The sequence below is a fragment of the Cupriavidus sp. DL-D2 genome (assembly GCF_039710735.1).
GTDB lineage: Bacteria > Pseudomonadota > Gammaproteobacteria > Burkholderiales > Burkholderiaceae > Cupriavidus.
Genome location: NZ_JBDKXK010000019.1, coordinates 1 through 115,343 on the forward strand (window position 1 = coordinate 1; position 115,343 = coordinate 115,343).

Consider the following 115,343-nt stretch of genomic DNA (forward strand, 5'->3'; position numbering starts at 1 on the left):
TGAAAAAGTGTCCAAGATTACTTGACCACTACAGGGGGAGAGGGCAGGCGCATCGAGTTGCGACGGCGGCGAATTCAAGCGTTGCGCCCTCTCCCCCGACCCCTCTCCCGCCATGCGGGAGAGGGGAGAAAACACAAGGGACTTCCGCAGGCGGGAGAGCGGCGCGAGCCGTTGGAAATTGATACCCCTCCCCCTCCTCTGGCCTGCCCAGAAAGCCGCGCTCGTTGTTGCCGTGTTGACGGCATTGGCCTACGCCACCATCGCAGGCATGCAGATTCCTGCATTGCGTACCGTCACGATGCTCATCGTGGCGGCGGTGGCGTTGTGGAGTGGCAGGGCGCCACCAGCGTCGGTGGTGCTGGCGTGGGCGGCGGCCGTGGCGGTGGCCATCGACCCTTGGGCGGTGCTCTCGCCAGGGTTCTGGTTGTCGTTTGGGGCCGTGGCCGTGATCTTCCTGCATGCGAGCCGGCGTGAGGGCGATGGGAGCGCAGAGCGGGCACGGCAGGCCGGTCCGGCAGGTTGGGTGTGGCGGCTGGGTGCCGGCATTGCCAGTGCGGCTCGGACGCAATGGGCCGTGACGATTGGTTTGGTGCCGCTGACGCTGCTGCTGTTCGGACAGGTATCGCTGGTATCGGGGCTGGCCAATGCGGTGGCAATTCCGGTGGTTAGCCTGCTGGTCACGCCGCTAGCGCTGCTGGCGGCCGGGATGCCGGTCGCTGTCGCCTCGCCATTGCTGGCGGTGGCTCACGCCGCGCTGGCGTGGCTCGTGCAGGGTCTCGCATGGCTAGCCGCGCCGTCGTGGGCGGTCTGGGAGGCGGCGCATCCCGGGCCGGTGGCATTCGGTCTGGCCATGCTGGGTGTTGTGCTGGTGCTGATGCCTCGTGCCCGGCTTCACGCGCTGCCTCGCTGGCTTGGCGGGGTGCTGATGGTGCCGATGCTGGCGGCAGGTCGGGCGCCAGTGCCGCATGGCGAGTTCCGGATGACGGCGCTTGATGTCGGGCAGGGGACAGCTGTGCTAGTCGAGACGCGCGAGCACGCCATGCTCTACGACGCCGGTCCGGCGTATGGGTCCGGCACCAGCGCGGGCGGACAGGTCATCGTCCCCTTTCTGCGTGCGTCGGGCGTGCGTCGGCTTGACATGCTCATGGTGAGCCATGAAGACGCCGACCATGCGGGGGGTGTGAGGGATGTCTTGGCCGCAGTGCCGGTGTCGCAACGGCTGACGGCGGGTGCCGCGGACCATCGGCTGCTGACCAGCGATGCCGGAAAGACTAACTGGCAGGCGTGCCTCGCCGGCGCAGCGTGGGACTGGGACGGTGTGACATTCGAGATCCTGCACCCCTCGCTGGCGGCGCTGGAGAATTCCAGGCTCTCCAGCAATGCGCGGAGTTGTGTGTTGCGGGTGTCGACCCCGCATCGCAGCGCGCTGCTGACCGGGGATATTGGCGTGCGCGAGGAACTCGCGCTGGTGCGTCGTTCAGAGGAGGATCGCTTGCATGCCGACTTCCTCCTCGTGCCGCATCATGGCAGCGGAACGTCGTCGCATCGTGCATTCCTGGCGGCGGTACAGCCGGAGCTGGCAATTTTCCAGATGGGGTTTGCGAACCGCTATGGCCATCCGCGCAATGATGTCTGGCGGCGCTATGGCCGCGCTGGTATCGCGCGCAACCGGAGCGATGAAGCAGGCGCGATCACGATCGAGACAAGGGGTGCTGGCCAGACGGTGACGACGTATCGCCAGCAACATCGGCGCTACTGGCGAGATGCACCCGAAGTACCTGGCCCGGAGTAGGACCGGAAGGCGAGCGGTTTATCACCGCGTAGCGCGCGTGGATGGGGTCGCCTTTCTGGCTTTTTTCCTGGTGGTTGCGCTCGCTGCCGAGGTCTCCGAATTGGGCGCCAGCGGCGCGGGGTCCGCCCCGGCAATGCGTCGCTCGCGCAGGTGGGCCTTGGCGCGTTGCAGCCCGCCGGCCACCGATTCCGCGCGGCCGAGTGCCACGCCGGCCGCCAGAACGTCGCCGAGCACAAGGTGGCAGATGCGTGAGGTCATCGGCGTGAATACTTCGCTGTCTTCTTCGACATCGGAAAACACGCAGACATCGGCAAGTCCGGCCAAGGGCGAACCGCTGTGCGTAAGTGCCAGCACGCTTGCGCCACTGCTGCGAGCCAGCGTGGCGGCGGTGAGCATATCCCAGGTTCGACCGCTGTTGGATACCAGCACGGCCACATCGCCAGGGCGCAGCAGTGCGGCGGACATGCTGAATACGTGCGGATCGGAGTAGGCCGTGGTCGGGATGCCGAGACGGAAGAACTTGTGCTGGATATCGAGTGCAACGATGCCTGAATTGCCGCAGCCGTAAAACTCGATGCGCCTTGCATCCGCTAGCAGGCGAATGCCGTGTTCGATCTGGTCGGCGGAGAGGGCATTGCGCACGGTCATCAACGTGGCGATGGTGCGGTCGAAGACCTTGCCGGCGATGTCGGCCGGCCGGTCGCTGGCAGCCACATCCTGATGCACGAACGGGATGCCGCCGCCTACGTTCTGGGCGAACTGGAGCTTGAACTCCTTGAAGCCATCGTAGCCTAGCGCTGCGCAGAAGCGCGCAATCGTGGGCTGCGATACGCCTGCGCGCTCGGCAAGTTCAGGCATGGTCAGGCGGATGACGCTGGCGCCGTGACGGGTCACGTAATCGGCAAGTCGGCGTTCGGAGGGACGCAGCGTGTCGTAGACGGCAAGGATTCTGTCGAGCATGGTGAGGGTGGGCGTGGAGTCGTGCCGGGCGGCTCTCAATGATGTCGCCCTTGAATTTGTAGAGATTCTACACGTTAGGAGGAAGTTTTCTGCATCCGATGAGATGCTCGATGCCTCAGGATTTACCCGAATTTCGTGCGAAAATGCGCTGAATAAGTCGAATGCGGGAGGATGCCGGGCTTTCGTTGGGAATCGTCTCCTGGCTATAATGTAGAAAATCTACAGCATGGAGGGCGAGATTTGCCGCCCGATATGCCGCCCGATACCCCCACGAGAATCGATCCGCCATGTCCCCAGCTACCCCGGGCCACGCCCGCGCAGAAGTTTCGGCCGTTACCGAACGCATCGTCGAACGCAGCCGTGCCAGCCGTGCCGCCTACCTCGCGCGCTGCGAACGGGCCCAGCGGGAACTAGGTCCGCTGCGTGGCATGTCGTGTGCCAACCTGGCTCACGGCTACGCAGCGCTGCCTTCGGACGACAAACTCAAGCTGCGTGTGGAGCATGCGCCGAATCTCGGCATCATCACCGCCTACAACGACATGCTGTCTGCGCATCAGCCGTATGAGCGCTATCCGTCCGTGATCCGGGAGGCGGCGCGTGCCGTGGGTGCGGTAGCGCAGGTGGCGGGCGGCGTGCCGGCCATGTGCGATGGCATCACGCAGGGCAACGCCGGTATGGAGCTCTCTCTGTTCTCGCGCGATGCCATTGCCATGAGCACCGCCGTTGGGCTGTCGCACAACACGTTCGACGCGGCGCTGATGCTCGGCGTCTGCGACAAGATCGTGCCGGGCCTGCTGATGGGCGCGCTCCAGTTCGGGCACCTGCCCGTGGTGTTCGTGCCAGCGGGGCCGATGGCTACCGGACTGTCGAACAAGGAGAAGGCGCGGGTGCGCCAGCTCTACGCCACGGGACAGGTGGGGCGCGATGCATTGCTCGAAGCTGAAAGCGCCGCGTATCACAGCGCCGGCACGTGCACGTTTTATGGCACCGCCAACAGCAACCAGTTCCTGATGGAAATCATGGGCCTGCACATGCCCGGCGCGGCGTTCGTGCATCCGGATAGCGGGTTGCGCGACGCATTGACCACCGCCGCCGCGCAGCGCGCCCTGGTGCTGATCGCGCGGGGTCGCGAGTACACGCCGCTGGCGCAGGTCGTGGACGAACGCGCCATCGTCAATGCGATGGTCGGCTTGCTGGCAACCGGCGGATCGACCAACCATACGATCCACCTCGTTGCCATGGCACGCGCGGCAGGGATTGTCATCGACTGGAACGACTTCGACCGTCTGTCGGCCGTCACGCCGCTGCTGGCGCGTGTCTATCCGAATGGCGCTGCCGACGTGAACCATTTCCATGCAGCAGGCGGTGTGGCCTACGTGATCGGCCAGCTTCTGGAGGCCGGACTACTGCACGAGGATGTGCAGACAGTGGCCGGGCGGGGCCTGGCGCGTTACACGCAGGAACCGGTGATGACCGATGGCGTGCTGCGCTGGCGCGATGGTCCCACCGTCAGCGGCGATGCCAGCGTGCTGGCGCCGGCGTCGGCGCCGTTTTCGGCCGAGGGCGGGTTGCGGTTGATGGCCGGTAACCTCGGGCGCGGCGTGATCAAGGTCTCGGCGGTGGCCGACGAGCATCGTGTGGTGCAGGCGCCGGCGCGCGTCTTCGAATCGCAGGAGGCGCTGCAGGCCGCCTTCGAGGCCGATGAACTGAATCGCGATGTGGTGGCCGTGGTGCGCTTCCAGGGGCCGAATGCCAATGGCATGCCCGAACTGCATCGGCTGACGCCGGGGCTGGGCGCGTTGCAGGACGCTGGTCACAAGGTGGCACTGGTGACCGATGGCCGCATGTCGGGCGCATCGGGCAAGGTGCCAGCCGTGATCCACGTTGGCCCCGAGGCGCTGGCAGGCGGTCCGCTGGCCCGTGTGCGTGACGGGGACGTCATTCGCGTGGATGCCGTGGCCGGCACGCTCGAACTGGTGGGCGATGCCTCGGTGCAGGCGGAGTTTGCAGCGCGCCAGCCGGTTGCCGCGCCTGAGGATAATTTCGCGCAGTTCAGCATGGGGCGCGGCCTGTTCGGCCTGTTCCGCCGCCATGCGCGGATTGCCGAGGAAGGGGGCAGCGCGCTGGACCTCTCCGAAGCGGATGCCATGTCGAGTGTTCCCGCGTCTGTCCAAACGGGCGTCGCCGTCGCACAATAGGTTCATCCGTTCACACAGCAGGCTCGTTCCGGGCCGTCGTTTTCAGATTCTTCTTATTCGTTTCCCCGGGCGCCACGGTGCCTGGGGTACCGCCGTGCAACCGCAATGGTTCGTGGCGGCTACCGACAAGGGTGGCGACACCATCCGACACCATGATCGATGGAGCAGACATGATTTATATCCTGATGGGCGTTTCTGGCAGCGGCAAGACCACCGTGGGCCAGATGCTGGCGCAGCGCCTGCATTGCGGCTTCCATGATGCCGACACGTTTCACAGCGAGGCCAACAAGGCCAAGATGCACGCCGGCGTGCCGCTGACCGATGACGACCGCTGGCCGTGGCTGGCTGCCATGCGGGCGGCTATCGACGAAGCCCGTGCAGAAGGGCGCACCCATGTGTTTACCTGCTCCGCGCTGCGCCAGGTCTACCGCGATCGGCTGAACCCTCCGGAAGGCGGCGTGACCTTTGTGTTCATGAAGGGCGATGCATCGACGATTGGTGGCCGCCTGTCGGTCCGCGAAGACCATTTCTTCAACCCGGCCCTGCTGCAAAGCCAGTTCGACACACTGGAGGAGCCGCGCGACGCGCTGGTGCTCGATATCCGCCGGACGCCGGAGGCGCTGGTGCAGGACATACTGGATAACTGCCCGCCGGAGTCGGCGTCGTGTGCGGGCGGCACGGCGCGATAGTTTGCGTCTCTCCGGTTTGCTCCCCTCTCCCTCAGGGAGAGGGGCGGGGGAGAGGGCAAACCGTGCAAATTGCGAAGTGGCTGGCAAGCAGAGCCACCAGCCCTCTCCCCCAACCCCTCTCCCACTTCGCGGGAGAGGGGAGCAAAACCTCCTGCCATGCGTAGTCCCCTGGCAAGCATCTTGCTAAACCGTTTTGCGTGCCGGTGCATGTCTCGCACATGCAACCCTTGCGGGAATTGCCGGCGCGGGTATGCTGAAAGCGTTGTCTCGATAAAGCATCAATGAACGGGAGGCCGGCGGCGTCGCCAGACAGTCGTCGGAAGCGGCAGGCGAGGAGACTGCACGCAGCTGGCGCCCATTTCCACGAAGGAGCGGCCATCATGGCGGCGCGGTTTTTCGACGAGATGCTGGAAGGGCGGGAAGATGGCACATTGACGGGCATCGAAGCCGGTCAGGCGTTGCCGACCGGGGCGGTGCGGCCCCACTACCGCAACTTTGCCGACTGGCTGGGCGGGCAGTCCGGCGGGGCGATGGACAACAAACGGGCCGAAGCGGACCTGATCTTTCGCCGGGTGGGCATCACCTTTGCCGTCTATGGCGACAAGGACGAGTCCAACAGCGGCACCGAGCGGACGATTCCGTTCGACGTCATCCCCCGCATCTTTCCGGCCAGTGAATGGGCGACCCTGGAACGCGGCCTGCGGCAGCGCGTGGCGGCGTTGAACCGCTTCATCCACGATATCTACCACGGCCAGGACATCATCCGGGCTGGCGTGATTCCGCCTGACCAGATCTACAACAACGCGCAGTACCGTCCCGAGATGCTCGGCATCGACGTGCCGCGCGATATCTACGCGCACGTGGCGGGTATCGATGTGGTGCGGGCAGGAGAGGGCGAGTTCTACGTGCTGGAAGACAACCTGCGCGTACCGTCGGGCGTGTCCTACATGCTTGAGAACCGCAAGATGATGATGCGGTTGTTCCCCGAACTGTTCGCGCGCAATCGCGTGGCACCGGTGGCGCATTACCCGGATCTGCTGCTCGACATGCTGCGCAGCGTGTCGCCGCAGAATATTGCGGACCCCACCGTGGTGGTGCTCACGCCGGGCATGTACAACTCCGCGTATTTCGAGCACGCGTTCCTGGCCCAGCAGATGGGCGTGGAACTGGTGGAGGGCAGCGACCTCTTTGTCGAGGACGATCACCTCTACATGCGTACCACGCAGGGGCCGCAACGGATCGACGTGATCTACCGCCGCGTGGACGATGACTTCCTCGATCCGCTCGCATTCCGGCCGGACTCCACGCTCGGTGCGGCCGGTTTGCTGTCGGTCTACCGGGCCGGCAATGTGACGATCAGCAACGCGATTGGCACCGGGGTGGCCGACGACAAATCGATCTATCCGTACGTGCCGGACATGATCCGCTTCTACCTGGGCGAGGAAGCCATCCTGTCGAACGTTCCCACGTATATGTGCCGGCGCCCCGATGACCTGCAGTACGTGCTCGACAACATGGAGAAGCTCGTGGTCAAGGAGACGCACGGTGCCGGCGGCTACGGCATGCTCGTGGGTCCGGCTGCCACCCGTGCCGAGATCGAGCAGTTCCGCGAAGTGGTCAAGTCCCGCCCCGAGCAGTACATCGCCCAGCCCACGCTGGCGCTGTCCACTTGCCCCACGTATGTGGAATCGGGCATCGCGCCGCGCCATATCGACCTGAGGCCGTTCGTGCTGTCTGGCAAGGAAGTTCGGATGGTGCCTGGCGGACTGACGCGCGTGGCATTGCGTGAAGGGTCGCTGGTGGTGAATTCCTCGCAGGGCGGAGGCACCAAGGACACCTGGGTACTGGAACGCTGAACGCCGCGAACAACGACAAGCCGGGAGCCCATCATGCTGAGCCGTACCGCCGACCACCTGTTCTGGATGGCCCGCTACACCGAGCGCGCGGAGAACACCGCGCGCATGCTCGACGTCAACTACCAGACCTCGCTGCTGCCGCAGTCGGCCGAAATGGCCGAGCAGGGCTGGTGGGCCATGCTCGATATTTCTGAGTTGACGCACGCCTATGACCACAAATACGGGTTGCTGCATCGTGACGATGTGATCGACTTCATGGTGCGCGACATGACCAATCCGTCGTCAATCATGAGCTGCCTGCGGGCGGCCCGCGAGAATGCCCGTGCAGTGCGCGGATCATTGACGACCGAGGTCTGGGAGACCATCAACACCACCTGGCTCGATGTCCAGCGCATGATCGCGGATGGGGAGTTGCGTCAGGACCCGTCGCGCTTTTTCGAATGGGTGAAATTCCGCTCGCACCTGGCGCGTGGCGTGCAGTTCGGCACGATGCTCAAGGACGACGCGTTTCATTTCATGCGGCTTGGCACGTTCCTGGAGCGCGCCGACAACACCGCGCGGATTCTCGACGTCAAGTTCCAGGCATCGGGTCGCGACGACAGCGACACCGACGATCCCAACCGCGAGCAGAACGATTTCTACCACTGGGCGGCGGTGCTGCGTTCGGTGTCGGGCTTCGAGGTCTACCGCAAGATCTACCGTGCCGTGATCACGCCCCAGCGCGTGGCGGAGTTGCTGATCCTGCGGCCGGACATGCCACGCTCGCTGGTGTCGAGCATGGACGAGGTAGTCGCGATCCTGGCGCTGGTGGCCAACCAGCAGTCAGCGGAGACCATGCGCCAGGCTGGTAAACTCCACGCCGATTTGAAATACGCGCGCATCGACGACATTTTTGCTGTCGGCCTGCACGCCTACCTGACCAGCTTCCTGGAACGCATCGGCGATCTCGGCAACGGTATCAGCCGCGATTTCCTTGTGCCGCTGGCTGCCTGAGTCGATTGCGCAGAGTGGATCACCCGTCCGGCACCCTATGTGCCGGACGCGGAACGCTGGAGGGCAGGTGTGCCGTAGCGCGCACTATGCATCGTGAAATATCGGATCCACCACAAGACTGTCTATCACTACACCGAGCCCGTGCGCCGCAGCGTGCATGAACTGCGTCTGGCGCCGCGCTCGGGGCCGCTGCAATCGGTTGCGGACTGGCACCTGAACGTTCCCGGCAACCTGACCGAAGCACGGGATGGCTTCGGCAATATCGTCCACAACTTCACGATGGCGGGCCCGGCCCGCAGGATCGCTATCGCCGCGACGGGCGAAGTGGAGGTCAGGACGGGCGAGGGCGGCCATCATGCCTTTCATGACTTGCCTGAAGCCGGCGAGGCGCGCGTATCGCCGCTTTACTTCATGACCGGGACACCGCTGACCCAGGCGCCTGCCGATCTGCAGGGATTTGCCGCGCCGTACTTGGCGGCCGGGCACGATATGCCCGCGTTGCTGGCGCTGGCCGACGGGGTGGCCACCCGTGTGCGCTACAAGGCCAACACTACCGACGTGGGCACTTCGGCCGCAGACGCATTCCGGCTGGGCAGCGGGGTGTGCCAGGACCAGGCGCAGGTGATGGTCGCGGCGTGCCGCGCGCTCGGTATTCCCGCTCGCTATGTCAGCGGTTACTTCTACGATCCGGCCGCCACGGCCATGGCGAGCCACGCGTGGACCGACATTTGCCTCGATGCCGACCAGGGCCTCTGGTGCAGCATCGACGTCACGCACCGTTGTGTCACAGATACTCGCCATGTGCGACTCGCCGTGGGGCGCGACTACGCTTCCGCCGCACCAATCCGGGGCATTCTGGAGGGTGGCGCGGGCGAGACGTTGGAAGTGGATATCTCTATCGCACCTGTGGCCTAGTCCCCTCTCCCGCCCGTTCAAACGCTCCGTTCTTGCCGAGCGGCTAGAATGCAAGCTTGCCGCCCCGGCAGCCCCAACAATCAATCACTTCATGACGTACTGCGTAGCCATGCGGCTGGATGCCGGCCTGGTATTCCTCTCCGATTCCCGAACCAATGCCGGCGTGGACGCCATTTCCACTGCCCGGAAAATGACTGTTTTCGAAGAGCCAGGCGATCGGATGATGGTGCTGATGACCGCCGGTAACCTGGCTATCAGCCAGTCGGTGCGCCAATGCCTGGCCGAGGCGCGTGACGAAAAACGCTCGCTGTGGACGGCCCGCGACATGTTCGAGGCCGCCACCATCGTGGGCGAAGCTGTGCGTGCCGTGCACAAGCGTGATGCCCACGCGCTGCGCGACGCCGGCATCGATTTCAACGTGAGCATCGTGTTCGGCGGCCAGATCCGGGGCGAGCGTACGCGGCTGTTCAATATCTATGCGGCAGGCAATTTCGTCGAAGCCACGCCTGAGAACTGCTACTTCCAGATTGGAGAGGCCAAGTACGGTAAGCCGATCATCGACCGTGTGGTGTCCCCGTCGCTGCCGCTGGGCGAGGCCGCGAAATGCGCGCTGATTTCGATGGATTCGACGCTGAAGTCGAATATCTCGGTGGGCCTGCCGCTGGACCTGCTGGTTTACGAAGCTGATTCGCTGCGCGTGACGCACTTCGTCAACATCGACGAACGCAACGCGTACTTCCGCATGATCCGCGACACCTGGGGCCAGCGTCTGCGTCAGGTGTTCGGGGAAATCGGCAATCCCGAATGGGATGCCGCCCAGCCTGCCGAATTTCCGCTGGCGCGCGATGACGCCGACCGCTGGGGCCAGCCGGTCAGAGCACGCCGCGAGCACTAAATTCGAGCGGGGCAGGTTGGCGATAGAGGATTTTGCCTAGCCGAAACGGGCCTGGCCTCGCAGTACACTCTGCGGCGAAACTCATTCTTCATCGCCCCAGCCCCCATGCGCGACCTCCTGCTGTTCTCCCACGCCAACGGTTTTCCGGTTCCAACGTATCGCAAGCTGTTCGGCCAACTGGAGGATACGTTCGAGATCCGCGCGGTGGAGCGCTATGGCCACGATCCCAAGCTGCCCGTCACGCGCGAATGGCCGAACCTCGTCGAGGAGTTGCTGCGCGAGATGCAGCGGGCCGGACGCGACGGGGCCGATCATCGCAAGGTCTGGCTCGTCGGGCATTCGCTCGGTGGCTTTCTCTCGCTGATGGCCGCGCTGCGCCAGCCGCATCGCGTGCAGGGCGTGGTGATGCTCGATTCTCCGATCATCGCCGGTTGGCGGGCCTCGTTGCTGCGGGCCTCGCAGGTACTGGGACTCGACGAAAAACCAAGTCCCGCAGCCGTGACCAAGAACCGACGCACGCACTGGCCCGACACCGAATCGGTCTGGACCCATTTCCAGGCCAAGCGCAATTTCCAGGTCTGGGACCCCGAGGTGCTACGCGACTACGCGGAACTCGGCACTGAACCCACGGGCCGCGCCGCCGAGCGCAGGCTTCGCTTCGATCGCGATGTCGAATATCGTATCTACCGCACGCTGCCGACCAGTCTGGGACGACGCGTGGCCCATGGAGCACCGGTGCCGGTCAGCTTTATTGCGGGTACGCGTTCGAAGGAGGTGAGACAGGTAGGTCTGGGTGCCACGCGCAAGCTGGTGGGCGATCGCCTGCGCTATGTGGAGGGTGGTCATCTCTATCCGATGGAGCGCCCGCTGGAGACCGCTGGGCTGGTGCGCGAACTGATCGACGGGATGCGCCAGGCAGGCTGAAAGAAGGTCGGAAGGCGTAGGAAAGGGCGGCGGCCCGACATGCCGCTGTCACAAATTCCGGGTCGGCGGAGCACGGGGTCTCATGTATAATCCCGATTTCCCCGGCAAGCTCGGTTTATGACCAAATTCGTCTTCGTCACCGGTGGCGTCGTCTCTTCTCTCGGCAAGGGCATCGCTGCTGCTTCGCTCGCGGCCATTCTCGAGTCGCGCGGCCTCAAAGTCACCCTCCTCAAGCTCGATCCTTACATCAACGTCGATCCCGGCACGATGAGCCCTTTCCAGCACGGCGAAGTGTTCGTGACGGAAGATGGCGCGGAAACCGATCTGGATCTTGGCCACTACGAGCGCTTCGTCTCGGCCAAGATGCGCAAGTCGAACAACTTCACGACTGGCCAGATCTACGAATCGGTGATCCGCAAGGAACGTCGTGGCGAGTACCTCGGCAAGACCGTGCAGGTCATTCCCCACATCACCAACGAAATCCAGGCATTCGTTGAGCGCGGCGCAGCCGCCTCGCACGATGGCAAGGCCGACGTGGCACTTGTGGAAATCGGCGGCACGGTGGGCGATATCGAATCGCTGCCGTTCCTCGAAGCCGCGCGCCAGATGAGCCTGCGCATGGGCCGCAACCATTGCGCCTTCGTGCACCTGACGCTGGTGCCGTTCATTGCCAGCGCTGGCGAATTGAAGACCAAGCCGACCCAGCACTCGGTGCAGAAGCTGCGCGAAATCGGTATTTCGCCCACGGCACTGCTGTGCCGCGCCGACCGTCCGATTCCCGACGACGAGCGCGCCAAGATCTCGCTGTTCGCGAACATCCCGCAAGACGCCGTGATCTCGGTGTGGGACGCCGACAGCATCTACAAGATTCCGCAGATGCTCAACGAGCAGGGCCTCGACCGCCTGATCTGCGAGGAACTCCGCCTTGATCCGAAGCCGGCCGATCTGTCGATGTGGCAGAAGCTGGTCAAGGCGCAGGAAAATCCCGAGCACGAAATCACGATCGGCATGGTTGGCAAGTACGTCGACCTGACCGAGTCGTACAAGTCGCTGATCGAGGCGCTGCGCCACGCCGGCATGCACACCGCAACGCGCGTGAACATCGAGTACATCGATTCGGAAGAACTCGAATCGGGTCACCTCGAAGTGCTGCAGCCGCTGGACGCCATCCTGGTGCCGGGCGGTTTCGGCAAGCGCGGCACGGAAGGCAAGATCCGCGCGATTCAGTATGCCCGCGAGCACAAGGTGCCGTACCTGGGCATCTGCCTGGGCATGCAGCTGGCCGTGATCGAATTCGCGCGCCACGTGGCCAGCATGACGGACGCCAACTCGACCGAATTCAACCTCGAAACCGAGCATCCGGTGGTGGCACTGATCACCGAGTGGCTGGACCGTGAAGGTAAGGTCGAACAACGCTCGGCCGATTCCGACCTGGGCGGCACGATGCGCCTGGGCGCCCAGCGCGTGCCGGTCAAGGCCGGTACGAAGGCCGCGCAGATCTATGGTGCCGAAGTCAACGAACGCCATCGTCACCGTTACGAAGTCAACAACCACTACGTGCCGCAGCTCGAAGGCGCCGGGATGGTGATTTCGGCGCGTACGCCGACCGAGAACCTGCCGGAAATGATGGAGTTGCCGGAGTCGATGCACCCCTGGTTCGTTGGCGTGCAGTTCCACCCGGAGTTCACCTCGACGCCGCGCGACGGTCATCCGCTGTTCAAGGCGTATGTGGAAGCCGCGCTGGCCTCGCAGCAACGCAAGGGCGCCTGACGGCCCGCGACGAAGGAGACAGCCATGAAACTGTGTGGATTCGACGTTGGCCTCGACAAGCCGTTCTTCCTGATTTCGGGCCCGTGCGTGATCGAGTCCGAGCAGATGGCGCTTGATACGGCTGGCCAACTCAAGGAAATCACGAGCGCGCTGGGTATCCCGTTCATCTACAAGTCCTCGTTCGACAAGGCCAACCGTTCGTCGGGCAAGTCGTTCCGTGGACTGGGGATGGAGAAGGGTCTGGAGATCCTGGCCACGGTGAAGCGCGAGATTGGGGTGCCGGTACTCACGGATATCCACGAGATCGACGAGATCAAGCCGGTTTCCGCCGTGGTGGACGTGCTGCAGACGCCGGCCTTCCTGTGCCGCCAGACGGATTTCATCCGCGCCTGCGCCCAGAGCGGCCGGCCGGTGAATATCAAGAAGGGCCAGTTCCTGGCCCCGCACGACATGAAGAACGTGATCGACAAGGCCCGCGACGCTGCACGCGAAGCTGGCCTGCCCGATGACGTGTTCATGGCCTGCGAACGCGGTGTCTCCTTCGGCTACAACAATCTGGTCTCGGACATGCGCTCGCTGGCGATCATGCGCGAGACCCATGCGCCGGTGGTGTTCGACGCCACGCACTCGGTGCAGTTGCCGGGCGGGCAGGGCACCAGCAGCGGCGGCCAGCGCGAGTTCGTGCCGGTGCTGTCGCGTGCGGCCGTGGCCACGGGCGTGGCTGGCCTGTTCATGGAAACCCACCCGGACCCGAGCAAGGCCATGTCCGATGGTCCGAACGCCGTGCCGCTGTCGCGCATGAAGGAACTGCTCTCCGTCTTGAAGGACCTCGATGCGCTGACCAAGCGCGCCGGCTTCCTCGAAGACAACTTCGGCTGGCCGGCCTGCGCCTGAGTCAGCCTGCAGTAACCGCCGCCCGCGCCTGTCGCGGGCGGTGTCGCTTGAGGTTGCATCAAAGCGAATGCAACAGTATCGAAAGACAATACAAAAGCTTTGGAGATAACGGATGGCCGCCGGTTATATCATCGCGTACGTCGACGTGACAGACCCCCAGCAATACGAGCAGTACAAGGTGCTTTCGACGCGGGCCATGCAGGCTCACGGCGCGGAAGTCCTGGTACGCGGCGGCAAGACCGAGCCGCTCGAGGGTGAGTGGGCGCCCACGCGCGTGGTAGTGCTGAAGTTCCCCAGCTATGACGCCGCCAAGGTGTTCTACGCGAGCGAGGAATACCTGGCCGCCCGCAACTCACGCGAGCACGCCGCGACGATGAACATGATCGTGGTGGAAGGCGCCTGACATATTCGTCGGGCATGCTGAACGCGGCATGACGCAGCAGATTGGCAAGATTCAACAGTCCTGAGAGGAAATATGAGTGCAATCGTAGATATCATCGGTCGCGAGGTTCTGGACTCGCGCGGTAATCCCACCGTCGAATGCGACGTGCTGCTGGAATCGGGCGTGATGGGCCGTGCGGCTGTGCCGTCGGGCGCATCCACTGGCTCGCGCGAAGCCATCGAACTGCGTGATGGCGACAAGTCGCGCTATCTGGGCAAGGGCGTGCTGAAGGCCGTCGAGCATATCAACACCGAAATCTCCGAGGCCATCATGGGCCTGGACGCTTCCGAGCAGGCGTTCCTGGATCGCACGCTGATCGAACTGGACGGCACCGAGAACAAGGGCCGCCTGGGCGCCAACGCGATGCTGGCCGTGTCGATGGCCGTGGCCAAGGCTGCTGCCGAAGAGGCTGGCCTGCCGCTGTACCGCTATTTCGGCGGTTCGGGTGCGATGCAGATGCCGGTGCCGATGATGAACATCGTCAACGGTGGCGCGCACGCCAACAACAGCCTGGATATCCAGGAATTCATGATCATGCCCGTGTCGCAGACCAGCTTCCGTGAAGCCCTGCGTTGCGGCGCCGAAGTGTTCCACGCACTGAAGAAGATCCTGGCCGACAAGGGCATGTCGACGGCCGTGGGCGACGAAGGCGGCTTCGCACCGAACTTCTCGTCGAACGAGGAATGCCTGAACACGATCGTCCAGGCCGTGGAAAAGGCTGGCTACAAGGTCGGTGAAGACGTGCTGCTGGCGCTGGACTGCGCCGCGAGCGAGTTCTATCACGAAGCCGAAGACGTCTATGCACTGGAAGGCGAAGGCCTGAAGCTGTCGTCGACGCAGTTCGCCGACTACCTGGCCAACCTGTGCGACAAGTTCCCGATCGTGTCGATCGAGGACGGCATGGCCGAAGGCGACTGGGAAGGCTGGAAGACGCTGACCGACAAGCTCGGCAAGCGCGTGCAGCTGGTGGGTGACGACCTGTTCGTGACCAACACCAAGATCCTGAAGGAAGGCATCGAGAAGGGCATCGGCAACTCGATCCTGATCAAGATCAACCAGATCGGCACGCTGACCGAGACGTTTGCTGCCATCGAGATGGCCAAGCGCGCCGGCTACACGGCCGTGATCTCGCACCGTTCGGGCGAGACCGAGGACAGCACGATTGCCGACATCGCCGTGGGCACGAACGCTGGTCAGATCAAGACCGGTTCGCTGTCGCGTTCGGACCGTATCGCCAAGTACAACCAGCTCATCCGCATTGAGGAAGACCTGGGCGATATCGCCACGTACCCGGGCAAGAGCGCGTTCTACAACCTGCGCTGATGTCAGAAAAAACGCCGCCTCAGGGCGGCGTTTTTCATTGGCGCGCGACATTTGCAACAGTATTGAGTCGTTGTTTCGCTTTGTAGCGTCTTTTGTTTTGCAATCTTCGGCCGCTTGGTGGATCATTGGTGCCGATCCAGATCGCCCTGTCCGCGGGGCTTGTCCCTAGCGCCTGTGCCCCGATGCGCCTGATTTCCCTGCTGTTGTTCGTGTTGCTGATTGCCATCCAGTATCCGCTCTGGCTGGGCAAGGGCGGCTGGCTGCGCGTATGGGACCTGAATCGCCAGGTCAACGAACAGGCCACGCACAACCAGGCGCTCAAGCTGCGCAATGCCAAGCTGGAAGGGGAGGTCAAGGACCTCCAGGACGGTACGGGCGCCATCGAGGAACGTGCCCGCTACGAGCTGGGCATGGTCAAGGACAGTGAAGTCTTCGTCCAGTTCGTGGCCCCGGCCCCGAAGGTCAGCGCCACGCCGCCACTGCCGCCTCCGCCGAACTCAGTCGCCGGACGGGGTGGTCATTAGTTTTCGGAAGCCATAGCCGGCTAGCGGCGACAGGCAAACGAAGCGAAGCGGTTCTGGCAAGGCCGCGCAACGACGCCAGAATCGTTTACCTGTCGCCGCTTACCACCAGCCATAGGGGTATCCACCCCATCCGTATCCGCCATACCCCGGTGAGCTGATTCCCACGCCGCCGCCCCAATTTCCACCACCCCATCCGCCGTAGAACAGGCTGAAGCTGGTATTCGGATACGCGTACGCCGCGCGGCTCCAGGCTGCGGCCTGCTGTTCGCTCGCCATCACCGTGGCCTGCTCGCGCAGGATTTGCTGGTTCTGGGCAGATAGTCGTTGGCGTTCGGCCTCGCTGAGCGGGGCCGGCGGGATCGATCCCGGTGCCAGGCGCGCCGTGGCCGGCACACCATCCATATCGCGCGGCACGGGCGCCGCGCATCCGGCAAGGATGGCGAGGGCCGCAGCAGCGGTCAGCAGGGAAGTGCAACGAATTGTCGCTGTCATGTCGGACTCCTTCGGCAGCCAGATACCAAGCATGCCATTGGACCCGCGGAACCCTGTGTGGGGTTCCGTACGGTGCGTTTCTCTACGCTCTCGGTTTTCTCCCCTCTCCCTATGGGAGAGGGGAGCAAGACATCGGCAAGCGGCAGATCAATGCTGCTGTTTCGCCCCTTCCCCCGCACCCGTTGCCACCGGCGCCGTAAACAACTGCGCCGCATCTACGGGATCGAACGCATACCGCTGGCCGCAGAAGTCGCAATGGATTTCCACTTCACCACGTTCGGCGATGATGCCTTCGATCTCGTCGCGGCCCAGCGATTGCAGCATGGCGCCCACACGTTCGCGCGAGCATGAGCACTGGAAGTGCGGCGTCATCGGCTCGAAGACGCGCAGGCCGGCGTTTTCCAGTTCTTCCCAGAACAGCCGGCGAATCAGCGTATCGGGCGATTCCGCCAGCAACTCCTCTTCCTTGAGCGTGGCCCCGAGCTGGCAGGCGCGGTCCCAGGTGTCGAGGTCCTGCGCGCGGCCCTGTTCGTCGAGCGGGGCGCCTGTTTCCCCAACCTGGGCTTCGATCGTGCCGCCGTACGACGGCAGCTTCTGGAGCAGCATGCCTGCAGAAACCTGATCGTTCGAGGCCAGCCAGAGCCGTGTGTCGAGCTGCTCCGACGCCTGCATGTAATGTTCGAGCACCTCGGTCATGGTGGCCAGCGGACCGTGTTCGTCGGCCAGCGGCACGATGCCCTGGTAAGCCTGCTGCCCCGGCAGCTTGTCCTGCGGGTCGAGCGTGATCGCGAAGCGGCCCTTGCCATGCACATTGACGAGTTGCTTCAGCGTAGCGTCATCGGCCAGTTCGGCATCTTCGGCGATCTTGGCGGTGGCACGCATCGACATGTCGGAGAGGCACTCCACCACCAGCATGCGCACCGGACCATCGCCGTGCAACTGCATGATGAGGGCGCCATTGAACTTGAGGTTGGCCGACAGCAGCGCCGCAGCCGCCATCATCTCGCCCAGCAGGCGGCGCACTGGCGCCGGATAGGCGTTGCGGTTCAACACCTCCTGCCAGGTGGCCTCCATGCGGACCAGTTCGCCGCGCACGGGAGCCGCGTCGAACAGGAATTTCTGGAGGGTGTCGGGATTCGAGGAAGCGGTCACGGGTCTGTCTTTCTTGCGTTGATGCGCTCGGCGTTAGCCGATGCGCTTGAGTTCGGTCTTGTAAACGGCCTGTCGCTTCGCATAGGTTTCGGCGTTGCGATAGAGGTTGGCCACATCGTCATCGGTCAGTTCGCGCACCACCTTGGCGGGCGCGCCCAGGATCAGCGAGCGGTCCGGGAACACCTTGTTCTCGGTAATCACGGCACCGGCGCCAACAAGGCATTCGCGGCCGATTACGGCGCCGTTGAGCACCACGGCCTGGATACCGATCAGCGAGCCTTCACCCACTGTGCAGCCATGCAGCATGGCCTGGTGGCCTACCGACACCTTGTTGCCCAGCGTCAGCGGACGGCCCGGGTCGGTGTGCAGCACGGAGCCTTCCTGAATATTGGTGTCCTCGCCCACGACGATTGGCTCGTTGTCGCCACGGATCACCACGCCCGGCCATGCGCTGGCGCGCGCCTTGAGCGTCACGTTGCCGATGATGGTGGCTTCTGCCGCCACATAGGCGTGTTCGTGAATGGACGGGGCGATATCGCCGAGCTGGTAAAGCGCCATGGGGTCTCCTGCCTGATGCGTGTAATTGGGGATGGCCGCGCCGATTAAAAGAGCCTGGGGCTGGGCCGGATTCGCCACCGGCGACGTGCCGGCGAGGCTCTACAATGGCGGCTTCCCGAATTTTACGCCTATGCCAGTGATTGCACCCGTCCACCCCGCCGAATCGCCACTTTCGGCGCGCCGACAAGCCCTGACGGTGCTATGCATGACCGATGCCAGGGCCAAGGCCGTCGCCGCGCGCCAGCTTTATGCGGCGCTGGGTAACGGGCAAACCGTAGTGGACGCCGATGACGTCCTCGTGGCGGACCCATCCCTGGCACTCCCGGGCCGGCCCGAGCGCCCCGAACTGGTGCCGCCGCAGCAGGTCACGCGGCGCCGCTCCATCCACACCACGGCAGGCCGGGCCAACATGATCCACGCGCTCTGCCATATCGAATTCAACGCGATCAACCTCGCGCTCGATGCGGCGTGGCGTTTCCACGGGATGCCGACGGACTATTACCGCGACTGGCTGCGCGTGGCCGACGAGGAGGCATATCACTTTTCGTTGCTGGCGGATCACCTGGAGACACTGGGCGCCAGCTATGGCGATTTTCCGGCGCACAACAGCCTCTGGGAAATGACCGACAAGACTTCGGGCGATGTGCTGGCGCGCATGGCGCTGGTGCCGCGCACGCTGGAGGCGCGCGGACTGGACGCCTCGCCACCGGTCCGCGCCAAACTGGCCGAGGCGGGCGATGAAGCTGCCGCCGCCATCATCGACATCATCCTGCGCGACGAGGTGGGCCACGTCGCCATCGGCAACCACTGGTACCGCTGGCTCTGCACGCAGCGCGGCCTGGAACCGGTGGCTACCTACGCGCAACTGTCGGAACAGTACAAGGCGCCGAAGCTGCGCGGCCCGTTCAACCTCGACGCCCGCCGCGCGGCCGGGTTCGACGAGGATGAACTGGCCTGGCTCGAAGCCTCGGCAGGTTAGGCGCTCGCCGAGCCCTGCGCCTTTTGCGCGCGCTCCTGTTCCTGCAGCCGCAGCACGCGGCGCTGGATCTTGCCAGTTGTGGTCATCGGTAACTGGTCGATGAACTCGATGGCCTTCGGATACTCGTACGGCGCCAACTGACCGCGCACATGCTGCTGCAGTTCGGCTACCAGCGCCGCGTCGTTGTCGAAGGATCGTGCCACGGCCGGTGTCAGCACGATGAACGCCTTGACGATGGCACCGCGCTCCGGGTCCGGAGAGGGCACCACGGCGCAGTTCGATACCGCCGGATGCTTGAGCAGGCAGTTCTCGATCTCGCTCGGCCCGATCCGATAGCCCGATGACTTGAACACGTCGTCGGCGCGGCCCTGATACCAGAGGTAGCCATCCGCGTCGATGCGCGCGAGGTCGCCCGTGCGGCACCAGCGCAGGCCGCCATATTCCGAATACTTGCCCGCCGTGGCGGCGTCGTTCTTCCAGTAACCAAGGAAGAACACCGGGTCCGGATACCCGTGGATATCGGTGGCGCAGACCGCTACCTCGCCGTCCTCGCCGGGCGGGCAGGGCTTGCCGTCCTCGTCGATCACGGCCACGCGATGGCCGGGATAGGGTCGTCCCATGGAGCCGGGGCGTGCGGGCCATCCCAGGCGGTCGTCATCGTATTGCGCCGTGCAGTTGCCGACGATGTAATTGATCTCGGTCTGGCCGAACATCTCGTTGACGATCACGCCGAGCGCGTCGCGGCACCATGTGAACACGGTCTCGCCCACTGCCTCGCCGGCGCTCATGATCGCGCGCAGCTTGAGGTCGTACTTGTCCGAAGGGGTCGGGCACGCCTTCATCATCTGCTTGAGCGCCGTGGGAAACAGGAAGGTATTGGTCACGCCGTATCGTTCGAGCAGTTCGAACGCGCGCTCGGCCGTGAAGCGGCCCTGATATCCGACAATCGGCCGGCCGAAGTACAGCGCGGGCATCAGCGCATCCCACAGGCCGCCAGTCCACGCCCAGTCGGCAGGGCTCCAGAACACATCGTCGTCCTGCGGATACCAGTTCTGCGAGCAGACGAAGCCGGTCAGGTTGCCGATCAACGCGCGGTGCGGAATCAGGGCGCCCTTGGGCGGCCCCGTGGTGCCGCTGGTGTAGATCAGCACGGCAGCTTCATCTGCCTTGGTCTGCTCCGCAGTGAACTCGGGAAGCTGCGCGGCGAGCAGGGTGTCCCAGTCGACATCGCCCCGTCCGATGGCGCTGCCCACGCCGATGATGGTCTTCAGCGTCGGACAATCGGGCCGGGCGGCCAGCAGGTTGTCGATCGAGGTCTCGTCGGCAATGGCAATGCGGGTTTCGCTATGGTCGATGCGGTAGGAGAGCGCTTCCGGGCCGAACAGCATCGACAGCGGCATGGCCACGGCGCCAAGCTGGTAGACGGCCATGCCGGCGATCACGGTCTCGATGCGTTGCGGCATCACGATGGCCACGCGGTCTCCGCGCTGCACGCCAAGCTCGCGCAGCGCGCGAGACAGCCGGTTGGCCTCGGCCTGGATGTGCGCGTAGGTGTAGGAGGCACGCCGCCCGTCCTCGTGCTCGGTGTGCACGGCGATACGGTCCGCCGTGGCGGGATCGCGCGCCCAGCGGCCGCAGCAGACTTCGGCCAGATTGAAGGTTTCGGGCACGTTCCAGCGGAACGAGTCATGCAGCGCGTGATAGTCGTCACGACGCGTGGCCGGCAAGGCGGTCATGCCATGGTCTCCTGTGTGTCTGGTTCGTGTCGCTGCAGGCGGGCCGCTGTTGTGGCTATAATCCGCCGAGCGAACGATCGTTCTATTTTTTATCCGGGCGGCTGTGCGGTGGATACCCAACCGCTGCACGCGCATCAGAAGACCCGGGCACCGAGGGTAGACACCATGACCATCACGGAAACTTCGCGTTCCGAATTTATCACGCTGCGTGGGCTGCGCACGCACGTCCGCCACTGGGGACAACCCGGCGCGGCCAAACTCTTCATGCTGCATGGCTGGATGGATGTGGCGGCCTCGTTCCAGTTCCTGGTCGATGAACTCCAGCGCGACTGGCACGTCATTGCGATGGACTGGCGCGGGTTTGGCGAGACCGAATACCCCACGCGCCATCCCGGCACGCGGTCTTACTGGTTCCCGGACTATGTGGCCGACCTCGAAGCGCTGCTCGACCACTATCAGCCGGAAGGGCAGGTGGATCTGGTGGGCCACAGCATGGGCGCCAACGTGGTTTGCATCTATGCCGGCGTGCGGCCAGAGCGGGTGCGCCGCGTGGTGGACCTGGAGGGTTTCGGACTCACGCGCACGCGTCCGGACCAGGCGCCAGGCCGCCTGGCGCGCTGGCTCGACGAACTGCGCGAGGCGCCGGTGCTGAAAACCTACGAGAGCCAGGCCGCGGTGGCCGCGCGGCTGCAGAAGACCAACCCACGACTGCCAGACGACCGCGCCGCCTTTCTGGCCGCGCACTGGTCGAGTCGTAACGATGAGGGCCGTTGGGAGATCCTTGGCGACGCCGCGCACAAGATGACCAATCCCACGCTGTACCGGATCGACGAGATCATGGCCATCTGGGAAAAGGTCACAGCGCCGGTGCTACACGTGGAAGCGCGAGACTCGGAGACGCTCAAGCACATCGCCCACAAGCAGAGCATCGAGGAATTCAGGGAGCGCTTCCGCGCGTTCCCGGACTTCAGGGAGGTCATCGTGGAGGATGCAGGGCACATGCTGCACCACGACCAGCCTAAGGTGGTGGCGGGGTTGATCGAGGGGTTTTTGGAGCTCTAGTTTGCCGGCGGTTTTCTCCCCTCTCCCGCATGGCGGGAGAGGGGCGGGGGAGAGGGCTAGCATTTCAAATTGCGACAAGCTGGCAAGCAGAACCTCCGGCCCTCTCCCCCAACCCCTCTCCCGCGCGCGGGAGAGGGGAGTTAGTTCCGCGAGAAGATTACTGCGTCAACTTCGCCTTCAACCCCGGATTGTTGCTCGTATGCATATGCACGAGCGCCTTGTCGGGGAAGGCGTAGTGGTACGCCTTGCGCAACGCCAGCGCGGCTTCATGGAACCCCGACAGGATCAGCTTCTGCTTGTTCGGATACACCGCAATATCCCCCGCCGCAAAGATGCCGCGACGCGAGGTTTCATAGGTTGTGGTGTTGTCGATATGGATGCGGCCCGCGTGCATGTCGAGATCCCAGTGGGCGATCGGACCAGGTTCGGATACCAGTCCATAGAGCGCCACGAGTTCGTCGGCGGCAATCGTCTGGTCGCCATCGCGCGACTTGATGCCCGCGCTCGCCAGCGCGCCTGCGTCATCGGTCTGCAGGCTGCCTAGCATGCCGACTACGAAGTCCATCTCGCCAGCCGCTACCGATGCACGCATGGCGTTCACCGTGTGATCGGCTGCACGGAAACCCTCCCGACGGTGCAGCAGCGTCACGCGCGAGGCCACCTTGCGCAACGCCATGGCCCAGTCCAGCGCGGAATCGCCGCCACCGGCCACGATCACGCGCTTGCCGGAGAAGCGCGAAACATCGCGCACGGCGTAATGCACGTGACGGTCTTCCAGCGCTGCGGCCTCGGGCAGCGAGACGCGCTGCGGCGCAAAAGCTCCGGCGCCGGCACAGATCAGCACCGCCGTCACGTCGAAGCGCTTGCCGGTATCCGTGGTCACCAGCAGGCGCGGGTGGTCGTCGGCGCCGGTGATGTCGGTCACGGATTCGGCGCGCTGGCCAAAGTGCATCGGAAAATCGAATGGCGCGCATTGCTCGAGCAACCGGTCCACCAGATCCTGTGCCAGGCAGCCTGGCACGGCCGGAATGTCGTAGATGGGCTTTTCAGGGTAGAGCTCGGTGCATTGACCGCCCGCGCGGTCCAGCACGTCGATCAGCTCGCAGCGCAGCCCCAGCACGCCGGCCTGGAAGGCCGCAAACAGGCCGACCGGCCCTGCACCGATGATCAGTACGTCGGTCTGGGTGGTGTCGGAAGTATCGGAGGAAGTGGCGGACATGGCAGAGGCAGGGCAGAGCGAAACAGGCGCCCATCATACCTCGCGCTAGTTCGCCATCCGTACAACGCCACCGCTAGCGACAGGGCCAAAAACCCCTGCCGGGAGTAGAATGATCGCCATGCAAAACCCGCACGCCATCAACGCCGATCTGCACTGCCACTCCACCGTGTCCGACGGGATGCTCGCGCCCGCCGAGGTGGCCGCACGGGCGCACGCAGGCGGAGTGGCCTTCTGGGCGTTGACCGACCATGACGAAGTGGGCGGCCAGACCGAGGCGCGCGCCGCAGCCGAGGCACTCGGCATGCGCTATGTGCCCGGCGTCGAGATCTCGGTCACGTGGGCCGGGCAAACCGTGCATATCGTGGGCCTGCAGATCGACCCGTTCCATCCGGAACTGATTGACGGGCTGGCGCGCACGCGCGATGGCCGTGCGCGCCGTGCGCAGGATATCGGTGAGGCGCTGGCGAAGATCGGCATTGCCGACGCCTACCAGGGCGCCCTGCGCCATGTCGGTAACCCTGACCTGATTTCGCGCACCCACTTTGCGCGCTGGCTGGTAGACGAAGGCTACTGCAAGACCATCAGCGATGTGTTCAGCGAATATCTCTCGGAAGGCCGGCCGGGCTTCGTGCCGCACCGCTGGTCCACGCTCGCCGAGGCAATCGGCTGGATTCGCGCATCGGGCGGCATTCCGGTCATGGCGCATCCGGGCCGCTACAACTACACCGATACCCAGCACGACGCGCTATTCGATGAGTTCACGCAACTGGGTGGCCGCGCCGTGGAGGTGGTCACCGGCAGCCATACACCGGACCAGTACCGGCGGTATGTCGACGTGGCGCGGCACTACGGACTGATGGCCTCGCGCGGCAGCGATTTCCACGGACCCGGCGAGGGCCGCGTGGAACTTGGGACGCTGCCGCCGCTGCCCTCGACCGTCACGCCGATCTGGCACAACTGGTAAGCCATCCAACGCATCCAACGTACGCTGGGGATTTCCGCGCTTCATGTCACAGTTCTTCGAGATCCATCCCGACAACCCGCAGTCGCGCCTGATCAAGCAGGCTGCGCAGATCGTGCGCCAGGGCGGCCTGATCGCGCTGCCCACGGACTCCAGCTACGCGCTGGCTTGCCCGCTTGACGACAAGGCAGCCGTGGAGCGCCTGCGCCGGCTGCGCGGTATTGACGACCGGCATCATCTGACGTTGATGTGCAGCGATCTGTCGGAACTCGGCAACTTTGCGCGGGTCGATAACCGGCAGTACCGCTGGATCAAGGGTGCTACGCCGGGGCCCTACGTGTTCATCCTCGAAGCCACCAAGGAAGTGCCGCGACGGTTATCGCATCCCGCGCGCAAGACAATCGGCGTGCGGGTGCCGGACCAAGCGATTCCGCTGGCGCTGCTGGCGGAGTTGGGTCAGCCACTGATTTCGGCGACGCTGCAGGTTCCGGGGGACGAGGCGCCCATGAACGATCCGGCCGAGATCCGGGCACGGCTCGAAAGGCAGCTCGATCTGGTGATCGACGGCGGCGCAGCGCCGGCGCAGCCCACCACCGTGATCGACCTGACCGGTGGTGAGCCCGAGCTGATCCGCGCCGGACGGGGCGATATCGAGCGTTTTGGTCTGGATGCCGCCGTTTGAAAGGGCGCCCATGCGGCGCTGATCCATCCCGTTATTTGATACATACCGCACAATGCGCCGACACGGCCGGCAGTTATGCTGGTCACCAGCCCTCTAGAATGACCTGATGGATTCCTCGATCGTCCAGACCATTGCGGTCTATGCCCTGCCGGTGTTGCTGGCCATCACGCTCCATGAGGCCGCCCATGGTTTCGTGGCGAAATACTTCGGCGACGACACGGCCTGGCTGCTGGGCCGCGTGAGCCTGAATCCGATTCGCCATATCGATCCGATCGGCACGGTGGCCGTTCCGCTACTGCTGTATGTGCTCACGGCCGGCCAGTTCGTGTTCGGCTTTGCCAAGCCCGTGCCGGTGGTGTTCAGCCACCTGCGCAATCCGCGCTGGCATGGCATGTGGGTGGCGCTGGCGGGTCCGGCCAGCAATATCATCCAGGCGTTCCTGTGGGCGCTGGTTGCCCTGGCGCTGGCGGTGGGTCATGTGCAGGAGCCGTTCTGGAGCCAGATGGCGCGCGCCGGCATCATCGTCAATACGGTAGTGGCCGCGTTCAATCTGTTTCCGATTCCCCCGCTCGACGGCGGCCGGGTGTTGACCGCCTTCCTGCCGCGCCGCGCCGCCGAAGCCGTGGGCAAGGTCGAGCCATACGGTATTTTCATCGTGCTGGCGCTGGTGGCGGCCGGAGTGATCACGCAGATCTGGATGCAGCCCGTGATGACCGTGCTGCTGTCGATGGTCGAGCTGATGCTGAAACCCGTGCTGATGGTTCTTCAGTAACGCCGCCGCCTTCTCGACAATCGAATTTCCCCGGTTTGTCCCCATGACGCTTCTGCATCCCACGCCTGTCCCACCCACCGTGCCCTCACCGTGGCTGGTCCGCTGGACCCACCTGATCCAGCCGGGCGGCCGGGTGCTTGACCTGGCCTGCGGCAACGGCCGGCACGCGTCCTGGTTGGCGGAACAGGGTTTCCGCGTGCTGGCTGTGGACCGCGATGCCGAAGCGATCGCCCGCCTGCCTGCATCCGTGCAAGGGCGGGTGGCGGACCTCGAACTGGGTAGCTGGCCGCTGGCGGATGCGGGTACTTTCGATGCCATCGTCGTCACGAACTATCTGCATAGGCCGCTCTGGGCACACCTGCTCGATGCGCTGGCGCCGCGCGGCGTGCTGATCTATGAAACCTTCGCCGCCGGCAACGAGACGATTGGCAAACCATCGCGGCCCGAGTTCCTGCTGAAGCCGGGCGAATTGCTCGATGTGACGCATGGGCGGCTGCGCGTCGTGGGTTTCGAGGAGGGTCTGGTGGAGTCGCCGAAACTGGCCTTCGTGCAGCGGATTTGTGCGGTTTCCGAGGCCGCCGACGCTTCTGGCGCGGCGGCGCCGCCACGCTACAGACTGCCCGGGTGACGCGCCCGCGCGCCCCTTGTGCCGCTGGCCGGACCAGCGGTTACGCGTGCTCACGTTTTCCCTCATCGTCGGGGGTCCGGAGCGCCTGACGGTTCCGGTACAATCCCGGTTGTTTCGAATTTCCGATTCCTTGAGCTATGACACAGATTACCGGCAGCATCGTGGCCATCGTCACCCCGATGCATGAGGATGGCAGCCTGGATTACCCGGCCTTGCGCGCCCTCATCGACTGGCACGCGGCAGAAGGCACCGATGGCATCGTGATCGTGGGTACCACGGGCGAGTCGCCGACGGTCAACGTCGAGGAGCACTGCGAACTGATCCGCGTGGCGGTCGAACAATCTGCGGGCCGCGTGCCCATCATCGCCGGCACCGGTGGCAACTCCACGCGCGAAGCCATCGAACTGACGGCTTTCGCCAAGCAGGTGGGTGCCGATGCATCGCTGCAGGTCGTGCCGTACTACAACAAGCCGACCCAGGAAGGCATGTACCGCCATTTCCGCACCATTGCGGAAGCCGTGGAACTGCCCGTGCTGCTGTACAACGTGCCTGGCCGCACCGTTGCGGACATGGCCAACGACACCATCCTGCGCCTGGCGCAGGTACCGGGTATCGTCGGTGTCAAGGAAGCCACGGGCAATATCGACCGCGCCGCGCAACTGATCAAGGACGCCCCGGAAGGCTTCGCCATCTACAGTGGCGATGACCCCACCGCAGTGGCGCTGATTCTGCTGGGCGGTCATGGCAATATCTCGGTCACCGCCAATGTGGCGCCGCGCAAGATGCATGAGATGTGCGTGGCGGCACTGAAGGGCGATGTCGTCACGGCCCGCCGCCTGCACATGGAACTGATCGGCTTGAACCGCGCGATGTTCGTGGAAGCCAATCCGATTCCGGTGAAGTGGGCACTCCAGCAGATGGGCAAGATGGCCGGCGGTATCCGCCTGCCGCTGACCCCGCTGGCTGATGGGCAGCATGAAACCGTGCGCCGCGCGCTGGCAGCGGCCGGCCTGCTTGGCTGAGATTCGCCGGCTGAACGTTCGGCTATTCGCCGATTCTTGAAACCAGGATTACGTGTCAATGAAACAGAAGCTTAACCGTCGCGGCGCGACGCAAGTCCGCCGTGTCGCCGTGGTTGCGCCCGTGCTGGCCCTGACCCTGTTGGCCGCTGGCTGCAGCAGCATCAACGAGGCCATGCAGCCCGACAAGATCGACTACAAGTCCCAGGGCAAGAAGACCGCATCGCTGGACATTCCGCCGGACCTGACCAAGCTGGATGGCGACCGCCGCTACACGGTGCCTGACGCTGCGGGCACGTCCACGCTGTCGAACTACCAGCAGGCCACCAAGACTCGCGAAGCCGAACCCGGCGCCAACGTGCTGCCGAACGCCCAGGGCATCCGCATGGAGCGCGACGGCAATCAGCGCTGGCTCGTGGTCAGCAACGGCATGCGTGCCGATCAGCTGTGGGAGTCGCTGCGCGGCTTCTGGCAGGAAAACGGCTTCCTGCTGACACAGGATTCGCCGCAGACCGGCATCATGGAAACGGATTGGGCGGAAAATCGCGCCAAGATTCCGCAGGACATCATCCGCAACACCATCGGCAAGGTGTTCGACGGCCTGTACTCGACGTCTGAGCGCGACAAGTTCCGCACGCGCGTCGAGCGTGCCCAGAACGGCCAGCTCGAAGTGTTCATCAGCCACCGTGGTGCGCAGGAGCAACTGACGGGCGTAGACAAGTCGTCGACCGTATGGACGCCGCGTCCGGCAGATCCGGAACTGGAAGCCGAATTCCTCTCGCGTCTGGCCCAGCGCCTCGGCGTGCAGAAGGAGCAGGCCAACCTGATGGCCAAGAATCCGACCCCGGTGGGCAACGCAGCAGCCGCTGCGCCGGCACCGTCGGGCGCAGCGACCGGCATTGCCGCCAGCGCTGCTACGGGCGCTGCGGCCAGCCAGGGCGACGGCAAGTCGTTCCTGTCGCAGGTCAATGGCGCTCCGGCGCTGCAACTGCCGGAGCCGTTCGATCGCGCCTGGCGTTCGGTGGGTCTTTCGCTCGACCGCGTGAACTTCACAGTGGAAGACCGCGACCGTGCGCAGGGCCTGTACTACGTGCGCTACGTGGACCCGAAGCAGGCTGTGGATGATCGTGGCTTCCTCTCGAAGATCTTCACCAAGGCCAACGATGGCAAGACCGCGAAGAAGTATCGCGTGTCGCTGAAGGGCAGCGGTACGGGCACCACGGTGACTGTGCAGAACGATGCCGGCCAGCCGGAGAACACCGAGATCGGCAAGCGGATTCTGTCGCTGCTCGACGAACAGCTGCACTGATGACCGTAGTTTGTATTGGTTCGATGCCGACGGCGCCCGCCGTCGGGCATCTTCCCCAGCGAGCGCATCGATGATGCGCTTTGCTTTTTTGGGGAGCGGCAGCGACGGCAACTCCCTGCTGATAGAAGCCACGGAAGGCACTGCGGTCACGCGGGTGCTGCTCGATTGCGGTTTTGGCATCAAGGAGACTGCGCGGCGGCTGGAGCGGTTGGGCGTCACGCCCGATCAGCTCGACGCGGTGCTCGTCACGCATGAGCATGGCGACCATGTCGGCTCGGCGTACGCGTTCGCAGCCCGTCACAAATTGCCCGTGCATACGAGCCATGGCACTTGGCTGGCGACCTCGCACATGCGAGGCGCCGACGCGGCGGATGTCCGGGTGTGTTGCGCCGACCACGCGTTCTCCGTCGGCGGCTTGCAGATCCACCCCTATACAGTGCCGCACGATGCGCGCGAGCCATTGCAATTTGTACTTACCGATGGCCAGGTGCGACTGGGTGTGCTCACCGATGCGGGCATGGAGACGCCGTATGTGACGGCGCGGCTGGCGGGCGTTCATGCACTCGTCCTGGAGTGCAATCATGACCGTGAAATGTTGCGCAATTCGGTCTATCCGTACTCGCTGAAGCGTCGCATCGGCGGCGATTTCGGCCATCTGGCGAATGACATCGCTGCCAGCATTCTGTCCCAGGTCAACCATCCACAGCTCTCAGGCGTGGTGGCGGCCCATTTGAGCAAGCAGAACAACACGCGAGAACTGGTGGGGGATGCGCTCGCTGGGGTGCTGGGTGTCCTGGCTCAGGACATTCTCATCGCGGATCAGGACGAGGGGTTGGGCTGGCAGTCCGTGCGGTCATAATCCAGCAGTCGGCAACCTTGTATTTGGTGGGGTTCCGACATAATCCGGAAATAAAAAAGCCGACCCGAAGGTCGGCTTTTTTATCGGAAGAATCCGATTACTGCTTGGCAGCCGGAGCCGAAGCGTCAGCAGCCGGGGCCGAGGCGTCAGCGGCCGGGGCCGATGCGTCAGCAGCCGGAGCAGCGGCCGGAGCCGATGCGTCAGCAGCCGGAGCGGCAGCAGCCGGAGCCGAAGCTGCCGTGTCAGCGGCCGGAGCAGCTGCTTCTTCCTTCTTGCCGCAGGCGGCCAGAGCAACTGCAGCCAGCAGGGATGCGATCAGGAGAGACTTCTTCATTGTTCGTCCTTTAACTTTTAATAAAACGAAAACAGGCGATGAATAATTACCGGTAATTATCGCTCTTGTACTGCAAATATAGGCTCTCCCGGGTGCCGACCGTGCAGTGGTCCACAGTACTAGCCAGCGGGCGATTATATCCGCGTTTCCCCGGCTTGTGTATAGCCGAAATCTTCTGGTTCGCCCTGTTACGCATTATTACACCGAAGGAGGTGCCAATTGCAGCCAACCTTCCATGGTCCAGTCATGAAATGTGTCCATCAGGTCCGGCAGTGAAGCGCATGCGTTGACTTCCTTTGCGGTCAGTTGACGATTGTCCGCCAGACGTTGCAGCCACATCGCAAGCGTCGGCGGCGGCTCGTAGGCTTCACCGTTGAGGAAAAAGCTCGTGCGGTCGTAGAGCGCAATCGTACCGGGAGCAAGGACCACGCCATGCGCCTTGGCCAGCTTCAGGTACTGTTTCAACGTGATCTCTTCGACCTCGTTGAACTGCACCGACGCCTTGGGCTCGGAGAGGTGGCTGCCCAGGAACTCGGAGACCAGGGCGGCGTTCCAGCGTAGTGCCTGTAGCCGCTCCGTCACGGCGCGGGCCAGCCCGGCCGGGAGCTTTGCCGGGGTCGATGTGGCCTTTTCGCCTGCGTCGGCATAGCGGCCATCGAGCCCTTCGTTGGTTTCCACGGTCTCGGACAACCAGGCCAGAAAGTGCCCGGCGAGTTCACGGTAGGTGGGGGCGCGGAAGCCGATGGATGCGGTCATGCACTCGCCTTCGGCCACGCCGTCATGCGCATACTGCGGCGGCAGGTAGAGCATGTCGCCTGGCTCCAGGACCCATTCCTCTTCGGCGGTAAAGTCGGCGAGGATCTTGAGCGGCATGTCGGGGATCAGGTCGAGCTTCGTCTGTGACGAAATCCGCCAGCGGCGCCGGCCCGATACCTGCAGCAGGAACACGTCATAGGAATCGAAGTGCGGTCCCACGCCACCGCCATCGGTCGCGTAACTGATCATCACGTCATCGAGCCGTGCATCGGGCGCGAAGCGGAACTGGCTCATCAGGTCTGCCGCGGCCTGGTTGTGCAGGTTCACGCCCTGGACCAGGAGGGACCACTTGCCAGTCTTTCGTGACGGCAGGTTGTCCTCCGAGAAGGGTCCATGTTCGAGCTTCCAGCGGTTGCGAAAGTACGACACCAACCGCGATTCCACATCGTCGCGGTCCGCCAGTTCCAAAAGCGCTTCGCGCGACACTGGGGGCACGATTCCAGGCACGGCCTGTCGAATCAGCAACGGTTTGCGGTGCCAGACGTCACGCATGAATGCCGCGGGTGTCATGCCCCCGAGCAGCGTGAGCGGCGCGTCAGGATCAATGGGTCCCGCAGGCAGGGCCTGCGCGTATAATGCGGAATCGCTCATGGAGTCAAGAATTGAAAATCGCTAAGAACACGGTGGTGTCCGTGATGTACAAGCTGTCGGACGCGCAGGGCAATCTGATCGAAGAGTCCGATGAGCCCATGGTCTATTTGCACGGCGGCTATGATGGCACGTTCCCCAAGATCGAGGAAGCGCTGGACGGCCACGACGTCGGTTTCGAAACCCAGCTGCAGCTCGAACCCGAAGACGCATTTGGCGACTACGACGCTGAGCTGGTCAAGGTGGAAGCGCGTGACCGCTTCCCCGAGCCGCTCGAAGTTGGCATGCAGTTCGAGGGCGTACCCGAAGACGGCGACGATGAAGATACGATCGTCTACACCGTGACCGATGTGGCGGAAGACAAGGTGGTGCTTGACGGCAACCACCCGCTGGCCGGCATGGCCCTGCGTTTCTGGCTGCAAGTTTCCGAAGTGCGTGAAGCCACCGACGACGAAGTCGAGCATGGCCACGCCCACGGTGCCTCGGGCATCGAAGTCGTCGACGAAGACGACGACGGCGAAAGCCCGCGCACGCTGCACTGATCCACTCTCGATTCCCTTACGAATCTTCCGGGCGATACGCGACAGGTCATCGCAAGAAGCAAGCAAAAAGCCGGCATTTGCCGGCTTTTTGCTTGGCTGCGCAGACTGTTTGTCTGCCATCCACTTCGTTTGATCCTGGTCAGTTGTTTTTCGGCCCATCCTGCAGCGTCACCTGGAAAACCGATCGTGTGTTGGGCGTGACAGTCAATTCGACCCAACGGGATGGCGTCCCGATCGGGAGCGATACGCGCGTGAAATTGCCGAGGATCTTGCCGTCCTTGTCCTTCAGGGGTTTGTCGATGCTGAAGCCGCTGTCGCTGGCGTGTATCAGCAGCACCTGTCCCGGAAATTTTGCGCTGAGTTCGCGCATCTGATTCTTGAATTCCAGATAGCCGTCGCGGGTGCCACGTCGCATGAAGCCATCGAGCAGCGACGGCTTTCCGCGCTTTTCCCAACCATTCCCGAACTCCGGGTCGGCATGCGCCACCACCAGGATGCCGGGCAGGTCGCGTTGCCTGGCCACCGAGAACGCGCGATGCAGCCATTGCCGGTTGGCTTCGCGACGGTCCTCGAACTCGCCGTTTCGGCCGCCCTCGCTCCGATAGTGGTTGTTGTCGCCGGGCAGGTTCAGGCCCACTACCATCACGCCACCCACTATCAGCCGCACGTTCTCGCGGAAGCTGCGGAACATCGCCTGGTCCGACTGCCGGATCACCGGCAGCGTTCGACGGCCCAGCGTCGTGTCCACCGGAAAATACAGTTCGCGCAGGCGGTTCAGGCGCTCAACGGCGTCGAACTTGCCGTTGACGGGCTTGTGGCATTCGGCCCAGTCGGTTTCTCCGGGCACGAAGAGCAGCGGGGCAGGCGAGTCATCCAGCACGCGCTGCCGCGCACCCAGAATGGTGTCCGCACACGATTCGGTATCGCCCTTGATGCCACCTGCATGGATGATCAGCGCCATCTGTCGGGCGTTCATCAGATCGAACAGCGCAGAGGCGTCAGTCTCGGCCTCCGGCCATTGCGGCACGTCGGCAATCAGTCCGATACGCGTCGGCTGGACCACCGGCGCGGGCGGGGGACGAACCGCAGTGGTACGAGCGGCGTAGGCCGGGCCGGGTATGCTCAGCCACGCGCTGCATACGACGGTCAGGAGCGCGACGCCGAGCGCGCGCCGGCCATGGCAGGTCGAGCCAGTCGGGCAAGGTGCCGTCATGGCCGGGTAGCGGACTGCGCGAGCGTCTTGAGCCGGTACAACGCTTCCAGCGCATCGCGCGGCGACAGGTTGTCCGGATCGATTTCCTCCAACGCGTCGAGCGCAGCGGAAGATTCGCCCATGACCTGTGTCTGCATCGGCGCGGGAACTTCCATCTCGTCGTCCAGCGGCGTGGCCGGTGCGGCGAACAGGTCCATCTGCGGTGTCGGCGTGGCATCGGCCGACTGCTGTTCGAGCCACGCCAGATGTTTGCGCGCGGCACGAATCACCGGCTGTGGCACGCCAGCCAACTGCGCCACCTGCAGGCCGTAGCTCTGGCTCGCCGGACCGTCCTGCACCGCATGCAGGAACACGATGCCGTCGCCATGCTCCACAGCGGACAGGTGGACGTTGGCGGCCTGCGGGAACTCCTGCGGCAGCTGCGTCAATTCGAAGTAGTGCGTGGCGAACAGCGTATGGCTGCGGTTGTGCGACAGCAGGTGCCGCGCGATGGCCCACGCCAGTGCCAGGCCATCGAACGTCGATGTACCGCGTCCGATTTCATCCATCAGGACAAGGCTCGACGGTGTGGCGTTGTGCAGGATGCCGGCGGCCTCGGTCATCTCGACCATGAACGTCGAGCGCCCGCCCGCCAGATCGTCGGCGGCGCCAATGCGCGTGAAGATGCGATCGACGGGACCGATCACGGCGCGGCGTGCGGGCACCCAGGCGCCCACGCAGGCCAGCAACACGATCAGCGCGGTCTGGCGCATGAACGTCGACTTGCCGCCCATGTTCGGGCCGGTGATCAGCAGCAGCTTGCGCGCCTCCGTGAGGTGGCAGTCATTGGCGATAAACGCGACCGACTCCGCCGCCAGTTGGCCCTCGACCACCGGATGCCGGCCCTGCGAGATGTCGATCACGTTCTCGGTCACGCGTTCCGGCTGTGTCCAGTCCAGCGTTCGCGCGCGCTCCGCGAGCGTGGCCAGCACGTCGAGACGCGCCAGCGCGGCGGCCACGCGACGCAGGCTGCCGATATGCGGCAGCAGCGTCTGGAGCAGCGCCTCGTACAACTGTTTCTCGCGTGCCAGCGCACGGTCCTGCGCCGACAGCGCCTTGTCCTCGAAGGCTTTCAGTTCTGGCGTGATGTAGCGCTCGGCGTTCTTGAGCGTCTGGCGGCGCCGGTAGTCGTCGGGTACCTTGTCGGCTTGTCCGTTCGTGACCTCGATATAGAAGCCATGCACGCGGTTGTACTCGACGCGCAGATTGGAAATGCCGGTGCGTTCGCGCTCGCGGGTTTCCAGGCTGATCAGGAATTGCCCACAGTTTTCTGAGATGTCGCGCAGTTCGTCGAGCTCCGCGTCATAGCCGCGCGCGATCACGCCGCCGTCGCGAATCACGGTCGACGGCTCGTCTGCCACGGCGCTCGCCAGCAGATCCAGGCAGTCTTGCGGGACATCGAGTTCCTCGAGCGTCTCGGCCAGCAGCGCGGCGTCATCGGCCAAGGTGACACTGGCCTGTACCAGCGGCAGGCCACGCAGCGTATCCCGCAGGGCCGACAGGTCTCGCGGCCGTGCCGACAGCAGTGCGAGCCGCGCCGTGATGCGCTCGACGTCGCACAGCTTGCGTAGATGCGACCGGACAGCGTCGGGGTCTTGTGAGATGAGCGCGCCAATGGCTTGCTGACGGGCACGTGGCAGTGCCGGATCGCGCAGCGGATGATGGAGCCAGTGCCGCAACGCGCGGCTGCCCATTGTCGTGGAGCAGGTGTCGAGCAGCGAGAACAGCGTGGGCGATTCGCCGCCGCGTAGCGTCTCGGTCAGTTCGAGATTGCGGCGCGTGGGGGTGTCGATGCCCACGAACTCCGATTCGCGCTCGACGGTCACGCCTTGCACGTGGCGCAAGGACTGGCCCTGCGTACTTGCCGCGTAGTTGAGCAGCGCGCCCGCAGCACCCAGTGCCGCGCCAAGTCCTGCGCAGCCGAACGGCTCCAGGCTGGCGACACCGATCTGCTCGCGCAGGCGCCGCGTGCCGGCTTCCTGGTCGAAATGCCATTCGGGCAGCCGCGTGCGCGCACAGGCCAGGGCGGGCAGTTCGATGCCATCGGCGTAAAGCAGTTCGGCGGGGCGGACACGTTCCAGTTCGCGCGACAGTTGCGCGCCATCGCATTCCATCAGCCGCAGTTCGCCGCTGGCGAGGTTCAGCCATGCAAGACCGGTCTTGCTGACGCCGCGTCGCGTGGTCTGCTGGTGGACGGCCATCAGGAACGAGTCGACCTTGTCCGACAGCAGCGCGGCATCGGTCAACGTGCCCGGCGTCACGATTCGCACGACCTTGCGCTCGACCGGCCCCTTGCTGGTGGCCGGGTCGCCAATCTGCTCGCAGATCGCCACGGATTCGCCCAGCTTGACCAGTCGTGCGAGGTACTGATCCGCCGAGTGGAAGGGGATGCCCGCCATGCGGATGGGTACGCCACCGGACTGGCCGCGTGCGGTCAGCGTGATGTCGAGCAGCCGAGCGGCCTTCTCGGCGTCGTCATGGAACAGCTCGTAGAAGTCGCCCATCCGGTAGAAAAGCAGCGTGTCCGGGTGGTCCGCCTTGATGCCGGTGTACTGCTGCATCATCGGGGAGAGTTTTTCGGCTTGCCCGGACTTGGCCGCTTTATCCACCTTGGCCGTCTTGGCCGGCTTCTCGGAATGTTCCGGGACAGCCGAGTCGCCTTGGGTGGCTATTGCGTCAACGGCGTCAGAGCGGTTGTCGCCGACCGTGGCGCTGTCGGTTGCGGGAAGGTTGGAAAGGGTTTCTGCGGACATGCGTTCCTCGCGGGCGGTCTGGCAGGGCCGCCGGTGTATCGGTTGCCACATCGGGGATGGCTGGCGGTACGTCCGGATGCCTCGGGGCATCCGCGCGGCCAAGCCATTCCTTCCGTGGCGCAAAGCGGCATTTTACTGCCTGGTCAACCCTCGGCCCATGCGGCGGATTCTCATTTTTGAATGAGACGTTTCGCCTCTGACGAATTTTTGGTGGGACGCTTCTTGGCGAAGTGCAGCATGCCGGGATTTGTCACCTGGTCCGGCAGCGCACATCGAACTTGTCAGCCCGAAGGTACGCGCGACGTGACCGGCGGACAGAATTTGTCACTTCCGGGGTCGTTCAGACATGGCACAAAGCTTGGATAGGACCGCAGGCACCGGCACGAATCCAACAAAACGCCGACAACGGGACGAGTACGTATGCGCAGCAAGAAAGCGGGAATCGGACCGGAACAATCCGAAAGAAAGCGCGGCAGGCTCGAAAGGGGTTTTGCGCTGATCGAATTGATGATCGTGGTGGCAATCATCGGGATCCTGGCCGCCATTGCCATCCCGACCTACCAGGATTACACGGTCAAGGCGCAGGTGGCGCGAGCGTTCTGGGAGGCATCGGCCTACAAGATCCCGGTGGAGGAGCGGCTGCAGCACGGCGTGCATGCATTCCCCGATGCCAGGGACGCACTGGGCTATATCCAGTCGCCGCTGACCGCCACGCCCAATACTTTCGTGTTCAACGCGGATGGGTCTGGTGCCATCGTGGTGTTGCTGGATGGCGATGTGCATGTGGCCGCCCGCAACACGCGTATCACGGTGGGGCGGCTGACCGATGGGACGTGGAACTGCGCGGTGCGAGGCGGCAGCGATGGTTTCAAACAGAACTACCTGCCCACGGCCTGTACCCTCGACAGGAGCGCCTGACGGCGCCCCCCCGGCGAAGATCAGTCCTGGATCGGCTTCAGCTTCGGCTTGGCGTTGTCCAGCGAGAACGGCGTCAGCAGGCGCACCATCTGCGCAAATGCCTTCGGGTTGCCGGCCAGCACTTCGCCTTGTTCCATCTGGCGCGATTCGCCAGCGTAGTTGCCCACCAGGCCGCCGGCCTCGGTGATCAGCAGCATGCCGGCTGCCATGTCCCACGGTTTCAGGCCGGTTTCGAAGAAGCCATCCAGGCGGCCGCAGGCCACATAGGCCAGGTCCAGCGCTGCGGCGCCCGGGCGGCGCAGGCCAGCGCAGCTACGCGTCATCAGCGAGAAGATTTCGAGGTACTCGTCCATGCCGTCGAGATCACGGAACGGGAAGCCCGTGCCGATCAGGCAGTCGGCCAGCTTGTCGCGGCGCGTCACGCGGATGCGGCGGTTATTCAGGAACGCGCCGGCGCCCTTGCTGGCCGTGAACAGTTCGTCACGCGTGGGGTCGTAGACCACCGCCTGCGAGGGTACGCCCTTGTGCAGCAGGCCGATCGAAACCGCGTATTGGGGAAAGCCGTGGATGAAGTTGGTCGTGCCGTCGAGCGGGTCGATGACCCAGGTGAATTCGCTCTGCTCTTCGCCTTCGGCCCAGGATTGGCCGGACTCTTCCGCTAGAATGGCGTGCTCGGGGTAGGCGGTGCTGATGATCTCGATGATCGCCGCTTCGGCTGCGCGGTCGACTTCGGTCACGAAATCGTTGTGCTGTTTGCGCGAAACGCGCACCAGGTCGACGTCCATCGACGCACGGTTGATGATGGAACCCGCCTTGCGGGCCGCCTTGACGGCGATATTGAGCATCGGATGCATGAATCTCTCCAGACGGCGCAGCAAGGCATGGATCGCGCGGCGTCCCCGCCAGCATGGTGGTCAGGAATGCGCGAATGCCCGGCGTTGGCCGAACAACACAACGGATTGTAGAAGAACGAGGGGCGCCGCCGGTTCTGGCGACGCGCCGCAAATTGAAGGCAGCATTGTATAGGAAACCCGGCCCGCCGCACGCCTCGATGCGGTAATCGGTGACGACGGGCCATCCCAAATGACTGAAGCGTTGAATCAATCGGCCGGACCAGATCCGGCATCCCCGGCATCGTGTGATCCGGGAAACATTTTTTCCCGGGTCCGTGTGGTGCTCGTGGAGACAAGCCACCCGGGCAACGTGGGTTCGGTGGCGCGTGCGATGAAGACCATGGGCTTCGGTGCAGCGCCGGGCGGCCTTGTGCTGGTGTCGCCGCGCGAGCCTGATGTGTTGGCCCATGCCGATGCCGTGGCCATGGCCAGTGGCGCGGACGATGTGCTGGCGGGCGCCCGTATCGTCCCCGATATCGAGACCGCGCTGGCCGGAACGGCCTTTACCGTCGCGATGACGGCGCGCCAGCGTGAATTCGGCCCGCCCCGCCTGCTGCCGCGTGCGGCGGCGGCGCAGGCACACACGGTGCTGGCCGGTGCGGACGACGCAGCCATGATCGCCTTCGTGTTCGGCAACGAGCGTTATGGCCTGCCCAACGAGGCGGTGCTGCGCTGCTCCGCCGTGACCCATATCCCGGCCAATCCGGCCTATAGCTCGCTGAATCTCGCGCAGGCGGTGCAGTTGATCACCTACGAAATGCGCCTGGCGCTGCTCGATGGGCAAGTGCCGCGCGGCGAGGCGGCCTCGGACGCCACGCCCAATATCGGCTATTCTGGTGAGCCTGCCACGACCGAGCAGATCGAATCGATGTTCGGGCATCTGCAGGCGGGGCTGGCGGCCATCGGGTTTCTCGATCCTGCCAATCCGCGCAAGCTGATGCCGCGCCTGCGCCGGATGTTTGCCCGCGCCGGCCTGGAGCGCGAGGAGGTCAACATCCTGCGCGGCATCGCCAAGCGGATGCTGCTGACGGGCGGCAAGCCCGCCGGCGCGGACGCTGCAGGGCAGGTTGACGACGATATCGACAAGGACATCCATCCGTGAATTTCTACCCGGCATTCGCACCGCACGACGATACCCGAGGCGCCTCCCGCCATCTGGGGTCGTGCGGCTGTTGCCGGCTGCCGGATCGATGTTGAGGGCACTGCGACCCCAAAGGCCCTGACAGCGTCAGGGGCGGCGGCAGGCTCGCAAATCTCTTACACTCGCTGCTCGCATGCGACCGGACCGTCCCCCCACGGCCGCACAGAGCGCAGTACCCGCTTACCGCTTATGACCGCGCCGGCGACCGTCGTGCTCTTGCATGGATGGCGCATCGGCGCGGCAACACGACACGACAAAGATGTTCACTCGCCTGAAGGAAGAAATCGACGCCATCATGCGGCGGGACCCCGCCGCGCGCAGCCGTCTCGAGGTGCTGACCTGCTATCCGGGCCTGCATGCCGTGATGTTCCACCGCGTGGCCAATGCCTGCTGGCGGTCCGGATTCCATTGGCTGGGGCGCTGGATTTCGCACTGGTCGCGCTTCCTGACCGGCATCGAGATCCATCCGGCGGTAAAGCTGGGGCGACGTGTGTTCATCGACCACGGCATGGGCGTGGTGATTGGCGAGACTGCCGAGATTGGCGATGACTGCACGATCTACCAGGGCGTGACGTTGGGCGGCACGTCGCTCTACAAGGGGCAGAAGCGGCATCCGACGCTGGGTACGGGCGTGGTGGTCAGTGCCGGCGCCAAGGTGCTGGGCGGGTTCGAGGTGGGCGATGGCGCCCGCGTGGGTTCGAATGCCGTGGTACTGAAACCGGTGCCGCCCGGTGCGACTGCGGTAGGTATTCCGGCGCGCATCATCATGCCCGATGCGCCGGCCTCGCAGCAGGGCGCGAAGCAGGAGTTCTCGGCCTACGGCATCACGCCGAATGCGGACGATCCAGTGTCGCTGGCCCTCAAGAGCCTGATCGACAATGCGGCCAAGCAGCATGACCGCATCGAGGCCGTGCTGGCCGCGCTCGATCGCCTTGGCGAACATCTCGAGAACACCCCGAACGACCGTTTCGATGCCAGCGAACTGCGCAAGATGATGAAGTAGTCAGGCGCGCGGCAGCACGCTGAAACCGCTGGCGCCGAGCTGCAACACGGCGGCACGTGGGTGGCGGCCGTCGAGATCCCAATCCGTCAGCACCCACCGTTCACCACCAGTGTGCGCGTGCAGGGCCGGCCGGTGCGTGTGGCCGTGGACGAGCGTGCTGGCGGCGCTGTCTGTCAGCAATTTCTCGACTGCTTCGGACGCGGCATCGCCATAGGTGGGCGGCGGTGCATCGGCAGGCTGGCGTGCACGGCCGGCCTCGCTGTCGGCGCGCAGGCGCCGCGCAATGCCAAGCCGCGTGGAAAGCGGCAACATCAGGAACAGCCGTTGCACCCAGCGCTTGCGTGTCCAGCGCCGGAAGCGCATATAGCGCTCGTCATCGGTGCAGAGCATGTCGCCGTGGCTCAGTACCACGCGGCGGCCGGCGCAGTCGATGATGGAGGGATCGGGCAGCAGCGTGGCGCCTGCGGCGGCGGCAAAGCGCTTGCCGATCAGGAAATCACGGTTGCCATGCATCAGGTAGACCGGCAGGCCGGCGTCGGCCACACGGCGCAGCGCAGCGGCCACGCCTGCCGCAAACGGCGTGTCGGTCTCCTCGTCCCCGACCCAGAATTCAAAGAAATCGCCCAGGATGAACAAGGCGCCTGCGTGTCGCGCGGCGTCGCTCAATACCTGGTCGAATGCCTCCAGCGTGCGGGGCATGCCAGGGGTCAGGTGCAGATCGGAAATGAACCACGCCGGCGCCTGCACCGGAATCGGTGCGGCCACCGGCGTGTGGGTGGTTGCGGTCATGCGTGTCGGATGGGCGTGTTGACTTGTTCACCACGAGCGGCATGCCCGCAATCGGATGGCACGGGTTGCCAGAATTACTCGACGATCGTAGCCTTCTGGATCACGACGTCTTCCATCGGCACGTCCTGGTGGAAGCCCGAGCTGGCGGTGCGCACGCCCTTGATGGCGTCCACGACGTCAGTGCCTTCCACGACCTTGCCGAACACGGCGTAGCCGAAGCCTTGCGGCGTGGGCGAGCTGAAGTTCAGGAAATCGTTGTCCACCACGTTGATGAAGAACTGGGCGGTAGCCGAGTGGGGCGCGTTGGTACGGGCCATTGCCACGGTGTAGCGATCGTTCTTCAGGCCGTTGCCGGCTTCGTTCTCGATCGGGGCATCAGTGTCCTTCTGCTTCATGCCCGGCTCGAAACCGCCGCCCTGGATCATGAAGTTCTTGATCACGCGGTGGAAGACCGTGTTGTCATAGTGGCCCTTGCGCACGTACGACAGGAAGTTCTCCACCGACTTCGGGGCCTTCTCGGCATCCAGTTCGATGGTGATGACGCCTTGCGTCGTCTGGAGTTGTACCTTGCTCATGGGGTTACCTCTCGGTGTTCGGTGTTCGGGTTGCGGATATTACTTGGTGACGACGGTGGCGGACTCGATCACGATCGGGGTGGCCGGTACGTTGCGCATGGCGCCGTAGGCCGTGGTCGGCGTGGTCTTCATCTTGTCGATCGTATCGGTGCCTTCCACCACCTTGCCGAATACGGCATAGCCGTTGCCATCGGGCTGCGGATAGTCGAGGTTCGGATTATCCACCACATTGACAAAGAACTGGGCGGTTGCCGAGTTCGGGTTCGATGTGCGCGCCATGGCCACGGTGTACGTCTTGTTCTTCAGCCCGTTCTGGGACTCCAGCGGAATCGGGGCGCGCGTGGGCTTTTCCTTCATGTCACGGTCATAGCCGCCGCCCTGGACCATGAAGCCGTTGATCACGCGGTGGAAGATCGTGCCGGTATAGAAGCCGCTCTTCACGTATTCCATGAAATTGGCCACGGTCTTCGGCGCCGCGTCGGGGTACACCTCGATCGTGAACTTGCCGGCGCTGGTGGTGAACTGCACACGCTCGGTCTTCTGCGCGGCGGCTGCCGGGCTGGCGCCCTGGGCCAGGGCGGCCAGCGGGCTGAGGCCGATTGCGGCGGCCAGGGCACCGGTCAGGGCCATGCGTCGGGAAAAGCGGCGGGAGAAGGTCATGTCTGGACTCCGGAATTCAGAACAAAAGCAGTCGATCAGAGAGAGCTAAAAAGGGAGGCGGCAGAACCCGGCGGCTGATTACCGTGCAGCGGGAGTCTTGCCGCGCGACGCGGGCGCAGCAGGCGCCGCAGCGGGCGCGCTGGCCGGTGCGGCGGACGTAGCCTCAGCGCCTTGCAATTGGCGCAGGCTGGCGGCGGCACGCGTATCTGCGGGGTTGCGGCGGACGGCTTCGCCATAGGCCTGCTGGGCCAGCCGGCGATAGACGTCGCCCAGGTTGCTCGACGCGATGGCGTAGTCTGGCTTGGCCTGCAACGCCAACAGCAGTTCGGCCTCGGCGCGCTTCAGATCTCCGCGCTTGGCGTAGAGCAGGGCAAGATTGTTATGCGGTTCTGGCAGTTCGGGGAAATCCTGTGCCATTTCGGAGAATGCCTGCACGGCTTCATCGTCGCGGTTCAGCTTGGCCAGGGCCCATGCGCGCTGGAACCGGGCCTGAACGTTGCGCGGATTCTCGGCCAGTACCTTGTCGAAACCCTTGATGGCGTCTTCGTAACGCTTGTCGTTGACGGCTTTCTGGGCGGGCGCCATGCCGGGATCTGCCGATGCCAGCCCGCTAGGCGGCGCGGCGGGGGCCTCCAGCGACACCGGCCCGTTTTGCGCGACGGCCGGCATGGCCGTCAGCGTGGCAGCCATCGCCAGGGCGCCGGTCAGCGCGGAGAGGGGGGCGCCACGGCGGGCAGCGGCAAAGTGCAGGATGGGCAGAGGCAGGCGCATGTAGAGGCAGATCGTGGCGGTTCGTTATACTCCGCGGCATTCTAGCAAAGCGGCGCGGCGTGCAGCACGCGCCGCTGGGTTGCCGGTCCGCAGCGCGGCCCGCGCCCCGGCCGGACCCGAAAGCTTCCGGTAAGATATGGGGCCTGCGCGCCATGGCGCACGTGTTCGTCGCGCCGTCACCTACCGCTGTCACCTACTCCTATCCGCTTCATGCAGCAATTGAACATCTACAACACGCTCGCGCGTGAAAAGCAGCCTCTCGTGCCTATCGAACCCGGCAAGGTCCGCATGTACGTGTGCGGCATGACCGTGTACGACTACTGCCACGTGGGCCACGCGCGCGTGATGGTGGTGTTCGACATGGTGCACCGCTGGCTGCGCGCCGCCGGGTACGAGGTGACGTACGTGCAGAACATCACCGATATCGACGACAAGATCATCCGCCGCGCCGCCGAGAACGGCGAGACCATCGGGCAGTTGACCACCCGTTTCATCCAGTACATGCATGAGGATGCGGCTGCGCTGGGCATTATCCGTCCGGATTACGAGCCCCGCGCCACGGAGTACGTGCCGCAGATGCTCAACATCATCGAGAAGCTGGAGGCCAAGGGGCTGGCGTACCACGCCGCCGACGGCGACGTGAATTACTCGGTGCGCAAGTTCCCGGGCTACGGCAAGTTGTCCGGCAAGTCGCTGGAAGACCTGCGCGCTGGCGAGCGCGTGAGCGCCAACGACGCCAAGCAGGATCCGCTCGATTTCGTGTTGTGGAAGTCCGCCAAGGCAAGCGAGCCGCCCGAAAGCAAGTGGGACTCCAAGTGGGGTAGCGGGCGTCCGGGCTGGCATATCGAGTGCTCGGCCATGAGCTGCACGCTGCTGGGCGAGCACTTCGACATCCACGGCGGTGGCGCGGACCTGCAGTTCCCGCACCACGAGAACGAGATTGCGCAGTCCGAGGGGGCCAGCGGCAAGCCGTTCGTCAATATGTGGATGCACAACGGCTTTGTGCGCGTGAACGACGAGAAGATGTCGAAGTCACTCGGCAATTTCTTCACGATCCGCGATGTGCTGAAGGAATACGATGCCGAAGTCGTGCGCTTCTTCATCCTGCGCGCGCACTATCGCAGCCCGCTGAACTACAGCGATGCGCACCTGGACGACGCCCGCCATGCTCTGACGCGCCTCTACACGGCACTCAAGGAATCGCAGCCCGGCGGCTGCGCCGTGGATTGGGAAGAAGCCCATGCGAAGCGCTTTGCCGATGCGATGAACGACGATTTCAACACGCCGATCGCCGTGTCCGTGCTGTTCGACCTGGCCAGCGAGGTCAATCGCACCAGTGGCGCCCACTCGGCCATGGCCGCGCGCCAGCTCAAGGCGTTGGCGGGCACGCTGGGCCTGCTGGAACGCGATCCGCATACCTTCCTGCAAGGTGGCAGCGTGGCGGGCGCGCTCAGCGGCGAGCAGATCGAAGCGCAGATCGCCGCACGCAAGGCCGCCAAGGCCGGGCGCAATTTCGCCGAAGCAGACCGCATCCGTGCCGAGCTGCTGGAGGCCGGCGTGGTGCTCGAAGACAAGCCGGGCGGCGCCACCGAGTGGAGGCGTGCTTGAACGCTGCCGCGCGCAAGCCAAAGACTGCCGCTACCGGTCCGGCACCTGCCGGAAAGGCCGCGGCCCGGCAGGCGCCGAAAGCGCCGGCCGCGAAGGCTGCCAGGCTGGCTGGCACGCGAGGCAAGCCAGCGCTGCCCGAAGCGGATGCCGTTCCGCTACCGGTCGAGACCGTCATCGACGCCGAGCGTCCCGCCTACTGGGACGAAGCCTGCGCCGACCTGATGAAGCGCGACCGCATCCTGCGCAAGATGATTCCGACGTACGGCCCCGCGCATCTGGTGTCGCGCGGCGATCCGTTCATCACGCTGGCGCGAGCCATCGTCGGCCAGCAGATCTCGGTCAAGGCTGCGCAATCGGTCTGGGACCGGCTGGCGGCGCTGTGTCCGCGCGTGACGCCTGCCCAGTTCCTGAAGGCGGGCACCGAGCAACTGGCTGGCTGCGGCTTGTCCAAGCGCAAGGCCGAGTACATCACCGATCTGGCCCAGCATTTCAAGTCGGGCAGTGTCCATGTCGACGATTGGGCTAGCATGGATGACGAGGCCGTGATCGCCGAGTTGACGCAGATCCGTGGCATTGGTCGCTGGACGGCGGAAATGTTCCTGATGTTCAACCTGACGCGTCCCAACGTGCTACCGCTCGACGACGTAGGATTGATCAACGCGATCTCGGCCAATTATTTCAGTGGCGAGCCGGTCACGCGCAGCGAAGCGCGCGAGGTGGCGGCCAACTGGGAGCCCTGGCGAACGGTTGCCACGTGGTACATGTGGCGTAGCCTTGATCCCTTACCCGTGACGTATTAGGCACCGGGTAAGCCCTTATTGTTGTAGTGACGGCGTTGATTCCTGCTAAAAGCGCATAAGAATCAACATATTGGGTGGCAGTAACCGGCAAATTTTCCGGTAGAATGCGCCCCTTCACAGACAGGTCCGCGCTTTATGAAAACTACCTTCCTGGATTTCGAGCAGCCGATTGCCGAGCTCGAGGCAAAAATCGAAGAACTGCGTTTCGTGCAGGACGATTCGGCTGTCGACATTTCCGAAGAGATTTCGCGGCTGGCTGGCAAGAGCCAGCAACTGACCAAGGATATTTACGCCAACCTGACCCCGTGGCAGGTTGCGCAGATTGCCCGCCACCCCCAGCGTCCTTACACGCTGGACTACGTGCGCGAGATCTTCACTGACTTCCACGAACTCCATGGCGACCGCGCATTCGCGGACGACCTGTCGATCGTTGGCGGCCTGGCCCGCTTCAACGGCCAGGCTTGCATGGTGATTGGCCACCAGAAGGGTCGTGACACGAAGGAGCGCGCGCTGCGCAACTTCGGCATGTCCAAGCCCGAGGGCTACCGCAAGGCCAAGCGCCTGATGGAACTGGCCGACAAGTTCGGCCTGCCGATCTTCACGTTTGTCGACACGCCGGGCGCGTTCCCGGGTATCGACGCCGAAGAGCGCGGCCAGTCCGAAGCCATCGGCCATAACCTGTTCGTGATGGCTGGCCTGCGTGTGCCGCTGATCGCGACGATCATTGGCGAAGGCGGCTCGGGCGGTGCGCTGGCGATTGCCGTGGGCGACGTCGTGCAGATGACGCAGTTCGCCACGTACGCCGTGATCTCGCCGGAAGGCTGCGCGTCCATTCTGTGGAAGACGGCCGAGAAGGCACCGGAAGCTGCCGAGGCACTGGGCCTGACCGCGCATCGTCTGAAGGCGCTGGGTCTGATCGACAAGATCGTGAGCGAGCCGCTGGGCGGCGCGCACCGCGATCCGAAAGGCATGGCCGCCATGCTCAAGCGCTCGCTGGCCGAGTCGCTGCGTCAGTTCCAGGGCATGAGCGTCAAGGAACTGCAGGCGCGCCGCCACGAACGCCTGATGGCGTATGGCAAGTTCAAGGAAACCGGCGTCCAGGAGTGAAGTGAACGCTGAACAATCTTTGACCGCAAAGGTCGCACAGGCTCTCCAGGCCGGTGCGGCCTTTGTTGTTTCTGGCGGTCCCACGCCAGTGACGGTGGCCGTGGCGCTGTCTGGCGGCCGCGATTCCGTGGCACTGCTCCACGCCACACGCGCTGCACTGGCCGAATCGTTCCCATTGGTGCGTCTTGTCGCGCTGCATGTCCATCATGGCCTGCAGGTGCAGGCCGATGCGTGGAGCGCTTTCTGCGATCAACTCTGCGCGGGCTGGCAGGTGCCGCTTTTGACCGCGCGTGTTGCGGTCGAAGCGAAAGCGGGGGAGGGCATCGAAGCCGCCGCGCGTCGGGCCCGCTACGAGGCGCTTGGACACATGTGCCGCGAGCAGGGCGCCACGCTGCTGCTCTTCGCCCATCATCGCGACGATCAGGTGGAAACGGTGCTGCTGCGCCTGTTCCGTGGAACCGGCGTGGCGGGTATGGCCGGCATGCCCATGCGCCGACCGCTCGATGCCCGGGGCGACGTGCAGTTGCTGCGTCCCTGGCTCGATGTGCCGCGCATGGATATCGAGGCGTATTGCGCGGCCCAGTCGTTATCGTGGATCGATGACCCCTCCAACACCGATACACGCTTCGCGCGCAATGCGCTGCGTGCCCAGCTTCCTCAACTCCGTCAGGCATTTCCCGGTCTCGATGGGAACGTGATGCAGGCCGCTGCGCATTTCGGGCAGGCTGCTGCCATGCTCGATGCACAGGCAGCCAGCACGCTCGCGCACCTCGTCAAGTCCGGTCGCGACGCCGACACCCTTTCCGAACTCGAACTGTCTGGCCTGCGCGCCTTGCCATCGGAACATGCCGATGCAGTGCTGCGCCACTGGCTGCGTGACCTCGGCGCGCAGCCGCCCACTACCGCACGTCTGGCCGCGATGCGGGCCCAGTTGATCCAGCATGGCGGCGGCGAGCCGGCCATCGCGCACGACGGCCTCGTCCTGCGCCGCTTTCGCGATCGGGTGCTGGCCTGCCGTGCCGTGCCGGCCGAGACGCCCGCGCCGTTCCTGTTCGATTGGCGAGGCGAGTCTCGCATCGTGGTGCCAGCGTGGCGTGGCGAACTCCATATCACGCGCGATGACGATTTTGGTGTGCCGCAGGCGGTGATGGAGCAGCCGCTGCGCCTTGCCGCCAGGGCGGGCGGCGAGCGCATCGTGCTGCGGCCCGGCGGCCCGGCCCGCGCGCTCAAGCAGGCTTACCAGGAGGCGGGAGTCCCTGCCTGGCGTCGGACGTTTCTGCCCCTGCTTTGGAGCGGAACGGCTGCCGACGCGGTGCTCGTGATGGTCGCCGGCCTTGGTATGCAGCGGCGCTGGCCGGCAGACGCAGCAAGCGCGCCACGCTGGCGAGTGGAGTGGAAAGAACTGCCGTCCTTGCGCGCCGGACACGTCTTGTGAATCCTTCTTGTGAAAATTATTCACAAGAAAATTTGCAAATACGGGGCTTTTTCAGGGCTGTTTCCGGCCTCCGTGCCTTTACTGGCAAGCCCGGATCGTATATCTTCGACGGTTTGCACAACCGCTGGCGTCGATAGAAGATGGCTCTCATCGTTCACAAATACGGCGGCACTTCGATGGGTTCCACGGAACGCATCAAGAATGTCGCCAAGCGCGTAGCCAAGTGGCACCGCGCCGGTCACCGCGTAGTCGTGGTGCCTTCGGCCATGTCGGGCGAGACCAATCGCCTGCTTGGGCTCGCCAAGGAAATTTCCGCGCAGCCGGACCCGCGCGAGCTGGACATGCTGGCCTCCACGGGCGAGCAGGCCAGCGTGGCACTGCTTGCCATCGCCATGCACGGCGAAGGCATCGATGCGGTCAGCTACACGGGGTGGCAGGTGCCGGTGAAGACCGACTCGGCCTACACCAAGGCCCGCATCGAATCGATCGATGACGAGCGCATCCTCGGTGACCTGGAGCAAGGCAAGGTGGTGGTCATCACCGGCTTCCAGGGTATCGACGACGACGGCAATATCACCACGCTGGGCCGTGGCGGTTCGGACACCTCGGCTGTGGCCATTGCCGCTGCCATCGAGGCTGACGAGTGCCTGATCTATACCGACGTGGATGGCGTGTACACGACCGATCCGCGCGTGGTCGAGGACGCCCGCCGACTGGACAAGATCACCTTCGAGGAAATGCTGGAAATGGCCAGCCTGGGCTCCAAGGTGCTGCAGATCCGCTCGGTGGAGTTCGCCGGCAAGTACCGCGTGAAGACGCGCGTGCTGTCGTCGCTGACCGACCCCCTGTTGCCGCTCGAGCAGGAAATGCACTCGGGCACGCTGATTACTTTTGAGGAAGATTCTGAAATGGAAGCAGCCGTCATCTCCGGCATCGCCTTTGCCCGCGACGAGGCCAAGATCACCGTGCTGGGCGTGCCTGACAAGCCGGGCATCGCCTACCAGATCCTGGGCCCGATCGCCGACGCCAATATCGACGTCGACATGATCATCCAGAACCAGTCCGTGGACGGCAAGACCGACTTCACGTTCACGGTGCCGCGCGGCGACTATCAACGCGCGCTGACGATCCTGAACGACAGCGTGAAGGCCCATATCGGCGCGGCCAATATCTCGGGCGACCCGAAGGTGTCGAAGGTCTCGGTGGTGGGCGTTGGCATGCGCTCGCACGTTGGCATCGCCAGCAAGATGTTCCGCACGCTGTCGGAAGAGGGTATCAACATCCAGATGATCTCCACGTCGGAAATCAAGATCTCGGTGCTGATCGACGAGAAGTACATGGAGCTCGCCGTGCGCGCGCTGCACAAGGTGTTCGAACTCGATCAGGCGTGATCCGGTTCTGAAGTTTTCTGGCGTGGCGGGGACTCGCGGTTTATGGTCCTGGAATGCGATGACGAATGCGGTGATTTTTGTCACGAGTCATCGAAAATTCATTGACCACTCGCACCTGCCTCGCTAGAATACGCGCTTCGTTGTGTGGCCTCCCTCGCACAACGCAGGTTTGGGAGACGTGGCCGAGAGGTCGAAGGCACTCCCCTGCTAAGGGAGCATCTGGGCTAAAACCCGGATCGAGGGTTCGAATCCCTCCGTCTCCGCCAGAAATGGCGGCGAAACCCCGGAAGATCGCGGTCTTCCGGGGTTTTTGTTTTTCTGGCCCATCAGCTAGCCCATCAGAGGCTTCGCCCTAGGAAGTCGACCGCTCCTGGTGTGTCCACCAATCCGACGGGGGCCCTACTCAAAGGTGCGGGCGTTTTCTGGCGACCCTGCAGGCCAGCGTGAGCCGTCCCGAATCATCAAACGTCGCCACTGAGCGCTTTGACTCACTAAGGCTAGGTACAACACTTGATATTCTCGCGCATCATGCGGTGGCAGGGTTAATTGGTAATGCGGCACTGAGCGATGCGGTGCTTCGGGCGTTGACGCGTACCAGGATGCAGGTGCGCGAGCATCAGTTCGGTTGGGTCGCTGACCATATTGGTCTGGAAAATGTCGAGAGGGGCCCCAGCCTTAAGCGGCATGCCAAACGACAATCTGCACAAGCGTAGGGCAGGGACGGTGGGCCTAATGAGTATGCTATCAGCAAGCTGTTTGCCGTCTCGTTGATCGTAGCTTGAGCCGGCCAGGGACTTCCGCACGTATGATCGACGGTGTAATTCGTTCGCTCGTATACTCCCAGGAATTGACCACCAATACCAAGAGGAACGTGTGCGAGCCCGCGTCGAATTGCCTTCTGATCCCTTGATTGAGTTTTCGGGCTTTTGTCTGGCGATAGCTCGGGCCATCTGCCCGGTCGACGAGAGACCAATCGAGGGGATTGAATGCGTTGTCGGGACGAGAGCAAAGCACGGTTATGCTGCGCCTCCATCTCAGGATGGCCAGGGGTGGTTTCCTGGGGCTGGGTCGGAGACGAAGCCGATTGCCGAGGAGGGGCGCACACTCGATCAGTTGTCGATTCACGACCAACAGAGGGAAGCCACGGGCGGTGTCCCGTACGTGCCAGTAGACCCTTGGCAATTCAAAGTTGAAGAAGTTTGGTTGCCGTTCGCCTTGACCGACAGCGAGCGGATCTGGCTTGAGGGGCAGCTTCCGCAGTTGCCCCCCCTGCGTTACCCGATGTCGGACGAAGAGGTGGCAGCATTTCTGGATGCCTATCGTCGTCTGGAGAAGCGACCGGCGTGGGAGCCGGTTCTGCTGACGGCGGCGGACCTTGAGCGGCGCAAGGCCGAACAGGCGATGGTGCTGACGCGCCAACGGAAAGCACTACAGGACGAATTTGCTGCTGGTAGGGTGGCCGCCGTCGACAGCCGGTATGTCCCGGTTCCCGTGCTTGCAATGGGCAGCTTTATTCCGCGAGCTCAGGCGAGCGCGTACCTGGAACGGTGTGGCCTCGCGCATGATGGCAAGGCTGTAGAACACGAAGCGCGAGATGCAAACCAATGGAGGGGGCCGGGGCGAGTAGGTGCCTCGGCTGCTATGCCGTTGGCGGGGCGAACTTCCCTGAGAGGGGCTGTCGACACAACGGTAGAAGTCGTGGAGAAGCGGGCCAACAGCAAATCAGGTGAGCGGCGTATGCCGGAAAGCGATGGGGGTGCGAGCCGCTCGGCAGACCAGCCTCCCGTCGAGAAAATGCCGGTTGGCAAGGTTGCGCGCCTGCGTCGGGTCATGGAACTGACAGGGCTTGGACGTAGTTCAATCTACAACCGCATGGACTCGCGTTCAGCTCACTACGATCCCACTTTCCCGTGTTCCTTTCCATTGGGGGCGACCGGCGGTGCGGTTGGCTGGGACGAAGAAGCGGTCAAGACTTGGGTTCTGGCACAAGCCTCCATAGGCCGTGTGTGAGGGGCGCGGAATCGCGTAGCACACGTCATAAACTACGCTTGCCTACAGCGCCGATCCTGTCGCGCATTCATTCGCCTGTAGGTGTAGCAATTGCCGATGCAATCGCTGTGGACCCGTAGGCCGTCTACAAGAGCCATTCCAGAGGGAAGTATCTTTTGTGGTAGGTGGCCTGTTAGGTTGTCGAAGCCGTTGCTCAACAACAGGGTAGTTGACCACTCATTACGGTGGCGTTGTGCGCAATCCGTCTTGGGACGCTGTCTTTACTTCGAGCGCGATACCGGCTTTATCTTGCGAACTTCAACCTGAATCACCTTCCGATTGCCATCCTTATCAATCCGCTCAACTTCCCTGGGCGGGTTCCTGCGCAGTATCGGATCGATATGGGCTGGTGTCTCACTGGCCGTGTGGCACGGTTCAGGGGCGGGATGAACATTCACTTTGGCGGTGCTATCTGACTGAGCATCCAGAGTATTGGGCGACGACTTTGTGCGGCCTCGGGCGGGCGATTGAATGCAACCTTGTGCGAGCAAGTCAACGTCATCCGGCGCTTTCTTGGCTTTGAGGCGATGCTTTGCCCCTTTTTGGTTTCTCGCGGAGCGTTTCTGGGAATGTTTTGCTTGTAGCTCTTGCCAGCGTCCCGATTTTCTTAGTTCTTCTTTTAATCTTTCCTCTCGTTTCAGATCGTCCAGCAACACGTCGCCAGAAATACCTTCTCGCTTCTCCGCGGCCGCTGCGCTGCGTTTTCTGCTACGGGTGCGCGCGGTTAGCTTGCCGGTGGGAGACTGGCTTAACCAGAACTGGTGCGCCCGGTTTGGTGGAGCTACCCGGCAGTAAAAATTCGGCTCGGTCGCAATCGTGAGCATTTTCAGGGTATCGGCGTAGAGATGGTCGAGCGATTCTATTTCCCGTAATCGGCCAGCGCATTCGGTGCGACCGGAGCCAATTCTCCCATTCCAGTACGCCGCCAACTCGCTTACGATTTTCGCTGCCGGATTGAGGACGTCGTCGCTCAAGAATATGAACGCGTCAAGCCTGTAGCCAGAGCTGGGTTCATGGCGCAATAAGACCGAGTAACCGAGATAGCTGGCCGGCGAAACTTTCTTCTTAAGATAGCGGACAAGCTCTTTACGCGCGACGCAGATTTCGTTGTGCGATATGGGGTGGAATCCAGTTTTTTCCGTACCTGTAATAGTGATGCCCGCAATGCGCGTTGCCGGTGCATCTTTAATGAGGTGAGCGGCATACTGCATGAGACTTTTGCGGTTCTCTTTTGCAGCGCGCTCAAAACTCTTGATATTCTCCAGGAGCGGCGTGTTTTGAGTTTTCTGGAATATACTCGATAAAAGTGCGTTCAGTTCGGTGCATATGCCGTCAATTCCAGGGTGACCGAGAAAAGCTCTCGAGAGGGAAACTGCGGAGCTCCAATCCTGGGGTGCCAGCATCTGCTGTACTCTTTCCCACCCGTCTCTGATAATTCCCCTTTCAGCCTCGTCAAGGAATAGATTGAAATGAGGGTGGAATTGATATCTGGTTCGATCGATTTGGGTCGCTTGTGATCGCCCAGTGCAGAATATCGCAAGCAAATCTAAAAATGCGTGACCTTCCCAACCTGTTTGAATCCAATACTCGCCCTTGAGGTTGTGCGTTACGGCAAAAGCCTCCGGCTGCGAGCGGTGCATGCGCACGATCCCCTCCACTTTCTTTACCACATCGCGAACGTGCACGTTAAGCCGTGTGAGAGTGTCGCCGCGCCCTCCAATCTTGACTAAATGTTCGAACCCTAGCCAAACGTCGGCTTGAACCTCTAGGCTTGGTCTTCCCAGAGTTAGCTGATAGGCGAGTGGCAATGGGGCGGAGGCGCGTTTCCCGGATCTCATGGCATGTCTAGTATGGATAACTTTGTGCTCGAATTCTAGCAAAGGTGAATCAGGACAACAACGTTCCCTGAACATGTGAAGTTAGCACCCTTTCCGCTGTGGCAAAGGGATTTCAAGCAGTACGGATCTCATGAAAAGTTTCTGGAGATTGGCGGATGCAGTGGGTACTGACTGCCGGCAGTCTGGTCGCGGCCCGCTTGGTGGGTAACTGGTGCAAGGGAGTGGGACCGGCGCGCGACCCAGGATTCCGGCGGTGGCTCATGAGCGCCTCCACTCACATTCACGACGCTAACTTGGCGGGATTAATCAGATTTTCAGGGTAGCTATTTACTAGATCCCAGTGGATGAATGCCTAATATATTCGGCGTTTCTGGTAACTGGTAATTCCGGATCTTTCGTTGTTAGGATCTATCTATTCCGCCAAGTTAGCGTTTGTCATTCATTGGTAATGGGTCTGACTTGTCTCTGTTGGTATTTCAGTCTCTGGAAAACGGCAGGCATTGATCTCGATGTCAATTATCAATAGCCATCTCAGGCGGAGATGCCCATATGGCGTTAGCCGCAATTCAAGTTAGCATAAAAAAATACACAACTCCTGAATGCTACGTCGAGTAAGGTACTCGATATAGAGGGCGCCTAATAGGGCGCATAACTGAGCTAGCCACTAAGCCCCTACGCCGTAGCGGCGGCCTGGCTATTTAGGAGAGTAACGGTGGCTAATAAAGTGTGGGCGAGTAATGATTTTGATAATGAAGGGGTGTGGGCAATAGAGCCGTATGAAGCTCTTGTATTCGCGGATACCGAGGAAGGGGTGTTGCCTACGCTTATTCCTGACGAGGATTCCATCGCTAGCGCCGTTGATTACATCACCAAGTTTGTGAAGCTGGCGATTGACACAAAGCGCCGGTTGTTGGATCTTGTGCCACTCAAGGTTGTTCACCCTGACAGACCGAATATGAAAAGCATCAAGCTTTCGAAGGGGGGAAAGTGTTTCCTGAGGTGTCTTAGGCTGGACCTTGATCGTATTATCGACAAATATCCTGAGATTGGTAAATTTAATCGCTACTTCGGTATTTACTACGACGCAGTGATGCGCGAAGTGGAGTTTCCTAATGGAACTGGTTCATTTGCCGCGATAGCTCGGCTAGATTGGCTGTGGGGCGAAGATAAGAATTGCGTTCCTGATGATATTCTAGCCCTACACGTAAAATACTCGAATGAGATCGTGGAGCAGATTCGTCAGGGGGGCAACAGCGATGAATTCAAGAAATGGCGTGCAGCTATCGAGCGTCAGCCCAAGGAAAACGAGGGAAGGCTCTGGTCCTTGATTGAGGCATGTCTGAGCGTCAATCATCATGCGCTCGTTCTACGGTTTGACCTGGGATATGGGCAGTATTACTGCGACCCAGAGCTATCAGGGGAGCGGGCTGTGTCATACGAGGAGATTCGAGAGCACCGCACTGCATTGCGGCGGTTCCTGAAGCGCGATCTCAAAGGTCGACTGCCGCGTGGGGCGTGCAAGGGCATGGTATTTACCATCAAACTGGAATACGGCCTGGATAAGGGCTACCACTTCCACGTAATGGCTCTCTTGAATGGTGACGTCGTGCGCCGGGATGGTGGTATCACGGAGCTAATCTGTGCTCATTGGAGAACCGTCATTACAAAAGGCAGTGGTGGTGCCTGTAACTGCAATGTTCGGAAGTATAAGAAGCGTGGTATTGGCTCGATTCGGTACGGTCAACACGATAAACTGGATATCCTGAAGAAAGACGTCGTGCCCTATATCACGAAGGTCGACTATTACGGCAAGATGGTCAAGTCAGATGGGCACCGGACATTCTGGCCGAGCCAACCGCCCAAGGTCGGGGCTAGGCCGAAGGGAAGGAGGCGCGCGAAGTTGAATTCGGAAGACAGCCAGGGCGGATTCGGTGCTTGAGGAGGCGCAGGGGGTATGCGGCACTCGGCTGCTCTGCTCTCGGACGGCGAACTAATTCAACGTCTGCGAGGGCGGCCGCTCGAGAAGTCCATGACTGCGCGGCTGGCGGCCTTACCGATGAAGTGGAAGCCCTACTTGCACGTGGGTACGATCGCTCGCAGGTGCGAGACGTCCTGGTGGAGGCGGGTTCCCGGCCAAGCGGCATTCGATTCAGCAACGTAGTCTGCTCTCTCAGATATTGGCTGCCGGCGCAGGCGAATGAATGCCGGAAACTTCGGCCGGATATTTGGATTTGTAGATTTCGATGAAGTCGTCGTCCAAACAAAAGCAGCGGGGGGAAGTGGTCTTGATCCTCGGTGTTCCTGGCGATTCCGGAAATGCCCCCAGCAAGTCGATCTGCGTTACCGTCTGCGGCAGCGGTTGGGCACGCACAAGTTCGGCTGCAAGCAGTATCCCCGCTAATGCGGACTGGAAGCCCATGGGCACTTCTGCTTTCGCGTCAAGTGCCGCCTTGTGGAACTCCATAACACGGCCGCCACACACTCCGTCAACATAGAGTTCGCGAAGTGGCCGATTCTGGAAGCCTAGCAGCTTTTCTAATGCCACCCCCGACGCTTGGGCAATACCCTCGAGGAAAGCACGATCCGTGGGCTCATTGTGCTGCAACCGTCGACGAACATCCCGCACCGTCGGCTCGTCTTCCGGTAGGCGCAGCGCGCGCACGACAAGTACGTCTTCATTAACGGCGTGACCCGTAGGCACATAGAGGCATGCGAGACAGGCCATCCTCCCTAGGAAGCCATGCCGGGACACGCCGGCCTCACCGCGCTGTGTCCATGCATTGAAGATTCGTCTAGGTAAGCTGGCCTGAATCTGAATACGGGCCCTTGCCGAATCGACAGCACTCAATACCGTGTCGACTTTGTAATCCTCGACCTGAGCCACGTGCTCGGCCCAGTCGGCGACGTGATGAGTGACCTTGAAGCCGGCGCGTGACTTTAGCCACTTGCGGGCTAGCTTTGCCTTTTCCTTGCCCCGGTCGCCCGACGAGAGCATGACGTAGCGCTGCAAGTTACTATCCGTGACCGTTTCTGGGTCAACAACGTGCAAGGTCCCTCGGCAAGAAAGGCGTGACAGAGCCCAAATCGCGCCGTTGCCGATGGCACCGGCGCCAACGAGGTGCACATCGGAAAGCTGGATGACGCCAATTTTTGGATTGGCGGTGTTCGGGCCAGCGGGACGGAGGTCCCACACCGATGTGGAAAGCTCAGAATCAAAGGCCGCAGCCCCCAATTCCTGTACAAACACGGCTCTGAACACGTTCGCTGCCGCCACGCAGGCCGCTACCCCTGCGCCAAGAGGGTTGCGGCTGGTGCTCGATCCCACGGGGGCTGACATCGAGACGCGCGCAACCCAATTGTCGGAACCGACATACCAGGTATGTCGGTTCGCCTTTCCGTTACCACTCACCGCGGACTTGCCGAATACCAGCAGTTTCGTCGCACTGGAGAGGCGATCAACCAAATCAATCTTTGGGTTTATAGACCGGGCGAGGGAGCGAAGGCTGTCAACGTATGCCGGCCGAACCGTCCCGATTCCACAAAACGCCATGGTGGGATATAGGCGTGCCAGTAGCCGAATCGTGAGGTCAATCGCTGCCTGACCTTCGACGCTGAGCTCCACGCTCTCATCAACGGCGACACCGATAACCTCGCCCTGCAACTTCGATGCGAGCAGCGCTGCATCGAAGCCTTGAATTAGGGCCGCAGCCGCCTGAGCGTTTCTCTCGAAGTAGTCTGCCAGCGCCATATTCAAGTCACCACAATTTTGTTCGGAGGCACGGACTCATCCACCTCGAGCCAGCTACCATACGCGTCCAACCGGTAAACCGCGCATTCCGCTAGGGCATAATCTACAGAGGCGAAGTTCGGGACAACAATAGAAAAGGAACCGATGGTGGTCGCAATTGCGTACTGGTCGTCTGTAACTGAGTGATAAGCTCGGCCTGGATGGGTGTGGACCTGGGCCACGAGCTCCAGCGAGTTCTGATACAGGTACATGTTCAATCTGTGCAACTCGTTCCCATCAACGACAGCGCACAGACCATCCTGCGTGTTCAACCCCCGCTGACGAGGGATGATGAGTTCGGTAACCCTGAAGGTTCGGTCCTCTTGTCTTCCTACCCAAAGAACCATGCCCTCCAAGCGCATTCTTCCCGCCGAGCGCATGAACTCGTAGCCTTCCTGCGCGACCTGCAGGGGCACCCGAACCTCAGTGACGTCAGACAGTTCGCTCAAATCGGCTCCGCAGGAATTTGGTGAATGATCCCTCGGACCTCTAACTTCATCTGGTACTCGGCTTCGCGCATTGCCTCGGTGCCATATTTGGACAACAAGTCCAGAAGGCGACATATGCCTCCCATACCCTTGGCGCGATGAAGCCACCAGGGATCGCCCGTGTGGCCCGGGTTGTCGTGGTACTCACGCACTCCTTGCAGACACACGAACGGTCTATCGTCCTCGGGGGCCCATGCTTGCAGCAAATCTTGATTCGCCATGGTGGGCGGCAACATCAACACTCCACCTGCCTGAGGGTTGAACTTAACCACTGGCAATTGCTGTGGGTTCCCCTCCAATGTGAGTCGCTGAAGATTAGTCGGTATCTCTCGCCTCTTCAGCGGCTCCCGAGTAAATGGATTGACGAAGCGAAGTGACGGCGGCTCAATATCGTAGTTGCTCAAATCCATGAGCACCGCGTAAGGAGCCAGCGCGTAGGGCTTGATGTGCGGCGTCGCGAACGCAACTAGAAGCTCCGGGAACCGGTACTCGAGAATCCATATGCCGCGTGACCGATAGTGGTCGATTCGCTCGACGAAGTCACTGAGTTCGCGTTCGACCTTTCGGCGAACAACGGCAGGGTCGGTGTACATCCCGGTTAGCCGACTACGCCCGCAGTGAGGTTCAGATAAATCTCTTCGTCGTGCTTGAAGTTGAAACTCGCGATAGTGCGGTTCTTATCCAATTGCTCGCCGGTACTATTGGTGAAGACCCAGCGATCCAAATCTGACTTGTCGGCAACCTTCGCCTTGTCCAACGCCGACTCGACCAGCAAGCCCAGGAGGTCAGAGGGGGAAGCCTTCAGCGGCACGCCTTTACCGTTCACAACAACTTTCAGGTGGACGTCCTTGTCCGTATCTTTGTTCGCCATTGAAACCGCCCTTGGGACAGATAGTTATTGAACAAACACAGCGACAGCGCTAAATCTGCATGAACACAAATAATCCTACTCAACGTCCAGATGACTGTCTAGTCTCTTGGGACCGAGTTGAACTTGCAGAATTGCGTCTGCCCCGTTCGGGTGATGCGCGGTCTTCGTTTCGTGAGGCTCCCTTGCAGGGGGGGGCTGACTATGCTGTTCCCCGCTTGCCATCTCAGCGTCGCCCCACTATAGGGGGATGCTGCTGGCGTCCGGGTTATGCCAGGCGGTTTTGGGAAGATTGGTACCAGCGAGCCATGAGCAGCGGAATCGGCCCGCTTTGCCTGTGCGCGCGTCGGCTGCATGGCATTCTGCCCACGCGCGCTGGCTTTTGGGCACCAACCCCCTCAAGGGGCACCAACCCCCTCAAGGGGCATCGACAACCGGATCAAGGTAATCAAACGCATGGCATATGGCTTCCGCGATGACCACTACGTCTTCCTCAAGATCCGGGCTGTCTGCTCAGGAAATCGGCTCAATGACCCAAAAAAAGAGGTAGCAGGAACCCTGAGCGCTTTCAGGCGCTCAGGGTTCCTGCTACTACTTGGCGCCTTGTGTTGCCGAGTTTGAGGCTATGCGCAGTAATTCCCTGCATGAGGCATCCCACTCATCCCGCTGCGCCGGGTCTTCGTGTTGGCCCGTGGCCTGTTCGTAGGCCTGGGCTCGATTGCTGGCGCACTCAGCGACAGCGTCGTCCGGCCGCAGCATCTCGCCATTCTGAAACTCCCTTTCATAGATCAGCTTGCCGCTAGCATTCCAGCGCTTCACTGTCCCGTGCAGCTTGCCATTGACGTATTGGGCCTGCCCGGTGAGTTTTCCAGACTTCGGATCGAACGTTTCCTCGACACCGACGGGCACCCCATTTTCGACCTTCAGCCGGTGGATGGCACGCTCACCATCGGGTGCATACTCCACGTATTCGCCATCATTCTTGCCGTCGACATTATTGACCTGCATCACGCGCTTGCCAGTGCGGTCGTCAAACGCTTCTTCAGTGCCGTCGGCAACACCATTACTCCATGCGATGCGATGAATGAGCTTGTCGCCGTGCCGACTGTAGATCTCCTCCTTGCCATCGAGTCTCCCATCCTTGAACCCTGCAGTCAGGGCGACATGTTGAGTGCCATTTTCATATCGGTACGCAGTGAGTTTTCCATTGAGTTGTCCGCCGCTCATCGCTGCTTCTAGGACCACGTCTTCGCTTCGAGCTGTCTTGCATTTCACTGCCCCGTCCAGAAGACCTTCGCGCACGCGGACGTCACACAGCACGCCTGCTGTATCCGAATTGGTCACAAGAGGGTGCATGCCGATGGCCGTCATGTATTGCTGCACATTGCCCATGGTTGTGCTGTCATAGGAGCTGATTTGCTCGGAATACAAGATGGCTTTTCCGACAGTGTTACTGACTTGCTCGAAGCCTGGGCTGGCGGAGAAAACCAGTCCGTTTGCGACGTTCGTAACTGCTCCAGAAAAGGGGGAATTTTCTCCGCGCTGGTATAGCTTACCGTTGACGACCTCAGCATTTCGCGCGTCCAGAGTTTTGCTACTACACGCGGCCAAGACGAGCGGGATCATGATTGCTGTAGCCAATCGTTGGCAGATCATTTTTCCAGAGAGCCTGTTTGCAGTTCGGTCTTTAGATTTCATTAAAGGTTCCTTCTTCCCCGTTCAGAGGGCTGAAATGAAAATATGAGGGGGCATGGACATGCGCCGCAACGCTCGACACTCTGTGTATTACGTGTCTACCGGACTAGCGCAAAGGCCGTCGGCCATGCCTCGCAACTATACTGTTCGCGGGTGCGAGAACTCTGACCATAAGTAGAGCCCTGGGGTGCAATGTCGTGTCCCAGGGAATCGGTCCCGTGACCCCGCTGAATTTGAGGAATTCGTGCGGGATCAGTGATTCGCTACTGCGACTTAACGCGGTACCGTAGCCGCTTGCACTGCCGAGAACAGCTGCGCGTTCAGACCACCGGTGAACTGGTAGTTCTTCTGCGCATAGGCAGCCGGGAACAGCCAGCCCAGGCGCAGGTGGCCGTTACGCAGCGCCACCACGAGCTTCGCGCCGTCTTGCACCGGACCCATGATCGGATCGAAACCAATGATCCGGGTCGCGTCCGCGTTCGGGTTCAGCACCAGCACGTCGTTGCTGCGACCGTATGCCGACCAGGTGCCACCAGCAGCCGTGATGATCTCGATGCCGTTCGGGCCACCGCGACCATACTGGTACTGGATCGTGCCGTCAGCGAGCAGCGACACGTTGAACGTACCGTAGCGACCGGTCAGGTTCTGGCCGATTACGTCACGGACGTTGCTATACGTACGCGTGGCGTCGCCGGTGACGATCTGAATGCGACCGTCTTCTTTCACCGCCGGGATCTCATCGCACACCAGCCCGTTGACGATCTGGGGGCTGGCACAGATGAGGTTCCAGCTCGGCAGGACGATCTGATCCTGGTCGTATGACAGCAAGCCCACCAGCGCTTGCGTGCCGTCAGCAAACTTCTGCTGCTGCAGCTGCTGGCTGAGGCTCAGGGCGGTGTAGTACGAGCTCGCCGGCAAGACATTCACGAGCGACTGGCCCGACAGGTCCGTGGTACGGAATTCGTAGTTGTAGCTAATGCCAGAGGCAGCATCCACGCCCTTGAGCTTCGCACCGACGGCGTTCACCGACAGCGGTGCACGGTAGTCCACCACCGGTACGAACGCCGACCAGGTCAGATCCGAGCGCAGCGCGTACACGCCTTGCATCGTCTCGTATTTGTCGGCCGACACCGACGACCAGCCGCCGCCCGTGTATTCCTGCCGGATGGTGGTGATCTGGCCGTTGCGCAGCGAACGGACTTCCTGTACCAGACCGCGCGGGATCGCACCGCCCGTGAAGCCGCTCCAGTTCTCCAGATAGCCGGCGAACCCATAAGTGCCGGCCGCGAGGATCGTGGTGGCGTTCGCACCGGCGTAGACCGGCTTGGCCGCTTGGGCTTGCACGTCGGTGGCCGTGACCGAAGCGATGTCGCCCTTCTCGACGATCGCGTTCAGCGTGTTGCGCACCGTGTCGGCATCGACCACACCGTTCGTGGCGAACGACGTGATCTTGTCCACCACAGCGATGGCCTTGGCGAGATCGTCGGCGTTGCCACCGGCGACGTAGTCGGCGTTCGGGTCGGCGATGCCGAGGGCGGTGCGGACCGCCTCGGTAGCCTGTGCTTGCGACAGGCCGGCTTGCATCTGCGCGGCCACCAGGGTGGTGAGCGGCGTGATGTGCTGTTGACCGTCTTCGGTGACGATCTGGGAGAGCGTGAACGTCGCGGGGAACTGATAGCCCGGACGCGAGAGGTCCTTCGTACCGGGGGTGACTTGCACCAGCAGGGTCTGACCGAGCTGGTCTTGGCGCGCTACGAGGGCGTAGTTGCCTTGCGCATCGGTGGTGGTCGAGGGTTCGTCGCTATCGCAGGCGTTGTTGTGGTTCATGTCCAGGCAGACCGTGGCGCCTACGAGATAGCCGTCGATGGCCTTGCCGGAGATCTTCGGCGTCACCACCGGCGTATCGGGATTCGTACCGCCGGGGGTTGCCGCTGGCGTTTCACCACCGCCACCGCCGCAACCACTCAGCGTTAAGAGCACTGCACTACCAATGGACAGACCCATTGCACGGACATTGGTCTTCAGCGCAGGCCGTGGCCGGCCGCAGGCCGAATCACGGAGGAGGTTTGAGTTATATGGCTTTGATTTCATTGTGTTTTCTTCGTTCTCAGATTTAGCAATGGACGTTGATGGGTCCCATGCTGGCAACGCATCAGAACGTGTTAACGACTTAAAAGGTTGAAATTCAACTTAAAAAGCACTTCATGTCAACAAGGCGATGCCCAACTATTTCGGTCGATCAGGAGAGGGCATGCGCAAGGTGGATATGGAGCAACTGGCCGGCGTGGTGGGACGGGCGATTGCGAGGCAACGTATGGCCGCCAACCTGACGCAGGAACAGGTCGCCGAACAGCTGGGCATTGGCAACGAAGCGGTGTCGCGTATTGAGCGGGGCGTGGTCATGCCGACCATCGGGCGACTCGTCGAATTGGCCGAGATCTTCCAGTGCGAGACGTCAGATCTGCTGACCGAGGCCAGCAACCGATCCAGCGACCAGGCCAATTACCTGATAAGGCTGCTTTCGAAGCTGAGTCATAACGACCGGACCATGGTGGTCGAGATCGTCGAACGCCTGGCCGCGCGGCTGGTGCGCCGCTAGAGCAGAACTCCTAGGATCGCAGCGCATCCCCCCAAAAGCGGGGTAAGCTCATTTGCTCCACGGGAAGCAGTACGAATGTCACGGCTCGGTTCCCTGTTGTCTGCACCCAGATCTTTTGGCTGGTCGATAGCACGTAGCTGGATAGCAGGTAGTCTCCGGTTGCCAGCGCGCATTCGTTTCGTCGCCAATCTTCGTCGCTGATCTGTCCCCAATCACCGTGCGCATGGCGAATCAGGAAGTAGACAAGCGGAATGCGAGCAGCGCTCAGCGCAGTGAGCGCGCCCAGCGAGACGAAGACGTTGCCGAGCATGACGCAAGCAGGTGTGCGCAGTCGTGACGGCAGGTGGGCCGCCGCCATGTCAATAGTCCTCCGGTAGTAGTAAGGTTGTCACCGACCGATCGGCCTCGGTAATGACCCAGACCTTCCCGCCTCCGGGCAGTGCGTAGCTCGACAGCAGCCGTGCACTCATCGCCAGCGCAAAGTTGTTCTGCTGATGGCCCAGCTCATCGAGATCGCCCCAATCCCCGCACAAATGACGGTGCAGCAGGGACAGCGGGGTGATGTTGGCCTGGGCAAGCGCCGCCAGCGCGGCGGGGGTGGCCAGCACGTGGCCAGGAGCGAAACGTAGGGTAAAGGCTGCCGTCGAGCCCGGCACTTCCGCCGGCTTGTCGCGATCGGCGGCGAGGTGAGTCTGTTGCATGGTTTATCTCCAGGGAATGTAAAACGTCAGGACGAGTGCGGTCCTCCGGGCGGGCCGGATACGCGGGTGAGCTCATTGGGATGTCAGGAAAGACGTCCAGCGTGTGAAAGATGCCGGACGAACTACGAGATGCTGGGCTGGGATACGAGCTGCCGGCGCAATGCCGATGCCTTGGCTTGAGAGCAGCCGAGATGTCGGCGGATGCCGGTGACGGTCGGCCGCAGTTCTCCGGCCGTGACAGCCTGCCGCAGTCGCCTCAGGTCGTCCTCCGTCCCGGCATTACTGGCCTGGGCGGGGGAAGCCTGCGGTGTGACGGCTTCCGTCACGGACTTGTGACTGCCTGGCTCCAGCTCGTGACTCGGCGTGACTTGGATACGAGCGGTTGTGACGGGAGCTACGACCGGCGGAACATCTGGGGACGGTCGCTGTAGTCGCAGGGTGACGGTCCACAGCAGGCATGCGACGCCTTCCAGCACGGCAGCGAATGTCAGCCCCGACAGAAGATCGACCCGGGCCGTCGTCGTGCCGAGTAACGCGGCCAGTCGCGCCGTGACCGGATCGGCGATCACAGCGTCATGCCGCTCCACGGCCCGATCTCGCGCGGCTTGCCCGCGCCGGATGTCGCTTGCCTCGGCCTCCAGCGCATCGAGCGTGGCGGCCAGCGCAACGCGCCGGCCTTCCAGCGTCGGGCAGTTGCCGGTACAGCGCTGCGCGTTGGCCGCCGCCAGTCGCGCGATGACGTCGGCTCGTTGCGCCATCACGACCATGAGACTGCGGTCGGATTGCGACTCGGTAGCAGGCAGCGTAGCCGCCCGCAGTTCTCCGGCATGGTGCTGGGCGAGCAGGAAGAAAGTCAGATGACCGTACGACGTTGTGAGCAGGCTGGCCACCCACAGCACGGTGGCCGCGCCGCGTATCGCAGGCGGTGACTCCCGGGTCAGTGCCGGCAGCAGGTGTGCGCAGCCAATCAGCACCACACCGATGGCCACCCACACCAAACGCTCCGTCAGGGAACCTCCACGCTGCCACCCAGCCAGAACGGACAGGCTGATCGCAGTCACCGTCGCACTCGCCGCCAGCACCAGGACACTGCGGCGAAAGCCAATCATGCTGCCTTGCCTCCGAGCAGTGCCGCTTGCCGGTCTAGCTTGTCACGCAGCGTCGTCGCCGGCGCCTCGCCCGTGGCCGATCCGTCCCCGTTCGATTCCGGCCCGCCATGCGCGGCCTCGGGGTAAAACTCTTCTACGACCGCAGCGGCCTCTTCTGGGCTGTCCTCGAACGCGCCATTGCTGAAGCCCAGCCTGGCGGCAGCATCCAGGGCGCCCTGATCGAAACCGGCCGCTTTGCGCTGAACATTCAACTCCCGAGCTTGCCCGATGGTGTCCTCCAGCGTACTGCCGGCACGCACGCCTAGGTCGACGTAGTAGATGGCGGATCGATAGCTCTGCGTGGTCGACTTGCCGCGCAGCTTCAGTTCCAACGGCAGGCAGGCCAGCAGCCCTCCGGACACCGCGCCGTAATAGTGCAGGCGCGCCGCGAGCGTGCGGATGCTGTTGTAAGAGGTTGTGCGGAAGATAAAGGACCCTAGCTCGTCGTCATCGCCGATAACCACGTTGAGCCGCCCATAGGGCTTGCAGCCGGCAGCCTTGCCGAAGCTACAGCCGTCCGGCGACGGGCAGGGCGCTATGGCAACGCCTTCGGCGCCCACGCGCTTACAGGTCTCGCCGTTGCCGACGCAGATCGGGCGTCCGGTCTCGCGATCAAAGAGAGAGTATTCCGCACGCAGATTTAGGTACGGGTCGTTGAAGAGCAGGCGCACGGGTATCGCGCGCAGTTTGCTGCTGCCGGCCTTACGCAACGCTTCATCCAACGGGTGAAGGACCCAACCTTGCCGGTTTTGTACTTGGCTGGTCAGGGTGAACTGGTCGTCCTTCTCGGGCAGACGCTTGCCGTTCTTTTCGACCACGCGGCCGATGGAAATCCGCCCGATGATGGGCGGGGTGATACTTAAGCCTTTGAGCATGGGGTGCCTCCGTGAGGGTGAATCAGAAACCGGCGTGAGCCGGGCTTGGTGATGACATAGGCGGCCTGGAGTGCCGGGTGGTTCGCCAGCAGCCTTTTCAGATCGATGCCGGAGCTATCCTTGCTGCGCTTGAAGGTGACTTCTCCAGTCTCGAACAGCGCCCGGGAGGCGTCGCCCATGGCCTGCTGGATCGTCTGCTTGAGGCGGGCTTCGGCTTCTTCGCGCAGGGCAATCTCGCCTCGCATGGCCACCAGATCCGCAAATGTCGCGCTCAGTTGACGGTCCTCGCTGAAGTCGATGGTCTGGCCGCTGTCCCGTGGGTACAGGCAGCGCAGCGCCGCATTGGCCGAGTCCGAACCATCGGCTGGAGGCGGGGTGTCTGCCGTTACAAATTGCCAGAAGCGCGCTTCCAGCAGGATTAGCTGGCCGATCAGGGCCTCGTCGCGCTCGATGCGGTGCACTTCCAGCTTCTGGCCACAGAGCAGCACGGCGACATCAGCGGCCAGCTTGCCGGTCACCGCCAACTGGTGCTGAACCTGCAATTGAACGTACTCCGGTACACCTTCGCGCCACAGACGTGCCCCGAACTCTCCGGCTGTCTTGCACTCGAGGATCTGCGCATCCGGCGCGCCGATAATCTCCCGGTCAATATTGGCGAGCATGTAGGGCACCGTGGGATGGCGCAGGACCGCATTGATTTTGCGCACCCGCCGCCCGGTCTGCTGGGTATAGGCCGCGGCGACAATCGGCTCCAGCAGTGAGCCCCAGTAGACCGGCTCGGTGGTGTCCATGGGGTCGGGCTTGACCAGGCCCGCGTCCCGTCCGGTCTTCTCCAGCCACAATTCCAATTGGCTCTGATAAGGGTTGAGTCCGACCGCTGCGGCGGCGTCCGAGCCACCGATGCCGGTTTTGCGCACAGCCAGCCAGTCGTCCCGGCTCAATTTCTTGGTGTCCACCAGCCGCAGCGCTGGGAGATTCCGGGTGCGCTGGGCCGTTACCGCATGAGACATACACACCTCCAGATACAAAAATGCCGCCCGGCGGGAAGTCCCGGCCGGGCGGTTATGACGTGGTTTGAGAAATTCATGCGACCAGCTTCATTGCTTCTTCCCAAGCCTTCTGCTTGAGCGAGGCGCCCGTACCGAACCAGGCGGCGTCGCGACGGTGGTCGTCACTGCGTGCCCGGCGGTGGTGATCGACGAACTCGGTGATGCTGTTGACCAAGCCCCAGGCCGTACCGTCTGCCGAGGCCAGCAGTGCTCCCCTGCCGCGCCCCACGTAGAGCTGTTGCACCGTCTTGATTGCGCTGTCATTGAGGCTGGTGGTGGGGCGATCCGTGGCGTTTCCCGTCGGATACGTCAGCACGCGCCGGAAGAAGGTTTCGGCAGCATCGTCCTTAACTCGGCACTCAGAGAGCGCCTTCATGCGGGCCATGAAGCCATCCCACGAGGAGATCGCGATGCCGAGCTGACGCTTGACTGCCTGTGCGTCGAACTGGCTCCGGTGCGGTACCTTGATCGCCCCAGTGCTGTCGCCCAGGGCAATCGAGAGGGTGTTGTTGCAAACCACCCGCACCGACGTAAACTGCGCGGTGGTGGCCAGCGTTCCATCACAGGCCGTGGCCAGCAGCAGGTAGCCGTTGACCTTGTCGCGACCCTTGAGGGTGGCGCTCTGGCCGGTCTTGGCGAGTGCCCAAAGCTTACGGCCTTCCTTGAGCACGCCAGCCGTTTCGAGCTCGAAGCCGCCGACCTCCGTCAGATCGCGATAGAACTCCAGGATTTCGGCGGGTTGCACGACTTGATAGCGCGCCGACACCACTGACAGCGGTACCTTGGTGTCTGAACGGTACAGCACCTTCTGCTCGGGAAAGGCGTGAATGGCGCCCAAGCCCGTGTCGCCGGAAACGAAGCGGACTTGGGATTCCTCGATACGCCAGTTCATGCCAGCGCGCTCCGCCCAGATTTCGAGAGGTTGATTGGGAGTGAGTTGTTTGCCAAGGCCATGCCACGGGGTAGCGTTGACGTAGGCCATGGATTGGACGAGATGCATGGAAACTCCTTTGTTGAATGGACAAGTGCATAAAGCCCGGCCAATGCCGGGCAGCTTGCATGTGGAAAATGGGAAAACTTCAGAGGGAAATGTGAAGCGGGCACAAGGGTGCGCAAGGCCGCAAAGATGCAAAGACAGTGCGCCGCGGGGAATATCGGCGGCGCCGATGCTCAGGCACGCTTATGGGAAAACGTGAGGTGGCAGTCGAGGCATTGCGCGTTGCCAAGCACGTTCTCGTCAAGCGCTTCGCCGACGGCCGCACCGGCTGCGCAACCTGTGACGCCGCCAAGCAGGCCACCCATCAGGGCGCCAGCCACGCCGCCGAGCAATATGCCGGCAGGGCCGGCGAATGCGCCGATTGTTGCGCCAGCTTCCGCGCCGGATAGCACTGCCGCAGCACCACTGGCTGCGCCGGCGGCTGCGCCGATGGTGCCACCGGCTTTCTTGCCAATGTCGCGGGCTTCGATGCGGGTTGAGCCGCATTGGGGACAGGATGTCATCTGGGAAAATTCTCAAGGTAAGGGTGAACGTAGGTGGCTTCCGGCTATTGACGCTTTCCGAGGTGCAGCAACGGAGGCACGGAGAGAGATGAAAAGCCCACCAAGGGCAAATATCGAACTCTCACGGGCAGCCTGGCAAAAATTCACTCATGCTGCCGACGTGACCGACAGACGATTAGCCTGCCGCACTCAGAGTCGTGATATGTGATTGAAAAAATCTGGGGTCTCAGGGCACGCGATATAGCAGCTGCTGAATTAGTGGGAACCTTCGAGTTGGTGCGCGTGCGCCTCATTGGCGAGATTCACCGTCCCAGTAAGAAAACGGGCTGCTCCGTGTGGCGTGCCCAAGTGGGCACCCCGCTGTAGGGCGCTTTTACAACGCCAACCCAATGTGAGCGCCCCAGGTGCGGTGACCATTGTTACAATTTTGCAACTTTGCGTGGCAAAAGATTGCCCCGCTGCAGCATGGGTGGCGCCGCTCCATTGGTGGTGGCATCTCACTCGAAGAATAAGAGACCTAAACCTATGAACATCGCGGAAATCGAGTCTTCGCTTAAGGACTTGGTCGAGAAACCTTTTGACGCCAAGAGCTTTGCCTTCGACCTCATGGCCGTCTACGACGCCCCCAAGGCGACCATCACCAAACTGCGCCAATCGCAGGGCAAGCAGGCCGCCCCGCACGATGAGGTGTATTGGAAGCGCAAGCTGCTGTTTCGATCCGCGCCCCAGGGTAAGGCGTCCGAGACGCTCAACGCGATGATCGCGGCCACGGAAAAAGCGAAAGATCCGCCGCGGTTTCTTTTGGCGACAGACGGCGGCGAACTACTCGCGCGTGACATGAAGTTCGACACGCCGCTGGACATCGAGTTTGCCAAGGCGAATGATGCATTCGACTTCTTCCTGCCTTTGGCCAACATCGAACGCTACACGGGCGTCGCGGAAAGCCAAGCCGACATCAAGGCAACGGGGCGCGTCGCCAAGCTCTATGACGCCATTTTGGAGGCCAATCCGAAGTGGCGTGATGAGGCCAGCACGCACAGCCTCAACCTCTTCATGACCCGGCTGCTCTTCTGCTTCTTTGCGGAGGACACTTCGATTTTCGAACACGGCCTTTTCACCCGGACGGCGTTGAGCGTCTCGATCGACGACGGATCGGACTTTGCCGACGCGCTCTCAAAGATTTTCCAGGCGCTGGCCCTGACGCCGACGAAGCGCGGCTCGCTGCCCGAGTTCGCGCGGCGCTTCCCCTATGTCAACGGCGGCCTCTTCCAAGAAGAGGTCCCCATTCCGGCGTTCTCGCGTCGGGCTCGCCGCCTCTTCCGTGATTGCGGCGAGCTGCGCTGGTCCTCGATCAACCCGGACATCTTCGGTTCGATGATCCAAGCGGTCGTCGAGCCCCAGATGCGCGGCGACTTGGGCATGCACTACACATCCGTGCCCAACATCATGAAGGCGCTCCAGCCGCTGTTCCTGCTCTCGCTCGAAGAGGACTTCGAGCTGGCGCGCGACAGCGAGGCCAAGCTCATGCGCTTGCTCAAGCGGATATACGGTATCCGTGTCTTCGACCCGGCTTGCGGATCGGGCAACTTCCTGATCATCGCCTACCGCGAGCTGCGCAAGCTGGAGAGCCGCATCTTCGCCCGCCTCGCCGAGTTGGGCAAGGGCGCGATTCCGATGAGTGGGGTCCACCTGAGCCAGTTCTATGGCACCGAGATTGCGGACTTCGCGGCTGAAACCGCCAAGCTCTCACTCTGGATCGCCGAGTATCAGATGAACGAGCAGTTCAAGGAGCAGTTCGGCACGGCCCCGCCCGCGCTGCCCTTGCGCGACAGCGGCAACATCGTCCACGACAACGCTTTGCGTTGCGACTGGCTGCGCGTGTGCCCCCCGAAGGACGACACCGAGATCTTCGTCGTGGGCAACCCGCCTTACCTCGGCAGTTCCAACCAGGACAAGGCGCAGAAGGCGGACATGGACCAGATCTTTAAGCCGATTACGGACAGTTACCGCAACCTCGACTATGTGGCAGCTTGGTACCTGAAGGCTGCCGACTATGCCAAGACGACTCAAGCGCAATGCGCATTCGTCGCCACCAACTCAATCACGCAAGGCGAACAAGTGGCCATGCTGTGGCCCCTCATTTTTCAGCGAGGCATGGAAATCGGGTTTGCGCATCAAGCCTTCAAATGGCGCAACAATGCCTCCCAAGTGGCGGGAGTGACTTGCGTCATCGTTGGCATCAGACAAAAGAGCGGAGCCAGGAAGACGCTTTACTCGGCTGATCTTTCGCGTTCTGTCAAGAACATCAGCCCCTATCTGATCGAGATGGACGACACCATCGTTGTGAAGGAATCGCGTCCCATCAACGGCCTGCCGAAGATGGACTGGGGCAACAAGGCGACAGATGATGGGAACTTCATCCTGCTGCCCGAGGAGAAAGACAGGCTAATCGCGAGCTTCCCAAATGCAGCTCCGCTCATTCGGCGCTATATCGGATCGCAAGAGTTCATCAAGGGGATCGAACGATATTGCCTTTGGATTCTTGACGATCAACGGGAGCTGGCCGAGTCGATTCCGCCCATAAAGGCGCGCATCGTTGCGGTCGAGAAATTCCGCTTGTCAAGCCCGGCGCCACAAACGCGCGACTATGCACTCTTCTCTTATCGTTTCCGGCAAATCCAGGGATTTGGAGTCGACGCGATTATCGTTCCACGTGTCTTCTCCGAGACGCGGCAATACCTAACGATTGGATTCGTGGATGGCGACTCGACCATCATCAACGACAACAGCTTCGCCATCTACAACAGTGAAGCGTATGTGATGGCGCTTCTCTCGTCGCGCCTTCACGCTGTCTGGGCTTCGACGGTATGCGGTGGGCTTGAGACTCGAATTCGGTATTCCAACACGATGGGGTATCACTCCTTCCCAGTGCCATCTCTTTCGGCAGAACAGCGCGATGAGCTCGAGCAGCACGCTTGGGCAATTATGGCGGCACGCGAGTCGTTCCCTGGCAAGACCATCGCCTGGCTCTACGACCCGGAGACTATGCCTGCAGCAATCCTCGACGCCCATCGCGCGCTTGACGCAACGCTCGAGCGCATCTGCATTGGTCGTGTGTTTCGCAACGACACCGAACGCCTCGAATATTTATTCAAGCAATACGTCGCCCTCAAGCGCAAGGGCGGCGCCGCGCCAGCTAAGGCGCGAACCCTTCAGGGAGTCGCTTAAAAATGGCCGATTTCATCAAGGTCACCTACGCCCAATCAGGCGCCAGCCAATCGACCAACGAGATGGGCATGCGGGCCATGCAGGCCCGGGCTTTTGACGAGCGCGGCTCGCAATACCTGCTGGTCAAGGCGCCGCCCGCCTCCGGCAAATCGCGCGCGCTGATGTTCATCGCCCTCGACAAGCTCATCAACCAGAATGTGCGCAAGGCGGTCGTCGCCGTGCCAGAGCGCTCCATCGGGTCCTCGTTTAAGTCGACGCCGCTCTCGAAGGACGGCTTCTTCGCCGACTGGGAGGTCGACCCGCAATGGAACCTGACCTTGGCTGGCGGCGCGCAAAAGACGCGCGCCTTCGCCGAATTTATGGAGGGCGACGCCAAGGTCCTGATCTGCACCCACGCGACGCTACGCTTCGCGTTCGAGCAGCTCGGCTCGACCGCCTTCGACAATTGCCTGCTGGCGATCGACGAGTTCCACCATGCCTCCGCCGATGAGAACAGCCGTCTGGGGGAGTTGGTTCGCGCCCTTGTCGAGCGCGACAAGGCGCACATCGTCGCCATGACTGGCAGCTACTTCCGGGGCGACGCGACGCCGGTGCTGCGGCCCGAGGACGAGGCGCGTTTCAATCGCGTCACATACACGTACTACGAGCAGCTCAACGGCTACAAGGATCTCAAGACGCTCGGCATCGGCTACCACTTCTACCGCGGCCCATATGTCGACGCCATCCATGAGATCCTCGATCCGACTAAGAAGACCATCATCCACATCCCCAGCGTGCGTTCGGCCGAGGCCACGCGCGACGGCAAGCTCGGCGAAGTCGACCGCATCCTTGACCATCTCGGCAGTGTGGTCGAGCGCGACGAGCGCACGGGCTTCCACCTGGTGCGCCGATCGAGCGGCGAGATCATCAAGGTCGCCGACCTGGTCGACGACGGCCCCGAGCGCGAGCGCGTGATGGCGACCCTGCGCGAAGTGAGGGACCGCGACGACGTCGACGTTATCATCGCCCTGGGCATGGCCAAGGAGGGCTTCGACTGGATCTGGTGCGAGCATGCCCTCACGGTCGGCTATCGTGGCTCACTTACCGAGGTGATCCAGATCATCGGCCGGGCTACGCGCGACGCGCCGGACAAGACCCACGCCCAGTTCACCAACCTCATCGCCGAGCCAGACGCCGCCGAGGATCGCGTGGCGGATGCGGTCAACAACATGCTCAAGGCGATCGCGTGCTCGCTGCTGATGGAGCAGGTTCTGGCCCCGAACTTCAAGTTCAAGACCAAAGACGACGGCGACGAGATCGACGGCTCGCCCAAGGAGGTCGATATCGTGTACGACGGCGACCCAGGCACCCGCGTGATCAAGATCAAGGGCTTCGCCGAGCCCTCGACCGAGCGATCGCGCCAGATCATCGAGACAGACCTGGCCGACCTGACCGCCGCGATCTTCCAGGACGAGTCCGTCCTGCGCGCCGCCATGAATCCCGACGAGATCGCCCCCGAGGTGGTCAGCGAGGTCTTCATTCCGCGCGTGATCCAGAAGAAATATCCCGACCTCACCCCGGAGGAACTTGAGGAGGTGCGCCAGGCCGTGGTGGCCAACGGCGTCTTCAAGAGCCCCGAGGTCGAGATCGGTGGAGGGGGGGCGGGTGGCCCCACGGGCCCAGGCCCCGACGACAAGGGCGACACGCGCTTCGTGCGCATGGCCGAGCGCCTGGTCAATATCGATGAGCTCACCATCGACATGATCGACCAGATCAACCCGTTCCAGCGCGCCTACGAGATCCTCTCGAAGTCGGTGACGGCGGATGTGCTGCGGACCATCCACGGTGCTATCGCCATGACCAAGATCGCGATGAGCGAGGAGGAGGCCGTCGCGCTCTACCCCCGCATCAAGACTTTTCTGGTTGAGCGCGGGGCCGAGCCAAGTCTGGGCTCGGCCAATCCGCTCGAGCGGCGCATGGCCGAGGCGCTCGCCTGGCTGCGCGACGCCAAGCGCAAGCGCATGTCCGCCGGAGGCGCGTGATGGTTACCAAGAAGCTGACGCTCGACGAGCTTCTAGCAGAAGACGACGGGTCTGGCCTTCTCGACGTCAAGCCTAAGTTCTCGACCGCCAACGACGAGGCCGCGCGGGCGCGGGCGCAGTTCGAGGAGATCAACAGCTTCGTCGACCGCTACGGGCATGCGCCGGGGCAGGGGCCCAAGGAGCGTAAGGTCACCGTCACTGAACGCGCCTTGCAAACGCGCTTGCGCGCCTACCAGGAGAACCCGGGGCTGCATGCCGCGATCAAGGGGCGAGACCGCCACGGCCTGCTGGCCAACGCCAAGCCAGAGCCCAAGTCGCTCGACGAGATCCTCGACCTCGACGACGACCTGCTCGTCGATCCCAACGGAGGCCTCTTCGAGATGCGCCACGTCAAGTCGTCGCCGGCAAAGGCAGAGATGGTCTCGGAGAGGGCAAAGTGCGAGGATTTCGAGGCGTTCCGCCCACTATTCGACAAGACGGCCGCCGAGCTGTCCTCCGGCGATCGCAAGAGCATACGCTTCGCCAACGAGCAGGACATTGAGGCCGGCAGCTTCTTCATCCTCAATGGGGTGATGGTCTACGTGGCCGAGGTGCGCGACCCGCACGTGCGCAACGGCAAGCGCAACGCGCGCCTGCGCCTGATCTTCGACAATGGGACCGAGGGTAACAACCTGCTGCGTTCGCTCGCGACTGAGCTCTACAAGGACCCCAACGGGCGGCGGATTTCCGACCCGCACGCGGGCCCGCTCTTTGGCGCCACGGACACCCAAGTCGTCGAGCGCCCCGCCGGCCCCGGCGAGCGCGTCACGGGGCTGATCTATGTGGTCAGGAGCCTCTCGACCCAGCCGGAGATCGCGGCCCTCGACGGGCAGCTCTTCAAGATTGGCTTCACCACGGGGACCCTGGACGCACGCATCCGCGCGGCTGCGGACGACCCAACCTTCCTGATGGCGCCGGTCAAGCCCGTAATGACCTACGAGGCGATCAACCTCAATGCCAATGCCTTCGAGCGGTTGGTCCACCACTTCTTCGCTCAGGCTCGCCTGGACATCGAGATCATGGATCGCCTCGGCAAGCCGATTCGACCACGCGAATGGTTCCTGCTGCCGCTGTCGATCATCGAGCAGGTCGTTCCGCTCATCGTCGACGGCAGCATTTTGCGCTACCAATATGACCACAAGACGTGCTCCATCGTTAAGGTAGATTCCTAGCGAATCAAGGCTGGCGCGGACCCGTGCAAGCCAAGCCAGAGCTGAGCCACTTTTCGCAGGAAAGTGGCCGGCTTGACCCGAACTCGAGTGGTTCGATCGATATAGTGACGCGGCGCTCCCAGGGAAATCGACCCCCGCACCTTCATCAAATCTGTCGACTCAACCAGGGCTTGACGCACAGGAATTGCGTGTGCTCTAATTGCCGCGCATTTTGAATTGGGTCGACGCCCATGCCAACCTGCCGTCCCGGGCAAGGTGGATCGCGAAAGCGGATGTGGCTCCTGCAGGAGCAACCAAGCGGGTAAAGCGTCGACCCTCCTTTCACGGAGGGTTTTTTTGTTGTCTGACTCGGCGATTCCTCAAGACGTCATCCAGGCTTACCTGGAGACGCACTACCACGTGCACGGCAACACGCCAGCCACCTTGAAGGTGGGCGAGGCCAACCCCGTGTTGTCGGCCTTGCACGAGGCAGCCGGCGTGGCCTGCAGCGCCTACATCACGGCATGCAATCCCTTCAGCGAGGAGCAGGAGCCGGCCCGCAACGCCGAGCTGCAGCAGGCTCTGGCGGAGACGCTGCGGCAACGCGGCCTGCGCTACATCGATGGCATCGGCCAGCATCCCGCCAATGGCTGGCCGGGCGAGGCAAGTTACCTGGTGCTTGGCCTGGGCCTGGACGACGCCAAGGCACTGGGCACGCAGCTTGGCCAGAACGCCATCGTCTGGTCGGGCGCCGATGCCGTGCCGCGATTGATCCTGCTGCGCTAAGCCCGGACAGATTTAGATCTGAATGAAGAAACGGTGGGTCCGCCGCCCCGCACGGGGAAAGGGACCGGGGGGATTTGTTCCAGCTTGCCGCCCCCTGACGCTCGGTCAAAAGCGGCTAAACAGGAGAGATCCATGACGATTCGCAACGGCCTTTTTTCCTCGGAATCGGTTTCCGCAGGTCACCCGGACAAGCTCGCCGACCGTATTTCCGACCGTATCCTCGACGCCTTCCTGGCACGTGATCCCCACTCGCGCGTCGCTTGCGAGACGCTGCTGGCGGACCGGTGCGTGATTGTCGCTGGCGAGTTCAAGACGCGGCGCCGCGATGACTTTGATGCCGTGCGTGCCTCGGCCGAGACCCTGGTGCGCGAGGTGCTCCGCGAGACCGGCTATCGTGATGCCGAAACGGGCATCGACCCGCAGCGCTGTGAAGTCCAGATCCGCTTCAACGGCCAGTCGCAGGACATCAACCAGGGTGTCGATCGCGCCGACGGCATCCTGGGAGCGGGAGACCAGGGTTTGATGTTCGGCTATGCCACCGACGAGACGCCCGAGCTGATGCCGGCACCGATCGTCTACGCCCATCGGCTGGTGCGGCGCCAGGCCGAACTGCGGCGGCGGGGCGTCTTGCCCTGGCTCCAGCCCGATGCGAAGTCGCAGGTGAGCTTCCGCTACGTCGACGGCCGCCCTATGCAAATCGAGGCCGTGGTGCTCTCTACGCAGCATGACGCGGGCATCGAGCTGGAAGCGTTACGCGCGGCCGTGCTGGAGCATGTGATCGAGCCAGTGATCCCGGCACACTTGCGCGCCAAGGGGCTGCGCTGCCTGATCAACCCGACGGGGCGCTTCATCACGGGGGGACCCAAGGGGGATGCCGGGTTGACCGGCCGCAAGATCATCGTCGACACCTATGGCGGTGCGGCGCCCCACGGCGGCGGCGCATTCTCGGGCAAGGACCCCTCCAAGGTGGACCGCTCGGCGGCCTATATGGCGCGTTACCTGGCCAGGCAGGTGGTGACCCGCGGCTGGGCGAGGCGTGCCCTGGTGCAGATCGCCTATGCGATCGGCGAGGCGGAGCCGGTCAGCTTCCTGGTCGAGACGTATGGGACGGAGGCCGAGCCGCGGCGCGACATCGCAGCCGACCTGGCTCGTGAATTTGACCTGCGGCCGCAGGGCATCATCGAAACCCTGGACCTGCTGCGCCCCATCTACTACCCGACCGCCGCCTACGGCCATTTCGGCCGCGAGGACGTGAGCCTGCCCTGGGAGCAGTGAGCCGCCGCTGGCCGGGGCGCGTGCGGGTGCGAGCCTGCGCCGTACGCGTGAGGATGGCAATCGCTAGTGAGGCGGATGCTGCGCGGAAGAACGATCGAGGAGGATACCGAATGAGTCATTATGGATTTCTGGAGTTGGCACAGCAGCATCCCGTGCATACTAGGCTGGGTGGCCTGGTGGGTTTGCTGGCGGGCGACGCGCTTGGCGTGCCATATGAATTTCACTCGGCGCAGGAACTGCCAGCGTGCCATGCAATAGAGATGCAGCCGCTGGCTGGCTTCCCGCGCTCGCATACCGGGGTGCCAATAGGTACCTGGTCCGACGACGGCGCTCAGGCCTTGTGCCTGCTGGCCACCCTAGTCGAACACGGCAAGTTCTCGCTCGTCGATTTTGCCGACCGGCTGCTGCGCTGGCTGGACCATGGCTATCTGGCCGTCGACGGGCGGGTCTTCGACGTCGGAATCCAGACTGCCGACGCGCTGGACAATTTGCGCGACGGGGTGCCGCCGCGCGAGTCGGGCGGGGGGGAGGTCATGGACAACGGTAACGGCAGCCTGATGCGCTGCCTGCCGCTGGCCCTCTTGCATGTGGGGCCTGACTCTGCACTCGTGCGGGATGCCCACCTGCAATCGCTACCCACGCACGCCCATCCGCGCTCGCAGGTCGCATGCGCATTCTATTGTCTGGTAGCCACGGGCTACCTGCAGGGTCTGGCGGAGCCATGGGCATCCGCAGACAGTCGCCTCGAGACGGTCTACAAGTCATGGCCCGACGCGCGGGAAGGTGGTAAATATCTCCGCGAGCTGGACGTCCTGCGTGCCTTCCCTAAGCATGACGCGCCGCGTGGCACGGGCTACGTGCTCGACACGATATGGTCCGCGCGGCGCGCGCTCGAAGCCTCCACGTTCGAGGATGTCGTCAGGGCTGCTGTCTCATTAGGTAACGACACGGACACGACGGCATGTGTGGCTGGCGGACTGGCTGGCATCCGGTTCGGGCTTGGCGGAATTCCTGCCCGATGGCTGAAGCAGCTTCGTGGCTTTGATATTGTTGAGCCTTTTGTCTCTGCCTTTCTGGGTACGACCGCGGAATGAAATCTATTTCTTTGGGCTGCGCAGGTCCATCGCTAGTGCCTCGCGAATTTTGGGGTGCAGCGGTAATCGAGTTTCTTCTGCATCTGTGATGTGTTCGTCTGCGCCGGCCGACCGCCCCATGACGACGTCGAACCACTGTGCACGATCCTTTACCACGCGGAACATCTTTTCGTCGTGAGTGCCGGCGAGGTATGGCTCATACACTTCGATATTTTTCCCTTGGCGTTCGGCAAACGCGCCGATGCGATCTAGCCGCCCGGTGCGCTGCTCGAGCACGCTCGGGTTCCAGTCCAGGTCGTGATGGATGACAAACCGGCACTCCTGGTGAAGGTCGATACCTTCGCCCATGACTGAGCTTGCGACAAGCAAGTCTGGGGAGAACGGTGTGTTGAACAGGGCGATGAGACGCTCCCGGACATCACGTTCAGTACCTCCGTGCGCTCGTCGGACGGGGTGGAGGCTAGCGCCGCGCCGCATGGTCTGGTCATCCTCGGTATGTGCGCCGAGCAGTGCGGCGTTGAGGCGGGCGAACTCGCTGTCATGCTCGTCCTTCGGGTTGGTGGCCTCGATCTGATTGCGCGCTCTCGCGAGACGCTCGGCGAACAGACGCCATCGATCAAGCAGGACAATGCCGCGAGGGTTGGCCCCGTTGATGCCTGCCCACACCTCCTCGTCAGTGATGCTGATACCGAGCGGTGTGTAGCGAATGAGGTAGCTGGGCGTGCGCAAGTGTCGAATTGCAGCATCGACAACGAGGTCGAGGACATCCCCGTGTCGGCCAGCAGCTTCAGTGAGTGTAGCCTCAAGGAGCTGCCGAATGCGCTCATACGACGAGGAGTCGCGTCGAAAGAGGCGATCAGAGATCCGGCTGAGTTCATTGCGGGTCTCCTCGACTGAGCCGGTGCCGAGCGCTTCTGATGCCCGCAAAAGAATAAGGCTGTCGACGTGTTTCGCCAGTGCGCGCTCGACGGCCTCTCCAGTCTTGATGAACCAGCAGAAGATAAGACACTTCTCGCCCTCGAGCCAAAGCTGTGCGGCTTTCTCGACAGTGGCTCGTACTTTGGGGTGCGCGTCACGCACATCGACATTTTCCAATGCCATGTCGATCTCGCGCCTGTACCAACCAACCGCGTCGGACGCCGTGCCGTGACTTGGTGTTAGTGCACCATCGCTTTCGCGGTCCTCTTTCGCCAGGTCACTATCGCGCCCCTCGTCTGTGTGCCCCGACCCAAGACGTCCGAATGCCTCGTAGGAGGAGGCAATGCCGTAGGCAAAGAGTGGACGCGTATTCATTTCATCGAGCGCTACTGACTGTGCACGCGCGGCGAGCAAGAACGGTAAAGCGGCACTCTCAGGGATCTGGAGACCACCCGATACGCTGCTTCCGTTGGCGGTGATAGCTGCGCCGGCGTGGTAGTCCCGCCGGTGCGGACGCTCATGGCGGATAACCCACGGCTGTAGCGCCGCATGCATCTTGTGACGGGCCTTTACGGCGAGTTTCGCGTGCTCCCATGCTTCGCGGGCGACAGCACCGATCTCGGCTGAAGGTGGCGCGGCTGGCTCCCACGCATCGAACACGGCCAGTTCGTCTGGTGAGAGTCGACCCCAGGCACCGTCGAGGGTGATGGCATTGGCTTGCGCGTCCGTGAGCACCCTTTTCAATTTATCCAGGCGTTCCTTCAAGGTGTGCGCAGGCGGAGGCTCGAGCGTTCGAACCGATCCCATGCGACTGAGGACCTCGATGAGTTCCGAGTGGCCGAGTTCGAACGGCGTCGCCGTCAGAAATAGCATCCTGCGAAAGATGCCTGCAAAGGCCCCCGCGCCCGTGTTGCCAGATCGTTCCCCGAACAGTTGGCTGATCTGAGTACGCGGGTTCTTGAGGCGGTGCGCTTCGTCCACTATAAGCAGCGGCAGGTCCAGGTCGGTGGAGGAGAGCATCCATCTCCATGTGTCCTGCGTGGCTTCGGCCAGCGCCTTGCGTGCCGTCTCTAGGCGCTGGCTGATGCCCGCGGACGAATTGATTGGCAGCGCATCGGTAATGACGGCTCGGAGGTCATGCAAATGGAGATTGCGCGCGGCACCTTCGAGCGCCTTCGGCACTGGGTCGTCAGCCAGGACTTGGCTGGTGAGGTGCCTCCATGTTTCGCGCCACTTCGACGGCGCGGTATCCAGGAGCTTGGCCACACGGTCGGGGGTGAACTGGGGATTGCGGATCAGCCCGGTCCGCCCCGTAGACCACTTCACGATGCGTTGCCGAAGTTCAGCGCCGTCTTGCACGCTACGGGTTGCATAGTGAAGCAGTGCGAGTTGGATAAAGTTGTCCTTCAGCGTCGCCGTCAGCGCAGTATGGGTAACTACGATGATGTGTTTGCGGTCTTCCGGATGGTCATCGAGCTGCTTCAGGAACTCCTCACCGCTACGGATGGGCTGATCCACACAGCGAATACCGCTGCCTGGTTCAAGGAGCGATTCGCTGAATTTTCGCCACTCCCGCACCCACTTATCGGCTACCGCCGCCGGTACGAAGATTACGACTTGCCCTAGATCGGGGGTGGAGAGGATCTGGCTGACTGCAACAGCCAAGGCAACGTACGTCTTTCCCATGCCGACCTGATCGGCCAGGATTACTCCCTCCTGAGTCTGCAGTCTCCGGAGGATGTCGGCGGCAGTGCGACGCTGGCGAGTCCAGTCTTCTTCGAAGCGGGGCTCGGTCGTTGTACGAAGGCGGTTTGTCAAAAGGCCAGGCATTCACGAGTCTCCTTGACAGCGCGGCGGGCGTAGGACGCGAGGTCGGCAGGTTCTTCCCCGACCCGAGCCCGAAGAGCGTCGAGTCGTCCGAGGCTTTCGTTGACAAGCGAAAGCCCTTCGGCGCGGTCGATATGTTCAAGAACGTGCCCCCAATTTACACGTCCGACTGCGAGGGCGATCTCGGCAATGGTGAAGATGGCTTCGGCCCTGGTCTGCTGACCAGTTTCGTAGGCTTCGGCAACCTTGGTGGCAACAAACTCGGGGCCGAGCGGGCTAGCGAGGCGTGCACGCAATGTGTCGGCAGTGATTGCCCGCTGTTCGAGACGGCGCTGCATCGCGCTGAGTGACGCGGCTAAGGCACGCCCCTTGCGCAGCAATGACCCTTCGACCTCGAGTCGCTTCAGCGGATCCAGGTTGATCCCAGACTTCCTTTCCGCCTCCTTGCGCTCCAACTCCTCGCGCAACGTCTGCGCCAGTGAGCGGCCGCTCGCAAGCGCATTGAGCAAGTGCTGCGCACGGAGGCTTGACAGCGCTGGCCCTGGCGGTAGATCGTGCCGGTCGTCGGCAACCACCGCCCACGGTAATTCATTGCCGTCACACCTTACGAGGACATACATTGGCAGCGCCTCCTGCATCAGCGCGATTACTTCTGTTTCGGGCCTGCTGTTCGCCTCCCACTGCGTTCGCGTAAGAAGCGGTCGATCACCAGCAGCAAGACTGATTTCCCAGGCTGCCGGCATCTCGTTGTTCGCGGTGATACCGAGGTGCAGCTCCCATGCTGAGCGATTCAAGCGATGCGTCACCCTGCAAAGGCCAAAGCAAGTTGGCAGCGCTGGCAATTCGGCTACGTCCTCATCCTTCGGCTCGACCTCCTCAGCGTCCGAAGGGATGTTCTTGCCGAGCTCGATGAGATTAAGGAGTGCCTTGCCCTCCTTGCTGCTCCGGGGCGCCCCGAGCCAGACGTTCATCTCACGGTGGCGCCCACCCGGTGCGAGGCCGAGCCCAGATTTCGTATGGTTGGAACTGCCAACGAGTGCGGCGACCCATTCCTTGCTCTCAATGAGCAAGCACTTTGCGTGAAGTGTGCGAATCTCATCGTCCAGTGCTTTGAGTTGCCGGACCGAGTCGACAGCTTCAGCGAGATGTTGCGAAAAGGAGATCTGTCCGCGCGGGCCGAGGACGACGGCAACGTGCTGGGAGCGCTCGTCCGCGGGACGCCCGGTGAGCAGTTTCCGGGTGGCGGCCAAGGCCGTCGGATCCTTGGAGTCCCAGAACGGTGAGAGATGCGTGGCACAAAGCGGTTGTGGCCCACTCCACACGGCATTCAGCCGGTCGAGTGGTCCGGTCGTCATGTTCGTCGGGGCAAAGGCAACGCGCACAGCCAACCGCTCTGCCGGTTGTTGGGCGATGCGCTGCCGCAACAGCCGCAGCGTGCTTACCGCACGTGCGAATACCGCTGCGCCGGCGTCGTAGCCGGGGACGAGCCGCAGGTACGACTCCAGCTCATCGGCAATGGCGTTTAGAACGTCAGGTGGAAACAGGCATCCGGGCCCAAGATCGGCCGCAAGGCCGAGCTCGATCTGGCGGCGATAGCCAGCCGCAGTGAGGTTTGCCGAGCCGAGGATCACCCGCGTCGCGTTTTCCCAGAGCAGTACCGTGACCTTGGCGTGGAGCAGACCACCGCTAACCTGGCAGCTCAGCATGTCCCAAAGCAAAGACGTGCGCTGAACTGGCGCACTGCGGTCAGCCAGAACCGTCACACGCGTGTTCTGCAGCAGTTCGTGGAGTTCGACGCTGGCGACGATATCGTCGACGGTCCCGCTGTCCTCGTTCACGCTGGAGACCTCAAGGAAGCGGGCGAGGCAATTCTGTTCAAAGAAGTCCGGCTCGAATGCAAACGTTGTGGCCAGCATCGCGACCGGGTCACCAGCATTCGCGGGCTTCTGCCAGAAATCTAACAGCGGTGTCGGCTTCATGCGGTCTCTCTCAGGAAGTTTGCCAGCGTCACCAGACGCATCGGGTGCGCCCATATCTCGTCCTTCAGATCTCCGCTCTGATTCCGGTATGGAGTGCGGACGGTCCAGTCGCCCTCGATCCGGTCGAGCCAAGAGAGCTTCTTCTTGCTGGCTTGTACCTCTTCGTGGCGCTCGATCAGCGCGTCCAGGAATTCGCCAGGCGTGAGTCGATTTGCAAACAGTCGGAATCCATGCGCCGTGTCGTTGCTCAGCCCCACATCGTTCAGGTTCGCCACAGAAGCGATGGCCCGCTGCACGAGGTCACCGATCCTTGGAGCCAATTCCACAAGCCCTGGAGTCTGCAGTGCGTGGGTCGGGGCGATCACCGAGCCGTGCTGTTGCGTTGTATAGGCGAGGAACCGCCGGAACGTGTTGTCGAGCGCGGTGGCAGCGTCTTCGTAGTCGATGGCTGCCTGAAGTGCCTCCCCCGTCAGCGTGCTTGACCCCGGCAGCAGTTGCAATGCCAAATCCCGCTGTGTCGTGTCGGCAGATGGAGGACTCGCAACCAGCTTCGCAGTGAGTTCGTTACGGATGTCGTGCTCGCCCGTGGTGATGAGTTCGCGCAATTCACGCCGCTCATTTGACCTCGCCTCCCGAGGGGCAAGGTAGTCTGAGAGTTCGCGCAGGAGTTGCCCGGTCGGCGGTAGAGCGCATTCTCCTTTCTCGATCGTGCGCTTGCAGGCGTCTGTGATGTCCCTGCGCAGTTTCCCGCCAGGAGAGCCAGAGACGCCATCGACGTAACCGGGCAGTTGGAAGTCGCGCTCCCACGCGTTTACCAACCGCACGGAGTTCTCGGCCGGGAGGTCATCTGAGGTAAGTACGCCAACATCGCGGGAAAACGGTCGATAGACACCGGTGAAGCCAAAGACTCGAGGGCCATTGAGGTATGTCCGTCGACTCAGCCGCTCATTCGCCGCCTTTGCGCGCGCGGCCTTTTGGCTGCCGGGTAGCCCCTCAGTGCGGCCATTTCCAGGATTGCGGACGATGGCTTCGACGACAAGCCATTCGAAGGCGATGTCGACGGTAGTTTTTCCTTGGTCCGCAGTCAGTTCATGCAGCGTCTGGTACGCGATGGCACCAATGGCGGAAACCGTGACGAAGCGAGGTTGGGCCATCCGGGCGCGGATCCCGGGTGCTAACACGTTCGCGATGCGATCCGCTATTGCACCAAGCCCAAGCGGGTCGAGTCCCCCTTCACCTACTGCACCAGGATCGTACGCGGACAGCCGCGGCAGTTGATCGAGCAATGACATGGCAGATTGTCAAACTGCCCGAACGTTATAATCGAAGCGCACTAGTCCTCGGCGTTCAACTAGTGCTGCTGCGAGCATCGCCGTATTGCCGCGAAAGCAAATGAGATCGTACTTGCGTTGAAAGAAGAAGGGCCTGAACACCCCAAAACTCTTCACTACTGCAACGGCGGCGAGAGCCTTGTCTGCCATTGCCATATTCCGTTCAAACATCTCTTATTTGTCCCGAAAGAATTTTCACAACCCCGTGCATCGCATACGCGTCGAGCGCGCAATTATCGCATCAGCTATTTTTTCAGCAGCATTTTGTTTGCACTGGCATTTCCAGCCAAATCGCCAGAAGGTTGGCTCTTCGCGCGGACCTTGCGGCAAACGTGGTGCGCCACCTGAGTGATCAATCTATGCATCTCAGGCTTCCGAAGCCGCCAAGCGCCGCACATCGCTCACCTGGTTTCCGAATCCGCGAAGCCACCATTCAAGTTGTGCGGTTTCGACGACGGTCGCATGAATCTCGAACTGACCGCCAATCTCACGGACTTCCTGATCCATCGACAAGGGCGATTCAAGTAGGTGCAAGCCAGCTTCCTTGTCGATTCGGAAGGTAAGACGAATTCGTTTTCCCTCTCCAAATCCAAAGCGACCATCTGCGTCGTACTTCTGCAAATCGAAGTTCTTCGGCCGTTCGAACGAGAGCGTGGATGCCTGGGCAGATGAAATGCGGTGCAAGGCGAGGCTGCGCTCGTTTTCGTATCCCTCGTAGCGACACACCAGATAGAGCCTGCAACCTTGCTGTGCCAGCCCTAGCGGCATCACCCTGGCGTCCTTGCGTTTGCCTGCGGCATTCCTGTAGTCCACATCTAGCCAGAAGTTTGCATAGAGAGCGTTGCTGACTGCCTCGAACACACCAGGCTTGATCTTTGGTGCCAGCAACGGCTGGGTCGTGCTGACCACTCTCACTTTCGAGAGCCACTCCCGTTCACGCTTGCCGGTGGGCTGTTGCACGAGATTTGTGTGCGCCTGTTGAAAAAAGCCTTCCATGGACTTCATCAAACTGCTTGGCAACAGATTGCACAGATGCTGTTCCGCCAGCGCCAGCATGAGCGATTCCTGCTCACTGAGCACCGGCAGCGATAGTCCGCTAGCCCGATCCTTCCAGCGATAGCCATACGGCTTGCTGCGATCATCGCGCTCGATCTCGAAATGCGTGCTGAGCATTTCGAGTTGGCGCTGGATGCTACGCAAGTCCCTGTCGTGGCCGGCATTCTTCAACTGCTCATGCAGCTCGCTCGCAGCGATTTTGCGATTGCGGGGAATGCGGCGCAGGAGTTCCAGGGCCAGTAGAGCCGTTTCCAAGGTGTCAGGTCGCTTTGGCATGTATTACAGCTTCAGATCGCTTCTGCCGGCAAGGAATTGCCAAAGCCGCACCATGGCGAAGGTATCCAGGCCGCAGTAGGCAAGGAGCTGCTGTGCTATCTGGTCCTTGCGGGCGCGTGTGGTACTGTGGTGAATGGCTTCCTGGTAGGCATGCATGGCCATGCCGCCGTCCTGAACACCTTCCAGTGCGTCGTAGCGTAGATCGGGCGCGATTGCCGGAAGAACGCGTTTAATGCTCCAACTGCCGTGCTGGCTGGGATGGTAATAGCGACGCCCGGAGATGGGTAGCAGATCTACCACGCGCGCGATGATGGCGAGTAATGCGGCTTCAAACCAAGGAAAACGTTGTGCGAGTTCGCGCATGCGCGTGATCTCGAATGCGGCGTTGTAGACGAAGACGGGCCCATTTTCCCCGCAACTCGCAATCAGCGCCTTGGTGAAGGCCAGCGAGGGATCGTCTCCCGACAAATCCAGGAAGGATTGCTGTTCCAGCTTGCCCGTGTGCGACAGGCGGTGCACGCTGAACTGAAAGGGCAATTGCTGGTAGGGGCGAGTCCCTTTCCAGATGGGCACCGCGAACTGAATAGTCTCGAAGTCGAGAAAGTATGCGGGTAGCTTATGGGGAGCCAGTTCACCAGCCGCGCCTGTGGCATCGAAATAGGCCTGTCCAGACAAGGTGTGCGTCTTGACGCGGAGCTGCAGCTTGTTCAGTAGCGTGTCGGGCACGTCCCGCAGATCGGAGACGCCTTCTCCCTCGACCAGTGCCTTGAGTGCCTTGGTCTGAATGCGCGGCAGCCATTGCACTGGATACTCGGCCTGAGGTTCCTGGTGCTGGCAGTAGGCGAGGAAGCCGCACTCGTAAGGTGCACCGCAGTGTTTGCCCGTGCGTACTGGTGGCTCGTCGGGGCGAGCGCCCATCGCTTGTGCGTCGGCGATCCAGTCCTTCACTTCTTCTCCGCGAGTGAACGCTTCCGCCGTAAGATCGTTCTCCACCAGCAGCCCACGATAGTCCTCTGCGCCGGGATAGGTCCAGGCACTGTCGATGTGGGCCAGCGCGATCGAGGCCAGTGGCACACCGGCGCTCCTTGCCACGAAAGCTTGCACAGCCACATCGTCGCGGTGGTAGTCCTTGACGCTGGTGGTGGACTTGACCTCTACCATCCGCCAGGCTGGCTCTGCGCCGTTGCGCATCGGGAGCATAACGTCGGCGAAGGCCAAGGCCCCGGCGGCCACAAACCCGGCCTCGAAGATGGGCTGCGAGAAGCGGAGCAGTTCGGTGCTGCGCGCCAATGCCGAGGCATAGCCATCCTTTTGTGCGTCGATCAGGATGCCGGTCCTCCCCGGATCATAGAGCTGCTGGGCGATTTCCCCCACCTGATGCCCGACGTGGAAGGCGGCTTCCGTCGCGGCCGAATCCTCGCGCAGGTCACTGCGGTGAATCTCCAGCCATAATCGCTTGGGACATTGACGAAAGGCCATCAGCTTCGACTTCGATAGGGAGCGCATTTTTATTCTCGCGAGCAGGCTGCAGTATTATTTCACGCAAATGTGAATCAGAGAAAGCCAATTGCACAGTTCGTCTCGTCCTTTACCGCGCATTCGGCCTCTAGCGCCGTGACAAAATCGGAGGGGGACATGAAAGGCCGGAAGCCGTGCTGGCGCATGACGGCGGCGAAATCTCCGGGCGTCAGCATCTCGAGCCGGCCGAGTCGTGTCTGCAAGTCCGCGGTGGGCGCGGGGAGCGCTAGCAACTCGCACTGGCGACGGAGCAGCTCCCATGCCGGTCCGGATCTCAGGTAGTGGAATTTCACCTTCAGATCGAAACGCCGTAGGGCCGCCTGGTCCAGGCCGTCCATCAGGTTAGTCGATGCCAAGAACACCCCGGGGAATGACTCCATCTGGGTCAGCATTTCATTGACGAGGCTGACCTCCCAACTGCGCTGGGCGCTGCGCCGGTCCTGCAGAAAGCTGTCCACCTCATCAATCAAGAGAACCGCCCCATCTTGCGCGGCTTGCCGGAAGGCACGGGCGATGTTCTGCTCGCTTTCACCTACCCATTTGGAAATAAGATCGGAAGCCCGAACTACATGGAGTGGGGTCTCAAGTTGCTCGGCCAGCCAGCGGCCATAGGCGGTCTTGCCGGTTCCCGGTGGCCCGTACAGACAGAGCCGTCCAGCTCGGGTCCGCGCCAGTCCGGTAGCCAGCACGGTTAGGTCAGCGTCCGCGTGGACGAAGGCTGGGTCATAGGTCTCCGGCAAACGGTTGGGGTCCGATTTTGCGATCGGCTTGTGCCCCTGGGCTTCCAGGGTATTGCCGATGAGTAATTCCATGGCAGTAGCAGCGCCATCCGGGCCGAGCTCCTGCTGGATCGCCCGCACTACTGATGCCGCGCGTGTGACGATGGCCGGTGCAAGCACCTCAGATTCTGCTACGCGGTGCACGCCGCGAACGTCAAGCAGTCCGGCGCAGGCGCTCTCGATGATCCTCGCGCGTTGCTTGCGCGGAGGCACAGGCAATTCCAGAATCATGTCGAAGCGGCGCAGAAAGGCGCCATCCAGCCCGCGCGCGGAGTTCGACAGCCAAAACGTGGGCACCGGGTTGGCCTCCAGTGTCCGATTGATCCAGGCTTTGCGAGTCTGTGCAGTGCTCTTGCGCCCAAACAGACCGTCGCCGTCATTAAAGACGTCCTCCACCTCGTCGAACAGGATTAGCGCTCGGCGTTGGCTGAAGAAGCTCTGGGCGGCCCGGAAGGCCCGCAACCGCCGCTCGCCATTGATTGGATCCCCATCCCCGCTCTCACTGGCAACCTCGAAAATCTCGGAGCCGAGTTCGTGTGCCAACACCTTGGCCAACTGACTCTTGCCGGTACCGGGTGGGCCATAGATGAATACGTTCACACCCTTGCGCCCCTCCGTTATGGCACGCCGCAAGTAGGGCTGTAGCACCTGCAAGGAGGCCTCCACGTGCCGGTAGTCGTCCAGCCCCAAATGCGCCGGCCCGGCCGGCGCGACGGTGTCGCGCAGCAGGCAGACCGGATCGGCATCGGACGAGACAATGTGGTCGGCGAAAGTGTCGGAGAGCAGGTCCAGTTTGCCGCTAAGCGAAGTGCGGCAGCTGCGGTCCACGGACACCAGACCCGACTGAGCGAGCACCCCATGTGTGCTCAGGGCGTCCCGCACCTCCGCCTCGGAGTAGTCGAGCAAGAGTGACAGCACCTGGAAGACCTTCGCGGCCGACAGCGATCCCAGCCAGTCCGCCGTATCGTCGAGCAGGCGCTCGTTCTTGAGCATCACCACGAATGCCAAGATGCTGCAATCCAGTTCGGATAGTCCTACCAGGCCTGCCAGGCGGGCAATGTTGCTGACCAAGAAGACGGGCATGTTGCCGTCGGCGTCCTGGTACGCGCTCTCGGCGTCTTGGTGGAGTTTGCGCAACCGGCTTCGTACCAAATGAGGGTCAAATTCCGAATCTTCGGGATCCACGTATTCGCCAAGGCCGATCAAATGTGCCAGGGAATCATTGCCGAAGCCAGTGCGCTGGATGAATTCCCGGTGCGCGCCAAGCGGCACGAGTAGGCGCATCAGCCAAAGTCGGACGGCGGCAGGTACGTTCTCGGGCGTCGGGGCAGGGCGGGGTCGGCGGCGCAGCAATTCGCGAATCTCCTTGTTCATAAGAGAATTGTCCACGGACCTGCGACAGATTGTGTCGCATCTAGCCGGCACTTTGGGCCGGGGGGCTCGACACGGGTCACGGTGCCGTCCGCTCGTCGTCTTCTGGGGTATCCTCGGGCAGTTCCACGAGACGGAGAAATCGGATGGCCCGCGTTGTTCCCGATGGCTGGGAGACCATGGAAGGAGAAGGCCCGCTTCAGCGGGAGCTCGATACGCTCACCGTGCTGGCCGCCGGTTTGCCAGATGGCTACACGATCTACCACGCCGTGCACTGGACCAATGTGGAGCGCACGCATGCGATTTACGGCGAAATTGATTTTGTCATCATGAATCGCGCCGGCCACCTGATGCTGATCGAGCAAAAAAGTGGACTCCTCCTCGAGACCCCCGACGGCCTTGCGAAAAACTACCGTGGAATGATCAAGTCGGTGCCGGTGCAGATGGGCCGCACGGCCGACGGGCTGCGCGGCAAGCTGATGCGTGCGCTCAATGGGCAGCGCGTGTTCATTGAACACCTACTATATTGCCCAGACCATATCGTCCAGTCGCCACTGACCGCAGGTTTGTCTCCGGAGCGCATTGTCGATGCCCGGCGGCGTGACCAGCTCTGCGGCTTGATTCAGCGCATCCTCCCGGACGGGGAGCACGACGCCGTTGCTGAGCGCATTGACCGCTTTCTGTGCGACATCATCCAGCTCGAAACGGATGTCAGCGCCCTCGTTGGGCAAGCGCGCGCGCTCGTCACGCGCGTATCCGGCGGCTTGGCGCACTGGGCGCGCCAGCTCGATATCGAGCCGTTCCGTCTGCGCGTGACCGGAACCGCCGGCTCTGGTAAGACGCAGCTTGCACTCGCAGAGTATCGCGCGGCCATCGTGAGCGGAAGGCGGCCTTTGTATATCTGCTTCAATCGGCCGCTGGCGGATCATTTCGGGCACATCGCACCCGCTGGCGGCAGCGTCTGCACATTTCACATGCTGTGCGATCGGCTGCTCAGGCATGCCGGGATGACGCCGGACTTTTCGCAGCCGGACGCCTTCGCGAATTTGGTGGCCGCTGCTCTGGATCTGCATGTGGCACCGGAATTCTTGTTCGACACCGTGATCGTGGACGAGGGCCAGGATTTCGCACCAGAGTGGTGTGATCTCGTCCTCCGCCATGCCAAGCCGCAGGCTCGGGTGCTCTGGCTGGAAGACCCACTACAGAACATCTATGGCCATCCGCCCGCCGAGCTTCCCGGTTGGGTGAGGCTGCGCGCCAGCAGCAATTTCCGCAGCCCACGCCCAGTGGTCAGGCTTCTGCAGTCAATTGTGCCTCTGGGGGCGGAAATTGAGGCGGCCGCGCCCATCGCAGCAGATGAGGTTGAATTCCTGGTCTACCGTGACGCGGTCGAGATGCGCGAACTCGTCAAAGAGGGCATTCGCCTATGTCACGCATCGGGCTTCCGCAAGGCGGACGTGGCGCTACTCAGCTACCGCGGCCGAGAAAGCTCGCGCCTGTTAGGCTTCGACCAGCTTGGCCCGCACACGCTGAGTACCTTCACGGGTGCCTATGACACGCACGGGCAGCCAGTGTACTCACAAGGCGATACTCTTGCCGAATCCGTCTATCGCTTCAAGGGGCAGGCCGCGCCGGCTGTTGTCCTTGCCGAAGTCGATTTCGAGGCGCTGGACGAGAAGGCGGTCATGAAGCTTTTTGTCGGCGCCACGCGGGCTACCATGAAGTTGGTGATCGTGCTGTCCGACAAGGCGGCCGCGGTATTGTTGGAGCGGCTATAGCCCCCGTCCCGCGCCGATATCCATTTGCCTCGCGAGGACTGGTACGGCACTGATATATCGGCCTTTAGTATGCGGCCCAAGCCCAGGATGACCATCAGTTTTCAGGCGAGGTGTCCCCTGGGCTCGGCATACTGTCACTTCTCATGCGTCCGGCTTGGACTGTAGGCGCATCCCGATCCGTTGGACGTAGAGCCACACCAGCGGCATTTCTTATCGCCGCTGCCATGTCTATGCGCCTTCGTGGGGCTGTAGGGGCAACCTCTGCCGTGGCTGCTCGATCCGCAAAACTCGCACTTCCTATCATCACCGGTGTGCTCATGCCGCTTGTGCGGGCTGTAGGCACACCCGCCACCGTAGCTGCTGGAACCGCAGTATCTGCATTGGCTCATGGTAAGTCTTCTCCTTGATAAGAATGGGCCAGCATGTCGATCTGGCGTTGGATGCACTCGATCCAGTCTGGCGAAACCGCTCAGAATTTCGCGCTCGGCACGCGTGGGGTGCGGGGGTGACCACTGCCTGACGCATTCTGCGCGGACATCTGCTCAGCTGATGCGCAGATGTCCGGCAATACTGACCTCCACACCTTGGAGGCATAGGCGAGTCACTTCGACCTCCGGATAGGAAGCTTAAAATGCAATGGCCTGCCGGCAATTCAGGCGCTATCGGAACGCTAACGCCGGAGCAGCGGACAATGCGGGAATTACATCGGAAAAATGGTGGAAATGGGCGAAATGAACGGATCGGGCGGTAATCCAGTCGATGTCAGTGTACGTAGTTTCAACGAACTGTTTACTTCGAAAGACTGGCCCCTTGCGGTGGATACTTATCAGCGCGGCTTTGTATGGCGCCACGACAAGATCGCGCAACTGATAGATGACCTGGTTGCCTATCAGAAAATTCAGACCTCCAAGCCCCCGTACTTCATGGGTACCGTCTTGCTCCACCGGAGTGCCGAAAAGCAGAAGCGCTACGTGATTGACGGGCAGCAGCGGTTGACCGCGTTATGCGTGCTCTATTACTGCCTTCACAATGAGTTGCCGCCGCAGTGTGCGTTGCGCTATTCGCCCGCGTCGGCGAACTTGATCCGTGCGGCGGCACGTCAATTCCGGCAAGCGACGAAGAGGCCCGACGCCACGCTGTTCGAGTACGTAAAGTTTACCGTCGTACAGGTCGACCAGGTGGACCTTGCGTTCACGTTCTTCGATACGCAGAACAATCGCGGCGTGCCGCTGCATGCTACCGATTTGCTGAAGGCGTACCACTTGCGGGCGGTTACCGGTGAGACAACCGCCCAGCAGGAAAACCTGCAGACACAGTGCGCCAGGCGTTGGGAGCAACTGCAAAATGGCAAGGCGGTGTTGTCGCATGAACAGGCATTGGTGCAGACGATGTTCACGCGATTCCTGTGGCGGGCCCGGCGCTGGACGGGCAGGCGGGCACTCGAAGGCAATCACGACGCTCTGCTGCATGAATTCCAGTCGCAAAGCTTGCAGGCGAGCGACGCCCATAACACCGTACCGCTCTATCAGGCCCGCAGCAATCGGCGGGCCCTGACGCTGACGCTTGCCGAGGATGGCCACGGTGCGTTGCAATTGACCGAGATTTCATTGAGTCCGCATGCTGCCGACTTGCCTTTTGCGATTCGGCAGCCGATTCATCGTGGTCTGGGCTTTTTCCTTTACGCGGACAAATATGCTGCAATGCTCGGACAGCTGATGCGGGACACGACCAGCGATCGCGACGTGCTGCGCTTTCGCGACGTGTACCACGGGCTGATGCGAAAGAACTCGCTGTTCCTCGAGGAAATCTTCCTGCTCTCCGTGTTGTTCTATGCGGACCAGTTCGGCAGCCAACAGCTGTGGGAGTTTTCGCTTTGGCTCGAGCACGCATTGGGAGCGGTGCGGGTCGAGAAACAGCAGGTCAGGCAGGAGTCCGCGCAGAAATTTTTCCGCGATGCGCCGGTGATGAACCTGCTGGACGTGATTGCGGGCGCCTTTCGTCCGGACCAGGTCATCGGACACCTGAAAAGCCATCGGTACGACAGTTACCACAGCGAACAGATCGATGTGGAAAAGGATGGTGTCCAAGCCACGTATAAGCGGGCGGTTCTCGATTACTACGGACAGTCGCGCGATTGCAGCCTTGCGGCGAAGGGCGAGTGGGTCGCAGGGCGACTGTCGAAGGGACAAGCATGACGACGATGCAATTGAATTCCAAGCTGTACAGCCTGGCGAAGCTCACGGCCGAGCGTCCTCATTGGCGCTTCAACGTGCCAATCTATCAGCGGCTATATGTCTGGGGCGGAGATCAGGTACAAACGCTTCTCAACGACCTGATCAACGCATTCGAGCGTGGCGAGTCGCTCTTCTACCTCGGCAGCGTGCTGGTGGTGGAGCAGTCCGCTTGTGACGCGGACGGAGCGGAGCCGCCGCGCGTGTTCGACCTAATCGACGGCCAGCAGCGTTTCACGACGCTCTGGATGCTGTGTCACGCGTGGCGGCGTGCGCTTGAGCCGTTCCTGACGGTGCCGACCGGTGGACCGAACGAACCGAGGCTGCGCTTCGCCATTCGCCCAGAGGTCAATCGGATGCTTGACTCGTGGGCCAGTCAGGATCCCGCGTTCGTCGAGTCGGAGGAGGCCGGTCTGGAACGCATGGGGCAGGCCGTCGAGTGCATGAAGCAGTTTTTTTCCGCCCGGGCGCTAGCCGATGCCGGGACGACGCAGGTGACCGATTTGGAAGGTCTTACCCGGTTTGTGTTCGAGAAGGTAAACTTCGTGGTGACCGAGGTGCCGCGTGAGACTGACCTGAACAAGTTGTTCGAGGTAATCAACAACCGCGGCGTTCAGTTGCAGCACCACGAGATCCTCAAGGCGCGCATGCTGGATGCACTGGACGAGCGCGAGCGTGCAAGCTTTGCGGTGCTTTGGGACGCCTGCGCCGACATGGACAACTATTGCGAACGAAACCTCGCGGCGCTGTCCGGCTTGCCAGCCTACGAAGTCCACGCGCTGTACGCAGGCGGGCGGCTGGGCGACGGAAACGCAGTGCGGACCGCCACGGCCATCCATCTGAAGGCCACTGGCGGCCATCAGGCGCTGGACCTGACGGCCATCCTTGGTGCCGAGTTGGATGACGCCGGTGATGTGCCCGAGGACGAAGACGTCCTCGCCTCGGGGCGTGTGCGCTCGATCGTCGGGTTTCCGTTGTTGCTGCAGCATGTACTGCGCATTTGGCTATGCCGGCACGAGCGGCCCGATTTGCCTCGTATCCTGGACCGTGAGTTGTTGGCGCTGTTCGATGCGAATTTTTTCAGCGTCGAACCGGGCGCGCAACATGTTCGCGAATTCATCGACCTACTGTGGCAAGTGCGGGTGCTTTTCGATTTTCACGTGATCAAGTGGGTGGATCGCGGTGATGACGACATTCACCTGATCAGCAGCGTGGCAACCAGCACCTCGGTGACCAAAAGCGCGCGCCGGAGCTACATCAACCGATCGAGAGATGCCGACTCCCACCGTGGTTTTGCGTTGCTGCAAAGCATGCTGTATCACTCACAGGAAATCACGACGCACTACTGGCTGACCCCGTTGCTGTCATTCATGGTTCGGTATCCGGACGCGACGGCCCAGGTATATTTCCAGTTCCTGCAGCACCTCGACAACCATCTGCTTTGCTCGGCGGCTGATGCCCCCCTGGTTGTCCGCACACGGTCGTTCATGGAAGAACCATGGCAGCAACGGCGCCTCGTATTCGGGGACATGCTGACCAGGCCGGAGGGCGTGAGATTCGCGCATTACTGGTTCTACAAACTTGAGTTCGTGTTGTGGCACCAGCAGGAGCGAACTTCGGAAGCGTGGCAGCGCTTCCGGCTGACTGCGAAAAATTCCGTCGAACATATTTCACCGCAAACGCCCAGCAAGCGAGACGACAATCGGGCCGAACAAATGATGGATCGGTTCGGCAACCTGGCGCTCGTTTCGCGCAGCATCAACTCCGAATACGGCAATCTGCCATTCAACGAGAAGCGTCAACGTTTCCTTAACAACAATAAATCCAAGCTGGATTCATTGAAGATGGCGCTGATTTATGAAAACGAAACGTGGAGCGACAGCCTGGCACTGAAACACGAGCAAGACATGCTCGGATGTTTCGACCGCTATGTCGCGTCGTGCGGGAGTGGTTCAGAGTGGCAAGCTGAGTGATCTTGAAAAGGGAACAGTCTGGCGCGCGGAGGTGGCGGCTGCTCGATCTTGCCGGACGCTTCGCACATCGGCGCTTGCGGAGTCGCAGACCGACCGCTCTGCGAGGTGGCGGGGAGGTAGAACGTCATCACGGATTTGTGTGGTGAGGGCAGGTCTCTGGGGCCTGATCAATAGTTCGTCATGACGGAATACAAGACAATGTGCGGCAAAGCACTCATACTACAATTGCCAGAGGCGGTTCGGGATCTATGGAATGCGCAACAGGCTTTGGCAAAGCATTACATCCACACTGGTTTGCGGTTTACATTGGACGGCCGTCTGGTTGGGGACATTGCCGAAGCCTTGGCGTTGCAACATTTCGACCTCGTGTTCCCAGAGAAGCGTACAGGAGGGGTGGACGCGTTAACCAAAACAGGAAAGACCGTACAGGTCAAGGCGACTGGCAAGGATCACTCCGGCCCGGCGTTCACGCCAGGGAAAGGCGGCGCTGATTATCTGCTCTTCTTCAGGATAGACTTTGAGACGAACACCGCGACGGTTGCCTATAACGGGCCCGAGGCGCCGATTCGCGCGCTCCTGCCGAATGGCGACTGGAGCGGGACAAAGGTGGTCGCCCTTGCCGACGTTAAGAGACTGGCGGCAGTAGTGCCGAGAGCAGAGACTCTCCCACTTAAGCCGGCCGATCTGTTGGCGGGCTGTTGACAAACGATCTCAAGTGGCGGTTTGAGGTTTTCGACGATACCCGACCCCTCACCCTTGATGCTCCCTTCTGTCTGTCTATCCAACCTTGTTGAGAGGGAGTTCATGTATTGCATCCCTCAGAAGTGGGGGCTTGAGCGGGTTTCCCGCATGATCCCTATCCGGTACGATTGGGCTTCAATTTGCCGTCAAACCACTAGCAAATCAGGATGTCGACTTCGAAGAACTGGCCACGTCTGGAATCAGAGATCCTGGCCTGCATGCCGACGGCGCCGGGAGAGCCGGTTGCCTCCGGACAGATCATTGCGGCCGTTCGTGCCCGTTTTCCTCTGAACCCACCCAGCCGTCATACGATCCAGCGGGCGCTCGAGAACCTGGACATCGGAGGCCTGGTCGGCAAGGAGGGCACCTCTCGTGACAGGGTCTGGTGGCGGACTGGAAAGCAGGCGCCATCGGAGCTGGCGCGTCGCCCACCGCTGGAGTTGGCCATCGCCTTGCTTACGTTGCGGCGCCACGCCCCTAACCATCTGCCTGGCCATGTCATCCAGGGGTTGGAAGCTTACTTCGCTGGCGCCGAGCGGGTGCTGAGCGAAAGCCCCACCGACCCTTCGCTGGGGGATGCGCGCGCATGGGCCAACAAGACCGTGCGCGTTCATGCCGGCTACCCGTTGGTGTCCCCACCAGTCCATAGTGACATCCTGAACGCCATTCGCAAGGCGCTCTACACGTCGCGGGTGCTCGACGTGGCCTACCAGAACTCGCGGCTCGATACCGACACACCAGACTCCTATCAGGTGGTGCCGCTCGGTCTGGTGGAGCGTGGTCCCGTCCTATATTTGGTTGCCAGTCGCCAGCGTCGTGATGGCTCCTTCAAGATCTACCAGTTGCGGCTTGACCGTTTTGCCTCGGCGGCCTGCACGGACACGCCCGGCGTGCCCGATCCCGATTTCGACCTGGACGCATACGTCCGAGACGACCAGTCGTTCTCGTTTATGCCTGAAGGGCAAATCCTGCTCGAGCTTCGCGTACGCGAGGAGGACGGGTATCGTCACCTGTTCCGGGAGCAATGGCTGGCGTCCGATCAGAAAATCATCGACGAGCCTGGCGGTTTTCGGCTCAAGGCCACGGTCACGCTGTCTATCGCGCTGCGCAACCTGCTGATGGAGCGCAGCGCGCGCGTCGAAGTGCTATCGCCGGCCACGTTGCGGGACGAGATCGCGGAAGGCCTGCGGCAGGCCATCGGTCGCTACGAAGCGAACGCGGTGGATGTGGCCTGAGCTAAGTCAAGCGCCCGCGAGGTCCACCAGCTCCGTCGGCCATGGGTAGGCCACGAGGACTTCCGCCGACAAGTCGTGCGCGGACGGCCGACGCCGAAACATCCGCATGCGTTCATGCATGAGGGGATTGAGCGAGACCACGTCGTCCATGACATGAGCCGCTGCTGCAACCACCACGCGGGCGGGGGTAACACAACTGAAGTTCAGGGCCGTGCGGACGGCATCCAGTACGCGGTGCGCCAACGCGTCGCAATCCGGGCCTGTTTCCTTCGACAACACGCACAAGGAGTTCGTAGCGGCCAACGCATGAATGCTCCAGGGCCGTTCCCCCAACTCAACCAGCAGGGGTTCCATCATCGTGCGAGCGAGGATCTCGAGGGATGTTGCAAGGCTTCGCGCGCCAGACAGAATCCAGCAACCTTGCCGACGATTGGGCAGATGATGCGTCGAGCCCAAGACCAGTGCTACCTCGCTGGCGCCGCGGCGGAATGCCTTCTGCATGGCTTCCACGGGGCCCATGGCATTCCAGCGCGCGCCGCCGAAGTCACCGCTCAGACGCGTGGCGTCGACCAGGTGAATGACGACGTCCGGTCGCGACGCGGCCTTCGCATCGATCGACCATTTCAACCGCCCGCCGAAATCGGGCAGGTCAGGCAGCAGCCCAGCGGCCTCCTGCTCGGAAAATCCCCAGTAACGCAGCAGCACCTGCTGACGGCGTGGCTGGATGATTGTGGTCTGGTGATTACCCGAGGCGGTGGCGAGATGCGACATAGAGTACATGCGTGGTCCTCCTGATGAGTACGACATGAGCGCATTGTTGCCAGCGATCTGCGCATTGCATGCTCAGATGGTGCGATTCAATGTCGATCATCGCGAAGACCTCCACAGCGAAGGAGCTTGCAGGCATCCCTCGTCCGGGGGGATGGCACTTTGGGTGGAGCCGTTCAGCATGTCGGCCTTGCCGCCGTTGTCAGCGACAATGTTGGGCAGTGCCGATCAGGAGTAAACAGGCAATGACAGTAGGCCATCGACAGACCATCATCACACAGGGCCGATTCGCCGCGCAGACGCTGCGCCTGGACGCCGCGCGCCACGGGCGGCAGGGCGTGCAGGTCCTCGCCGTGGACCAAATGGCGGCACGGCTGGCAGGCGGATTCATCCAGCCGCTCGACGACGACACGCTGCTGGCGACCCTGCAGGCCGTACTACCCGATATCGATCTCGGCGAGCTCGACAAGATCCGGATGCTGCCGGGCATGGCCGGCGCGGCTGCTGACACGTTGCGAAAGGCCTGGCGGGCCGGCATTGACCTGCCGGCGCGCGCGGCGGACCATCCGCGGCTGACCTCCCTGGCGCGTCTCGAGGCGGCAGTCGTGGCCAGGCTCCCGAAGGCTATGCTGTGCCCGCCGGATCTGGCGCGCGCGGCGATGCAGCGTATCGAACTGGCGCCGCGGCTGTTCGGCACGATCGAGTGCGTGGGCTTGGCTGACGTTGCGCCGTGCTGGCGCCCGTTGCTGCTGGCGCTGGCCGCGCGGCTCGACTTGCGTTGGCGGGCCGGACCTCGCCCGGTGCCCGAATGGCTGGCGCTGCCTGCCGCCCAGGTGGTGACCGAGCCGGCCCGGACACCGGCGATGAGCGTCTTCAACGCGGCGACAGCGCAGCATGAAGCCATCGAGGCTATGCGCTGGGTGCGCGAACTGCTGGCCAGCGGACACGTACGGCCCGAGGAAATCGCCATCGCCGCGGTGTCGCCGGCTGACTATGACGACTATTTCCTGTCCCTCCGGGCCGATGCCAATCTCGATATCCACTTCGTGCACGGCGTGTCGGTGCTGGCCAGTCGGGAGGGGCAGACCGCGGCCGCGCTTGCCGACATCCTCGTACGAGGCCTGTCGCAGGTGCGCATGCGGCGGCTTGCCCGCCTGTGCGCCGGCGGCAAGGGATTACTCGGCGGACTGCCGTCGAGCTGGACGCGTCTGCTGCCGGCCGATGCGCCGATGACTTCCGGTGCGGCCTGGAGCCGCTGGCTGGCACGGCAGGCGACGCAGGACTGGCCGGACGAGCAGGACCACGGGCCGACGCTGGCCAAGGCGCTGTCCCTGCTTGGCCAGGGCGTGCAGGCAGCGCATGAGGCCGGCGAGGCGTTGCTCGAGAGCAGGGCGCTGGCCATCTGGAGGCGGGCATTGCTCGCCGGGCCGGCGGCAGCCGTCGACGTGACACTGGGGACGCTGAAGCAGGACGACGGGCTGGAAGCCTGCGCCAGCGTGGCGTGGGTGCCCGCCGCGTCGCTGGCGGCCGCGCCGCGTCGCTACGTGCGGCTGCTTGGCCTGAACTCATCGCGCTGGCCGCGCGGTGTGAGCGAGGATCGTCTGCTTTCCGACCATATCGTGCCGTCGGCGGAACTCGATCCCACGCCGCCTGGCGCCATAGATCGTCGCGATTTCGCCATCATTCTTGCCACTACGCAGGACGAAGTGGTGCTGTCGCGTGCTCGGCGCGATGCGGAAGGGCGGCTTCTCGGGCGGAGTCCGCTGCTGCACGGCCTGCCAGAGGAGATTTATCTGCGGCGCAACGGCGAGGTGGCGCACGCATTCAGTGAAACGGACCGGCTCCTCTCGCGACCCACGGAGTTTGCCGGGTTACCCCAGGCGCGGTCGGCTATGCAGGGTTGGCTCGACTGGCACACGCCGGCGCTGACGCCGCATGACGGGTTGGTCCGCACCAATCATCCTGTAGTCGCCGCGGCGCTGGCGCGCACGCAATCGGCAAGTTCGCTGAGCCGGCTGCTGCGCAATCCGCTCAGTTTCGTCTGGCAGTACGCATTCGGCTGGCGGGCGCCGCAAAGCGGCAGCGAGCCGATCGTGCTCGATGCCCTGAGCTTCGGTAACCTGGTCCACTTGGTGCTGGATAGAGCCGTGCACGCGCTGGAGGGCGGAGGGAGTCTGGCTGCGGCCAGTTCGGCAGCCATCGACGCCGCCGTGGCGGCGGCCGTTCAGGAGGCAGCAGCGCAGTGGGAAGTGGAAGCGCCGGTTCCGCCGGCAGTGATCTGGCGCCGCACGCTGGACGAGGCGCGCACGCTGGCATCGCTGGCGCTGCGGCATCGGGACGCGCGGCTGGCCAATGCTCGCGCCTACGGCGAAGTGCCGTTCGGCGGGGCCGAGCCGAAGCCAGGCAGCCACGCCGTGCCCTGGGACGCCACGGCGCCCGTCGAGATCCCCGGCACCGGGTTCCGCATCAAAGGGTATATCGACCGCATCGACATCGCGCGTGATGGCCGGCGCGCAGCCGTGACCGACTACAAGACCGGCCGCGCGGTGGAGGACGATGCGCGGCTGCGCGGCGGCAAGGAGTTGCAGCGCTGCCTATACGCATTCGCGGTAAAGGCACTGTTGGGCAATGACGTCGAGATCTACGCCTCGCTGCTGTTCCCGCGCGAGGGCGTGGACCTGCCACTGGCCGATCCCGAGCAGACGCTGGCCGATCTGGCCGGCTACCTGCGCATCGCGCGGCGCAGCCTGCTGGAGGGCGCGCTGCTGGCCGGCCCAGATGCTGGCGGCAGCTACGACGACCTGCGCTTTGCGCTGCCGGCCAATGCCTCCGCCACTTACCTGCGCCGCAAGACCGAGGCCACCACCATGCGTCTGGGCGCTGCTGTCCAGGTCTGGGACGCCCTATGACAACCACCATGACAAAGATCCTTGCCGATAATGAAGCCCGCCGCGTGGCGATCGCCGCGCACGACCGCTCGTTGCTGGTGGAAGCCGGCGCGGGATCGGGCAAGACTGCCGTGATGGCCGGCCGCATTGTGATGCTGCTGGCCAAAGGTGTCGCGCCCAAACGGATTGCCGCCGTGACGTTCACCGAATTGGCCGCGAGCGAGCTGTTGATCCGCGTGCGCGAGTTCGTGGCCGCGCTATTGGCCAATCCGGCGCAGCCGCCTGCGGAAATGGTCGCCGCGCTACCGAACGGTCTCGATTGGGCGCAGCAGGCCAACCTGGCTGCCGCCAACCACGTGATCGACGAGATGAACTGTTCGACGATCCACGGCTTCTGCCAGCGCCTGATCAAGCCCTATCCCGTGGAGGCCGATATCGACCCCGGCGCCACGCTGATGGACCGTGACCAGGGCGACCTGTCCTTCCAGGAGATCGCGGACGACTGGTTGCGTGATGCCTTGTCGCCTGATGACAGCCTGCTGGCCGAGCTGGCGCTGCGCGATCCCGATCAGACAATTGCGCTGGTGCACAAGGTGCTGAGGCTGCTGCGGCACAACCGGCACGCCACGGCCAGCCGGCCAAAGCCGCTGGCCGCGACGGGCGCGCTGTTTCTCCAGGCCAGCGAGTCGCTCGCGGCCTTTCTGCGCGAGTGTGGCGACGCGGCCGAGGCCGAGACCGTCGAGATCTCAGCATGCTTCGGCGGCATGGCTGCGGCACTCGCGCCGCTGCTCGATCGGGATGGTCCGGCCGCGCTGGCGGCGCTGCTCTTCACGCGTGCCGACGAGGCGTTGCTGACATCCTCTGGAAGCTTTGCTGCGTTCCGCAAGAAGGGCAAGTGGCAAGCGGCGGCGAAGCTGGCCGGTTTGTCAAAGCCGGATGCCGAGCGCCTCTGCGACCAGGCAGCGGCGTACTACGCGGCTTGCTGCGTGACCTGGGATGACTTCTCGCAGCAGATGGCCTCCCATGTGCTTGCCGAGATGGTGGCGCTGCTCGGGCCCGTGACCGAGCGCTTTCGCGCCTACAAGCGGGACGCCGGCCTGCTCGACTTCGACGACCTGATCCACGCCGCGCGAGATTTGCTGCGCGACCATGAGCCGGTCCGGCAGGCGCTCGCCGCGCGCTACGCGCACGTGCTTGTCGACGAGTTCCAGGACACAGATCCGCTCCAGTCGGAGATCTTCTGGCGGCTGTGTGGCGATCCTCCTGCCGGCGCGGACCTGTCCGACTGGAGCTGCTACCGTATCCGCGAAGGGGCGCTGTTCCTCGTGGGAGACCCGAAGCAGGCTATCTACCGCTTCCGTGGTGCGGATGTGGCCGCCTATGTGCAGGCGCGGGACGCATTTGCGGCGCAGGACGCCAGCAGCATCCTGACAATCTCGACCAACTTCCGCTCCCAGGCTCCGATCTTGCACTACGTGAACGAACGCTTCGCGGCACTGCTGTCGACGGAGATCGGGCAGCCCGGTTTCACCGCGCTTCACCCATTTCACGCGGCCGTAAGCGATTCGCCGTGCGTAGTGGCACTGGACGTGGTGCCGGCTGGGGCTGGATCGGACCAATTGCGCGACGCGGAAGCCGAGGCGGTGGCGGACCTGTGCGCGCGCCTGATCGGCAGCCATATGCTCGTCGACCGCAAGAGTGGGTCGCCGCGTGCGTGCCGCCCCGGCGATATCGCTCTGCTCGCCCCCACGGGCAGCGAGCTGTGGCGCTACGAGGAGGCGCTGGAGCGCCGCGGCGTGCCGGTGGCCACGCAGGCGGGCAAAGGCCTCTATCGCCGGCAGGAGATCCAGGACCTGATCGCGTTGACCCGGGTACTGGCCGATCCCGCCGACACGCTGGCGCTCGGGGCGCTGCTCAGGGGGCCGCTGGTGGGGCTCAGCGAGGAGACGCTGCTCGATATCGTCGCCGCACTGCCACTGCCGGACGATGCGCCGGAAGCGATCCCGCGCCTCAGCCTCGGCAGCGACGCGCAGCACATCGTCGATCCGCACGCGCGCGATATCCTGCAGAAGCTGCAGTCGCTGCGCCGCCGGGCCAATACCACTACGCCGCATGACCTGCTCGCCCAGGCAGTGGATGTCATGCGCGTGCGCCCGTTGCTGATGCAGCGCCATCGCGGGCAGGCCGAACGGGCGCTGGCCAACGTCGACCTCTACCTGAACATGGCGAGCGCCTATGCAGTGCGCGGCCTGCGGGCGCTGGCGATTGCCATGACCGAGGCATGGGACGACGAATCGCGCGCGCCGGAAGGGCGTCCGGACGCCCAGGAGGAGGCCGTGGCACTCTACACGATGCATGCCGCCAAGGGCCTGGAATGGCCGATCGTGGTGCCGATCAACACGATGACGCAGACCCGTGCTGCGGAGAGCACGCTGGTGGACCGTCAGAGCGGCTGCGTCTACTGTCCGGTGTTTGGCCTGTCGCCGGTGGGCCTGGACAAGGCGCGTCGGGCCGAGCAGGAGGAAGTGGGGCGCGAGCGCATCCGGCTCTGGTACGTGGCGGCCACCCGGGCGCGGGACCTGCTGGTGCTGCCGCGTTTGGCCGCGGACATGCGCGACAACATGTGGATGGCCCTGCCGCGTTTCCCGCTGCGGGAGCTGCCGGGCCTTGACGTTGCGGAACTGCCTGAGGCGCCCGGTATCGCCCCGGTCGAAGCGGGCAACCGGCAGACCCGTGCACTCTTCGAGGAAGAGGCCACGCGCATCGTCCAGTCACATCGCAAGCTCACCTGGCTGGCACCGAGTCGCGACGAAGGCGTCGGCAGCCCGCTGCTGGCGCCGGCCGAGCCTGCCGCCGTGACGACGAACCTCGACGAGGGGGCGGCAGAGGCCAGCTCGGCGCGAGTGCAGGGCGGTCGCGAACGCGGTCTGCTGATCCACAAGCTGCTCGAAGAGGTGCTGAACGGGGAGGTAGCGGATGATCCGGACAGCCTGCTGGCACGTGCCGGGGTGCTGATCGGCATGCTTGGACTGGTTTCCAACGACGATCCGGCGCGCGGGGTGTCGGCGGCGGAGATTGCCGGTTGCGTGGGCCGCACGCTTGTCTTGCCAGAGATTGCCGAGATCAGGCCAGTGCTGGTGCCCGAGTATGCGCTGCTGTCGGCGACGGCCACGGAAGCCGGAGAGGCGGCCACAGTGGGCATCGCCGATGCGGTCGGCTTCTCCTCCGATGGCAAACCGCAGGTGGTAGTCGACTGGAAGAGCGATGTCAATCCGACGCCAGAGACGATCGACCATTATCGCGCGCAAGTGGGTCAGTACTTGACGATGACAGGGGCGTCGCGCGGACTGATTGTCATGGCGACGTCGGGTCGTGTGGTGGAAGTCCGGATCAAATGAAGGGAAGCATGGCGTATCCGATTGAAAACAAGCTGGTCATCGGTGTGGCGTCCAGTGCGCTGTTCGACCTGAGCGAGTCTGACGATATCTATCGGAATGAAGGGGTCGAGGCCTACCGACTGCATCAGGAGCGCAAGCTCGACACTCCGTTCGCCAAGGGAGTGGCATTTCCGTTCATCAGGCGGCTGCTCGGCATCAACAAGGCCTTTCCCGACCAATTGCCAGTAGAGGTGGTGCTGCTGTCGCGCAACTCTCCGGAAACGGGGCTGCGGATCTTTCGTTCCATCGAACACTATGGGCTCGACATCTCGCGAGCGGCATTCATGGCGGGCGGTTCCCCGCATCCTTATATCCCTGCCTTCAACGCCTCGCTGTTCCTGACAGCAAATGAGGCGGATGTACGCGATGCCATTGATTCGAACTACCCGGCCGGGCTGGTGCTGCCCTCAACGGTATCCGACGACGAACTAGACATGGAACTGCGCGTGGCGTTCGACTTTGACGGGGTCATCGCCGACGATGAATCAGAGTCTGTGTTCAAGCGGAACAACGATGTAGGCGAGTTCCAGGCGCACGAACTGAGCCGCCGCGAGATTCCGCACCAGCCCGGCCTGCTGGCCAACCTGTTCCGGCAATTGGACGCCCTGCGGCAACTGGAGGAGGAACGGTTGGCGCAAGATCCCACATACAGGAAGATGGTCCGTATGGCGATCGTTACGGCCCGCAATGCACCGGCCCACGAGCGAATGGTGACCACGCTGAAGAGCTGGGGCGTGATACCCGACCAAGCGTTCCTGCTCGGGGGCATGGAGAAGGCGCGCATCCTGGGTGCGCTGCGACCGCACATTTACTTCGATGACCAGATTGGCCACCTGCACTCGGAGGTAGGCAACATCCCGATGGTCCACATTCCGTTCGGCATCGCGAATCGGCGCGCCACTTGACGCCGTATCCGTCGATTCGCTCCAGCCTTCTGTGCAGATTTGCGGTTTGGAATCCGCGCAAGAAAGTCGGCGATCTCTGCTCCTGCGCGTGCGAGGGTCTTCTTTGGCTAGGGCTTGATGCAGGTTCTTTAGCCGCGCACGACGTACGCAGATTGCAGTTCATCATCGGTTGGCTGGGTCGCACCAGTGCGATGGCGTGGAAGCGCGGTACGACTCCATTCCGGGCCACTTCATTCCACAGTGAAACCAGGCCCGATCGCGGTAGCACGTGTACTCGTCGGTGATTGTTTCGGAGATTCCCATGCCCCAACTGACTGAGCATATCGACGCGATCGCGCGCAAAGCGGGGCGCGATGTCCTGTACCTGACGTTTCTGGATGACACGGCCGGCGTCCGCGTGCAAGAGCGATGGGAAGAAAATCCGTCGCGCAAGGAGGTGGTCGCCTGGCTGGACGCCAACGGGTACGAGTGGTGTCCGTGTGGCGAAACGGCCAGTGACAAATGGATGGTGGAAGGCTATCGAGGTTCAATCTACATCGCGACGCCGTTCGACAGGAACAATGACGCCTATATAAAGCTGGAGCAATACCTGGAGTATCCGGGCGGCGCGCTGCGGTTGCCGAAGATGCGGTTCTGGGTGCTGCAGCTTACTCTGGCCATGCGAAACGCGCACCATGACGAGCCTGGATACTGGGAAAGGCGCGCGGAATCGTTCTAAAAGGACAGAAGATGCAGGAGGATGATGACCGGATCAGTCCGGAACTGGCGGTGTTGATTCTGGAGCAGGAGCGGTCAGGCGAATGGTCGGCGAATTTGACGCCGGAACAGTTGCTCGCCAGTCTGGAAATGCTGTCGCAAACGATCCACTAGGGAGCTGTCGTCCGGGCAGGCCAGGGCCATCGCCTGGCCTGCTTTGTGCTGCATTGTCTATAGGGCGAAGGGTAAAAAAATCGTTCTTGGGGAGTGGCGTCGATTAGAACGGGGCGGCTTGATATGCGTGAGCAGATTCCGGAACAAAGCCTCACCATTCGCAGCCTCTTGCGCATGCTCGGGCCGCTGCGACGCTGGAACGGGCATCGATCCGCAGAGCTGTGAAGTTCAGATCCGCTTCAATGGTCAATTGCAAAACATCAACCAAAGTGTCGATCGTGCCGACGGTGTTCGGTGTGCCGGGGACCAGGGATTGATGTATCCAACTCAGGCTGCGCGTGATATGCACGGCAGTATCGGCGGGGGGCGAACTTTTCCGAATCCTCCGGGCGATCGTCCGGAGCACCGAACACGAAGGCACATCTGCTCATCTCGTGCGTAGATCCAGGCGTACTGTGGGCGTGATCATGCCTGCCGACGTTGGAACCGACACTTAATTTTAGCGATGGATTGCCGTGAACGTATGTTTGGGCGTCTCACGCGCGAAGACAGGGATCACCATGCGAAGAACTACCGATCAGTCATCGGAAACCATGCACCGGGCGGTGCAAGACGAGATAGACGGGCTGCTGAAGAAGCTCGGCGGGGATGTTAGTGATCGCCAGCTCGCGGAGGCCATGGAGAAAGCCAGGGCCACCATCGAACCCATTCGTGCCGAGTTGGTGAAGCACATTAGCGCACTGGGGCGCGCGGCGCGCTGGGACAAGTTCACGATCGCATGCTATGGAGAGACAAACGCCGGCAAGTCGACCTTCATTGAGACGCTGCGCATCCTGTTGAATGAACGGACGAAGGCCGACGCACGCGCGGAATTTCGGAAGATGCAGGCCGAACTCGGACTCAGCGAGGAGACGTTTGCCGCGCTGCGGACGTCGCTCGAGGAAACCCAGAGGCAATGGGATGCAGCGCGGGCGGAAGCCGCGCAGCGCGACGCCGAAGTCGAGACGGTTCGGCGAACATTGGACGAGCTTGTAGACAGGCTAAGCAGCGAAATTGTCGCGAAGAAGCGCGCGATGTCGCTCTGGCGCAAGTTGCTGATGAAGTTCAGCAAACTGCCGGAGGAACTGGAGCTGGCGCGTCAGTTGCAACAGCGCGACACGGTGCAAATCGCGCAGGACACCGAAAAGCTGGCTCGCGATACCTGGCACGCCGAGTTGCAGCGCGCGCACCAGGAGCTGAAGGATCGGCTGGCAACGGCGCAGGCCGCCCTTGATGGCCTTACACCGTTTGCCGACGGGGGCATCATCGGCACAGGGCAGTCCGACTTCACGCGTGAAACGCAAGGGTACCGGTTCACTGTTGGTGGTCAGGCTTTCGAGTTGCTGGACGTGCCAGGCATTGAAGGCACGGAAGCACTCGTGATGGAGCAGATCCTGGATGCTGTGCGGGGCGCGCATGCGGTGCTCTACGTAACGAGAAAGCCCAGTCCGCCGCAAACGGGCGCCGATGATGGCGGCACCGGCACGCTGGAGAAGATCCGTAACCACCTGGGCGACCAGGCCGAGGTCTGGACAATCTTCAACAAGGCCGCGAACAACCCGATGCAACTTCAGGGAGAAAGCCTCGTGAACGAGGGCGAGCGAGAAGGTCTGGCCGCACTCGACGCCACGATGAGTGAAGAACTGGGAGAGAACCGCTATCAGGGCCACCGTGTTGTGAGCGCGTTGCCGGCCTTCTACGCAGTGGCTGAATGCCTGGTTCCTTCTTCGGACATCGCCCGGAACCGCGCCAAGTTCCTGAACAAGCTGACGCCTGCCCAACTCCTTGAAAAATCGCGCTTTCAGGCGTTGGCCGGCTGGCTGACCGGCCCCATGGTCGAGAACAGCGAGGCACGCATCCGTATTGCGAACGTGGCGAAGGTTCGCAGTGCGATCAAATCGGCCTCGGGCAAGGTCACGTTGCTCCAGCGAGACAAATTTGCTCCGCTCGCTGCGGGGATCAAGAAAGACTGGTCCATGGTGGACAAGCAGTTGGAGCTTGCTGTCACAGGTTTGAAGCCAGCGCTGTTGAACCGAGCAACGGAAGCGGTCCAGAAGTTCGAGAACGAGGTGCGCCGCAAGATCTACGCGCGTATCGAGGACGGAATCGACAATGACGACCTGAAGCAGGGACTCGAACGGATCATGCGTCGCGCGCAGGAAACGCTGGAATCCGAGTTGCCAGATGCCATGCGTCAGCAACTCGAAAGGCTCCAGCACGATGTTGCCGAAACGATGGGGCGCTTCCAGCAGCGCGTGGAGCAGCTGCAGGATGCCTTCCGCGGCGTCGACGCAGATTCGCTGCGCGATGACGTCAGCTTCGACTTCCAATTCGGTAACGGCATCAAGTACATGCCGTTGATTGCGGCCCTCGCGGGTGGGCTGATGATGATCTGGAACCCTGTCGGGTGGGTGTCGCTGGCCCTTGGCGGCCTGACACTCGTGGTCAGTATCGCCAAGGCGGTATGGGGCTTCTTTGACAGCGACTACAAGAAGTCGCAGCAACGAAAGGCGGCGAACGACAACCTGGATCGCACGGTAGACCGCATGAAGGATGCGCTCAAACAGAGTTGCGAGGAGGTGGGGGTACGTGTTGGCGAACGTATCGACGAAATTCGCCTGAAGGTGAAGGAATCGGTCGAGCAGGCCGAGCAGATGAATGCGGTGCTGACAACGGTGTGCACGAACCTTGAACGCCTGTCCCGCCAGATCGAAGGAGAAACGGTGTAATGGAAAAGACGCTCGAATCATTTAAGCAAAAGCAGGCTGGCACGCTGAAGGTGTTGCAGGAGCTGCAGGCATTTCTTGCACAAGGCGAGGGCTTTGGGATAAGCATCGACCAGAACGTGAAGACGAAGCTCGACACTGCGATCCGCAGTGTCGAGGACACGAAGCTGCGAGTGGTGCTGGTGGGTGGATTTTCGGAAGGCAAGACCGCAATCGCCGCGGCCTGGCTGGAGCGGCTCGACAAGTCGACGATGAAGATCAGCCAGGAAGAGTCCTCGAATGCGGTCACTGTCTACGAGGTAAGTCCAGACTGCCAGCTGATTGATACGCCGGGGCTGTTCGGTTTCAAGGAGCAGATCGACGCACAAACCAATTCCATCGAGAAGTACAAGGAGTTGACCCGCAAGTACGTTAGCGAGGCACATCTAGTGGTCTACGTGATGGACCCGGTCAATCCCATAAAGGAAAGCCACACCCAGGAACTGCAGTGGCTGTTCCGGACACTGAATCTTCTGCCGCGCACGGTGTTCGTCCTGAGCCGCTTCGATGCGGTAGCCGATGTGGAAGACGAGCGGGACTACGTCCATCATTTTGGTGTCAAGAAGGACAACGTGACGGAGCGCCTGCGAGACCTGATCGGGCTTAACGATGCCGAGGCGAAGGAACTGGCGATTGTCGCCGTGGCGGCTAACCCGTTTGACATGGGTACCGAGCATTGGCTGCAGAATCTCGAGACGTTCCGCGAACTGTCGCGTATCGGCCTGTTGCAGTACGCTACCTCCGAGAAGGTCTCGGGGGCCGGCGGGATTGACGCGGTGGTTGACGAGACCAGGCGCAGTATCGTCCGCGACGTGCTGAACAAGCAATTGCCAGTAGCCGTGCAGAATCACGCAAAGATTGCACAGGAGGTGACGCGTCTGGAATCGATGAACGCGCAGCTTGAGCGACAACTCGTTACGGCGCAGGGACGCATCAAGGACGTGCGAGCGGGACTCCGCACCTTTGTGAGTGAGTTCTTTACGGACCTGATCCTGCAGGCCCGTGGGCAAACAATGGACACGTTCGCCGAATTCTTCGAGCGCAATATCGGCGCCGAGGGGATCGTGCTCAACGCCAACATCCAGAATGCGTTCGAATTGCAGACGCAGTCGGTGAAGATCGAGGTAAGCAAGATGGCCGTGGGGCTGAATGCCGAGGTCAGTCACTTCAACGCCACGGTGCGTGCGTACGGCAAGCAAGGGATCGATTACGTGGTCAAGGGTGGCCTGATCAACAATACGTCGGTGCTGGCTGCGCGTGACGGCCTGGTGGGCGCCGCGAAGGTCGTCGGCCTAGATCTGGGAAAAATGCTCAAGTTCAAACCTTGGGGCGCGGTCAACCTTGCCAAGGGGCTCAACGGATTGTTGTCTGCTTTCGGGCTGGCGCTTGAGCTTTGGGATTCGTGGGAACAAGCTAAACGCCAGCAGGCATTCCGCGACATGATCGTCACCACGGTAGAGAAATTCGAGGCCCAGCGCAAGGAACTGATGGCGCTCGTCGATGGGTCCGATTTCGAAGTACTGTTTTTCCCCGAGTACGTCGAACTCAGCGGCAACGTCGACAGCATCAAGAAGAGCGTGGCAGAAGGACAGAAGAAGCGCGAGCAGTTTCAGCGCTGGCACGAGTCCGGCAAAGCGATCGATACCGAATTCCGGATGCTGGATGCCGCTTAATCTGGTCGCGTCGGACGAAGTGGTCGGGCGTTATCCAGCGCTAGAGTAGTTCGACGCCTTTCCTGTGCCGAACTACACTCGGTCGTCTCCGTGAATGTCTGCGGAGATGACCAGGCGACAGGGATATCGACATCCGCACCAGGATCACCGACCACGGTTACGGTGCGGACACGGCCAGCATTGGCTTTGCCGATTGCGTGGTGCTCGCGCCGACCGCAACGGTTCGATGAGTGACCACAGTTCGTCGTCTAAACAGACCCTATGTGTAATTTCGCAACAGCTTCTAAGGGTTCGTCAGGACTAGCCCTTTGCGCTGCCTATTCTCACCAGGCCAACGTTTCGCCTCAAGGCGGAATCGCCCCGTGGCGACAAGGCGCTCCACCAGCGCAGTTGTTGCTTGCCTCACATTCCGCCGAGTGCATCGCGCTCGCAGCCAGTAATCCAGCGATTCGGGGCGATCGTGCTCGACGAAATTCCTATTGAGGCCGCCGATGATCACATAGCCGCGTCCCAGTGTCCTGACCCATTGCTCGAGTTCGTCGACGTCGAAGGAACCCGGTGCGTATTCAAAACGGATGTGATTGGAAGGCAAAACAGCGTCCTGAACGTCCCTGCGCGGTGCGCCGGTGCGACCACGCCGGCGCGTGGCCTCACCGACAGGCAGGCAATAGCCAAGCATGAACAGCGCACACTCGATGTTTCGTAGTCCGGAGGCGCCGGCGCACCACGGCGCGCCGGATGCCACCCGCGCCCGTTCGAGTAGCCAACTTGCTTCGACGTTGGCGCGGGCCCAGGCGGAGGCATCGCTGGTCAGGCAATCGAACTCGAATCCATCTCCGCTCGGGTTGCGGTACTGTGCCGAGCGGCCAGGTGCCCAGAGGAAGGCAAGCGCCTTCGGCACAGGCCCAGCATATCCGATGTGTTTAAGGAAGCGCCGGACAAGCCAGCACAATGCGGCGCCTACCCGGCCGTCGTAAATGATGATGCCGTCGCACAACAGCGAGAAGACCTTGGTGAAGCCCGCATTCATGCGTACTTGCTGGAAAATCGAGTAGTCGGGCTCGGCGGATTCGAGCGCACGCTTGCCCGCCTCAAGCAGAGCCGGCAGCTGGTCTCCTTGCTGAGCGGCCCAGGCCTTGTTGGCCTGGGCCGCGGACGGGTTGAGTCCCCAGTCCATGATTTGCGCGACCGCATGGTGAACCCCGGTGAGGTCACCGCCCATCGCAGACCGCAGTTGGCGTTGGAACCCCAGCAGCTTGTCCGCGTTCGCAGCGTAGTACTCGCGCTTCCAATAGTACCGGTCGAAGAGGTCCTCGAGCGTTTGTGCCGTCCCCGTGAGTCCGAAACCGTCGCTGTACCCGCTCGGCGTGTGAGCGCTATGAAAGCGGTACTCAAAGTCGATCGGCGCCTTGCCGCTGAGAATTGAGGCGAGGTAGTCAACAAACTCCGGGACGAGCGCGGTTTCGAGATAGTCTTGCTTGAGCATTGGTCAGGTACGGTAGATCGGTGGGGGCATGCGCTGATCTATTGCGTGGGCCGGGCCGTAGATCTTCGTGCGCACGACGAGTCGAAACGGAATAACGGCATGCGTCTTACATGGCTTTAGGCATGGAGCTGCCGTCAGATGAGATCGTGCGGCTTCAGATGGGAACGATGGCTGGCCATCTGCGCATGACATGCTCAGATCGGCGGCTAACATCGTGGCTTCCCTGACGCTCCTTGCTGGCACCGCGCGAGCACATCGAAGATGCGGGGAATCAGGCTTTCCGAACCCGACTAACGCCCCCGACGGTATCGGAGCCATGACAGGTAAGGGGGAGAGGAATACGGAATGCCCATCGATCAGAATCAGCTCAGGCTCGCAGCCCAATGGGTACGGACCGCACAAGCCATGATCGTGACTGCTGGGGCGGGGATGGGTGTCGATTCCGGTCTGCCGGATTTTCGGGGCGAGGAGGGGTTCTGGCGCGCCTATCCGGCGCTCCGGGCCGAGGCAATGACGTTCTACGACATCGCCTCGCCCAGTAGTTTCAAGGGGGAGCTTGCGCGCACGGCGTGGGGGTTCTACGGTCATCGTCTGGCAATGTACCGTCGCGTGAAGCCTAATGCCGGGTTTGACATACTTCGAAGCTGGGCTGATCGGATGCCGCAGGGCGCATGGGTGTTCACCAGCAATGTTGACGGGCACTTCCAACGGGCCGGATTCAAAGCGGAGCAGGTCCACGAGTGCCATGGCTCGATTCACCGGATGCAATGCCTGACGCCGTGTTGCGAGGCGCTATGGTCGGCGGATGGGTTCGAACCGGAGATTGATGAAAGCCGATGCCGGCTCACGAACGAGCTGCCGACGTGCCCGTCGTGCGGCGGCATGGCGCGCCCCAATATCCTGATGTTCGAAGACTATGGCTGGCTGGAAGCCTCCACCGAGGCGTCGCGGGCCCGGCTCGATGCCTGGCGCCGTCAGGTCTCGGAAGTTCTGGTAATTGAGTTGGGAGCGGGAACGGAGATTCCTACTGTTCGCCGGTTTGGTGAGCGCGTGGCCAAGCGATTCATCCGGATCAATCCGGGAAAATGGGGAGCGCGAGGCGGCGCCAATTCGATGGGTATCGAAGGACCGGCGCTGGAGGTGCTGGCGGCGATCGACCGAGAGATGCAAGTCAACGGTTCGTGATCGCCGCTTCGCACATCGCCTGTCGCGGATATGGGCGATTCCATTGGCTGCGCTGTCGGAGGCGTGACCGTGAGGTCCACTTCTCATCCGCAAGTTAGACCGTGTCACCATTGACGCTGGTGGTGTCCGGCGGCAGATGCAGGTCAAATAGCGCCGTCGCGCCCGGACCAGCGACTGACTTTTTCGACGGCGTCCATGGTGTTGGCACGGGCCGCTTCGATGAAAGACTTGCGGGGCACCTATTGGTTTCCGCCAGCGGTAAACCATCGGAATAGTCCGTTTTTCCTGAACCAGCCACCGGCTGCACCCGAATTGGACTCCCTGGCATCGTCCCTCGCTACGGGCTCATCTTCAATTCGCTCGAAACGCTCGGCATGTGAGTAGTCTTCGTTACGAAGCCCCGACAGAATCTCGTCGATGTTCTCGAATGTAGTGTCGACGAATTGTCCGACATCATCGAGGCCGCAAGGAAGTTCGACGGCCGCGGCACAAAGCGTCTCATGTATCGACGCCTTCATCCGTTCCTTGATCACCCCTGCGGAACGGAGGTGATCACGAAGCCTCGCCTCTTTGTCCTCATGCTTTAGCGACGTGAACTTCGTGTTGATCAGCGATATCAGCTCGTCGCTCGCATGCTGCTGCAGGTCAAGGCTCATCGACTTATAGATTCGTCTCGACTGGATGACGCTTGCAATATCTCTCGCGATCGCTTTGCGATACATCGAGAAGACCTCGTCGATGGCCTCATGTCGGGGCGGAATGAAGTTTAGACTTGGGTCACCCGCGTGTAATAATCGAACGATAGCAACAGCCTAACGTACGCACACAATCCTTAACTACATCTCCATGGCTCTCACTCCAACCATTTATTACAAACTCAGAGAAAAGCTACTCTCGAGGTCGAACGAAGCTGTCGAAGCTTTGAAGAGCGCTTCGGAGCGCGTCTACCGAGGTTCTGTGCATGGCGACATCATCGCCCAAGTTTGGCAACTCTTCGGGGACAAGCCGCTATTCTCGGCAATGCAAGCAAACAAGCTTGGCACGAAGTACGCCTATATGTGGAAGGAAGGCTTCTTCCCCTCGACCGCTCAGGAAATGGCGGACCCCGACTGGGAGATATCCTACACGCGACACTCTGGAAACAGTTGGAACGCAGACGAAAATTATGAGCTGGTTGGGCGTTCAGCGAAGGCCTTCGCTGAGGCGGCAGGAAGAGCTATGACGATTCCTGGGGGCGATCCTGGTGTGCGTCCAAAGGTCGGTAAGCAACGACTCTTCAACATGAGGACGATTGCCAAGAACTTGGTGAGTTTTGCAACGCCAGTTGTAGGCGAAACGACCAGCAGAGTGGGTGCTCTGAAAGCACAATTCGAGGCAGAAAAGGAGCCTTCCGAGTTCCTGGCGATTGGTCGAGAGGCATCAGAGACATTGGGGGTAGGCTTGACGACAGCGTTCCATGGACTGTGTGATATGGGATTCGAGGTTATCAAGCCGGACATGCATGCGGCGCGGTCTGTGTGCTACTTTGGCTCGGTGAACTCGGAGTTGGGCGTGTCAGACCCCAACAAGTTTTTGGGTTTGCGAGACGCTAACAAGGCGGAAGTAGTTAGTGCAGGGGTATTGCTTGCACGCCAAATCAAACCACTGCCAGAATTTGAGGGCTATCGCTGCCGAGAAGTTGACGTTGTGTTGCTTTGGGCAAGCAAATCGGAACTCATATTCGATTTCCCTTGAGGCACCTAGTCGCGGAATGTCACGGGTATCCACAGAACATTGTCCGGAAGTCGTTTGGTCGGCAGGCGGATACGTGCCAGAAGTCGACGCAGAGGCTTGCTTCTTGAAGGGGCCCATGCCACGTTGTCCAAATTGTGGAGCACTGGCTCGTCCGCACATTCTGACGTGGCATGCCGAATCCGCCGAACGACAAGTCGAGAAGCTGCAAGGGTGGCTGGGTCTTGCGGAAGCGCTCGTTGTCGTCGAGGTTGGGGCTGGTACGGGTCTGCCGACAGTGCGGAGCTTCAGTAAGCGGATGGCCCTCGGGTCATCCGCATCAATGCTCGCGAGTCATTTATCAATCCGAGGTACGGGTTGGGGCTGGCTAGATGGTCGTGCGCTGGAGGTCCTGCAAGAGTTGGATACTCAGCTAGGGAGCGATTGGTGTACTGGAGGACGAGCGCAGTGCAGATGTGGACAAGGGCGATGATGGTTCCCTTCCCGTCGTAGCCAACTTCTTGTTCCTAGTTCAACATCTACCGATGCGGTACGTGGGGGGCTCGGGAAGTTCGAGAGCTAAGAGCAAATCTTCATTCAACGGACTACTTTCGGAAGGACCATATGAGAGGGCTTGTCCTTAAGACCGGAGGCCGCCTTGAGTTTATTGGCTGGGGGCTCGACGAAAAAACAGGAGATGAGGGGTATCTTCGCTCCGAGGTGACAGCAGATGCCGCTGCATACCTGATGGATGCAGTACGATTTGAAGGGGATATCTACCTCCGGGACATCTTCTCGCTGCTTGAGCTCAATCCCACGTTGCTTCAAGTGTTTTCGCGAGTCTACGCGGCCGAATACCTGGCGGAAGCAAAGAAGAGGAGCGCGGCTCCTTACACCGGTGAGTATGATGGCGAGAGTATCGAATACCTCGAATTAACGCCGGATTGGGAAAAAACTGCCGGCGAGCTTACCGTAAGCCACCGCCTTTCGATTGCCGGTGTCGGCCACGTACTAAGGCAAGACGTCGAGCTCGAGGGCGGCATGCAGTACAAGGCAGGAACCAGAATCCGATGGTCAATCATGTACTGCCCGTTGGCAGAGCTCTTGAACTTGCCTCTGCGTTTGAACAGCAAGGTATCCCTCATGGCAGGCAGCGGTGTTGACGAGGGTAGCCATCGGGACGCCCTAACCACCGTGGTCGTGGCGCCATCCCTCGCTCAGATTATCCATGGTGCCCTCTGGGAACTGTCGTTTGGTGGAGACGCCGAACAGACTGCGGAGTTCGTTGATGCGCTGCTCGACGCGGAGTCCGATACGGAAGGGTGGACTATCGTTAGCGCGGAAGAGCTTCTGCGGCGCCTGGATGGTAAAGAGGGTAACTGAGCCAACTGCGCGCTGTTGGCTGATGGAGTGGCCACACGCTTAAGGGCTAGG

At 62.3% G+C, this 115,343-nt stretch carries 96 protein-coding genes, 1 tRNA gene, 1 pseudogene and 1 riboswitch; of the genes and pseudogenes, 58 read left to right on the top strand and 40 right to left on the bottom strand.

From position 1 onward, the window contains the following. The first annotated feature begins 112 nt into the window (after nt 1-112). Nucleotides 113-1,792, top strand: coding sequence for a DNA internalization-related competence protein ComEC/Rec2 (locus ABDB81_RS13200; RefSeq protein ID WP_346811468.1), 1,680 nt, complete (start codon nt 113-115; stop codon nt 1,790-1,792). 21 nt (nt 1,793-1,813) lie between these two features. Here ABDB81_RS13200 and ABDB81_RS13205 read toward each other — a convergent pair whose 3' ends face one another. Then, complete coding sequence (locus ABDB81_RS13205; protein ID WP_346811470.1) at nt 1,814-2,752, bottom strand: SIS domain-containing protein; 939 nt, start codon at nt 2,750-2,752, stop codon at nt 1,814-1,816. Between the two features lie 287 nt (nt 2,753-3,039). On the opposite strand from ABDB81_RS13205, the gene edd reads away from it, so the two are divergent. The 12 genes from edd (at nt 3,040) to ftsB (ending at nt 16,175) form a co-directional block, all read left to right on the top strand. Next, a complete protein-coding gene (edd, locus tag ABDB81_RS13210) occupies nt 3,040-4,950 on the top strand; it encodes a phosphogluconate dehydratase (RefSeq protein ID WP_346811472.1) in 1,911 nt (636 codons plus the stop codon). A gap of 170 nt (nt 4,951-5,120) precedes the next feature. Beyond that, nucleotides 5,121-5,639, top strand: a complete 519-nt coding sequence (locus ABDB81_RS13215) for a gluconokinase (protein WP_137926252.1) — start codon at nt 5,121-5,123, stop codon at nt 5,637-5,639. Nucleotides 5,640-6,019: 380 nt separating this feature from the next. Further along, nucleotides 6,020-7,495 (top strand): circularly permuted type 2 ATP-grasp protein, encoded by a 1,476-nt coding sequence (locus ABDB81_RS13220; protein WP_346811474.1) that lies wholly within the window; start codon nt 6,020-6,022, stop codon nt 7,493-7,495. Nucleotides 7,496-7,528: 33 nt separating this feature from the next. Beyond that, on the top strand, nt 7,529-8,488 hold the full coding sequence (locus ABDB81_RS13225; RefSeq protein ID WP_137926254.1) for an alpha-E domain-containing protein: 960 nt from the start codon (nt 7,529-7,531) through the stop codon (nt 8,486-8,488). 93 nt (nt 8,489-8,581) lie between these two features. Then, on the top strand, nt 8,582-9,403 hold the full coding sequence (locus ABDB81_RS13230; RefSeq protein ID WP_137926255.1) for a transglutaminase family protein: 822 nt from the start codon (nt 8,582-8,584) through the stop codon (nt 9,401-9,403). Nucleotides 9,404-9,494: 91 nt separating this feature from the next. Beyond that, nucleotides 9,495-10,298, top strand: a complete 804-nt coding sequence (locus tag ABDB81_RS13235; protein ID WP_137926256.1) for a peptidase — start codon at nt 9,495-9,497, stop codon at nt 10,296-10,298. Between the two features lie 105 nt (nt 10,299-10,403). Continuing rightward, a complete protein-coding gene (locus tag ABDB81_RS13240; protein ID WP_137926257.1) occupies nt 10,404-11,222 on the top strand; it encodes an alpha/beta hydrolase in 819 nt (272 codons plus the stop codon). Nucleotides 11,223-11,339: 117 nt separating this feature from the next. Beyond that, nucleotides 11,340-12,992 (top strand): CTP synthase, encoded by a 1,653-nt coding sequence (locus ABDB81_RS13245; RefSeq protein WP_137926258.1) that lies wholly within the window; start codon nt 11,340-11,342, stop codon nt 12,990-12,992. Nucleotides 12,993-13,016: 24 nt separating this feature from the next. After that, entirely contained in the window at nt 13,017-13,886 is an 870-nt protein-coding gene (gene kdsA, locus ABDB81_RS13250) for a 3-deoxy-8-phosphooctulonate synthase (RefSeq protein WP_137926259.1), read from the top strand. A gap of 112 nt (nt 13,887-13,998) precedes the next feature. After that, complete coding sequence (locus tag ABDB81_RS13255) at nt 13,999-14,289, top strand: DUF1330 domain-containing protein (protein WP_346811478.1); 291 nt, start codon at nt 13,999-14,001, stop codon at nt 14,287-14,289. A 72-nt stretch (nt 14,290-14,361) separates the two neighbouring features. Then, entirely contained in the window at nt 14,362-15,651 is a 1,290-nt protein-coding gene (gene eno, locus ABDB81_RS13260) for a phosphopyruvate hydratase (RefSeq protein WP_137926261.1), read from the top strand. Between the two features lie 182 nt (nt 15,652-15,833). Beyond that, nucleotides 15,834-16,175: a cell division protein FtsB gene (gene ftsB / locus ABDB81_RS13265; protein WP_137926262.1), complete on the top strand. Its 342-nt coding sequence runs from the start codon at nt 15,834-15,836 to the stop codon at nt 16,173-16,175. A gap of 99 nt (nt 16,176-16,274) precedes the next feature. On the opposite strand, the gene ABDB81_RS13270 is transcribed toward ftsB, so the two are convergent. The 3 genes from ABDB81_RS13270 to ABDB81_RS13280 all read right to left on the bottom strand — a co-directional run bounded on the left by ABDB81_RS13270 (nt 16,275) and on the right by ABDB81_RS13280 (nt 18,377). Further along, complete coding sequence (locus ABDB81_RS13270; RefSeq protein ID WP_137926263.1) at nt 16,275-16,667, bottom strand: hypothetical protein; 393 nt, start codon at nt 16,665-16,667, stop codon at nt 16,275-16,277. A gap of 147 nt (nt 16,668-16,814) precedes the next feature. Continuing rightward, nucleotides 16,815-17,819 carry an Hsp33 family molecular chaperone HslO gene (locus ABDB81_RS13275; protein ID WP_137926264.1) on the bottom strand — a complete coding sequence of 335 codons (1,005 nt, stop codon included), beginning with the start codon at nt 17,817-17,819 and terminating at the stop codon, nt 16,815-16,817. Nucleotides 17,820-17,852: 33 nt separating this feature from the next. After that, entirely contained in the window at nt 17,853-18,377 is a 525-nt protein-coding gene (locus ABDB81_RS13280; RefSeq protein ID WP_160471869.1) for a gamma carbonic anhydrase family protein, read from the bottom strand. 130 nt (nt 18,378-18,507) lie between these two features. Between ABDB81_RS13280 and ABDB81_RS13285 the strand changes: the two genes are divergently transcribed. Beyond that, nucleotides 18,508-19,356 (top strand): ferritin-like domain-containing protein, encoded by an 849-nt coding sequence (locus tag ABDB81_RS13285; RefSeq protein ID WP_160471871.1) that lies wholly within the window; start codon nt 18,508-18,510, stop codon nt 19,354-19,356. On the opposite strand, the gene ABDB81_RS13290 is transcribed toward ABDB81_RS13285, so the two are convergent. Continuing rightward, nucleotides 19,353-21,092 (bottom strand): AMP-binding protein, encoded by a 1,740-nt coding sequence (locus ABDB81_RS13290; protein WP_346811481.1) that lies wholly within the window; start codon nt 21,090-21,092, stop codon nt 19,353-19,355. The genes ABDB81_RS13285 and ABDB81_RS13290 overlap by 4 nt on opposite strands. 165 nt (nt 21,093-21,257) lie before the next feature. Here ABDB81_RS13290 and ABDB81_RS13295 point away from each other — a divergent pair, with 165 nt between their 5' ends. Further along, nucleotides 21,258-22,154, top strand: coding sequence for an alpha/beta hydrolase (locus tag ABDB81_RS13295; RefSeq protein ID WP_346811483.1), 897 nt, complete (start codon nt 21,258-21,260; stop codon nt 22,152-22,154). Between the two features lie 157 nt (nt 22,155-22,311). On the opposite strand, the gene ABDB81_RS13300 is transcribed toward ABDB81_RS13295, so the two are convergent. Continuing rightward, the gene (locus ABDB81_RS13300) at nt 22,312-23,373 is read right to left on the bottom strand and encodes an NAD(P)/FAD-dependent oxidoreductase (protein ID WP_346811485.1); all 1,062 of its coding nucleotides are present in this window, start codon (nt 23,371-23,373) and stop codon (nt 22,312-22,314) included. A 118-nt stretch (nt 23,374-23,491) separates the two neighbouring features. Between ABDB81_RS13300 and ABDB81_RS13305 the strand changes: the two genes are divergently transcribed. The 7 genes from ABDB81_RS13305 to ABDB81_RS13335 all read left to right on the top strand — a co-directional run bounded on the left by ABDB81_RS13305 (nt 23,492) and on the right by ABDB81_RS13335 (nt 29,603). Continuing rightward, nucleotides 23,492-24,337: a 3',5'-nucleoside bisphosphate phosphatase gene (locus ABDB81_RS13305; protein ID WP_137926270.1), complete on the top strand. Its 846-nt coding sequence runs from the start codon at nt 23,492-23,494 to the stop codon at nt 24,335-24,337. 43 nt (nt 24,338-24,380) lie between these two features. Further along, complete coding sequence (locus tag ABDB81_RS13310) at nt 24,381-25,016, top strand: L-threonylcarbamoyladenylate synthase (protein WP_137926271.1); 636 nt, start codon at nt 24,381-24,383, stop codon at nt 25,014-25,016. A 106-nt stretch (nt 25,017-25,122) separates the two neighbouring features. Then, nucleotides 25,123-25,788, top strand: a complete 666-nt coding sequence (locus ABDB81_RS13315) for a site-2 protease family protein (protein WP_137926272.1) — start codon at nt 25,123-25,125, stop codon at nt 25,786-25,788. A 43-nt stretch (nt 25,789-25,831) separates the two neighbouring features. After that, nucleotides 25,832-26,416 (top strand): class I SAM-dependent methyltransferase, encoded by a 585-nt coding sequence (locus ABDB81_RS13320; protein WP_346811488.1) that lies wholly within the window; start codon nt 25,832-25,834, stop codon nt 26,414-26,416. 137 nt (nt 26,417-26,553) lie between these two features. After that, nucleotides 26,554-27,438, top strand: coding sequence for a 4-hydroxy-tetrahydrodipicolinate synthase (gene dapA / locus ABDB81_RS13325; protein ID WP_346811490.1), 885 nt, complete (start codon nt 26,554-26,556; stop codon nt 27,436-27,438). A 58-nt stretch (nt 27,439-27,496) separates the two neighbouring features. Then, on the top strand, nt 27,497-28,744 hold the full coding sequence (bamC, locus tag ABDB81_RS13330; protein WP_137926275.1) for an outer membrane protein assembly factor BamC: 1,248 nt from the start codon (nt 27,497-27,499) through the stop codon (nt 28,742-28,744). A 70-nt stretch (nt 28,745-28,814) separates the two neighbouring features. After that, nucleotides 28,815-29,603, top strand: coding sequence for an MBL fold metallo-hydrolase (locus ABDB81_RS13335; RefSeq protein WP_137926276.1), 789 nt, complete (start codon nt 28,815-28,817; stop codon nt 29,601-29,603). A gap of 97 nt (nt 29,604-29,700) precedes the next feature. Here ABDB81_RS13335 and ABDB81_RS13340 read toward each other — a convergent pair whose 3' ends face one another. Both ABDB81_RS13340 and ABDB81_RS13345 read right to left on the bottom strand, forming a co-directional pair. Further along, nucleotides 29,701-29,937, bottom strand: coding sequence for a hypothetical protein (locus tag ABDB81_RS13340; RefSeq protein ID WP_084003951.1), 237 nt, complete (start codon nt 29,935-29,937; stop codon nt 29,701-29,703). Nucleotides 29,938-30,135: 198 nt separating this feature from the next. Then, nucleotides 30,136-31,344, bottom strand: coding sequence for a cupin domain-containing protein (locus tag ABDB81_RS13345; protein WP_346811494.1), 1,209 nt, complete (start codon nt 31,342-31,344; stop codon nt 30,136-30,138). Between the two features lie 11 nt (nt 31,345-31,355). Here ABDB81_RS13345 and ABDB81_RS13350 point away from each other — a divergent pair, with 11 nt between their 5' ends. Next, complete coding sequence (locus ABDB81_RS13350) at nt 31,356-31,883, top strand: peptidylprolyl isomerase (protein WP_346811496.1); 528 nt, start codon at nt 31,356-31,358, stop codon at nt 31,881-31,883. 139 nt (nt 31,884-32,022) lie between these two features. Here ABDB81_RS13350 and ABDB81_RS13355 read toward each other — a convergent pair whose 3' ends face one another. Together ABDB81_RS13355 and mutS are read right to left on the bottom strand one after the other, a co-directional pair. Continuing rightward, on the bottom strand, nt 32,023-33,096 hold the full coding sequence (locus ABDB81_RS13355; RefSeq protein WP_346811498.1) for a hypothetical protein: 1,074 nt from the start codon (nt 33,094-33,096) through the stop codon (nt 32,023-32,025). Beyond that, nucleotides 33,093-35,699, bottom strand: a complete 2,607-nt coding sequence (gene mutS / locus ABDB81_RS13360; protein WP_346811618.1) for a DNA mismatch repair protein MutS — start codon at nt 35,697-35,699, stop codon at nt 33,093-33,095. The genes ABDB81_RS13355 and mutS overlap by 4 nt, the downstream gene beginning before the upstream one ends. A gap of 609 nt (nt 35,700-36,308) precedes the next feature. Between mutS and ABDB81_RS13365 the strand changes: the two genes are divergently transcribed. Next, nucleotides 36,309-36,806 carry a pilin gene (locus tag ABDB81_RS13365; RefSeq protein WP_346811499.1) on the top strand — a complete coding sequence of 166 codons (498 nt, stop codon included), beginning with the start codon at nt 36,309-36,311 and terminating at the stop codon, nt 36,804-36,806. A gap of 20 nt (nt 36,807-36,826) precedes the next feature. Here the strand turns inward: ABDB81_RS13365 and ABDB81_RS13370 are convergent, their stop codons facing one another. Further along, entirely contained in the window at nt 36,827-37,660 is an 834-nt protein-coding gene (locus ABDB81_RS13370; RefSeq protein ID WP_137926280.1) for an inositol monophosphatase family protein, read from the bottom strand. A 229-nt stretch (nt 37,661-37,889) separates the two neighbouring features. Here ABDB81_RS13370 and ABDB81_RS13375 point away from each other — a divergent pair, with 229 nt between their 5' ends. Further along, nucleotides 37,890-38,801 (top strand): RNA methyltransferase, encoded by a 912-nt coding sequence (locus ABDB81_RS13375; RefSeq protein WP_346811501.1) that lies wholly within the window; start codon nt 37,890-37,892, stop codon nt 38,799-38,801. 298 nt (nt 38,802-39,099) lie between these two features. Further along, nucleotides 39,100-39,843, top strand: coding sequence for a serine O-acetyltransferase (gene cysE / locus ABDB81_RS13380; protein ID WP_137926282.1), 744 nt, complete (start codon nt 39,100-39,102; stop codon nt 39,841-39,843). Here cysE and ABDB81_RS13385 read toward each other — a convergent pair whose 3' ends face one another. The 4 genes from ABDB81_RS13385 to ABDB81_RS13400 all read right to left on the bottom strand — a co-directional run bounded on the left by ABDB81_RS13385 (nt 39,844) and on the right by ABDB81_RS13400 (nt 42,638). Beyond that, on the bottom strand, nt 39,844-40,632 hold the full coding sequence (locus ABDB81_RS13385) for a UDP-2,3-diacylglucosamine diphosphatase (protein ID WP_346811503.1): 789 nt from the start codon (nt 40,630-40,632) through the stop codon (nt 39,844-39,846). Between the two features lie 74 nt (nt 40,633-40,706). Then, the gene (locus ABDB81_RS13390; RefSeq protein WP_137926284.1) at nt 40,707-41,207 is read right to left on the bottom strand and encodes a peptidylprolyl isomerase; all 501 of its coding nucleotides are present in this window, start codon (nt 41,205-41,207) and stop codon (nt 40,707-40,709) included. Between the two features lie 39 nt (nt 41,208-41,246). After that, nucleotides 41,247-41,867 carry a peptidylprolyl isomerase gene (locus ABDB81_RS13395; RefSeq protein WP_137926285.1) on the bottom strand — a complete coding sequence of 207 codons (621 nt, stop codon included), beginning with the start codon at nt 41,865-41,867 and terminating at the stop codon, nt 41,247-41,249. 78 nt (nt 41,868-41,945) lie between these two features. Beyond that, complete coding sequence (locus ABDB81_RS13400) at nt 41,946-42,638, bottom strand: tetratricopeptide repeat protein (RefSeq protein WP_346811506.1); 693 nt, start codon at nt 42,636-42,638, stop codon at nt 41,946-41,948. A 210-nt stretch (nt 42,639-42,848) separates the two neighbouring features. On the opposite strand from ABDB81_RS13400, the gene cysS reads away from it, so the two are divergent. The 8 genes from cysS to ABDB81_RS13440 all read left to right on the top strand — a co-directional run bounded on the left by cysS (nt 42,849) and on the right by ABDB81_RS13440 (nt 50,989). Then, entirely contained in the window at nt 42,849-44,246 is a 1,398-nt protein-coding gene (cysS, locus tag ABDB81_RS13405) for a cysteine--tRNA ligase (protein WP_137926287.1), read from the top strand. Continuing rightward, nucleotides 44,243-45,046 (top strand): DNA-3-methyladenine glycosylase, encoded by an 804-nt coding sequence (locus ABDB81_RS13410; RefSeq protein WP_160471881.1) that lies wholly within the window; start codon nt 44,243-44,245, stop codon nt 45,044-45,046. The genes cysS and ABDB81_RS13410 overlap by 4 nt, the downstream gene beginning before the upstream one ends. 135 nt (nt 45,047-45,181) lie before the next feature. After that, nucleotides 45,182-46,153, top strand: a complete 972-nt coding sequence (locus ABDB81_RS13415; protein WP_137926289.1) for an acetyl-CoA carboxylase carboxyltransferase subunit alpha — start codon at nt 45,182-45,184, stop codon at nt 46,151-46,153. A gap of 100 nt (nt 46,154-46,253) precedes the next feature. After that, complete coding sequence (gene tilS, locus ABDB81_RS13420; RefSeq protein ID WP_346811620.1) at nt 46,254-47,588, top strand: tRNA lysidine(34) synthetase TilS; 1,335 nt, start codon at nt 46,254-46,256, stop codon at nt 47,586-47,588. Nucleotides 47,589-47,728: 140 nt separating this feature from the next. After that, a complete protein-coding gene (locus ABDB81_RS13425) occupies nt 47,729-48,979 on the top strand; it encodes an aspartate kinase (protein WP_137926290.1) in 1,251 nt (416 codons plus the stop codon). A gap of 172 nt (nt 48,980-49,151) precedes the next feature. Beyond that, nucleotides 49,152-49,245: transfer RNA gene (locus ABDB81_RS13430), tRNA-Ser, on the top strand. Nucleotides 49,246-49,422: 177 nt separating this feature from the next. Further along, entirely contained in the window at nt 49,423-49,692 is a 270-nt protein-coding gene (locus tag ABDB81_RS13435; RefSeq protein WP_346811509.1) for a hypothetical protein, read from the top strand. A 448-nt stretch (nt 49,693-50,140) separates the two neighbouring features. Next, complete coding sequence (locus ABDB81_RS13440; protein WP_346811511.1) at nt 50,141-50,989, top strand: AlpA family phage regulatory protein; 849 nt, start codon at nt 50,141-50,143, stop codon at nt 50,987-50,989. 260 nt (nt 50,990-51,249) lie between these two features. On the opposite strand, the gene ABDB81_RS13445 is transcribed toward ABDB81_RS13440, so the two are convergent. Next, nucleotides 51,250-52,668, bottom strand: a complete 1,419-nt coding sequence (locus ABDB81_RS13445) for a hypothetical protein (protein WP_346811513.1) — start codon at nt 52,666-52,668, stop codon at nt 51,250-51,252. A 910-nt stretch (nt 52,669-53,578) separates the two neighbouring features. Between ABDB81_RS13445 and ABDB81_RS13450 the strand changes: the two genes are divergently transcribed. After that, nucleotides 53,579-54,805: a hypothetical protein gene (locus tag ABDB81_RS13450; RefSeq protein ID WP_346811515.1), complete on the top strand. Its 1,227-nt coding sequence runs from the start codon at nt 53,579-53,581 to the stop codon at nt 54,803-54,805. 231 nt (nt 54,806-55,036) lie between these two features. On the opposite strand, the gene ABDB81_RS13455 is transcribed toward ABDB81_RS13450, so the two are convergent. Genes ABDB81_RS13455 through ABDB81_RS13470 form a run of 4 tightly spaced genes read right to left on the bottom strand, consistent with a single transcriptional unit; the run spans nt 55,037 to nt 58,012 of the window. Further along, nucleotides 55,037-56,614, bottom strand: coding sequence for an E2 ligase fold family C protein (locus ABDB81_RS13455; protein ID WP_346811516.1), 1,578 nt, complete (start codon nt 56,612-56,614; stop codon nt 55,037-55,039). A gap of 2 nt (nt 56,615-56,616) precedes the next feature. Next, nucleotides 56,617-57,102 carry a Mov34/MPN/PAD-1 family protein gene (locus ABDB81_RS13460; RefSeq protein ID WP_346811518.1) on the bottom strand — a complete coding sequence of 162 codons (486 nt, stop codon included), beginning with the start codon at nt 57,100-57,102 and terminating at the stop codon, nt 56,617-56,619. Continuing rightward, a complete protein-coding gene (locus tag ABDB81_RS13465; RefSeq protein ID WP_346811520.1) occupies nt 57,099-57,734 on the bottom strand; it encodes a putative metal-binding protein in 636 nt (211 codons plus the stop codon). Before ABDB81_RS13465 ends, ABDB81_RS13460 begins: the two co-directional genes overlap by 4 nt. A 5-nt stretch (nt 57,735-57,739) precedes the next feature. Next, a complete protein-coding gene (locus ABDB81_RS13470) occupies nt 57,740-58,012 on the bottom strand; it encodes a DUF2604 domain-containing protein (RefSeq protein WP_346811522.1) in 273 nt (90 codons plus the stop codon). A 420-nt stretch (nt 58,013-58,432) separates the two neighbouring features. Between ABDB81_RS13470 and ABDB81_RS13475 the strand changes: the two are divergent. Next, nucleotides 58,433-58,516, top strand: a pseudogene (locus ABDB81_RS13475) (transposase); the annotation flags it as partial. Between the two features lie 84 nt (nt 58,517-58,600). Here the strand turns inward: ABDB81_RS13475 and ABDB81_RS13480 are convergent. Together ABDB81_RS13480 and ABDB81_RS13485 are read right to left on the bottom strand one after the other, a co-directional pair. Beyond that, entirely contained in the window at nt 58,601-59,707 is a 1,107-nt protein-coding gene (locus ABDB81_RS13480) for a hypothetical protein (protein ID WP_346811524.1), read from the bottom strand. A 270-nt stretch (nt 59,708-59,977) separates the two neighbouring features. Continuing rightward, nucleotides 59,978-61,708, bottom strand: coding sequence for a hypothetical protein (locus ABDB81_RS13485; protein ID WP_346811526.1), 1,731 nt, complete (start codon nt 61,706-61,708; stop codon nt 59,978-59,980). Nucleotides 61,709-61,955: 247 nt separating this feature from the next. Between ABDB81_RS13485 and ABDB81_RS13490 the strand changes: the two genes are divergently transcribed. Further along, the gene (locus tag ABDB81_RS13490) at nt 61,956-62,303 is read left to right on the top strand and encodes a helix-turn-helix transcriptional regulator (protein ID WP_346811527.1); all 348 of its coding nucleotides are present in this window, start codon (nt 61,956-61,958) and stop codon (nt 62,301-62,303) included. 10 nt (nt 62,304-62,313) lie between these two features. Here ABDB81_RS13490 and ABDB81_RS13495 read toward each other — a convergent pair whose 3' ends face one another. The 7 genes from ABDB81_RS13495 to ABDB81_RS13525 all read right to left on the bottom strand — a co-directional run bounded on the left by ABDB81_RS13495 (nt 62,314) and on the right by ABDB81_RS13525 (nt 67,576). Then, a complete protein-coding gene (locus ABDB81_RS13495) occupies nt 62,314-62,661 on the bottom strand; it encodes a hypothetical protein (RefSeq protein ID WP_346811528.1) in 348 nt (115 codons plus the stop codon). Nucleotide 62,662: 1 nt separating this feature from the next. Continuing rightward, nucleotides 62,663-63,004, bottom strand: a complete 342-nt coding sequence (locus tag ABDB81_RS13500; protein WP_346811529.1) for a hypothetical protein — start codon at nt 63,002-63,004, stop codon at nt 62,663-62,665. A gap of 122 nt (nt 63,005-63,126) precedes the next feature. Then, nucleotides 63,127-64,113, bottom strand: a complete 987-nt coding sequence (locus ABDB81_RS13505) for a hypothetical protein (protein ID WP_346811530.1) — start codon at nt 64,111-64,113, stop codon at nt 63,127-63,129. Next, nucleotides 64,110-65,027 (bottom strand): hydrolase or metal-binding protein, encoded by a 918-nt coding sequence (locus ABDB81_RS13510; protein WP_346811531.1) that lies wholly within the window; start codon nt 65,025-65,027, stop codon nt 64,110-64,112. Before ABDB81_RS13510 ends, ABDB81_RS13505 begins: the two co-directional genes overlap by 4 nt. Further along, nucleotides 65,012-66,037, bottom strand: coding sequence for a lambda-exonuclease family protein (locus tag ABDB81_RS13515; protein ID WP_346811532.1), 1,026 nt, complete (start codon nt 66,035-66,037; stop codon nt 65,012-65,014). Before ABDB81_RS13515 ends, ABDB81_RS13510 begins: the two co-directional genes overlap by 16 nt. Before the next feature lie 73 nt (nt 66,038-66,110). Next, the gene (locus tag ABDB81_RS13520) at nt 66,111-67,076 is read right to left on the bottom strand and encodes a DUF932 domain-containing protein (protein ID WP_346811533.1); all 966 of its coding nucleotides are present in this window, start codon (nt 67,074-67,076) and stop codon (nt 66,111-66,113) included. Nucleotides 67,077-67,246: 170 nt separating this feature from the next. After that, on the bottom strand, nt 67,247-67,576 hold the full coding sequence (locus tag ABDB81_RS13525; RefSeq protein ID WP_346811534.1) for a hypothetical protein: 330 nt from the start codon (nt 67,574-67,576) through the stop codon (nt 67,247-67,249). A gap of 525 nt (nt 67,577-68,101) precedes the next feature. Here ABDB81_RS13525 and ABDB81_RS13530 point away from each other — a divergent pair. From ABDB81_RS13530 to ABDB81_RS13555, 6 genes are all read left to right on the top strand, one after another. Then, on the top strand, nt 68,102-70,804 hold the full coding sequence (locus ABDB81_RS13530; RefSeq protein WP_346811535.1) for a DNA methyltransferase: 2,703 nt from the start codon (nt 68,102-68,104) through the stop codon (nt 70,802-70,804). 2 nt (nt 70,805-70,806) lie between these two features. Next, nucleotides 70,807-72,825 (top strand): DEAD/DEAH box helicase, encoded by a 2,019-nt coding sequence (locus ABDB81_RS13535; RefSeq protein WP_346811537.1) that lies wholly within the window; start codon nt 70,807-70,809, stop codon nt 72,823-72,825. Continuing rightward, complete coding sequence (locus ABDB81_RS13540) at nt 72,825-74,036, top strand: GIY-YIG nuclease family protein (RefSeq protein ID WP_346811539.1); 1,212 nt, start codon at nt 72,825-72,827, stop codon at nt 74,034-74,036. Before ABDB81_RS13535 ends, ABDB81_RS13540 begins: the two co-directional genes overlap by 1 nt. 201 nt (nt 74,037-74,237) lie before the next feature. Continuing rightward, nucleotides 74,238-74,343, top strand: a riboswitch (SAM-I-IV-variant riboswitch). 29 nt (nt 74,344-74,372) lie between these two features. Next, a complete protein-coding gene (locus ABDB81_RS13545; protein WP_346811541.1) occupies nt 74,373-74,801 on the top strand; it encodes a DUF3293 domain-containing protein in 429 nt (142 codons plus the stop codon). A gap of 132 nt (nt 74,802-74,933) precedes the next feature. Continuing rightward, nucleotides 74,934-76,076 (top strand): methionine adenosyltransferase, encoded by a 1,143-nt coding sequence (gene metK, locus ABDB81_RS13550; RefSeq protein WP_346811543.1) that lies wholly within the window; start codon nt 74,934-74,936, stop codon nt 76,074-76,076. Between the two features lie 110 nt (nt 76,077-76,186). Next, the gene (locus tag ABDB81_RS13555) at nt 76,187-77,170 is read left to right on the top strand and encodes an ADP-ribosylglycohydrolase family protein (RefSeq protein WP_346811545.1); all 984 of its coding nucleotides are present in this window, start codon (nt 76,187-76,189) and stop codon (nt 77,168-77,170) included. Between the two features lie 3 nt (nt 77,171-77,173). Here ABDB81_RS13555 and ABDB81_RS13560 read toward each other — a convergent pair whose 3' ends face one another. From ABDB81_RS13560 to ABDB81_RS13590, 7 genes are all read right to left on the bottom strand, one after another. Further along, nucleotides 77,174-79,918: a DEAD/DEAH box helicase gene (locus ABDB81_RS13560; protein ID WP_346811547.1), complete on the bottom strand. Its 2,745-nt coding sequence runs from the start codon at nt 79,916-79,918 to the stop codon at nt 77,174-77,176. Next, on the bottom strand, nt 79,903-81,894 hold the full coding sequence (locus ABDB81_RS13565) for a hypothetical protein (RefSeq protein WP_346811548.1): 1,992 nt from the start codon (nt 81,892-81,894) through the stop codon (nt 79,903-79,905). The genes ABDB81_RS13560 and ABDB81_RS13565 overlap by 16 nt, the downstream gene beginning before the upstream one ends. Continuing rightward, nucleotides 81,891-83,186, bottom strand: coding sequence for a hypothetical protein (locus tag ABDB81_RS13570; protein WP_346811549.1), 1,296 nt, complete (start codon nt 83,184-83,186; stop codon nt 81,891-81,893). The genes ABDB81_RS13565 and ABDB81_RS13570 overlap by 4 nt, the downstream gene beginning before the upstream one ends. Nucleotides 83,187-83,195: 9 nt before the next feature. Further along, nucleotides 83,196-83,375, bottom strand: a complete 180-nt coding sequence (locus ABDB81_RS13575) for a hypothetical protein (RefSeq protein ID WP_346811551.1) — start codon at nt 83,373-83,375, stop codon at nt 83,196-83,198. A 216-nt stretch (nt 83,376-83,591) separates the two neighbouring features. Beyond that, a complete protein-coding gene (locus ABDB81_RS13580) occupies nt 83,592-84,557 on the bottom strand; it encodes a WYL domain-containing protein (protein WP_346811553.1) in 966 nt (321 codons plus the stop codon). Between the two features lie 3 nt (nt 84,558-84,560). Beyond that, nucleotides 84,561-86,063: a DUF2779 domain-containing protein gene (locus tag ABDB81_RS13585; protein WP_346811555.1), complete on the bottom strand. Its 1,503-nt coding sequence runs from the start codon at nt 86,061-86,063 to the stop codon at nt 84,561-84,563. Nucleotides 86,064-86,110: 47 nt separating this feature from the next. Continuing rightward, on the bottom strand, nt 86,111-88,228 hold the full coding sequence (locus tag ABDB81_RS13590; protein WP_346811557.1) for an AAA family ATPase: 2,118 nt from the start codon (nt 88,226-88,228) through the stop codon (nt 86,111-86,113). Between the two features lie 143 nt (nt 88,229-88,371). On the opposite strand from ABDB81_RS13590, the gene ABDB81_RS13595 reads away from it, so the two are divergent. The 5 genes from ABDB81_RS13595 to ABDB81_RS13615 all read left to right on the top strand — a co-directional run bounded on the left by ABDB81_RS13595 (nt 88,372) and on the right by ABDB81_RS13615 (nt 96,183). Continuing rightward, on the top strand, nt 88,372-90,003 hold the full coding sequence (locus ABDB81_RS13595) for an ATP-binding domain-containing protein (protein ID WP_346811559.1): 1,632 nt from the start codon (nt 88,372-88,374) through the stop codon (nt 90,001-90,003). A gap of 722 nt (nt 90,004-90,725) precedes the next feature. Beyond that, nucleotides 90,726-92,198 carry a DUF262 domain-containing protein gene (locus ABDB81_RS13600; RefSeq protein ID WP_346811561.1) on the top strand — a complete coding sequence of 491 codons (1,473 nt, stop codon included), beginning with the start codon at nt 90,726-90,728 and terminating at the stop codon, nt 92,196-92,198. Next, nucleotides 92,195-94,207 carry a DUF262 domain-containing HNH endonuclease family protein gene (locus ABDB81_RS13605; RefSeq protein WP_346811563.1) on the top strand — a complete coding sequence of 671 codons (2,013 nt, stop codon included), beginning with the start codon at nt 92,195-92,197 and terminating at the stop codon, nt 94,205-94,207. Before ABDB81_RS13600 ends, ABDB81_RS13605 begins: the two co-directional genes overlap by 4 nt. A 180-nt stretch (nt 94,208-94,387) precedes the next feature. Next, nucleotides 94,388-94,909 carry a hypothetical protein gene (locus tag ABDB81_RS13610; protein ID WP_346811564.1) on the top strand — a complete coding sequence of 174 codons (522 nt, stop codon included), beginning with the start codon at nt 94,388-94,390 and terminating at the stop codon, nt 94,907-94,909. 206 nt (nt 94,910-95,115) lie between these two features. Beyond that, the gene (locus ABDB81_RS13615; RefSeq protein WP_346811566.1) at nt 95,116-96,183 is read left to right on the top strand and encodes a WYL domain-containing protein; all 1,068 of its coding nucleotides are present in this window, start codon (nt 95,116-95,118) and stop codon (nt 96,181-96,183) included. Between the two features lie 6 nt (nt 96,184-96,189). Here ABDB81_RS13615 and ABDB81_RS13620 read toward each other — a convergent pair whose 3' ends face one another. After that, on the bottom strand, nt 96,190-96,954 hold the full coding sequence (locus tag ABDB81_RS13620) for a hypothetical protein (protein WP_346811567.1): 765 nt from the start codon (nt 96,952-96,954) through the stop codon (nt 96,190-96,192). Between the two features lie 242 nt (nt 96,955-97,196). Between ABDB81_RS13620 and ABDB81_RS13625 the strand changes: the two genes are divergently transcribed. The 5 genes from ABDB81_RS13625 to ABDB81_RS13645 all read left to right on the top strand — a co-directional run bounded on the left by ABDB81_RS13625 (nt 97,197) and on the right by ABDB81_RS13645 (nt 105,051). Further along, nucleotides 97,197-99,860: a PD-(D/E)XK nuclease family protein gene (locus tag ABDB81_RS13625; RefSeq protein ID WP_346811568.1), complete on the top strand. Its 2,664-nt coding sequence runs from the start codon at nt 97,197-97,199 to the stop codon at nt 99,858-99,860. Nucleotides 99,861-99,868: 8 nt separating this feature from the next. Continuing rightward, nucleotides 99,869-103,237, top strand: coding sequence for a UvrD-helicase domain-containing protein (locus ABDB81_RS13630; RefSeq protein WP_346811570.1), 3,369 nt, complete (start codon nt 99,869-99,871; stop codon nt 103,235-103,237). Between the two features lie 8 nt (nt 103,238-103,245). Continuing rightward, a complete protein-coding gene (locus tag ABDB81_RS13635) occupies nt 103,246-104,181 on the top strand; it encodes a 5'-nucleotidase (protein ID WP_346811572.1) in 936 nt (311 codons plus the stop codon). Nucleotides 104,182-104,482: 301 nt separating this feature from the next. Next, on the top strand, nt 104,483-104,899 hold the full coding sequence (locus ABDB81_RS13640; protein ID WP_346811574.1) for a hypothetical protein: 417 nt from the start codon (nt 104,483-104,485) through the stop codon (nt 104,897-104,899). An 11-nt stretch (nt 104,900-104,910) separates the two neighbouring features. Continuing rightward, entirely contained in the window at nt 104,911-105,051 is a 141-nt protein-coding gene (locus ABDB81_RS13645) for a hypothetical protein (RefSeq protein ID WP_346811575.1), read from the top strand. Between the two features lie 151 nt (nt 105,052-105,202). Here ABDB81_RS13645 and ABDB81_RS13650 read toward each other — a convergent pair whose 3' ends face one another. Next, entirely contained in the window at nt 105,203-105,400 is a 198-nt protein-coding gene (locus ABDB81_RS13650) for a hypothetical protein (protein WP_346811577.1), read from the bottom strand. Nucleotides 105,401-105,611: 211 nt separating this feature from the next. Here ABDB81_RS13650 and ABDB81_RS13655 point away from each other — a divergent pair, with 211 nt between their 5' ends. Together ABDB81_RS13655 and ABDB81_RS13660 are read left to right on the top strand one after the other, a co-directional pair. Beyond that, nucleotides 105,612-107,819: a hypothetical protein gene (locus ABDB81_RS13655; protein WP_346811579.1), complete on the top strand. Its 2,208-nt coding sequence runs from the start codon at nt 105,612-105,614 to the stop codon at nt 107,817-107,819. Beyond that, entirely contained in the window at nt 107,819-109,528 is a 1,710-nt protein-coding gene (locus ABDB81_RS13660; protein WP_346811581.1) for a LeoA/HP0731 family dynamin-like GTPase, read from the top strand. Before ABDB81_RS13655 ends, ABDB81_RS13660 begins: the two co-directional genes overlap by 1 nt. Before the next feature lie 283 nt (nt 109,529-109,811). On the opposite strand, the gene ABDB81_RS13665 is transcribed toward ABDB81_RS13660, so the two are convergent. Beyond that, nucleotides 109,812-111,014 (bottom strand): hypothetical protein, encoded by a 1,203-nt coding sequence (locus ABDB81_RS13665; RefSeq protein ID WP_346811583.1) that lies wholly within the window; start codon nt 111,012-111,014, stop codon nt 109,812-109,814. A gap of 345 nt (nt 111,015-111,359) precedes the next feature. Here ABDB81_RS13665 and ABDB81_RS13670 point away from each other — a divergent pair, with 345 nt between their 5' ends. Beyond that, a complete protein-coding gene (locus tag ABDB81_RS13670) occupies nt 111,360-112,199 on the top strand; it encodes a Sir2 family NAD-dependent protein deacetylase (protein WP_346811585.1) in 840 nt (279 codons plus the stop codon). A 239-nt stretch (nt 112,200-112,438) separates the two neighbouring features. Here ABDB81_RS13670 and ABDB81_RS13675 read toward each other — a convergent pair whose 3' ends face one another. After that, nucleotides 112,439-112,921, bottom strand: a complete 483-nt coding sequence (locus ABDB81_RS13675; RefSeq protein WP_346811587.1) for a hypothetical protein — start codon at nt 112,919-112,921, stop codon at nt 112,439-112,441. Nucleotides 112,922-113,045: 124 nt separating this feature from the next. On the opposite strand from ABDB81_RS13675, the gene ABDB81_RS13680 reads away from it, so the two are divergent. Together ABDB81_RS13680 and ABDB81_RS13685 are read left to right on the top strand one after the other, a co-directional pair. Continuing rightward, complete coding sequence (locus tag ABDB81_RS13680) at nt 113,046-113,933, top strand: hypothetical protein (RefSeq protein WP_346811589.1); 888 nt, start codon at nt 113,046-113,048, stop codon at nt 113,931-113,933. A gap of 600 nt (nt 113,934-114,533) precedes the next feature. Continuing rightward, nucleotides 114,534-115,292 (top strand): hypothetical protein, encoded by a 759-nt coding sequence (locus tag ABDB81_RS13685; protein ID WP_346811591.1) that lies wholly within the window; start codon nt 114,534-114,536, stop codon nt 115,290-115,292. Nucleotides 115,293-115,343: the final 51 nt, after the last annotated feature.

Excerpts from the sequence above, each read along its gene's own strand:
- ABDB81_RS13345 (WP_346811494.1), bottom strand. The coding sequence starts at position 31,344 with ATGAGCGATTCCGCATTATACGCGCAGGCCCTGCCTGCGGGACCCATT.
- ABDB81_RS13375 (WP_346811501.1), top strand. The coding sequence starts at position 37,890 with ATGACTGAAGCGTTGAATCAATCGGCCGGACCAGATCCGGCATCCCCG.
- ABDB81_RS13630 (WP_346811570.1), top strand. The coding sequence starts at position 99,869 with ATGACAAAGATCCTTGCCGATAATGAAGCCCGCCGCGTGGCGATCGCC.
- ABDB81_RS13215 (WP_137926252.1), top strand. The coding sequence starts at position 5,121 with ATGATTTATATCCTGATGGGCGTTTCTGGCAGCGGCAAGACCACCGTG.
- ABDB81_RS13480 (WP_346811524.1), bottom strand. The coding sequence starts at position 59,707 with ATGAAATCTAAAGACCGAACTGCAAACAGGCTCTCTGGAAAAATGATC.
- ABDB81_RS13655 (WP_346811579.1), top strand. The coding sequence starts at position 105,612 with ATGCGAAGAACTACCGATCAGTCATCGGAAACCATGCACCGGGCGGTG.
- ftsB (WP_137926262.1), top strand. The coding sequence starts at position 15,834 with ATGCGCCTGATTTCCCTGCTGTTGTTCGTGTTGCTGATTGCCATCCAG.
- ABDB81_RS13290 (WP_346811481.1), bottom strand. The coding sequence starts at position 21,092 with ATGACCGCCTTGCCGGCCACGCGTCGTGACGACTATCACGCGCTGCAT.
- edd (WP_346811472.1), top strand. The coding sequence starts at position 3,040 with ATGTCCCCAGCTACCCCGGGCCACGCCCGCGCAGAAGTTTCGGCCGTT.
- ABDB81_RS13510 (WP_346811531.1), bottom strand. The coding sequence starts at position 65,027 with ATGCTCAAAGGCTTAAGTATCACCCCGCCCATCATCGGGCGGATTTCC.
- ABDB81_RS13495 (WP_346811528.1), bottom strand. The coding sequence starts at position 62,661 with ATGGCGGCGGCCCACCTGCCGTCACGACTGCGCACACCTGCTTGCGTC.
- ABDB81_RS13605 (WP_346811563.1), top strand. The coding sequence starts at position 92,195 with ATGACGACGATGCAATTGAATTCCAAGCTGTACAGCCTGGCGAAGCTC.
- ABDB81_RS13520 (WP_346811533.1), bottom strand. The coding sequence starts at position 67,076 with ATGCATCTCGTCCAATCCATGGCCTACGTCAACGCTACCCCGTGGCAT.
- dapA (WP_346811490.1), top strand. The coding sequence starts at position 26,554 with ATGACACAGATTACCGGCAGCATCGTGGCCATCGTCACCCCGATGCAT.
- ABDB81_RS13505 (WP_346811530.1), bottom strand. The coding sequence starts at position 64,113 with ATGATTGGCTTTCGCCGCAGTGTCCTGGTGCTGGCGGCGAGTGCGACG.
- ABDB81_RS13500 (WP_346811529.1), bottom strand. The coding sequence starts at position 63,004 with ATGCAACAGACTCACCTCGCCGCCGATCGCGACAAGCCGGCGGAAGTG.
- ABDB81_RS13465 (WP_346811520.1), bottom strand. The coding sequence starts at position 57,734 with ATGTACACCGACCCTGCCGTTGTTCGCCGAAAGGTCGAACGCGAACTC.
- ABDB81_RS13620 (WP_346811567.1), bottom strand. The coding sequence starts at position 96,954 with ATGTCGCATCTCGCCACCGCCTCGGGTAATCACCAGACCACAATCATC.
- ABDB81_RS13515 (WP_346811532.1), bottom strand. The coding sequence starts at position 66,037 with ATGTCTCATGCGGTAACGGCCCAGCGCACCCGGAATCTCCCAGCGCTG.
- bamC (WP_137926275.1), top strand. The coding sequence starts at position 27,497 with ATGAAACAGAAGCTTAACCGTCGCGGCGCGACGCAAGTCCGCCGTGTC.
- ABDB81_RS13595 (WP_346811559.1), top strand. The coding sequence starts at position 88,372 with ATGGCCCGCGTTGTTCCCGATGGCTGGGAGACCATGGAAGGAGAAGGC.
- ABDB81_RS13585 (WP_346811555.1), bottom strand. The coding sequence starts at position 86,063 with ATGCGCTCCCTATCGAAGTCGAAGCTGATGGCCTTTCGTCAATGTCCC.
- ABDB81_RS13470 (WP_346811522.1), bottom strand. The coding sequence starts at position 58,012 with ATGGCGAACAAAGATACGGACAAGGACGTCCACCTGAAAGTTGTTGTG.
- ABDB81_RS13615 (WP_346811566.1), top strand. The coding sequence starts at position 95,116 with ATGTCGACTTCGAAGAACTGGCCACGTCTGGAATCAGAGATCCTGGCC.
- ABDB81_RS13670 (WP_346811585.1), top strand. The coding sequence starts at position 111,360 with ATGCCCATCGATCAGAATCAGCTCAGGCTCGCAGCCCAATGGGTACGG.
- ABDB81_RS13530 (WP_346811535.1), top strand. The coding sequence starts at position 68,102 with ATGAACATCGCGGAAATCGAGTCTTCGCTTAAGGACTTGGTCGAGAAA.
- ABDB81_RS13310 (WP_137926271.1), top strand. The coding sequence starts at position 24,381 with ATGTCACAGTTCTTCGAGATCCATCCCGACAACCCGCAGTCGCGCCTG.
- ABDB81_RS13535 (WP_346811537.1), top strand. The coding sequence starts at position 70,807 with ATGGCCGATTTCATCAAGGTCACCTACGCCCAATCAGGCGCCAGCCAA.
- ABDB81_RS13590 (WP_346811557.1), bottom strand. The coding sequence starts at position 88,228 with ATGAACAAGGAGATTCGCGAATTGCTGCGCCGCCGACCCCGCCCTGCC.
- kdsA (WP_137926259.1), top strand. The coding sequence starts at position 13,017 with ATGAAACTGTGTGGATTCGACGTTGGCCTCGACAAGCCGTTCTTCCTG.
- ABDB81_RS13240 (WP_137926257.1), top strand. The coding sequence starts at position 10,404 with ATGCGCGACCTCCTGCTGTTCTCCCACGCCAACGGTTTTCCGGTTCCA.
- ABDB81_RS13660 (WP_346811581.1), top strand. The coding sequence starts at position 107,819 with ATGGAAAAGACGCTCGAATCATTTAAGCAAAAGCAGGCTGGCACGCTG.
- ABDB81_RS13355 (WP_346811498.1), bottom strand. The coding sequence starts at position 33,096 with ATGACGGCACCTTGCCCGACTGGCTCGACCTGCCATGGCCGGCGCGCG.
- ABDB81_RS13340 (WP_084003951.1), bottom strand. The coding sequence starts at position 29,937 with ATGAAGAAGTCTCTCCTGATCGCATCCCTGCTGGCTGCAGTTGCTCTG.
- ABDB81_RS13635 (WP_346811572.1), top strand. The coding sequence starts at position 103,246 with ATGGCGTATCCGATTGAAAACAAGCTGGTCATCGGTGTGGCGTCCAGT.
- ABDB81_RS13300 (WP_346811485.1), bottom strand. The coding sequence starts at position 23,373 with ATGTCCGCCACTTCCTCCGATACTTCCGACACCACCCAGACCGACGTA.
- ABDB81_RS13540 (WP_346811539.1), top strand. The coding sequence starts at position 72,825 with ATGGTTACCAAGAAGCTGACGCTCGACGAGCTTCTAGCAGAAGACGAC.
- ABDB81_RS13490 (WP_346811527.1), top strand. The coding sequence starts at position 61,956 with ATGCGCAAGGTGGATATGGAGCAACTGGCCGGCGTGGTGGGACGGGCG.
- ABDB81_RS13295 (WP_346811483.1), top strand. The coding sequence starts at position 21,258 with ATGACCATCACGGAAACTTCGCGTTCCGAATTTATCACGCTGCGTGGG.
- ABDB81_RS13245 (WP_137926258.1), top strand. The coding sequence starts at position 11,340 with ATGACCAAATTCGTCTTCGTCACCGGTGGCGTCGTCTCTTCTCTCGGC.
- ABDB81_RS13575 (WP_346811551.1), bottom strand. The coding sequence starts at position 83,375 with ATGGCAGACAAGGCTCTCGCCGCCGTTGCAGTAGTGAAGAGTTTTGGG.
- ABDB81_RS13305 (WP_137926270.1), top strand. The coding sequence starts at position 23,492 with ATGCAAAACCCGCACGCCATCAACGCCGATCTGCACTGCCACTCCACC.
- ABDB81_RS13270 (WP_137926263.1), bottom strand. The coding sequence starts at position 16,667 with ATGACAGCGACAATTCGTTGCACTTCCCTGCTGACCGCTGCTGCGGCC.
- metK (WP_346811543.1), top strand. The coding sequence starts at position 74,934 with ATGACGATTCGCAACGGCCTTTTTTCCTCGGAATCGGTTTCCGCAGGT.
- ABDB81_RS13255 (WP_346811478.1), top strand. The coding sequence starts at position 13,999 with ATGGCCGCCGGTTATATCATCGCGTACGTCGACGTGACAGACCCCCAG.
- ABDB81_RS13525 (WP_346811534.1), bottom strand. The coding sequence starts at position 67,576 with ATGACATCCTGTCCCCAATGCGGCTCAACCCGCATCGAAGCCCGCGAC.
- ABDB81_RS13390 (WP_137926284.1), bottom strand. The coding sequence starts at position 41,207 with ATGAGCAAGGTACAACTCCAGACGACGCAAGGCGTCATCACCATCGAA.
- cysS (WP_137926287.1), top strand. The coding sequence starts at position 42,849 with ATGCAGCAATTGAACATCTACAACACGCTCGCGCGTGAAAAGCAGCCT.
- ABDB81_RS13680 (WP_346811589.1), top strand. The coding sequence starts at position 113,046 with ATGGCTCTCACTCCAACCATTTATTACAAACTCAGAGAAAAGCTACTC.
- ABDB81_RS13285 (WP_160471871.1), top strand. The coding sequence starts at position 18,508 with ATGCCAGTGATTGCACCCGTCCACCCCGCCGAATCGCCACTTTCGGCG.
- ABDB81_RS13640 (WP_346811574.1), top strand. The coding sequence starts at position 104,483 with ATGCCCCAACTGACTGAGCATATCGACGCGATCGCGCGCAAAGCGGGG.
- ABDB81_RS13385 (WP_346811503.1), bottom strand. The coding sequence starts at position 40,632 with ATGACCGCAACCACCCACACGCCGGTGGCCGCACCGATTCCGGTGCAG.
- ABDB81_RS13625 (WP_346811568.1), top strand. The coding sequence starts at position 97,197 with ATGACAGTAGGCCATCGACAGACCATCATCACACAGGGCCGATTCGCC.
- ABDB81_RS13565 (WP_346811548.1), bottom strand. The coding sequence starts at position 81,894 with ATGAAGCCGACACCGCTGTTAGATTTCTGGCAGAAGCCCGCGAATGCT.
- ABDB81_RS13335 (WP_137926276.1), top strand. The coding sequence starts at position 28,815 with ATGATGCGCTTTGCTTTTTTGGGGAGCGGCAGCGACGGCAACTCCCTG.
- ABDB81_RS13225 (WP_137926254.1), top strand. The coding sequence starts at position 7,529 with ATGCTGAGCCGTACCGCCGACCACCTGTTCTGGATGGCCCGCTACACC.
- ABDB81_RS13445 (WP_346811513.1), bottom strand. The coding sequence starts at position 52,668 with ATGCACCGCTCGCAGCCGGAGGCTTTTGCCGTAACGCACAACCTCAAG.
- ABDB81_RS13685 (WP_346811591.1), top strand. The coding sequence starts at position 114,534 with ATGAGAGGGCTTGTCCTTAAGACCGGAGGCCGCCTTGAGTTTATTGGC.
- ABDB81_RS13555 (WP_346811545.1), top strand. The coding sequence starts at position 76,187 with ATGAGTCATTATGGATTTCTGGAGTTGGCACAGCAGCATCCCGTGCAT.
- cysE (WP_137926282.1), top strand. The coding sequence starts at position 39,100 with ATGTTCACTCGCCTGAAGGAAGAAATCGACGCCATCATGCGGCGGGAC.
- ABDB81_RS13235 (WP_137926256.1), top strand. The coding sequence starts at position 9,495 with ATGACGTACTGCGTAGCCATGCGGCTGGATGCCGGCCTGGTATTCCTC.
- ABDB81_RS13395 (WP_137926285.1), bottom strand. The coding sequence starts at position 41,867 with ATGACCTTCTCCCGCCGCTTTTCCCGACGCATGGCCCTGACCGGTGCC.
- ABDB81_RS13425 (WP_137926290.1), top strand. The coding sequence starts at position 47,729 with ATGGCTCTCATCGTTCACAAATACGGCGGCACTTCGATGGGTTCCACG.
- ABDB81_RS13365 (WP_346811499.1), top strand. The coding sequence starts at position 36,309 with ATGCGCAGCAAGAAAGCGGGAATCGGACCGGAACAATCCGAAAGAAAG.
- ABDB81_RS13485 (WP_346811526.1), bottom strand. The coding sequence starts at position 61,708 with ATGGGTCTGTCCATTGGTAGTGCAGTGCTCTTAACGCTGAGTGGTTGC.
- ABDB81_RS13280 (WP_160471869.1), bottom strand. The coding sequence starts at position 18,377 with ATGGCGCTTTACCAGCTCGGCGATATCGCCCCGTCCATTCACGAACAC.
- ABDB81_RS13205 (WP_346811470.1), bottom strand. The coding sequence starts at position 2,752 with ATGCTCGACAGAATCCTTGCCGTCTACGACACGCTGCGTCCCTCCGAA.
- ABDB81_RS13415 (WP_137926289.1), top strand. The coding sequence starts at position 45,182 with ATGAAAACTACCTTCCTGGATTTCGAGCAGCCGATTGCCGAGCTCGAG.
- ABDB81_RS13220 (WP_346811474.1), top strand. The coding sequence starts at position 6,020 with ATGGCGGCGCGGTTTTTCGACGAGATGCTGGAAGGGCGGGAAGATGGC.
- ABDB81_RS13200 (WP_346811468.1), top strand. The coding sequence starts at position 113 with ATGCGGGAGAGGGGAGAAAACACAAGGGACTTCCGCAGGCGGGAGAGC.
- ABDB81_RS13645 (WP_346811575.1), top strand. The coding sequence starts at position 104,911 with ATGCAGGAGGATGATGACCGGATCAGTCCGGAACTGGCGGTGTTGATT.
- ABDB81_RS13580 (WP_346811553.1), bottom strand. The coding sequence starts at position 84,557 with ATGCCAAAGCGACCTGACACCTTGGAAACGGCTCTACTGGCCCTGGAA.
- ABDB81_RS13665 (WP_346811583.1), bottom strand. The coding sequence starts at position 111,014 with ATGCTCAAGCAAGACTATCTCGAAACCGCGCTCGTCCCGGAGTTTGTT.
- ABDB81_RS13320 (WP_346811488.1), top strand. The coding sequence starts at position 25,832 with ATGACGCTTCTGCATCCCACGCCTGTCCCACCCACCGTGCCCTCACCG.
- ABDB81_RS13370 (WP_137926280.1), bottom strand. The coding sequence starts at position 37,660 with ATGCATCCGATGCTCAATATCGCCGTCAAGGCGGCCCGCAAGGCGGGT.
- ABDB81_RS13610 (WP_346811564.1), top strand. The coding sequence starts at position 94,388 with ATGACGGAATACAAGACAATGTGCGGCAAAGCACTCATACTACAATTG.
- mutS (WP_346811618.1), bottom strand. The coding sequence starts at position 35,699 with ATGATGCAGCAGTACACCGGCATCAAGGCGGACCACCCGGACACGCTG.
- ABDB81_RS13570 (WP_346811549.1), bottom strand. The coding sequence starts at position 83,186 with ATGTCATTGCTCGATCAACTGCCGCGGCTGTCCGCGTACGATCCTGGT.
- ABDB81_RS13560 (WP_346811547.1), bottom strand. The coding sequence starts at position 79,918 with ATGCCTGGCCTTTTGACAAACCGCCTTCGTACAACGACCGAGCCCCGC.
- ABDB81_RS13455 (WP_346811516.1), bottom strand. The coding sequence starts at position 56,614 with ATGGCGCTGGCAGACTACTTCGAGAGAAACGCTCAGGCGGCTGCGGCC.
- ABDB81_RS13675 (WP_346811587.1), bottom strand. The coding sequence starts at position 112,921 with ATGTATCGCAAAGCGATCGCGAGAGATATTGCAAGCGTCATCCAGTCG.
- eno (WP_137926261.1), top strand. The coding sequence starts at position 14,362 with ATGAGTGCAATCGTAGATATCATCGGTCGCGAGGTTCTGGACTCGCGC.
- ABDB81_RS13600 (WP_346811561.1), top strand. The coding sequence starts at position 90,726 with ATGGGCGAAATGAACGGATCGGGCGGTAATCCAGTCGATGTCAGTGTA.
- ABDB81_RS13315 (WP_137926272.1), top strand. The coding sequence starts at position 25,123 with ATGGATTCCTCGATCGTCCAGACCATTGCGGTCTATGCCCTGCCGGTG.
- ABDB81_RS13400 (WP_346811506.1), bottom strand. The coding sequence starts at position 42,638 with ATGCGCCTGCCTCTGCCCATCCTGCACTTTGCCGCTGCCCGCCGTGGC.